This window comes from Dietzia sp. KRD202 (assembly GCF_017168155.1).
In the GTDB taxonomy this organism is placed as follows: domain Bacteria; phylum Actinomycetota; class Actinomycetes; order Mycobacteriales; family Mycobacteriaceae; genus Dietzia; species Dietzia kunjamensis.
Window position 1 is genome coordinate 136,579 of the sequence record NZ_JABFAN010000011.1, and the last position, 113,397, is coordinate 249,975.

A 113,397-nucleotide genomic window follows, 5' to 3' on the forward strand; every position below is an offset into this window, starting at 1 on the left:
GGATCCGGTGGGGTGGGGGAGGTGTGTACGCGGCCATGAGGATCGCCTTTCGGCGACGCAGGGCCGCCAGTGTGGTCCTGACCTGATGATATGCCCGAACCGTCAGTGCATCCACCCGATGCGGCGGGCCCGCGTCGGCCGGCGTCGCTCAGTCCCGGAGGTGTCGCCCCGCCTCGACGTCCGGGAAGAGGTAGTCGGCGGCGCGGGCCGCCCATACGGACCCGGCAGCCACGAGGACGAACCCCAGCGCGGCCACGTAGGGGCCGAACGTCACGGATGCGTCGGACGGCAGCCCCGCCAGGATCGGGTCCGCGCTGCCGGTGGAGGTACCGAGCGTCCACACGAATGCGAGGTGGGCGGCCAGCACGGCCAGCGCCACGATCGCGCTCGCGTAGGCGAAGGCGCCGAGTCGGGTCACCGTGGTCACCACCACCAGGAAGGACATCAGGACCAGCCCGAGGAAGAGGACCGGGGCGACGCCACGGACGTCGATGATCTCGGTGATGCCGATGGCCGTGATCTGTCCGCCCCCGTCGGCGGAGAGCCAGGGGAGGTAGAGGCTGAGCAGCGCCGCTCCGAGGCCCGCCACCGCGATGAGGGCGCCGATCCGGTTCCGCACGTGCGGGATGAGCCCGTCGTGGGAGGGGGACGTCTCGGAGCGGTCCTCGCGGTGGGGCGCGCGAGGCGTGTACGCGGTCATGTCGATCACCCTTCCGGCACGGACGTGCACTTGTGGTGTACGTCACATCCTAGTCCCGGATCGCCCGGGGATCCACCGCCGGTCACCGCCGTCGGTCACCGCCGCCGGTTCGTCCGGCGGGTCGGCTCGGCGGACATGGGATCCTCCGGCCACGGGTGCCTGGGGTACCGCCCCCGCATCTCCGCGCGCACCCCGGGATAGGCCTCGCGCCAGAAGAACGCCAGGTCCCGTGTCACCGCGAGCGGCCGGCCGGCGGGCGAGAGCAGGTGGACGGTCACGGGCACCCGGCCGTCGCAGACGCGGGGGGAGGTGGTCCAGCCGAAGCACTCCTGCAACTTCACCGCCAGCACCGGAGGGCCATCGGACCCGACCTCGGGGTAGTCGACGCGGTACGACGACGAGGAGGGCACCTGCAGGCGGTCGGGCACCAACTCGTCGAACCGACCGGCCTCGGGCCAGGGCAGCAGTCGGCGCAGCGCCGGTCCGAGGTCCCGTCCCGCCAGCCGGGAACCGTGGGCGAGGGCGTCGATCTCCGGACCGAGCCAGTCGTCCAGCCGCTCCGCCAGCCCGTCGGCGGACACGTCCGGCCACGGCGGGCCCAGCTCCCGGTGCGCGAGCCCGAGACGGCGCCACAGCCGGACCGCGTCGTCGTCGGGCCCCAGCGCGGCGAGTCCGCCGGCTCGGACCGCCGCCGCCACCGCCCGCCCGGCGGCCGCGGGGGAGGGCCGGACCGGTGTGGAGGAGAGCTCGATCGCGCCGAGCCGCCGGATGCGTCGCCCTGCCACCGAACCACTGTCGAAGACGGCCGTCTCGTCGTCGTCGAGGAGGTGTGACGCCGCACGTTCCGCGGTCGGCCGGTCCACGGCGGCGCCCGCGCGGATCACCGCGCCGGCCTCTCCCGCCGCACGCCCGGAGGCGCGACCGACCTCGGCGACCGCGAGCCATTCGTGGCCCGCCAGCGCGGAACCCGGCGGCACCACTGCACCGGTCCCGGAGGCGAACGTGTACTGGTCGCCGCGTCGGCGCGCGATGCGGTCCGGGTGGGCGAGCGCCACGACCGTCCCGACGGCGTCCGCCAGCGGGATCCCTCCTCCCGACTGGCCGCGCCCGCCATTCCCGCCCCGGCCGTCGGCCCGACCGTCGGCCCGGCCGGCACCGCGGTCGCCCCGCACGATCCGCTCGAGGCGGCGGACCTCCTGCTCCCACGACGAGGCGTCCGGCGCGCGTCCCGACCGCAGCGCCCGCAGGTCCGCCACCAGGTCACCGCCGGGCGAGCGCCGACCCGAGGCCAACATCGCGACCACCTCGGCGGCCGTCGTCGCCCCGACGAGCCCCGCGCCGTCGAGCAGCGCCCGGGCGTGACGCGGATCGGCCGGCACCCGTGCCAGGTCGCGGCCGCGGTCGGTCACGCGGCCGTCGTCGTCGACCCCGCCCAGGCCGTGCAGCACCCCCTCGGCGCGGGCGATCTCCCCGGACGGCGGCGGATCGGGCAGCGCCAGCCCCTCGCCGCGGGGCGCACCCCAACAGGCCACATCGAGCGCGAACGTCGTCAGGTCGGACGTCGCGATCGCCGGGGTGCGGTGGTCGGGCAGGTGTGAGTACTCCTGCTCCGTCAGGCAGCGCACCGCCACACCGGGGCCGAGACGGGCGGCCCGTCCCGAGCGCTGGACGCACGAGTCCCGCGACGCCGAGACCGTCACCAGCCCGGTCATGTCCCGCGCGGTGTCCCGGCGCGGTTCACGGCTGAGGCACGCGTCCACCACCAGCCGTACCCCGGGCACCGTCAGCGAGGACTCCGCCAGGTCCGTCGACACCACGATCCGCGGCAGCGCCGTGTCGCCCGCCCCGGTCCGTCTCCCGGAACCCGAGACCGCCCGGTCCTGGGCCGCGGCGTCCAGCCCGCCGTGCAGGGGCAGGACCTCGACCGCGTCACCGGACCTCGCCGACAGCGCGCGCACGACCCGCTCGATCTCGCGCACACCCGGCAGGAACACCAGCGCGTCGACGCCACTCGCGGCGACCTCGCGCGCGGTCACCGCGGCCACGTGGTCGAGGAAGGCGTCGGTGACCCCGCGGGCGTCCAGGCGGGCGGTCGGCGGCGGGGCGTACCGGATCTCCAGGGGGTGCGGTTCCGCGGGGACGTCGACGACCGGCGCCGCGGTGTCCCCGGCCGCGGTCCCGCCGCCGAGCAGCCGGGCGAAGCGCCCTGCCTCCACCGTCGCGGACATCGCCACCACCGGCAGATCGTCGCGCAGCTGCCGCACCTCACACAGCAGTGCGAAGGCCAGGTCGGACTCGACGTCGCGTTCGTGGACCTCGTCGAGCACCACGGCCCCGACACCGGGCAGGTCGGGATCGGCGAGCAGTCGGCGCACCAGCACCCCCGGCGTCACGAACTCGACGAGGGTGTCCCTGCCGACACGCGAGTCCCCACGGACCGTGTAGCCCGCCACGTCACCGGTCCCGGTCCCCGTGAGCGCGGCCAGCCGCCGGGCGGCCGAGCGGGCGGCGACCCGTCGGGGCTGGGTGACGACGACCCGCCCCGACACCGCGTCGGCGACCGCGGGCGGGACGAGCGTCGTCTTGCCGGTGCCGGGCGGTGCCTGGACCACCGCGGTGCCCGACGTGGCGAGGGCGTCCCGCAGGGCGGGCAGGGCCCGGGCGAACGGCAGCCCGCGGCCGATGCGGTCGAGATCGAACGCGCTCACGGCGCCCGGCCGCCGATCGCGTAGCTCATGGCGACGACCCTAGTGGCCGGGGATCCGGCCCGTTGCGGGGCGTTCGCTGACGGCGTACACGATCATGCAATCGATCCCCGACCTGCCGCGTTGAACACTGGTGACGGGCCTCGTGCTGCTCCTGCGGTGCAGAGCGTCAGAACCGGCCACTACAGTGGTGAAAAACCGAGGAATGTGAGGTAGCACGATGTTCGAACGGTTTACCGACCGCGCGCGTCGCGTCGTCGTCCTGGCCCAGGAAGAGGCCAGGATGCTCAACCACAATTACATCGGCACCGAGCACATCCTGCTGGGTCTTATCCATGAGGGCGAGGGAGTGGCCGCCAAGGCCCTCGAGTCCCTCGGGATCTCGCTGGAAGCGGTGCGGAGTCAGGTCGAGGAGATCATCGGCCAGGGCCAGCAGGCGCCCAGCGGGCACATCCCGTTCACGCCGCGGGCCAAGAAGGTCCTCGAGCTGAGCCTGCGCGAGGCGCTGCAGCTCGGCCACAACTACATCGGCACAGAGCACATCCTGCTCGGCCTCATCCGTGAGGGCGAGGGCGTCGCCGCCCAGGTGCTGGTCAAGCTCGGCGCGGACCTCACACGGGTGCGCCAGCAGGTCATCCAGCTGCTGTCCGGGTACCAGGGCAAGGAGGCCGAGGCCTCGGGCACGCCCGCCGGCTCCGGTGGCCGCGAGGCCGGGACCCCGTCGTCGTCGACGGTCCTGGACCAGTTCGGTCGCAACCTCACCCAGGCCGCCATGGAGGGCAAGCTCGACCCGGTCGTCGGTCGCGCCAAGGAGGTGGAGCGCATCATGCAGGTGCTCTCCCGGCGCACCAAGAACAACCCGGTGCTCATCGGTGAGCCCGGCGTGGGCAAGACCGCCGTCGTCGAGGGCCTGGCGCAGGCCATCGTCAACAACGAGGTCCCCGAGACCCTCAAGGACAAGCAGCTGTACTCGCTGGACCTCGGCTCGCTCGTGGCCGGGTCCCGGTACCGCGGTGACTTCGAGGAACGCCTGAAGAAGGTCCTCAAGGAGATCAACCAGCGCGGCGACATCATCCTGTTCATCGACGAGATCCACACCCTCGTCGGGGCCGGTGCCGCCGAGGGCGCGATCGACGCGGCGTCGATCCTCAAGCCCAAGCTGGCCCGCGGTGAGCTGCAGACCATCGGTGCCACCACGCTCGAGGAGTACCGCAAGCACATCGAGAAGGACGCGGCGCTCGAGCGTCGTTTCCAGCCGGTGCAGGTGCCCGAGCCGAGCGTCGAGCTGTCCATCGAGATCCTCAAGGGACTCCGGGACCGCTACGAGGCCCACCACCGGGTCACCATCACGGATTCGGCCCTGGCCGCGGCGGCCCAGCTGGCGGATCGCTACATCAACGACCGCTTCCTGCCGGACAAGGCCATCGACCTCATCGACGAGGCCGGTGCTCGCATGCGCATCAAGCGGATGACCGCGCCGCCGGACCTGCGCGAGTTCGACGAGAAGATCGCCGACGCGCGCCGTGAGAAGGAGTCCGCGATCGACGCGCAGGACTTCGAGAAGGCCGCCGGACTGCGGGACACGGAGAAGAAGCTCATCGCCGAGCGTGCCGAGCGCGAGAAGCAGTGGCGCGCGGGCGACATGGACGTGGCCGCCGTGGTCGACGAGGAGCAGATCGCCGAGATCCTGGGCAACTGGACCGGTATCCCCGTCTTCAAGCTCACCGAGGAGGAGACCACCCGTCTGCTCCGCATGGAGGACGAGCTGCACAAGCGGATCATCGGCCAGGAGGACGCCATCAAGGCGGTCTCGCGGGCGATCCGCCGCACGCGTGCGGGGCTCAAGGACCCCAAGCGCCCCTCGGGCTCGTTCATCTTCGCCGGCCCGTCCGGTGTCGGTAAGACGGAGCTGTCCAAGGCCCTGGCGAACTTCCTGTTCGGCGAGGACGACGCGCTCATCCAGATCGACATGGGTGAGTACCACGACCGCTTCACCGCCTCGCGGCTCTTCGGCGCGCCCCCCGGGTACGTCGGTTACGAGGAGGGTGGCCAGCTCACGGAGAAGGTGCGGCGCAAGCCGTTCTCGGTGGTCCTGTTCGACGAGATCGAGAAGGCACACTCCGAGATCTACAACACCCTTCTCCAGGTGCTGGAGGACGGCCGTCTCACCGACGGTCAGGGACGCATGGTGGACTTCAAGAACACCGTGCTGATCTTCACCTCGAACCTCGGGACCAGGGACATCTCCAAGGCCGTCGGGATGGGCTTCCAGTCCTCCGACAACACCGAGGACGCCTACGAGCGGATGAAGCAGAAGGTCAACGACGAGCTGAAGAAGCACTTCCGCCCGGAGTTCCTCAACCGTATCGACGAGATCGTCGTGTTCCACCAGCTCACGCAGGAGCAGATCGTCCAGATGGTCGACCTCATGGTCAGCCGTGTCGGCGTGGCGCTCAAGGCCAAGGACATGACCATCGAGGTCACCGATCGGGCCAAGCAGCTGCTGGCCAAGCGGGGCTTCGACCCGGTCCTGGGTGCGCGGCCGCTGCGTCGCACCATCCAGCGCGAGATCGAGGACACGCTCTCGGAGAAGATCCTCTTCGGCGAGGTCGCGGCCGGCGAGCTGGTCACGGTCGACGTCGAGGGCTGGGACGGTGAGTCCGACAAGACCGAGGACGCGAAGTTCACCTTCTCGGGCGCCCCGCGTCCCGACGCCCCCACGGACCGCGAGGGCGAGGAGATCACGGCCAGTGTCGCGCCCACCGGCGAGGCCGGCCCGGGTGACTCGCTGCCGCCGACGTCCGGTGGCTTCGGTGGCGGCTCCACCGGCGGGCCCTCGGGCTCGGGCGGCGGGGCGGCTCCCGCCACCACCTGACCGGACGCCGATCCGCCCCGAGCGGCTGACGCAGAGCCCGAGCGGGTGACGCAGAGAACGACCCCCGCCATGAGGCGGGGGTCGTTCTCGTTCTCCCCCGCTCGGGAACGGGGCGGCGGTGTCGGGCGGAGGGTGTCAGGTGGAGGGTGTCAGGCGGAGGGCTTGACGTCCATCACGACGTCGAACTCCAGCAGGTTCGCGCCCTCGGCGACGGGCTTGCCGTGCTCGCCGGCGTGGGCGGCCCGGGCGTCACCGTCACGCCACGCGGCGAAGGACTCCTCGTCCTCCCAGGTCGTCACCACGAAGTAGCGGGTCTCGCCGCCGGTGGGGCGCAGCAGCTGGAAACCGAGGAACCCGGGCGAGTTCTCGACGGTGTGCGCCCGCTCGGAGAAGCGGCGCTCGAGCTCGGCGCCGGCCTGCGGCGGGACGTTCAGGGCATTGATCTTCACGACGGCCATGGGCCGAGCCTACCGAGGCGGGCCTACGCGGGAAGTGAGTAGTGCTCGCCGACGCGGACGACGAGCCCGTCGCCGAGCAGCGAGTCCAGTGCCCGGTCGCGCTGGGGCGCGTCGGGCCACACCGCGTCCAGGGCACTGCGGGCGGCGGTACCGTCGCCGTCGCGCAGGACGTCCAGCAGAAGGCCCCGCACCTGCCGGTCGGTGCCGGCGAACGTCTGCACCTTGCGCCGCGGGCCGTCCCACTCGGGTCGGCCCGCTGCCAGCCACGCGCAGGTGGGGGCGAGGGGGCAGTCATCGCAGCGCGGGGTCCGGGCCGTGCACACGAGCGCACCGAGCTCCATGACGGCCACGGAGAACGCCACGGCTCGCTCGCGGTCGTCCGGCAGCAGCGCCTCGACGGCGGCCAGGTCGCGTCGCGTCGACGGGGGCCCGGCCTCCGCGGCGCCGTGCACGGCGCGCGCGACGACCCGCCGGACGTTGGTGTCGACCACGGGGACGCGCCGCCCGTACGCGAAGCAGGCGACCGCGCGCGCGGTGTAGTCGCCGACGCCCGGCAGCGCGAGCAGTTGGTCGACGTCGTGGGGGACCCGACCGTCGTGGAGGTCGACGACGGCGAGGGCGCACTCGCGGAGCCGTAGCGCGCGGCGGGGGTAGCCGAGCTTGCCCCACATGCGGATCACGTCGGCCGGGGCGGCGGCGGCGAGTTCCGCGGGGCCGGGCCAGCGGTCGAGCCAGGCCCGCCAGACGGGCTCGACCCGGGCGACGGGCGTCTGCTGGCTCATGACCTCGCAGAGCAGGATCTCCCATGCGCCGACCTGCCCACCGCGCCACGGCAGTGGGCGGCCGGCGCGGGCGAACCAGGAGAGGAGTGCGGAGGTGTCGAGAGAGGTCAACGCGAGTCTTCCTGGGTCGGCGGGGCACAATATGAGCCATGCCTCATACCAACCCGATCAGCGCATGGGCCTCGCTCCGTGACGGCAACCACCGCTTCGTCGATTGCGAGATGCGTCATCCCAGCCAGAATACCCAGCGTCGCGAGCAGCTCGTCGCCGCGCAGCACCCGAAGGCGGTCCTGTTCGGGTGTTCGGACTCCCGGGTGGCGGCCGAGATCATCTTCGATCAGGGGCTCGGTGACCTCTTCGTCATCCGCACGGCCGGCCACATCATCGACACCGCGGTGCTCGGGTCGATCGAGTACGCCGTCCACGTGCTGGACACGCCGCTGATCGTGGTGCTCGGCCATGACAGCTGCGGCGCCGTCAAGGCGACGGTGGACGCGCTGGCGACCGGGGAGATCCCGCCCGGTTTCCTCCGGGACGTGGTGGAGAAGGTGTCCCCGTCGATCCTCAACGGGCGTCGCGAGGGGCTCAGCAGCATCGACGATTTCGAGGCACGCCACGTGCTCGAGACCGGCGAGCTGTTGCAGCAGCGCTCCAAGATCATCAGCGAGCGGATCGACAGCGGTGAGCTCGCGATCGTCGGGGTGACCTACAAGCTCTCCGACGGCCGCGCCTACCTGCGCAGCGTCCTCGGCGATGTGGAGGACGTCGCGCGCGGTCCCGGCGAGGAGATGGTCGCGATCTGACGCCCTCCGGCGGCCCGGCGGCCGGCCGGTCTGAGGGACACGCCGCGCCGACGGGCAGGTGGGGCACCCGCGCGGCTCTAGAGTTGGACCCGTGCAGGAACCCCAGGGCCCCCTACCGCGCGAAGTCTATGTGCGTCGCCGCGTCGCCGCGGTCGTCGTCGCCGTCATCGCCGTGGTCGTGGTGGTGCTCGCGCTGTTCCTCGCCTCCCGTGACAGCGGGACCGACACCCAGGAGACCGCCGCGGGCGGGGAGAACGGCACGACCGGGGCCGTCGAGACCTCGGAGACGTCCACCTCCGCGACCACCGAGCGGGACGACGACGGCGGCGCCTCGCGGGGCCGGTGCGCGGACGAGGACCTCCGGCTGGACGTGTGGCCGGCCGAACCCAATGTGCCCGTGGGATCCGACGTGCGCTTCTTCGTCAACATCGTCAACGTCTCGGACACCACGTGTGACCGGGACCTGTCGGAGGCGCCGCTGTCGTTCGAGGTCTACCGACTCGACGACAACTCCAAGGTGTGGTCGAGCATCGACTGCACGACGCCGCGCGAGGAGGACGAGGTCGAGCTGCGCCCCGAGGAGCCGGAGCCGCGTCAGATCGACTGGACCGGCCGGCGGTCCGCCGAGGGCGCGTGTTCCGAGTCGGACCGGACGCCGGTCGAGGTCGGCGCCTACCAGGTGTACGCACTGGTCGGGAACGTCTTCAGCCCGGCCTCCACCTTCAACGTGGTCGAGGCCCCCGAGTCCTGACCGGGCCCTGACCGGGTCCTGACCGGGCCCGCGCCGCAGCGATGGGGCGCCGCGGTGGTCGTCAGCTGGTGCCCAGGCCGGTGAGGCGCTGCCGGACATGGCGGGCCCACAGCGCGCCGACGCCCTCGACGTCGGCGAAGTCCGACTGCTCGGCCGCCAGCAGTGCGGGCACCGATCCGAAACGTTCGACCAGTGCCGTGATCTGCACCGGCCGCAGGCGAGGGATATGCGCGAGCATGCGGTGTCCGCGGGCGGTGACGTGCTCGTCCAGGTCCTCGGGCTCGGCCGGTAGCCCCAGGCACCGCGCGACGGGCGCGGACAGGAGCAGGTCGGCGTCGGTCAACGCGGCCAACCGCTCGAGCCCGGCCGTGACCTGCTCCGGTGTCGGTATCGGTCGTGCGTCGCCGTCGACGGCCTCCACGCGGAGGTGATCCGCGACCAGGCCCCACAGTTCGTCGGGGGTGTCGGAGAGGAGCTCCTCGAGCTGCAGGGTGGTCTGGCGCCCGTACTCGCCCATCTCCACCGTGAGCTCGGCGAGTTCGGCGCCCAGCCGTTCGAGCCTGAGCAGGCGCTGGGCCATGGTCACGACGTCGCGGACCGAGGCGTAGTCGCCCATCTCCGCCCGGTCGAGTCGGGCGCGGGCACGGGCGGTGCGGGCGCCGTGCCGCTCCATCGTGGCGACCGTCTGGTCGGCCCGGGCCAGCAGGACCACCGGGTCGGCCAGCACCCGGGCCAGTCCGCCGGCGTAGACGGTCACCGTGGTCATCGAGGCCGACACGGCCACCGTGGGGACGCCGGTGTGCAGCGCCGTGCGCTTGGCGGCGCGATGACGGGTGCCCGTCTCGACGGCCGGCAGCGACGGGTCGGGGACCAGGTGGACGTTGGCGCGGGTGATCCGGGAGCCATCGGTGGACAGCACGACGGCGCCGTCCATCTTGCTCAGTTCCCGCAGTCGGGCGGGCGCGAACTCGACGTCGAGGTCGACACCGCCGTCGCAGATGTCCCGGACGGCGGGATCGTCACCGAGGACCACGAGACCCCCGGTGCCGCTACGGCGGATCCGGTCGAGTGCGTCACGCAGCGGCGTGCCCGGGGCGAGCCGCCGCAGGACGGCACGCATCTCGGGATCGACCGGTGAACCGTCGGCCGAGCGGGCGGAGAGGGCGGACGTGTCAGTGCTCCTCGGACTCGCCGGCGTACTCCGTCGGACGGGTGTACTCGCCGGCCTCGAGGAGCTCTCCCACGACGGCGGCCTCGGTCTCGATCCGGTCGCCGTTGGAGAAGGCGACAGTCGCGGGCACGGAGACCCCGACGTCCAGGTCGTCTGTCGAGGGGAGGGTCGCGGTGGCCTGCTCGACGCAGACGCCCTCCGGTGCGGGGGCGGGCTCTGCTCCCTCGGTCGCGTCGACGACGATCGTGCAGCCGCGCTGCAGCGGCGGGGTCTCGCCGAGCTGGACCGGCTTGCCGTCGATCTCGACCCGGTCGAGGGAGACCGCCTCGCCGAGGCCGTAGCCGGTGAACGAGGCGACGAATCCGACGCGGGCCTCGCCACCGTTCTCGGGAACGACCACCTGCAGGTCGTTGACGTGCAGGTCGCCCGCGGAACCCCGTCCACCGTCGACCGCGGCGACCTGGTTGGCGGTCTGGGAGACCTGGCCGGCGCTGCAGGCCGACGCCCCGAGGGCGGTGCCCACGGCCAGGACTACGAGCGCGGTGCGGCGCAGGCCGGTGTTCGGTGAAGTCACGTCAGGCTCCTCGGGGATGGTCGTCTCTCAGGCCGGTCTCATCGTAGTCCACGGCCCGTCCAGACCGGCGTCAGAGTGGCCCCCTCACACCCGTGGGATTCCCTCGTCAGCCTGTACACGTTGCTGACCTGCGCAAACGGAAAACGCCTGCACTGAGGGCGTGCTAAGATAGGGCGGTCGAAAGGGGAAAGCCACTCATGGAGTTCAAGGTCGGCGACACCGTCGTCTACCCGCATCACGGCGCCGCCACCATCCAGGCGATCGAGATGCGGACGGTCAAGGGCACCGAGAAGGAATACCTCGTCCTCAAGGTTTCACAGGGCGACCTCACGGTGAAGGTACCGGCCGAGAACGCCGAGTACGTGGGCGTGCGCGACGTGGTGGACCAGGCGGGCCTGGACAAGGTCTTTGAGGTCCTGCGCACCGAGCACGCGGAGGAGCCCACCAACTGGTCGCGTCGCTACAAGGCCAACGGCGAGAAGCTCGCCTCCGGTGACGTCAACAAGGTCGCCGAGGTCGTGCGCGACCTCTGGCGCCGCGATCTCGATCGTGGCCTGTCCGCGGGCGAGAAGCGCATGCTCGCCAAGGCGCGCCAGGTGCTCGTCGGCGAGCTCGCGCTCGCCGAGCGCTCCGACGAGGAACGCGCTGACGCCCTCCTCGGTGAGGTCCTCGGCTCCGCCGCACCGGCGTGACGCGACCGTCGGAGTGATCGGACACGGTCCGGACGGCCACCCCGCCCACACGGGCAGGGTGGCCGCCGTCGTTCCCGCGGCCGGTTCCGGGCTCCGGCTCGGCGCGGGACTGCCCAAGGCCTTCGTCGAACTCCGTGGCCGGACGATGCTGGAGCGGGCCGTCGCCGGCCTGCTGGCCTCGGGGGCCGTCGACGATGTGGTGGTGGTGGTCCCGTCGGACCGCGTCCGGGAAGCCGAGTCGATGCTCGCCCGGCTCCGGAACGATGACCACCTCGTCGTCGTCGCCACCGGCGGCGCGGAGCGCACCGACTCCGTGCGCAACGGGCTCGCGGCGCTGACCGCCACCCACGGGGATGCCGGCGCGGCGGTGTACGACGTCCTGCTGGTGCACGACGCGGCGCGGTGCCTCACGCCCGCCGGGCCGGTGCGACGCGTCGTCCGGGCCGTCCGGGCGGGGGAGGCGGCGGTGGTACCCGTCCTGCCGGTGGTGGACACCGTCAAGCAGGTCGACGACGACGGGTACGTGGTCGGCACCCCCGACCGTTCCGGGCTGCGCGCCGTCCAGACACCCCAGGGCTTCGCTCCCGACGTCCTGCTCGCCGCCTACGACGCGGCCGGGGACATCGCCACCGACGACGCCGGCCTGGTCGAACGGATCGGGCAGCGGGTCGCGACCGTCGAGGGAGACGCGCTCGCGTTCAAGATCACCACCGCCACCGACCATGCCCGCGCGCTGACGGAACTCGCCGGATCCCGTCCCGGCTCGGCGCCCCCCGTCCCCGCGGGCCGAATCCAGGAGGACCCGTGACCGGACCCGTCATCCCCCGCGTGGGGATCGGCACCGACGCCCACCGCGTGGATCCCGGAAAGCGCTGCATGATGGCGTGTCTGCACTTCCCCGAGGACAACGGGTGCGAGGGGCACTCCGACGGGGACGTGGTCGCCCACTCCCTGGTCGACGCCCTGCTCTCGGCGGCGGGCCTCGGCGACCTCGGCGCGCTGGTGGGCACCGGACGACCCGAGTACGACGACGTCTCGGGCGAGCGCCTGCTGCGGGAAGCGGTGGCCGAGCTGGACGAGCACGGGTGGGTGATCGGCAACGCCGCCGTGCAGATGGTGGGCAACCGGCCCAAGATGGGGCCGCGCCGTGCCGAGGCCGAGCAGCGATTGTCCGAGATCATCGGCGCCCCGGTCTCCGTCTCCGCCACCACCACCGACGGCATGGGCTTCACCGGCCGCGGTGAGGGGGTCTCCGCCGTGGCCACGGCACTGGTGTACCGGGCCTGACGGCCCGACACCGGTAGACTCGGCACCCGTGACGCTCCATCTGTACGACACCGCCGCCCGCTCCCTGAGGGAGTTCACCCCCGTCCGGGAAGGGCACGCGTCCGTCTACCTCTGTGGAGCCACCCCCCAGTCGGTCCCGCACATCGGCCACGTCCGCTCCGGCGTCGCGTTCGACATCCTGCGCCGCTGGCTGCTCGCCAACGGCTACGACGTGGCGTTCGTGCGCAACGTCACCGACATCGACGACAAGATCCTCACCAAGGCCGCCGAGAACGGGCGCCCGTGGTGGGAATGGGCGGCCACCCACGAGCGCGAGTTCACCCGCGCCTACGACGCGCTCGGCGTGCTGCCGCCGTCCACCGAGCCACGCGCGACCGGGCACGTGACCCAGATGATCGACTACATGGAGAGGCTCATCGAGCGGGGTTTCGCGTACCCGGCCGAGGGCAGCGTCTACTTCGACGTCGCCGCCTGGTCGGCCGCGCCCGAGGGCGACTACGGGCACCTGTCCGGTCATCGACTCGACGAGGTCGACCAGGGCGAGTCCGCCGACCTGCGCGGTAAGCGCGACACGCGGGACTTCGCCCTGTGGAAGGCCGCCAAGCCCGGCGAGCCCGCCTGGCCCACCCCGTGGGGCGACGGTCGGCCCGGGTGGCACCTCGAGTGCTCGGCCATGGCCGCCTGGTATCTCGGCCACACCTTCGACATCCACGGCGGCGGCCTCGACCTGCAGTTCCCGCACCACGAGAACGAGGCGGCCCAGTCCCATGCCGCCGGCGACGGGTTCGCCCGCTTCTGGCTGCACAACGGCTGGGTGACGATGGCCGGCGAGAAGATGAGCAAGTCACTGGGCAACGTGCTCAGCGTGCCCAACATCCTCACCGCCGTCCGCCCCGTGGAACTGCGCTACTACCTCGGAAGTGCGCATTACCGGTCGATGCTGGAATACTCTCCCGAGGCACTGCAGGAGGCGGCCGCGGCCTATCGCCGGATCGAGGCGCTCGTGCACCGGGTGAACGAGGCCATCGGGTCGGGAACGGCACCGGGGGGCGACGTCCCGGTCGGCGAGTGGACCGACGGGTTCGCCGCCGCGATGGACGACGATCTCGGGGTCCCCGCCGCGCTGGCGGAGATCCACGGCCGGGTCCGCGCCGGCAACACCGCGTTGTCGTCGGGGGATCTCGACGCGGCGCTCGCGGCGGCGTCGTCCGTCCGGGCGATGGCCGCGGTGCTGGGCGTCGACCCGCTGGACCCGCAGTGGACCTCCGCCGGGGGTGGGGAGGACGCGGCGTTGACAGCACTCGATCTCCTCGTGCGCGCAGAACTCGAGGCCCGCGCCGACGCGCGGGCGAACAAGGACTTCGCCACCGCCGACGCCATCCGTGACCGACTGGTCGCGGCGGGTATCGAGGTGGCCGACACCGCGGACGGCCAGAAGTGGTCGCTCGCCAACCGGAAGGACTGACATGGCGGGCAATTCGAGCCGGCGCGGAGCGATCCGCAAATCCGGCACCAAGAAGGGACAGGTCGTCGGCTCCGGCGGCCAGCGCCGTCGCGGGCTCGAGGCGCGCGGCGCCACCCCCAAGGCCGAGGACCGGACCTACCACCCGGCGCACCGCAAGGCCAAGGCCGCGTCGCGCAAGTCGGACGGTGCCCAGCAGCGCCGCCAGTACGCCCAGAAGAAGGCCGACGGGCCCGAACTCGTGGTGGGCCGCAACCCGGTCGTGGAGTGCCTGCGCGCCGGAGTCCCGGCGACGGCGTTGTTCGTGGCCGTGGGGGCCGACAACGACGAGCGGCTCACCGAGGCCGTGCGGTTCGCCGCCGACAAGGGGATCTCGATCCTCGAGGTGCCCCGCCACGATCTCGACCGGATGACCTCCAACGGCATGCACCAGGGGATCGGTCTCCAGGTGCCTCCCTACGAGTACGCCGACCCGGACGACCTCATCCAGAGCGCCATGCACTCCTCGAAGCCGGCCCTGCTGGTGGCGCTCGACAACATCACCGACACGCGCAACCTCGGCGCCGTCATCCGGTCGGTCGCGGCCTTCGGTGGGCACGGCGTGCTGATCCCCGAGCGGCGCAGCGCGTCCATCACCGCGGTGGCGTGGCGCACCTCGGCCGGCGCCGCGGCCCGCCTGCCCGTGGCCAAGGCGACCAACCTCAACCGGACGCTGCTCGACTGGGCCAAGCAGGGCGCGCAGCTCGTCGGCCTGGACGCCGGGGGCGACGTCTCGTTGGACGACTACGACGGCACCGGTCCCACGGTCATCGTCGTGGGTTCCGAGGGCAAGGGCCTGTCCCGCCTCGTCCGCGAGAACTGTGACTCGATCCTGTCCATCCCGATCGCGTCCGAGGTCGAGAGCCTCAACGCCTCGGTGGCGGCGGGCGTGGTGCTCTCGGAGTTCGCGCGGCAGCGGCGCGTCAAGCGCTGACCCGCCGATGCGGGTCAGGCCCGCCCGGCCCGCCGGCCCGCCGGCCGGCCAGCGCGCTGGTCCGCGGGCCCGGCCCGCCAGCCCGCTGGTCCGCGGCATCCGCTACCGCGCCTGGCGTCTCGCACGCACGCCTGAACGTTCGCTCGTTGGCATGGCGTCTGGCCTGCCCCGATGCGCGCGCGAGACGCCATGCCGACGAGCGGCTGTGGGCTGGCCGAGCAGGCGCGTGAGCGAGACGCCAGGCGCGGGAGCGGCTGTGGATGCGGGCGCAGGTCGGGCGCAGATCGGGCGCAGGGGCCGTCCCGCGGAGGGTGTCAGGCCCGCGGCCGGCGCGGGGAGCGGCACCGGTCGAACGCCGACCGGGCGTGCTCCCAGGACTCCACCCCGTAGTACAGGTGGCCGGCGATCATGTAGAGCGCGGCGAACCGCTGGTAGGTCCACGCCCGGTCGAGGAAGGTCTCGTCGGCCCGCCCGGTGTAGTGGGCCAGCACGTCCTCGACGAAGCGCGGGCCGTATTCGTACAGCTCGGCGAAGTCGACGGCCGGGTCGCCCAGGCACATGTCGGTGAAGTCGATGAGGCCGAGCCTCCCGGGCCCACTGACCCCGCCGGCCCCGCCGGCCGCCTGACCGCGGTCCCAGTACAGGTGTCGGACGTAGACGTCGTTGTGCAGCAGCACCCGCGGTAGGAGGGTGGACTGCAGCGCCCCGACCTCGTCGCAGATCTCCCTGGCCGTGGCCATCTCGGCATCGTTGAACACCGCCGGAAGGTTGTTCTCCACGATCCCGCGGACGAAGTCCAGGTTCTCCGGCTGGTAGGAGTGGGGCACCCGGTCGATCGGGGGCGCCGAGGTGTCCTGGATGTGCAGCGCGGCCAGCAGCGCGCCGAGTTGGGCGGCGAGTGTCGTTCTCTCGGTGGCGGGCAGGCGGACGAACAGCTCCGGGGTGAGGCGCTGCCCGCGCACCAGCGGGTACCCGGCGAAGCGGCCGTGCGCGGGTACGTGAGAGTAGTGGGGGAGGGCGGCGTCGACGCGTCCCGCCAGGTGATCGAGGACCGCGATCTCGGTCGGCAGCTGCGCGAGGGCCTGGTCGTCGGCGGGGAACCGGAACACCAGGTCGCGGTGGCCGTGCCCATCCGCCCCGGAGCACCCGCGGCAGATCATCACGACGTGGTCCCAGCCCTCGTCGATCCGCTCGGCGGAGTCCCAGTTCAGGGTCGGATAGGTGGCCCGGATGGCCTCGAGTTCGGCGGCATCGTCGTGCCCTCCGGCAGCACCGTCCGGCCCGGCACCGTCTGGCCCAGCACCGTCCGCCCCGGCACCCCCGGTCATCGCCGCACCGCCGCGAGACCGCGGCACGCCAGGTAGATGACGAACGAGATCGTGGTGACGAACACCGAGACCGGCACGCCCGGCGCGAGGGAGAGCAGCATCCCCCCGACGGCCGCGATCTCGGCGAACAGGATCGTCAGCCCGATCGCCCGCAGCGGGCTGGAGGTGACGGCGGCTGCGGCGGCGGCGGGCGTGATGAGCAGGGACAGGACCAACAGTGCGCCGACGACCTGCACGGCCTGCGCGGCGGCCAGCCCCACGAGCACGGCGAAGACCATGTTGATGGCCCGCACCGGGACGCCCCGCGCCTCGGCGACCTCGGGGTCGGCCGACGAGAACACCAGTGGCCGGTACAGCACGATCAGCGCGCCCACGATGATGGCCGCGACCACCGCCATCTGCACCAGCCCGTGCTCGGACACTCCCACGATCTGCCCGGTGAGCAGGGAGAAGCTCGTCCCCGAGCGGCCGGGGTAGAGATGGATGAACAACACGGCCAGGCCGAGTCCGAACGCCATGACCACGCCGATCGAACTGTCGCGCTGGTACGCCCGGGAGCCCATCAGGCCGAACATCAGTGCAGCGATCACCGACCCCAGGACGGCGCCCAGCCCCAGGTTGAGCCCGAACAGCAGCGCGGCGGCTGCGCCGGTGAGGGCGAGCTCGCTGGCGCCGTGCACGGAGAACGACATCTGCCGCATCACGATGAACGGCCCGATCGCACCGGAGAGCAGGCCGAGCAGTGCGATCGCGGCGAGGCCGAAGAGCACGAAGTCCTGCTCCAGCAGGTACGCGGTGGTCTCGGTGTCGGCGATGGACCCGAGGATCTCGAGCAGTCGGTCCATCAGTGCGCTCCATGTCCGTGGTCGTGGCCGCCTGCGGCGTCGTCATCGTGGTGGTGGTGCCCGCTCGACCAGGGTTCTGCGACGAGGTGCTGGGTGTCGCCCACCACGACGATCTGTCCGCGCACGCGCAGGACCTCGACGGGGGAGGAGTACAGCTCGGACATGACCTCGGTGGTGAAGACCTCGTCCGGGGTGCCGATGCGGTGCCGGCCGTCGACCAGGTAGACGATCCGGTCGACCATCGGCAGCACCGGGTTGATCTCGTGGGTGACGAACACGACCGCGGTGTCGTGCTCGCGGCGTCGGTGGTCGAGTACGGAGGCGACGGTGCGTTGACCGGTGAGGTCGAGGCTGAGCAGCGGTTCGTCACAGAGCATGACGCACGGGTCGCACGCGATGGCCTGGGCGACCCGCACGCGTTGTTGCTCGCCGCCGGACATCCGGCCGAGTGGCTTGTCGGCGAGCTTTCCGGCCGCGAGCCTGGTGAGGGCGTCGTCGACGATGCGCCGCTTTCCGGCGCGCCGTGACGGCCAACCGGGGCCCCAGCGGGTGCCGTCGATCCCGAGGGACACGAGGTCGCGTCCGCGCAGGGTGATGCCGGGGTCGAAGGCGCGCTGTTGCGGTACGTAGCCGAGGTGGGTGCCGCGGTCGCCGGGGGCGCGACCGTCGACGAGGACGGTGCCGGAGTCGGGCCGGTGTTCGCCGAGCAGCACCTTGAGCAGGGTGGTCTTGCCGGCGCCGTTGGGTCCGAGGACGGCCACGAACTCGCCGGGGGCGATCGCCAGGTCGAGGTCGCGGATGAGGGTGCGGCCGCCGCGGGAGACCGTCACGCCCTGCAGCGCGACGACCGGTCCGGGGCCGGGGGCGCCGCGGGCGTGGCCCGACCCGGGTTCAGTGGCCACCGTCGCCCACCGGGGTCGCGTCGGCCAGTGCGCCGGAGAGGTCGTCGACGATCCCCGTCATCCAGCCGATGTAGTCGGCGCCCTCGGGGAGGGTCTCGGTGAGGTCGACGACGACGAGGTCGGCGTCCTCGGCCGCGTCGCGGACGCGGGCGGTCACGGAGGTCTCGGTCTGGGTGTTGAAGGCCAGGAACGCGACCCGTCGCTCGGCCAGCAGGTCGAGCATGGCGGCGAGGTCGGCGGCGGACGGGTCGGTGTCGTCCTCGACGGAGGCGAGGAACCCGCGCGGCGTCAGGTCGGTCAGGTGCGCGGCCTCGAACAGGTGCGCGCCGACCCGCTCGGTCTGGGCGTAGGGGAAGTGCCCGCGGTCGTCGATCTCGTCGAGCCGGGCCTCGAGGGGAGTCAGGGCGTCGGCGAAGGCGCGGGCGTTGTCGCGGTACTGCTCGGCGTTGCCGGAGTCGATCGCGGCGAGTTCCTCGGCCACACGCTCGGCGACGGCGGCGGCGGTGGGCGGGCTGAACCACACGTGCTCGTTGCCGGCGGCCTCGTGGGCATGGTCCGCGTGGTCGTCCTCCGCCCCGCTGCCCTCTGCAGCGTCGCCCTCCGCGTGGTCCTCCTCCGCGTGGTCCTCCTGACCGTGGTCGTGCCCGTCCACGGAGGCACCGGTGACCCGCTCGAACTCGTCGACCCCCCGTACGACGGGGACGTCCCCGGCGTTGTCCAGCGCCATGTCGACGAAGGCGTCGTAGCCGGCGCCGTTGTAGACGACCAGGTCGGCGCCCGCGACCGCGGCGGCATCGGCAGGGCTTGCCTCGTAGGAGTGCGGGTCGGCGGCCGGGTCGGAGATCACCGACTCCACCGAGGCGTTGTCGCCGGCGACCTGCTCGGCGATGTCCGCGTAGACGGTCGTCGAGGCGACCACGGTGGGCCCGTCGTCGCCCGTGCCGGCGTCGCCGTCGGTGCCGCAGGCGGTGAGCACGCCCCCGCCTAGGAGGGCGGCCGCGGCGAGGGCCAGCGCGCGGGGCGTGCGGGCGGGTGAGGAGGACGACATCACGTGGACCACTCTCGTAGTAATGGGAACCGTTGTCGTTAAGTGTAGATCCGCGACACGGCGAGTGTGTACATCCGGGGGTGTCAGCCCCGCAGATCGGCGAGGGTGTCGAGCAGCTCCACGACGGCGGGGATGTCCGCGACGCGGTGCGCGGCCGCCGTCTCGCCCTCGCCGACCTTGACGCCGACATCCTGCGGTCGCAGGCGCGCGAAGCCGCGCTCATCGGTGACGTCGTCGCCGATGAACAGCGCCACCCCCGCTCCGGTCTGCTCGACCATCGTCTCGATGGCCGCGCCCTTGCTCGCCTCCCGCACGGCGATCTCCACGACGTTCTTGCCCTCGGTGACGAACACCCCGTCGAACGCGGCGGGCCCCGCCATCGCCTCGGACTGCGCGCGGTCGCGCTCGGCGGGGTCGGCCACCGGGCGGACGTGCAGGACGGCGGCCGTCGGCTTGGACTCGACGTGCGCCCCGGGGGTGCGGGAGACGATCTCCTCGAGGGCGGACCGCACCCGGGACAGCAGCGCCACCTCGTCGTCGTCGAGGGGGGAGTCGAAACCACCCTCCCACTCCGACCCGTGGCTGCCCACCAGGACCACCGGGGCGTCGGCGCCGCTCACCTCCGCCAGGGCCGCGCGGTTTCGGCCGGACAGCAGGGCGACGGTGGTCCGGGGCAGCCCCGCCAGTCTCGCCAGGGCGTCCGCGGCACCGGGGGCGGGCACGGCCTTCGTGGGGTCGTCGACGAACGGGGCGAGCGTGCCGTCGTAGTCGCACGCCACCACGAGGGTGGGGGCGTCGGCGGCGCGGCGCAGCGCCTCGTCCAGGGTCTCGGCGGTGGTCATGGACGTCAGGATAGGCGCGCCGCCCGGACCCGGGCAGCGCGAAAGCGCCCGGCGCGTCATGTGACGCGTGTTACGTTAAGGAGACTCAAAGGCTGAAGTCGGGCGTCGGAAGGACGTACCGGTGAGCGCAGAGGATCGGGCACCGGGTGCGCCCAGTGTCCGACCGCGACCGGAAGGTGAGAAGACCATGGCACCATCAGTGCTGAGGACATCCGTACGCCGTCGTCCGATGAGCGTGATCGCCGCCGCCGCGGTGATCGGCCTGGGGCTCACGGGCTGTACATCGACGAATTCCGACGACGACTCGAGCCTGCTGGAGACCCTGCAGGACCGCGGCAGCGTGACGGTCGGCTTCGCTGGCGAGGCGCCCTACTCGTTCCAGGAGAACGGCGAGCTCACCGGCGCCACCGTCGCCCTCCACCGCGAGATCTTCGGGAATCTGGGCATCGACACCGTCGAGGGCGTGAACGCGGACTTCGGTGCCCTCATCCCCGGTCTCCAGGCCAACCGCTTCGACGTGGTGAGCGCGGGCATGTCGATCCTCCCGGAGCGCTGCGAGCAGGCCGCGTTCAGCGAGCCCGAGTTCAACTACACCACCGCCCTCATGGTCGAGGAGGGCAACCCGATGAACCTCACCGACATGCAGTCCGTCGCCGAGAGCGGTGCGCGGCTCGCGACGATGACGGGCGCGATCGAGTCCGACTACGCCTCCGAGCTGGGTATCGACAGCATGCAGGTCGCCACCCCCCAGGACGGGATGGACGCGGTCACCTCCGGGCGCGCCGACGTCTTCGCCCTGACCGGCATCTCGCTGAACTGGATGAAGAACAACAACCCCGACGCCCCCGTCGAGGTGACCGAGTCGTTCGTCGCGGAGATCAACGGCGAGCCGCAGGTCGGCGCGGGCGGTACCGTGTTCCGCACCGACGACCAGGAGCTCCTCGACGCCTACAACGAGGAACTGGCCAAGATCACCTCCGATCCGGAGAAGTACCTCTCCATCGTGGGTGAGTTCGGGTTCACCGAGGGGGAGCTCCCCGACCCCGCGCTGACGACCGCCGACCTCTGCGCCGGCGAGTGACGGTGCACGGAGTCCGGTGACGAACGACCGTGGAAAGTAACATCGAGGCCTTCCTGGAGGCGTGGCCCCGCTTCCAGGAAGGCATCGTCACCACCATCTATCTGACACTGGGCGGTGCGGCGCTGGGCTTCGCCATGGCGCTGGTCCTCGGCGTGGCGGCCGGGTCCCGCCTCATGGTGATCCGCGGGGTGTCGAGGACGATCGTCGAGTTCTTCCGGGGCACCTCGTTGCTGGTGCAGCTGTTCTGGCTGTTCTTCGTGCTGCCGCTGCTCGGCTACGAACTCGATCCGCTCTTCTGCGGAATCCTGGCGCTGGGACTCAACTACGGCGCGTACGCCGCCGAGGTGGTCCGTGGTTCGCTGGCCGCCGTCCCGACCCCGCAGAAGGAGGCCGCGGTCGCCCTCAACTTCTCGCCCTGGCATCGCATGTCCAAGGTCGTCTTCCCGCAGGCGTGGGTGCAGATGATCCCGCCGCTGAACAACCTCCTGGTCCAGCTCCTCAAGGGGAGTGCCCTGGCCAGCTTCATCCTGCTGCAGGACCTGACCTTCCACATCGGGGAGCTGCGCCGCGTGACCGGCGACACGGTGTTCGCCTTCGGCGTCGGGCTGATCCTCTACTTCGTCATCGCGTACGTCCTCACCCTGTTCATGAATCTCCTTGAGGTCCGGGCGAAGTCCCGACTGGGGGCGGGGCCGTCGCTCCGTGAGGTGCTCAGCTTGCGACCCGAACGGGTCAACGAGGCAGTGGGGGTGGGCCGATGAGCGTCGACTGGAGCTGGGAACGCGCCATCGAGAGCATCCCGATCCTGCTGGAGGGGTTCCGGATCACGCTGCTGGCCACCGTCGTCGGCTTCCTCATCGCCGCGGTGCTGGGACTGCTCGTCGCGATGGTGCGTCGCGCCGCGCCCGCCGTGATCACCGTGCCCCTGCGCCTGGTCACCGAGTTCATCCGCCTGACCCCGCTCGTCGTCCAACTGTTGTTCGCGTACTTCCTGCTCCCGCAGTTCACCGCGCTGCAGATCGGCATCGCCGTGATCGGCGTGCACTACGCGACCTACATGGCGGAGGTGTACCGCGCGGGCATCGACGCGGTCCCGACCGGGCAGTGGGAGGCCGCCCGGGCGCTGTCACTCCCCGCGGGGCGCACGTGGCGTGCCGTCGTCCTGCCCCAGGCGATCCGCAACACGGTCCCGGCGCTCGGCAACTACGCGATCTCCCTGTTCAAGGACACCCCGTTCCTGTTCGCGATCACGGTGGTGGAGATGGTGACCGCCGCGCAGCAGTACGGCGCCCGCAACTTCCAGTACCTCGAGCCCATCACCCTCGCCGGGGTGATCTTCCTGCTCGCGAGCTACCCGACCTCGATCCTCATCCGGAGACTGGAGAAGTCCCTTGTCTACTGACCCCAGCACGCCGACGCGGCCGAGCACGCCGACAGGCGGCGAGTCGCCGATGGTGGTGTTCGAGAAGGTGGTCAAGCAGTTCGGCGACCACGTGGTCCTGGACCACCTCGACTTCACCGTGCAGCGGGGCGAGCGGGTCGCGCTGATCGGCCCCAGCGGGTCGGGCAAGACGACGATCCTGCGCCTGCTGATGACCCTCGAGGAGGCGAACGACGGCGTGATCTGGGTGGAGGGCGAACCCCTGACCCACCAGTTCAAGGGCGACAAGCTGGTCAAGGCCTCCCAGAAGCACCTGCGCGCCGTCCGCTCGAAGATCGGGATGGTGTTCCAGCAGTTCAACCTGTTCCCCAACATGACGGTGCTCGAGAACATCACCGAGGCGCAGATCCACGTCCTGGGGCGGTCCAAGGGGGAGGCGGTGGAGCGGGCACGTGAGCTCCTCGACACCGTCGGTCTCGCGGACAAGGAGAACGCCCACCCGACCACGCTGTCGGGCGGGCAGCAGCAGCGCGTCGCCATCGCCCGGGCACTGGCGATGGATCCCGACATCCTGCTCCTCGACGAGGTCACCTCGGCTCTCGATCCCGAGCTGGTCGCCGACGTGCTCGGGGTGCTGCGGATGATCGCCGAGTCCACCGACATCACGATGCTCATCGTGACCCACGAGATGGGGTTCGCCCGCGACGTGGCCGACCGCGTGCTGGTGTTCGATCAGGGCAAGATCGTGGAGGAGGGCACCCCCGAGGCCATCTTCACCGCTCCCAAGCAGGACCGGACACGCACGTTCCTCAAGGCCGTCCTCGAACGGTGACCCGCCCCGTGGGGCGGGACGCTTGACCGTCACCCCATCGCCTGTAGGATTGTCGACAATCAGACGGTTCCACGGAAGGCGCGCCGATGACCCTGTCGCACACGGCCCTCGAACTGGCCGACGGCTACCGCCGGGGCGAACTCTCCCCGGTTGATGCCGCCGAGGAGGTGCTCGCGGCGATCGATCGGGTCGACGGCGAGATCAACGCCTTCTGTCACGTCGACCGTGACACGACGCTGACGGCCGCGCGGTCGTCCGAGGAGCGGTACCGCCGGGGTGAACCGCTCAGCCCGCTCGACGGCGTCCCCACCACGATCAAGGACATCTTCTACACGCGTGGCGTCCCGACGCTCCGGGGTTCCCGGCTCCTGGCGGACAAGCCCGGTGCGTCCGATCCCGCCTCGTGGCCCGACGACGCCCCCGTCACCTCGGCGGTCGACGAGGCCGGGTGCGTGGTGATCGGCAAGACCACCACGCCGGAGTTCGCGTGGAAGGGGGTCACGGACAACACGCTCACCGGGATCACCCGTAATCCGCACGACCCGGGCCTCACCCCGGGCGGATCCAGCGGCGGGGCGGCGGCCGCGGTCGCCGCCGGGCTCGGCCAGCTCGCGCTGGGCACCGACGGTGGCGGGTCGGTGCGCATCCCCGCCGCGTTCTGCGGGATCGTGGCGCTCAAGCCCACCTACGGCGTGATTCCCATGTTCCCGTCAAGCCCGTTCGGGACGCTCGCGCACGCCGGGCCGATGACCCGCACGGTCGCCGACACGGCCGCGTTCATGGACACCCTGCTGCGTCCGGATCCCCGCGACTGGTCGGCGGCGCCGGCGCGCGCGACGACCCCCGGCCCGGGCGGGTACCTCGCCGCGGCCGTCGACGGCTCACGCGGGGACCTCCCACTCGAGGGACTGCGCGTCGCGTACAGCCCCGACCTCGGCTTCGGTACCACCGACCCGGAGGTCGAGCGGGAGGTCGGACGCGCGGTCGCCGTGCTGGAATCGTTGGGGGCGCGGGTCGAGACGGTCGACCCCGGGATCACCGATCCGGTCGACGCGTTCCACGTCCTGTGGTTCGCCGGTCTCGCCGCGGTCCTCGCACCCCACGGGCCGGGCGCCGTCGACCACGTCGACCCGTCGATGCGCGAGGCGCTGGGGCGGTACCACGACTACTCCGCCGCCGACTATCTCGACGCCGTGGCGGTGCGGATGGCCCTGGGCGCGCGGATGGCAGACTTCCACCGGGCCCACGACATCCTCATCACGCCCACCACGCCGATCGCCGCCTTCGCCGCGGGATCGGACGTGCCGCCGGGCTGGCACAGTCCCGACTGGACATCGTGGACGCCGTACACCTATCCGTTCAACATGACCCAGCAGCCGGCGCTGAGCGTCCCCTGCGGGACGACCGACGCGGGCCTCCCGGTGGGGCTGCAGGTGGTGGGGGCGCGGTTCGAGGACCGACTGGTGGTCCGGGTCGGTGCCGCACTCGAGGCCGCGCTCGGTCAGGTCGTGCCCACCCCGCGGGTCCACGCGGCGGGGCGTCCGGGGGACGGTCGGCCGTGATCGACTCGACCGCGGGACTGGAACCCGTCGTCCAGGAGTCGACGCCGTCCCTCATCGCACGCGCTCTCCGGAGGGGCATCGCGGACGGCTCCCTGGCCCCCGGGACGCAGCTCGGCGAGGCCGCTCTCGCACGCTCGCTCGGCGTGAGTCGCGGCCCGCTGCGCGAGGCGATGCAGCGGCTCACCCAGGAGGGGCTGCTCGTCTCGCACCGCAATCGCGGACTGTTCGTCGCCGACCTGACGCCCGACGCCGTCGAGGACATGTACCTGCTGCGGACGACCATCGAGACCGGCGCTCTGGAGCGGGTGCTCGATCTGGGCCTGGGGGAGGCCACGGCCGACGCCCTCGACGCGGCCGTCGACGCGATGGCGGCGCTGGCCGACGAACCCCGGTCCGCGGCCATGGTGGCGGCGGATCTGGACTTCCACCACGCGCTGGTGGAGGCCGCGCGGAGCCCGCGGTTGTCGCGGGTGCACGAGACCGTGGTGGTGGAGACGAGCATGTGCCTCCACGCGATGCGCAGCACCTATACCGACGCCGCGTCCAGGCTCGCGGAGCACCGGGCGATCGCGGACGCGGTGCGCTCCGGTGACCGGCTCCGGGCCCGGTCGTTGCTCGTCGACCACATGCGGGACGGGCTGGCCAGGGTCAGCGAGGGCACGTAGCTCAGGGGAGGGCGGTCAGGGCACGGCGGTCAGTGGCTCGACCCGAGGCCGTTGCGCAGTGCCCACGCCACGGCCTGCGGCCGGGTCGTCACCCCGATCTTGCGATACGCGTCCCGGATGTAGGACTTCACGGTGTTGATCGACAGGTAGCAGGCCGCGGTGATCTCCTCGTTCGACCGGCCCTGGGTGATCAGCGCGAGCATCTCCGCCTCCCGAGGGGTCAGTCCGACACCACCGGTGGGCCACGGCGCGGCCGGCCCGGAGTCCTCCCGGTCGATCACCGTGACCCGCTCACCGGCAGCGATGCGTTCGATACCGCTGACCAGCTCGTCCCCGATCAGGGACTTGGCGAGAAAACCCCGGGCCCCGGCCGCCAGCGCCTCGTCGACGGCCCGCGGATCGGTGATGAACGAGTAGACCGCCACCGCGCCGATCTGCGGGTCACGGGCCATTTCGGCGCACCGCTGCTGCCACCCGGGGCCGGAGCCGAAGGTGTCGAACAACGCGACGTCGACCGGCGTGGCCACGTCGGTCGCGTGATGGGTCGGCACCACCTGTACCCGGTCGGCATACGGGCCCAACAGGGCTTCCACGCCGGCGACGACCAGCGAGTAGTCGTTGACCACCGAGACCCGGACCTTCATGAAGGAACATTAGCAGTTGTGACCCATCCCACCCCTGGGGGTGTGCCGAATCCCCCCGGGACATCGGAAGCTGGACCGGACGGCGAGGGGAACCATGATGCAGACCGCGATGACCAGACTCGACGATCGGTGGGCGTGGGCCGACTCCGGGATGTGCCGCGAGATCCCGGACCTGTTCTACAACTCGGAGGACGAGGCCAAGTCGACGCGGCGCCGCAAGGAGGCCGCCGCCAAGAAGCTCTGCGGGCAGTGTCCCGTCATCGACGCGTGCCGTCAGCACGCGATGGCCCAGCGTGAGTTGTACGGCGTCTGGGGCGGGATGACCGAGGCCGAGCGTCACCGCCGGGCCGGCCGCGTCCGCACCGGCTAGGGGAGCAGGAGGGTCGGCCCGGCGCGGGTCGGCTCAGTGTGAATCGGCTCAGCGCACGGGGATCGCGACCAGCTTGGTCTCGACGAACTCCTCGATCCCGCTGAGCCCGCCCTCGCGCCCCAGCCCGGACTGCTTGATGCCGCCGAACGGGGCGGCCGGGTTGGACACCACGCCGACGTTGATGCCGACCATGCCGGCCTGGAGTCGCTCGGACATGGTCATGGCGCGGTCGAGGTTCTCGGTCATGACGTAGGAGACCAGTCCGAACTCGGTGTCATTGGCGAGCTCCACCGCCTCGTCGTCGGTGTCGAACGGTACGAGGGCGGCGACGGGGCCGAAGATCTCGGTCGACATCAGCTCGGCGTCCGGGGTGACACCGGTGAGCACGGTGGGCGGGTAGAAGTAGCCGGGTCCGTCGAGGCGCGAGCCGCCGGTCAGCACCTCGGCCCCGCGCTCGACGGCGTCGTCGACCAGGTCCACGACCTTGGTGACGGCCTTCTCCTCGACCAGCGGGCCCACGTCGGTGCCGTCGGTCGTGCCGTCGCCCACGGTCAGGGCGGACATCTTCTCGGTCAGGCGCCGACCGAACTCGTCCAGCACCGAGCGGTGCACGAGGATCCGGTTGGCGGACGTGCAGGCCTCGCCCATGTTGCGCATCTTGGCGGCCATCGCCGCGGCGACGGCGGTGTCCATGTCCGCGTCCTCGCAGACCACGAACGGCGCGTTGCCGCCGAGCTCCATGGAGGTGCGCAGCACCCCGCGCGCGCACTGCTCGAGGAGCATGCGGCCGACGGGCGTGGATCCGGTGAAGGACAGCTTGCGGGCGATGCCGGAGTCGATCCACGGCTCCACCACGCCCCCGGCGTCGGTCGTGCACACCACGTTGAGGACGCCGTCGGGCAGCCCCGCCTCGCGCAGGAGGTCCACCACGTAGAGCGAGGTCAGCGGCGTGAGGTTTGCGGGCTTGAAGACCATGGTGCAGCCGGCGGCGATGGCGGGTCCGATCTTGCGGGTGGCCATGGCCAGGGGGAAGTTCCACGGGGTGATGAGGATGCACGGTCCGACGGGCTCGTGGGTGACCATGAGCCGGGTCTTGCCGTCGGGGGAGCGGCGGGCGTCGCCGCGGATGCGGCAGGCCTCCTCGGAGAACCAGCGGAAGAACTCGGCCCCGTAGGTGACCTCGCCCCGCGCCTCGGCGAGCGGCTTGCCCATCTCGGTGGTCATGAGCAGCGCCACCTCGTCGGCGCGGTCGACGAGCAGCTCGTAGGCCCGGCGCAGGATCTCGGCCCGCTCGCGGGCGGGGACGTCCGCCCACTCCGGTTGGGTGCGGCCGGCGGCCTCGATCGCGGCGGCGGCATCACTGGCCCCGCCGTCGGCGATGGTCGCGATCGCCTCACCGGTCGCGGGGTTGATCACGTCGAACGTCGCGCCGGAGGCGGCGTCGCGCCAGGCCCCGTCGACGTGGATGCCGGTCCCGAGGGCACTGATGATGTCGGCTGCGGAGCGGGTCATGTGGGCCTCCTGGTGGGTGCGGGGCGGGGGTCGGGACGGGGGTCGGGGTCGAGCAGTTCGAACAGGTGGCGGCCGGTGCGGCCGGGTCCCGTGGTGGGGTCGCCGGCGCCGAGGTGGTCGACCTGGGTGGCGCACGAGAACCCGTCGGTGAGGACGGGGGCGTCGGTGTCGGCACGCAGGGCGGGGGCGAGTGCGAGTTCGCCGACGGCCGCGGTGACGGTCTCGTGGCCGGCGGTGAAGCCGAAGTCGCCGGCGACGCCGCAGCAGCCGGTCGCCTCGCGGACCGAGCCCACGCCGAGGGCGGTGAGCGTGGCGCGTTGGATGCGGTTGCCGAAGGTCGCGTACTCGTGACAGTGGGTCTGGACGGTGACGCGGTCCGGGGGCGCGTCGCCGGGCCACGCGGGGGCGCGGCCCTCGGCGGCGAGCCGGCCGAGGTGGTCGGCGGAGGACCGGACACGGGCGGCCACGCGGCGGGCGGCGGCAGCGTGGGGGGTGTCGGCGAGCAGGCGGGGAAGGTCCTCGCGCAGGGTGGCGGCGCAGGAGGGTTCGACGACGACGACGGGGATCTCCTCCCCGCCCGGCCCGCGGATCGCGTCGAGGTGGCGCGCGGTCGAGGTCATAGTGCGGCGTGCGGCGTCGAGTCGGCCGGTGGTGACGTGGGTCAACCCGCAGCACTGGTCGGCCGTGCAGGCGACGGACGTGTGCGTGCCGCCCAGCACGCGGGCGGCGGCGCCGGCGACCGCGGGGCGCAGTCCGCGGGTGAACGAGTCGAGGAACAGCACGACCTCTGCGGAGGTGCGCCCCGGTGCCGGTTCGCGGACGGTCCACACGCTCTCCGGTACCCGGGCGAGCTCGTCGCGCAGCTGCCGGGCGGACGCGAAGCGGGGCAGGGTGCGCTCGGTGTTCAGACCCCCGATCCGCGCCGCGGCGCGGCCGGCGCGGGTTCCCAGCAGGGCGTTGATCGGCCCGGCCGCGCGGACGGTCCCGCGGAGCCACAGCGGGAGCAGGCCCAGGGAGTAGTGGGCCGTCGGTCGCACTCGACGCGTGTAGCGACGGTGCAGGGCCTCGGACTTGAAGGTGGCCATGTCGACGCCGGTCGGGCAGTCCGAGGAGCACGCCTTGCACGCGAGGCACAGTTCGAGCGACTCCTCGACCGCCGGGTCGTCGATCGGCAGGGTGCCGCGGACCACCTCCTGCAGGACGCGGGCCCGACCGCGGGTGGAGTCCTTCTCGTCCCCGGTGGCCCGGAAGGACGGGCACATCACACCGCCGGAGGTGGTGCGACAGCGGCCCACGCCGATGCAGGCCTGGACCGGGTGGGCGCCGTCCGGCGAGGTGAGCAGGCCCAGGTCGCGTCGGCCCACCCCGGCCAGGGCCAGATCGGCGTCGAGGGGCCGGGTGGCGGTCAGGCCGCCCGGGGCGAGGATCCCCGCCGGGTCCCAGACCCCGGCGAAGCGGGCGAAGGCGTCCAGCATCTCGGGCGAGTACATCACCGGCAGCAGTTCGGAGCGGGCACGGCCGTCGCCGTGCTCCCCGGACAGCGACCCGCCGTGCCGCACGACGAGGTGGGCGGCGTCGGTGCAGAACGCGCGCATGACGGCCCGGCCCGCGTCCGAGCGCAGGTCGAAGCTGATGCGGATGTGCATACAGCCCGCCCCGAAGTGCCCGTACATGACGCCCGTGAGCTCGTGCCGGGCAAGCAGGTCGCGGAAGTCGGCGAGGTAGTCGGCGAGCCGCTCGGGGGCGACGGCGGAGTCCTCCCAGCCGGGCCAGGACTCGATGGTCGCGCCCGTCGCCGGATCGGTCAGTCTCGAGCTCAGCCCGGCGCCGTCCTCACGCACGCGCCACAGGTCCGCGCGGGCCACGGGATCGGTCACGACGAGGACCTCGAGAGCGTGGCCGTCCCGCGTCAGCTCGTCGGCCAGTTCGGCCACCCGGGCGTCGAGCCCACGACCGCCGGCGCCGGCCTCGTCGTCGTCACCCCCGTCGTCGTCGCCCCCGTCGTCGTCACTCCCGTCGTCATCGAGTTCCACGAACAGCCACGCGTGGCCGCGCGGCAGCTCGGCGACCGAGTCGGCGCCGCGGCGCTGCCGCATCGTCGCGACGATCACCTCGTCGATACCCTCTACGGCTGTGGGGCGGTGTCGCAGGATGGCTGGCACGTCCCGCGCAGCGTCCACCACGTCGGCGTACCCCACGACCGCCAGCCCGGTGCGCGCGGAACGGGGGACGGCCCGCACGGTCGCGGCGGTGACGATCGCGCACGTGCCCTCGGAGCCCACGAGGGACCGCGCCACGTCGAAGCCCTCCTCGGGCAGCAGGTGACGCAGGTGGTAGCCGGACACCTGGCGGGGGAGGCGGCCGAGTTCGGTGCGGATGGCGGCCAGGTGGTCGGCGGTCAGGTCCTGCAACCGTGTGGTGAGGTGCTCGGCGCGGGCGGCGGCGGGCGCGTCGGCCGGATCGGTGGCCTCGACGCCGCTGCGGGTGGCGGTGAGGCGCAGTCCGTCGGCGGTGACGATCCGCAGCGCCTCGACGTGGTCGGCGGTCCGGCCGTGGCGCACGGAGTGGTTGCCGCACGCGTCGTTGCCGATCGCGCCGCCCAGGCAGGCGCGGGACTGGCTCGAGGGGTCCGGGGCGAAGGTCAGGCGGTCGCCCGTGGCGGCGTGGACGGCCGCGCGCAGGGCCGTGAGCACGGTGCCGGCCTCGGCGGCGACGGTCCCCGCCGCCTCGTCCACCTCGAGGACCCGGTTCATGTGCCGGGACAGGTCCAGGACCAGGCCGGTGCCGATCGCGTTCCCGGCCATCGACGTGCCGCCGCCACGGGCGGTCGCGGGAACCCCTAGCCGGTGACACACGGCCAGGGCGGCGGCGACCTCGCTCTCCGACCGCGGGAACAGCACGGCGGCGGGCACGACCCGGTAGTTCGAGGCGTCGTAGGAGTACTCGGCGATCCGGCGGGGGTCCGACTCGGGCGCCAGACCCGCGTCCACGAGCGCGCCGACGAGCGCCCGCCCGGGGGCGTCCGGTGCGACGTGGGAGGTCACGCCGCCCCGTCGCACACCCGGTGCACGGCGCGGGTGAAGCGCTCGACACCGGCGTCCACCTCGTCGGCGGTCACCACCAGCGCGGGGATGAGGCGCACCACGGACCCGGTCGGGCCGCAGGTGAGGGTGAGCAGGTCCTCGTCGATGCACGCCTGCTGTACCGCTCCGGCCAGGCGGGCGGCCTCGCGTGCCCCGGCGCTGCCGGCGGGTGCGCGGGCGTCGCCGAACTCGACGCCCAGCATGAGCCCGGTCCCGCGGATGTCGCAGATCTCGCCCACGTCGCCGAGGGTACGCCGGAGCCCGTCGAGAAGCTGGGTCCCGCGAGCGGCGGCGTTGTCCACCAGGCCTTCGCGCTCGACCACGCTGAGGGTGGCGACCCCGGCCGCCGCGGCGACCGCGTTTCCGCCGTAGGTCCCGCCCTGGGATCCGGGCCAGGCCTTGGCCATGAGGGCGGAGGGTGCGGCGATCGCGGAGATGGGGAAGCCCGACGCGATGCCCTTGGCGGTGATGATGATGTCCGGCACGAGACCGTCGGTGTGCTGGTGCCCCCAGAACCGGCCGGTGCGCCCGATGCCGGCCTGGACCTCGTCGAGCACCAGCAGCGCGCCGATCCGGTCGGCGCGCTCGCGGAGCCCCTGCAGGTAGCGCGGGGGAGTGGCCATGTACCCGCCGTCGCCCAGCACGGGTTCGATGAGGAAGGCCGCGATCTCGCGGGCGTCGACCCGGGTGGCCATGAGGTAGTCGAGCTCGGCCAGCGCGAAGTCGATCGCGTCGTTCTCCGTCCACCCGTGGCGCAGGGCGTGCGGGAACGGGGTCATCACCACGCCGCCCATGAGCGGGGAGAACCCGGCGGAGAAGCGGGTACCGGCGGTGGTGAGGCTGGCGGCGGCGACGGTGCGGCCGTGGAAGCCGCCCTGGACGGTGACGATGTTGGGCCGGCCGGTGGCCATGCGGGACAGCCGGACCGCGGCCTCGACCGCCTCGGATCCGGAGTTGGCGTAGAAGACCGAGTCGATCCCCTCGGGCAGGTGCTCGCCCAGCTTCTCGGTGAGCTCCAACAGCGGCTGGTGCATGACGGTCGTGTACTGCGCGTGGATGATCTTCCCGCACTGCTCGCGAGCCGCGGCGACCACGTCGGGGTGGCAGTGGCCGGTGCTGGTCACGCCGATGCCGGTCGTGAAGTCCAGGTAGTCGCGGCCGTCGGTGCCGTGGATCCACGAGCCGAGGGCGTGGTCCACCACGACGGGCGTGGCCTGCTTGAGATGGGGCGACAGGTGCGCGGTCATGGGTGCCAGTGTGTGGCGCGCCACGGTCGATTGTCAACAATCCGACGATCCTGGTTCGCGTGAGGGTCGGCGCGTTACGGTGGGGCCATGACGCAGCCGCACCGCGACCCGGGCAACCATGACCCGGGCACCCGGCCGACCGTCGTCGTCCTCACCGCGGACGGCGTCGAGCCCCCCACCACCCTCGCGCTGATCCGCGAGCTCGCCGACGTGCGCGAGTGCACGGCCGACACCCTCGCGCAGGCTCTGCCCGGGGCCGAGATCCTGCTGGTGTGGGACATCTTCTCCGACGCCCTGGCCTCCGCCTGGCACACCGCCGACGCGCTGCGGTGGGTCCACGTGGCCGCCGCCGGGGTGGACAAGCTCCTCTTCGACGAGCTGCGCGACTCCGACGTGCTGGTCACCAACGCCCGCGGGGTCTTCGACGGGCCGATCGCCGAGTACGTCCTGGCCTGCGTCCTGGCCCACGACAAACGGCTCCACGAGACCGAGGCGCTGCAGCGCGCGGGTCAGTGGCGCCACCGCGAGACCACCCGAGTGGCCGGCCGGCGCGCCCTGGTGGTGGGCACCGGCGGCATCGGACGGGCCACCGCGCGGCTACTGCGGGCGGTCGGGCTCGACGTCAGCGGGGCCGGACGTCGACCGCGCGACGACGACGAGGACTTCGGCCGCGTCCTGGATTCCGCGCACCTGTCCGAGCATCTCGGCGACGTGGACCATCTCGTCATGGTGGCGCCGCTGACCGACGCCACACGGGGGCTGCTCGGCCCCGCGGAACTGGCCGCCCTGCCCGACGGCGCTCACGTGGTGAACGTCGGTCGCGGAGAGCTGGTCGATCAGGAGGCCCTCACGCGCGAGATCGGGACGGGCAGGCTCTCGGCGCACCTGGACGTCCTCGTCGTCGAACCCCTCCCCGACGGTGACGTGCTCTGGACCCTCGACGGCGCGCACATCAGTCCCCACATGTCCGGCGACGTCGTGGGGTGGCGGGACACACTGTCCGGGCAGTTCCTCGACCACCTGCGCACATGGACCGGCGGCGGGACTCCCGGCCCACCGGTGGACAAAGGTCGAGGATACGTCAGCGGCTGAGCGGTTGTCCGGGGTCATCTCCCCGGATACGGTCGGCTCCGCGAGGGGTGGCACTCCTCGCTTTTCCCGAGTCAGCCGGGGTTTTCAGGCTGAGGAGAGAAAGGAGTCGTAATGACCATTGCCATAGATGACTACCAGTCCCGCGTGAGCGGGCGACCGGAGATCGTCGAGCGCCGTGACCCCGTCCTGTGGGGACGCAGCGAGGATCCCGAGGTCCTCCAGTTCGGCGAGCGCGGCTACATCCAGCGTGAGGGCGCACTCGACCGGCAGCGGATCGACGCCTGCCTGGCCGAGATCGACCGCATCGGATCGGATCCGCGGATGGCCGGCGACCCCCGGATCATCCGCGAGGCCGGCAGCGAGGCCGTCCGTTCGATCTTCGACGTCCACGACCTGAGTGAGGTCGTGTGGGAGGCGGTCGAGCGATCCGGCGCGATCGACCTGGCCCGGCAGATCCTCGGCTCGGACGTCTACGTCCACCAGAGCCGGCTCAACTACAAGCCCGGATTCGCCGGCGGCGCCTTCTACTGGCACTCGGACTTCGAGACCTGGCACGCCGAGGACGGTATGCCCCGGCCGCGTGCGTGCAGCGCCTCCCTGGCGCTCACACCCAACGAGACCTACAACGGGCCCCTGATGATCATGCCGGGCACGCACAAGTACTACGTGCAGTGCGCGGGGGAGACTCCGGAGAACTACTACAAGGAATCGCTCGTCTCGACGTCGCCGAAGATCGGCGTCCCGTCCGAGGAGCACATCTCCGAGATGTACGAGCGCCACGGTCTCGACGTGCACACGGGCGGGGCGGGATCGATGACGATGTTCGACTGCAACGCCCTGCACGCCTCGGGCGGCAACATCACGCCGCTGCCCCGGGCGAACGTGTTCATCGTGTTCAACAGTGTGGAGAACGAGTTGACCGAGCCGTTCGCGGGCACCCCGCCGCGGCCGGACTTCCTCGCGCGCCGGCCCTGAGCCGGACACCGGTGCCGGGCCCCGCGGGTGCGGGACCCGGCATCGGTGCGCCGGAGTCAGGCGGGGTCCAGGCCGACCTCGCGCGCGCCGTCGGTGAACGCCTCGACGAACGCCTGCAGTGGTCGCCGCCGGGCGTCCCGACGGCGATAGGTGATCGACACCGTCCTGGTGAGCTCGTCGGTCAGGGGAATCACCTCCACGTCCGCGCCGAAGGTGCTCAGCCCGAGGTCGGAGGCCAGGGTGACCCCGAGGCCCGCGGCGACCAGGGACAGCGCCGTGGACTGCTCGCCCGCCTCGTGCCGCACGTCGGGTTCGAACCCCGCCTCGCGACAGGCGATCCGCACCGCGCGACCGAAGTGCGACCGCGGGTGCGCGACGACCCACGGCGCCCCGGAGAGGTCGGCCAGCGACAGTCGGGTCGAGTCCACGAAGCCGCGGGGGACGACCGCGTGCAGAGACTCCCTCGCGATGGGCACCCGCACCAGGTCGGTCACGTCCGCCATCACGTAGCTGGAGTAGTCCAGCACGAACGACAGATCGAGCGAGCCGTCCCGGACCGCGCCGGTGGTGTCCTCCGGGGCGAGCTCCCGGGTCCGCACCACGATGCCCGGGTGGTCGCGCGCCAGGATCCGCATCCCGGCGGGCAGCAGCGTGACGGCCACCGACGCCCACACCCCGGCGGTGAGGTTCGTGCCGACGCCCGCACGGGCCGATTCCATGGCGTGACCGGCGTCCTCCACGGCGGACAGGATCGTCCGCGCGTGCCCGGCCAGTATGAGCCCCGCCTCGGTCAGCGCGAGCCCGCGACCCCGCTTCTCGAACAGCGGGGTCCCCGCCTCCCGCTCGAGCAACGAGAGTTGCTGCGACACGGCCGAGACGGTGTACCCCAGCGCGGCCGCGACCGCGGTGACGGTGCTGCGGCGCTCCAACTCGGCGAGCAGCCGTAGCCGGTGCAGTGACGGCTCCATTCCCCGAGCGTAGGAGCGCGCGGCCGCATCGTGCAGGAAAAGTGAACGGTCAGGTCCACGAAGTCTCGCTGGACCCCCGGGACGAATGCTCGCATGCTGGGGACATCCCCGCCGGACCCGCCGGCGGACGAGGTCGCCGAGGAGGCGAGCACCATGACGTCCATCGAGATCCCGGACACCACCGGTCATACCGGGTCAGCCCCCCAGACCGTGCCCGCCGCTCCGGAGAGCGCGAGCCGATCGAGCCGTGAGCCCTACCTGCGACTGCACTGGGAGGACGACGAGACCGGGGCGCGGGGTTACCTCGTGGTCGACACCCTCGTCGGCGGTCTGGCCACCGGCGGGACCCGCATGCGCGCCGGGTGCACTCTCCGCGAGGTCGAGGACCTGGCCCGCGGAATGACCCGCAAGACGGCGGCGTTCGACCTGCCCATCGGCGGGGCCAAGGGCGGCATCGACTTCGACCCCAAGGACCCCCGCGCCATCGACGTGCTCGGCCGGTTCTGCGAGGCCATGCGGCCGTTCCTCGACCGACACTGGGTCACCGCCGAGGATCTGGGCGTCCCGCAGCACCTGATCGACGAGGTGTTCGCCCGACTGGGGATGCGGCAGTCCTATCACGCGGCGATCGAGCGGTCGGCCGATCCCGCCGCCACCGCCGACCGGATCTTCCGCGGGCTGAACGCCGAGGTTCCGGGCGGGCTGCTCGGCGATGTGATCGGTGGCTACGGGGTCGCGCAGGCGTGCCTCGCGGCGGCGTACGTCCGGGGCTGGGACATCGAGCGCACCTCGGTGGCCGTCCAGGGCGTGGGCACGATGGGGGGCGGCGCCGCGTGGTACCTCCACGAGGCCGGCATGCGCGTCGTCGCACTGGCCGACGCCGCCGGCACCCTCTACGACCCGGCGGGACTCGACGTCCCGGCGCTGCTGGCGACCCGCGACCGCTTCGGGGAGATCGACCGCTCGGCCGTCCCCGCCCGGGTGCAGCGGCTGGACCGCGACCGGATCCTCGGCATGGACGTGGACGTGCTCGTGCCCGCCGCCGTCTCGTACGCCATCACCGCGGACAACTGCACCGAGGTCACCGCACCGATCGTGGTCGAGGCGGCCAACGCCGCCACCACGGCCGACGCGGAACTCGACCTCACGGCCCGCGGGATCGCGGTGCTGCCGGACTTCGTCGCCAACGCCGGGGCCGTCGCCTGGGCGTGGTGGTTGATCCTCGGGGAGGTCGACGACCAGCCGGAGAGTTCGTTCCTCCGCCTGGGCCGCGAGATGACCGCCAAGGTCGCCGACCTGCTCACCGGCTGGGATCCGAGCCGGGGCCCGCTGCGGTGGATCGCCGACGTCTCCGGGCCGGTCCGGACGGTGCCGCCGGTCGTCGTGCCCTGACCGCCCCCTACGCAACCGCCCGGGCCCGTCGCCCCTCGACATGGCGTCTCGCGTGCCCCGATGGGCAGGCGAGACGCCATCTTCGGGAGCGGCGGCCGTCTTGGCGGTCAGGCGCGGGAGCGGGACGCCAGCCGCGGGAGCGGTTGCGGTGCCGCTCTGGGCGGGTTGTCAGACGGCTGAGTCTCTGCCCTCTCCGATCTCGCCGGGGTCGGAGTCCGAGTCTGTGTCGTGGCCGTTGCCGATCGCGGTGTGCATCCGGGCTCGGCGGGGAGAGTCGTCGCTGCCCAGCAGCAGATCGATGGTGAGACCGAGCCTGGTGGCGACCTCGGCGGCCGACGACCTGCGGGTCAGCCACGACACGAGGTTGGACATCCACACGTCGGAGACGACCCGGGCGATCGAGAGCTGCACCTCGTCCGGGGTGCCCTGGGCCATCGCGCGGCCGAGGATCCGGTCCATGTAGAAGCCGACCTCCTCGACCTCGTTGGCCACGGAGGCGTCGGCGAACATGAAGGCGCGCGTCATCGCCTCGGTGAGGTTCGGGTCGCGCTGCATGGACTTGGTGATCATCTCCACCACGACCTTCATCCGCTCCTGCGCGGTGTCGCCGGGCGGGGCTGACCGCTCGGTGCGCTGGTCGAGCCGACGGAACTCACGGGCGAGCGCCGAGACCAGCAGGTGCACCTTGGACGGGAAGTACCGGTAGAGGGTGCCCACCGCGACCTCGGCCTTCTCGGCGACGGCACGCATCTGCACGGCCTCGTAGCCGCCCTTGGCGGCCAGGGCGAGGGTCGCGTCCAGGATCCGCCGACGGCGCTCGCGTTGCGACGACGTGGTGGGCTCGTCGCTCCGGGCGGCGGGGTCCGGCGCGGCGGCGGTACGGGTCCCGGCTGAGCTCTTGGTCATGGAGGCGAAACCTTCTGCGCTGGTCGGATCGGGTCGGCGGGGCATCCCGGCGGGCTGGGGCGGGACCCGGGTGTGCGTCGGGGACCCTTCTGGTGCATTCTAGAACACGATACCTAGAACACGTTCTATTATGGCGTGGAGCGCGCGGGTCAGCGGGCCCGCGCCGAGTACGGAAATCCCGTCGCGCCCGAGGAGCCCAGCAGTGAGTATCGCCACCACCCCGGATCAGACCGAGATCCAGAACTCGATCAAGGCCTGGGCGAAGTCCGCCGATCCCGTGGCCACGGTACGCGTTCAGGAGAAGGATCCGGAAGCCTGGAAGGCCGTGTGGCCCCGACTCGCCGAGCTGGGGCTGTTCGGCGTCGCCATCGCGGAGGAGCACGGTGGCGCCGGCGCCGAGATCGTCGACCTGGCGTGCATGCTCGAGGAGGCCGCGGCGAAAATGGCGCCCGGCCCGGTCCTGTCCACCGCGCTGACCGGTGTCCTGGTCTCGCGCGCAGGCGGAGCCGTCGCCAACGCGCTGGGTGAGACGATCGCCGAGGGCGGCCTGCCCGTCGGGGTGTGCCTGGGCATCGGCACCGCGACCTTGGACGGGTCGGGGGAGATCACCGGTGATCCCGGCGTCGCCTACGGCGGCACCCCCGGCGGAGGGTTGCTGCTGCCCGTCGAGGTGGACGGCGCCACCCGCTGGGCGCTTCTCGAGGCGGGCACGCCGGGGCTCACCGTCACCCCGGCGACCCCGTACGACATCTCGGCGTCGATCGGCCACGTCAGCCTGCAGGGCGTGACGATCCCGGCCGACCGCGTCCTCGAGGGCGTCACCACCGCACACGTCCACCAGCTGTTCGTCACCCTGGCCGCCGCCGAGGCCGCGGGCGTCGCCGACTACACGCTCGCCACCGCGGTGGACTACGCCAAGATCCGCGAGCAGTTCGGCCGCACGATCGGCTCGTTCCAGTCCATCAAGCACCTCGCCGCCGACATGCTGTGCCGCACCGAGCAGGTCCGTGCGCTGGCGTGGGACGCCGCCGCGGCCGCGGAGGACCTGCTCGCCGGCGACTCGGAGCTGCCCGTCGCCGCCGCGGTCGCCGGGGCGCTGGCCTTCGACAACGCCGTGCGCAACTCCCAGGACTGCATCCAGATCCTCGGCGGCATCGGCTTCACCTTCGAGCACGACGCCCACTTCTACATGCGGCGGGCGGGCGCACTGCGCCAGGCGATCGGCGGCTCCGCCCGCTGGCGGCGATCCCTGGCCGAGCTCACGCTGTCGGGCAGGCGCCGCCACCTCGACATCGACCTGTCCGAGATCGACGGGCTGGACGCCAAGCGGGAGGACATCCGCGCGTTGGTGGCGACGGTCGCGGCGGTCGAGGGTGACGAGCGCAAGCGTGCCCTCGCCGACACGGGCCTGTTCATGCCGCACCTGCCCGAGCCGTGGGGCCTGGGCGCGGGCCCGGCCGAGCAGCTGCTCATCGACGAGGAACTCGAGGCCGCCGGAGTCACCCGCCACGACATCACGATCGGCGGCTGGGCGGTGCCGACCATCCTGCAGGCCGCCCCCGAGCACGCCGATCTGCTGGTGCGCGACACGATGGCCGGGAAGATCAGGTGGTGTCAGCTGTTCTCCGAGCCCGGCGCCGGCTCCGACCTGGCCGCCCTGCGCACCACCGCCGAGAAGGTCGACGGCGGCTGGAAGCTCAACGGACAGAAGGTGTGGACCTCCCTGGCCCGCGAGGCCGACTGGGCGATGTGCCTGGCCCGGACGGACTCCGACGCCCCCAAGCACAAGGGCATCACGTACTTCCTCGTGGACATGCGCTCCGAGGGCATCCGCACGCGACCCCTGCGCGAGATCACCGGTGAGGCGTTGTTCAACGAGGTCTACCTCGAGGACCTCTTCGTCCCCGACGAGTTCCAGGTGGGCACGGTCAACGACGGCTGGAAGATCGCCCGCACCACCCTGGCCAACGAGCGCGTGGCCATGGGCGGCGGCTCGTCGCTCGGCGATGCTGCGGAGGAGATCATCGGGCTGATCAACGCAGCCGGTGTGGCCGACGACGCGCTCGTGCTCGACGAGTTCGGCAAGCACGTCGCCGACGGCGTCGTCGGAAACCTCCTCGACCTGCGCACCGCGCTGCGCAGCCTCGCCGGCTCGGGCCCGGGCGCCGAGTCCTCGGTCCGCAAGATCGTGGGTGTGCGCCACCGTCAGGACATCGCCGAGTTCGGTCTGCAGCTCACCGGCACCGGCGGCGTCGAATTCACCGAGCAGGGACGCAAGTTCCTCATGGTCCGCTGCCTGTCGATCGCCGGTGGCACCGAGCAGGTCCTGCTCAACGTCGTCGGCGAGCGCATCCTCGGCCTGCCCAGGGACTAGTTCGAGCACGTGACCGACCCCCTCCCGATTAAGGACTGACCCCCGTGGACTTCACCCGTACCGAGACCCAGGCCGCCGTCGCCGAGGCGGTGGCCGGCGCACTGTCGACGGCCGCCCCGGCCGAGGAACTGCTCACCGCGCTACCCAGCCGCGGCGTGGACGACGCCGGCTTCGACGAGCGACTGTGGGCGGCGTTCGCCGAGTCCGGTCTGCTCTCCCTGGGCCTGCCCTCCGCCCTCGGCGGGGACGACCTCACGCCCGCCGACATCGCGGTGGTGCTCGAGGAGGTCGGCCGCGCCGGAGTGGTGATCCCCGTCCTGGAGACCCTGGGCTTCGGCGTGGCGCCGATCGTCGCGCTGGGCACCCCCGACCAGCAGGCCCGGCTTCTCGAGGGCATCGAGGACGGCCGCATCCTCACCGCCGCCGTCGCCGAGCCCGGACGCCCACTGCCGCTCGAGCCCACCGTGCGGCTCGAGGGTGGGAAGCTCACCGGGACCGCCACGTCGGTGCGGTACGCGGCCCAGGCCCGTTCGGTCCTCGTGCCGGTGTCCACGTCCGGGGGCGCCGCACTCGTCGTCGTCGCCCCCGACGCCCCGGGCGTCACCCTGACGCCCACCCTCGGCTCCCTGGGGGTGCCCGAGTACGCGATGCGGTTCGAGGCCACCGGGGTCGACGACGACGACGTGCTGCGCGGCTCGGGATCGGAACCCGTCCTCGAGGTGTTCCGACGTCTCGTCCTGTCCGCCTGTATCGCGCACGGGGACGGTCTCGTCGGCGGCGCGCTGGAGATGACGGCCGGCTACCTCAAGGAACGTCAGCAGTTCGGCAAGGCGCTGGGGTCGTTCCAGGCGGTCCAGCAGGAGCTCGCGGACGTGTACATCGTCTCGCAGACGCTCCACGTGATCGCGCAGTCGGTGTCCTGGCGGATCTCCGAGGGGGTGGCCGGGTCCGGGGACCGCTACGAGTCCGACCCCACGATCGGCGCCTACTGGCTGGCGGCCGAGGGCCCGCGGGCCGTCCAGATCCTGCACCACCTGCACGGCGGCGTGGGCGTGGACGTCACCTACCCCATGTTCCGATACGCCTCGGCGGTCAAGGACCTGGCACGGTTCGTCGGCGGCGCGCAGCTGCACCTCGACGCGCTCGGTGCCGCGCTCGCCGCGGACCCGGTCGACAGGATCGAGGCGGGCGGTGCCGCCCCCGCCGCGGACGCCACCCCGGCCGACGCCGACGGCGCGTTCATCGACCTCACGCCCGAACAGCGCGCACTGCAGGCCGAGCTGCGCGAGTACTTCTCGACGCTCATCTCGCCGGAGGAGGCGGCGGACATCGCCACCACCCGTCACGGCGACACCTACGCCGAGATCATCACGCGCATGGGCCGCGACGGCTGGCTGGGCGTGGGCTGGCCCGCCGAGTACGGCGGCAAGGGCTTCGGCCACATCGAGCAGCAGATCTTCACCAACGAGGCCACGCGTGCGGACGTGCCGCTGCCGTCGGTGACGCTGCAGACCGTGGGCCCGACCCTGCAGAAGTACGGCAGCGAGGCGCAGAAGGCGAAGTTCCTGCCCGGCATCCTCGACGGGTCGATCCACTTCGCGATCGGCTACTCCGAGCCCGACGCCGGCACCGACCTGGCCGCCCTGCGCACGACCGCGAGGCGTGACGAGGCCACCGGCGACTGGATCATCAACGGCCAGAAGATGTGGACCACCGGTGGCCACCACGCCGACTACATCTGGTTGGCCGCCCGCACCGGGACCCCGGACTCGCGCCATCGCGGGCTGACGATCTTCATCGTCGACACCACCGACCCCGGATTCTCGTTCACCCCGATCATCACCTGCGACGGCGCCCATCACGTCAACGCCACCTACTACTCGGACGTGCGCGTCCCGGCGGACATGGTGGTGGGCGAGGTCGACGGCGGCTGGAAGATGCTCACCACCCAGCTCAACCACGAGCGCGTCATGCTCGCGCCGTCCGGGCGTCCGGGCGGGTACTACGACGAGCTGGCCGCCTGGGCCCGCGGCACGGGCCCGGACGGGGTCCGCCACCTGGACCGGCCCGAGGTGCGGCGCGGACTCGCGGAGATCTTCGCGATCGTCCGGCTCAACGAGCTGCTCAACTGGAAGGTCTCCTCGGTGGGCGAGAACCCGTCGATGGGCGACTCCGCGGCCTCGAAGGTGTTCTCCACCGAGGAGATCCAGCACGTCGGCCGGATCGTCGAGGAGCTGCTCGGCCGTTTCGGCGACCCCACCGATCCCGACACCGCGGCGCTGCAGCGCTGGTTCGACATGATGAACAAGCGCAACGTGGTGATCACCTTCGGCGGCGGTGTCAACGAGGTCATGCGCGAACTGACCTGCATGGGTGGCCTCGGCATGCCCCGCACCGCCCGCTAGAGACCATCCCCCTGATCCACCGAGAAGGTACCCATGAGTGACGAGCAGGCCGCCCGTATCCTCGCCGCCGCCGAGGAGGTCCGCGCCGCCGGCGGGAGCGCCCGCCGTGCGGGCCGCGACCCGATCAACACGCCGATGATCCGGAACTGGACCGAGGCGATCGGTGACACCAACCCCATCTACTCCTCCGAGGAGGCCGCACGCGCGGCCGGACACGGCGGACCGGTCGCACCGCCGGCCATGGCGCAGGTGTGGACCATGCGCGGGCTCGGGAAGACCCGTGAGGCCGACGACCCGCTGGGTCGGATGACCGACCTCCTCGACGCCGAGGGCTTCACCTCGGTCGTCGCGACCAACTGCGACTCCACCTACCACCGATACACCCGCCCGGGCGAGGAGGTGACCATCGAGTCCGTCCTGGTGGACGTGGTCGGCCCCAAGACCACGGGCCTGGGGGAGGGCTGGTTCTTCACCACCCGCAACTACTGGCGCGTCGGTGACGAGGTCGTCGCGGAGATGGACTTCCGCATCCTCAAGTTCCGCCCCGCGGCGAAGCCCGCCGAGCCCGCGCCGGCGCCCGCCGAGCCCGCGCCGGCGCCCGCCGAGCCCGAGCCGGCGCCCGCCGACCAGATCGTGGCCAGCTCCGGCTCGGCCACCGACGACCTGGTGGTGGGCAAGGTCCTGCGCCCGTCGGTCTCGCACGACACGCAGTTCTTCTGGGCCGGCGTCGCCGCCCACGAGCTGCGCATCCAGACCCGCGAGGACGGCTCGTTGCAGCACCCGCCCGTCCCGGCGCTGTGGAAGGACAAGTCCGAGCAGACCGACTACGTGGTCTCCTCCGGCCGCGGCACCGTGTACAGCTTCGTGGTCCATCACGCCCCGCGCGTGCCGGGCCGCACCAGGTTCCCGTTCGTCATCGCGCTGGTGGAGCTGGAGGAGGGAGTGCGCATGCTCGGCGAGCTGCGCGACATCGAGCCGGCGGAGGTCCGGATCGGCATGGAGGTCGAGGTGGAGTTCCTCGACATGCCCGGCGACTCCTCCGCCGACGCCGCGTTCGGCACCGAGCCGTGGACGCTGTACGCCTGGCGCCCGGCCGGCGCACGCCCTGTCGACCGTCAGGAATCCGCGGGGTCACCCGCAAGGACCGAAGGGGCCGTCAAGTGAGCGAGCACCGTACCGTCTGTCCGGCCACCCCGCCCGCCGTGGCGGTGGGGGACCGGCTCCCCGAGCTGACCATCGAGGGCACACCGACGTTCATCGTGGCGTCCGCCCTGGCGACTCGGGACTTCCAGGACGTCCACCACGACCGCGACCTGGCCCACGCCAAGGGGTCCAAGGACATCTTCGTCAACATCCTCACCGACACCGGTCTGGTGCAGCGGTTCGTCACCGACTGGGCGGGCCAGCGCGCCCGCATCACGTCCATCAAGCTGCGCCTGGGCGTGCCCTGGTACGCCTACGACTCCCTCACCCTCACCGGCGAGGTGACCGGGGTCGACGACGACGGGCTGGTCACGCTGAAGATCGTCGGCACCGACTCGCTGGGCGCGCACGTCACCTCCACGGCGACCCTCTACATGAACGGAGACCCGGCCTGATGAGCTCTCTCTCAGACAAGGCGGCGATCGTCGGCATCGGCGCGACCGACTTCTCCAAGGACTCCGGCCGCTCCGAGCTGCGGCTGGCCGCCGAGGCCGTGCAGGCGGCCGTCGCCGACGCCGGGCTGCAGCCCTCGGACGTCGACGGCCTGGTGTCGTTCACCATGGACACCAACACCGAGATCGCGGTGGCGCGGGCCGCCGGGATCGGCAGCCTGAACTTCTTCTCCCGCATCCACTACGGCGGCGGCGCGGCGTGCGCGACCGTGCAGCAGGCCGCGATGGCCGTGGCGACCGGCGTGGCCGAGGTCGTGGTCTGCTACCGCGCATTCAACGAGCGCTCCGGGATGCGCTTCGGCCAGGTCAACTCGGCGCTGGTGCAGCAGGTCAACTCCTCCGGCACGGACAACGCCTTCTCCTACCCGCACGGCCTGTCCACCCCGGCCGGGTTCGTGGCCATGGTCGCGCAGCGCTACATGCACGAGTACGGCGCCACGAGCGAGGACTTCGGCCGGGTCGCGGTGGTCGACCGCAAGCACGCCGCGGCCAATCCCGCCGCGTTCTTCCACGGCAAGCCGATCACGTTGGCCGACCACCAGAACTCGCGGTACATCGCCGAGCCGCTGCACCTGCTGGACTGCTGCCAGGAGTCCGACGGCGGTCAGGCGATCGTGGTGACCACGCCCGAGCGGGCCCGCGACCTGCCGCACACGCCGGTGTCGATCGCGGCGGCGGCGTCCGGGTCCGGGCCGGACCAGTACATCATGACCTCGTACTACCGCCCCGAGCTCGCGGGACTGCCGGAGATGGGCATCGTCGGTGACCAGCTGTGGGCGCAGTCCGGCCTGCGCCCCGACGACATGGACATGGCCGTGCTCTACGACCACTTCACCCCGTACGTCCTCATGCAGCTCGAGGAGCTGGGCTTCTGCGGTCGCGGTGAGGCCAAGGACTTCGTCCGCGAGCCCGGCGCGCTCGAGGTGGGCGGACGGCTGCCGCTCAACACGCACGGCGGCCAGCTCGGGGAGGCCTACATCCACGGGATGAACGGCATCGCCGAGGGCGTCCGTCAGCTCCGCGGTGACTCGGTCAACCAGGTCCCCGGCGCCGAGAAGCTCGTCGTCACCGCGGGCACCGGCGTGCCCACCTCGGGCCTGGTGCTCACCGTCTGACGGCGGCCTCGGGGCGGGCTGCCGCCCTCGGGCGTGGCCTGCCCGAGTGGCTCAGCCCCGCAGGCAGCCGCGCACGAACGATCCGATGTCCCGCACCGCGATCTTCGCCTCGGGGACGAGCGGGTGGAAGACCTGGAACACGTGGAACTGGTGGGGCCACAGCTGGAACTCGTGGCGCACCCCGTGCTCGGCGAAGTTCTCGGCCATCTTCTCGATCCCCCCGCTGAAGATCTCCTCGCCGCCGCACTGGATGAGGAACGGCGGCCAGTCGGGCGAGGGCTCGTAGTTGATCGGGGAGATCGCCGGATCGTCCGTGTCCACACCCGGTGCGTACTGGCGACGACACAGTTCGGCCAGGCCCAGCGCGAGGAAGGGGTCCTTGCGCGCCCGGTCCCGCGCGGTCATGTCGGTGAAGTCCAGGTCGACCCACGGGGAGAGAAGGACGACGCCGGCGGGCATCGCCGCCCCGGTCCGCTCGAGGTGGGCGACCAGCTGCATCGCCAGATTGCCCCCCGCGGAATCTCCGGCGACCACGATGTTCTCGGCCGGGAAGCCCATCTCCAGCAGCCACTCCCACCCGGCGATCGTGTCTTCGGTGGCCGCCGGGTGCGGGTGCTCCGGGGCGAGTCGGTAGTCCGGCAGGAACACGGGGACGCCGGTCTCGCTGGCGATCCTCGACGCCAGGGCCTTGTGCGACCACGGCGATCCGAACGTGAAGCCACCCCCGTGGATGTGGAAAATGACCTTGTCCGAGTCGAAGAAGCGTTTGCGGCCCACCCAGAGGCCGGGCACGGGCCCGTCCCCGGACCAGTCGTTGGTGCTCTCCAGGGCGGCCGCCCGCCCGGCGCCGGAGGTCAGCGCACGCAGGCGGCCGAGCGAGACGTCCGTCGCGGGCATCCTGTCCAGCGCCGGGCGGACGAACATCCGCAGCCCTCCCGCGAGCCCGCGGGACCGCAGAGTGCCCTGCTCGGACGGGCCGTGCAGGGTCGGGCCGCGCCGCCGCGAGGGCCGGTCGGCCTCCCGCGCCGACGAGCGACGGCCATCCTGCGGCACGTCACCCGACCCCGTCGAACGCGGCAGCCGGAGACCGCCGTCGTACGGCGGGCCGGGATTTCTGGACCGTGATCCGCTCATGTTCGCAATGTAGGCCCTCCCCGGCCCCACCGCTGCAGCGACCTGCCGGTGCGGCCGCCTATAGTGAATAGAACCTGTTCCAGCAATCTGAGATCGGCGCAGGTCAGACCGGCGTCTGGACATGAGAACAAGTTCAGGTCACAATGTGAGAGACGACACAGTTAGCCCCCGCGTGCAAAGGACCCGCCCGATGACTGATGCAGCAGCCGACCAGTCCACCGATCCCCTCGCCGGGACCAATCCGGAGATGAACGAGGCCGCCGTCTTCGAGGCCGTGGCCGACAAGATCCCGGACAACCTCCTGCTCACGATGGACGGGGTCGACTACACCTACCGTCAGATCGACGAGCTCGCCAATCGGATGGGTCATCTCCTCAAGGCCCACGGTGCGGAGCCGCAGAGCCATATCGCGCTGTACATGAAGAACAGCGCCGAGCACATGGCGGCCATCGTCGCGGCCATGAAGATCCGGGTGGCCGGGATCAACGTCAACTACCGCTACACCCCGGCCGAGCTGGTCTACCTGTTCAACGACTCGCAGTCGGTCGCCGTCCTGGTCGACGCGGAGTTCGCGGAGACCATGGCCGCCGCCGTGCCCAAGCTCGAGACCGCCCGCACGGTCCTCGTCGTGGGTGGCGTCCCGCAGGTCCTCGCCGACGCCTGCGCCGAGAACGGCCTGACGGTCGTCGACGTGGACGCCGAGCTGCCGGGACAGTCCGCGGAGCGCGACTTCGATCCCGTGCGCGGCGACGACCACTGGATCGTCTACACGGGCGGCACCACCGGGTTCCCCAAGGGCGTCCAGTGGCACATGTCGGACTACTACTACGCGTGCCTGTCCGGCGGTAACCCGTACGGCGACAAGCGGCACAGCCCGCAGGAGGTCGCGGACAACGTCTCGCCCGAGGGCGGTTTCAAGATCGTCATCTCGGCCCCGCTCATGCACGGCGCCGGCCTGTTCACCCTGCTGACCTTCGTCAACCTGGGCGGCCACCTGGTCATGTTCCGCGACTTCGACGCCGAGGTGATCGTGGACGCGACCGCCGAGTACAAGGCCCAGCTGCTGATGTTCGTCGGCGACGGCATGGCGGTCCCGATCACCGATGCCCTGCTCGCGGCCAAGGAGACCAAGGACTTCAGCGCCATGTTCATGGTCGCGTCCGGCGGCGGCATCTGGTCCAAGACCTCCCGCGACCGGCTGATCGAGGCGTTCCCGAACGTCATCATCCGCGACAACTTCGGCGCGTCCGAGACCGGCAACGACGGCGAGATGAACCTCAACGAGCAGGGTGAGATGCTCCTGGCCCCCACCCCGCGCCTCGGGGTGATCGACGAGTCGAACCGTCCGATCACGCCCGGGTCGGACGAGGTCGGGTACATCGTCCGACGCGGCCACGTCCCCCTCGGCTATTGGAACGATCCGGAGAAGACCGCCAAGACCTTCCCGGAGGTCGGTGGCCAGCGGGTGGCGGTGCTCGGTGACATGGGCCAGATCCGCGAGGACGGGACCATCGTCTTCCTGGGCCGCGGCTCGGGTTGCATCAACACCGGTGGCGAGAAGGTGTTCCCGGAGGAGGTCGAGCAGGCGCTCAAGGCGCACCCGGCCGTCCATGACGCGCTGGTCGCCGGTGCTCCCGACGAGCGGTACGGCCAGAAGGTCGCCGCGGTCGTGTCGTTCCGCGAGGGCATGTCGGCCGAGCAGGAGGAGCTCTCGGCGTTCCTGCGCGAGTCCCTGGCGAACTACAAGGTCCCCAAGGTGATCGTCGACGTCACCGAGATCCGACGCTCGCCCGCGGGCAAGGCCGACTACAAGTGGGCCAAGGAGCGGATCTCGAGCAACTGACGCCTCACGGTGTCGCCCCTGTCGCCCACCCGCCCGACCGGCCGGGTGGGCGACAGGCGTGTCAGTCCGCGGTGAGGATGCGCCGCACCGCGCCCATCGGCACCGCGACCCAGCCGGGTCGGTTCCGCGTCTCGTAAACGACCTCGTACAGCGCCTTGTCGAGCGTGTAGGCCCGTAGCAGCGCACCGGTCTCGCGCGGGTCGGAGTCACTGACCTCGGCGTACCCCGCGCAGAAGGCGTCGACGTTGCGGTCGCGCCACTCGCGGGCCCGGAACCGCAGCTGCCGGTCCTCCACACCGACCAGGGTGTGCTGTGCCGCGTAGTCGAGACTGCGCAGGATGCCGGCCACGTCGCGGGCGGGGGCGTCGGCCACCCGTCGCTCGGCGAGGGGCGCGGCCGGCTCGCCCTCGAAGTCGATGACGATCCACCGGTCCGGGGCCCGCAGCGTCTGGCCGAGGTGCAGGTCGCCGTGGATGCGGTGCACCCGCACCGGGCCGGATCCCGCCACCTCGTCGAAGACCGCCCGGGCCGCATCGGCGAACTCCGCCAGCTCCGGCACCTCCGCCACCGCCGCATCCAGGCGGGCCCGCATCGACGCCACCAGATCGGTGCCGTCCCGGGTGCTCACCCCGGTCGCCGCCGCCAGGTCCTCGTGCACCTGCGCGACGGCCGCGCCCAGCCGGAAGCTCTCGTCGGCGAAGTCGGTGCCGACCTCCTCGGCGAGCAGGTCGGCCTCGGCGAACAGGTCGCGCACGCTCGCCGTGGCCATCGCCCACCCGTCCGCCGCCCCGGCCATGAACTCCTGGGCCATGGCGAGCGTGGTGGGCCCGGCCCCGGTGTCGCCGGCGGCGGTGTCGTCGTCGTCCAACTCCACCCATCCCCGCAGCGCCGCCACCGCCGGGCACTCCCGGTCGGCCAGCGCGGCGTGCAGCTCCACGTCGGGGTTCACGCCCGGCTGGACCAGCCGGAACACCTTGACCATGAGGTCGTCGCCGTACACCAGCGACGAGTTGGACTGCTCACCCTCCAGCAGCCGCCCCCACGTGGGCTCGGGCAGCGTGGCGCCGGGGACCAGTCGGAACCGCAGCCCGCCGACCTCGTCCTGCCCGGCCAGGTGGCGGAGCAGGGACTCGGTGCCGCGGGGGTCGCGCAGTCCGTCGTAGATCACGGGGGAGGCGCCCTCCGGGGTCAACGGGAACGCCCGTCGGTCACCCGGCAACTCGGCCGCGGTCGCGATCGGCACCTGGTAGCGCTGGGGCCGACCGTCCACCTCGAGATCCACCAGCAGGTGCTCGACCAGGACCTCGGGATCGTCCAGGAACACCTCGCGCCGGGTGATCCGCACTCCGGTGAGTTCCAGCCCCTTGCCGGCGAACCACCGCTGTTCGGGCAGCCAGTCGGTGAGCAGTCGGGCGATCGTGTCGTCGTCGATCGGGGTGATGCTCACAGTCCCTCCTCCGGGCTGCGCAGCTCGAGCCAGTAGAAGCCGTACCCGGGCAGCGTGAGCTGGTACGGGTCGGCGTCGACCTCGGGAAACGGCACCCCGCCGGTGAGCTCGACGGGCTGGTGGCCGGCGTACTCCGCCAGGTCCAGGCGCACCGCCTGCGGGAAGCGCGACAGGTTGTTGACGCACAGGATCACGTCGGCCCCGGCGCTCTCGGACCCGTGCGTGCGCAGGTAGGACAGGATCGACGGGTTGGACCCGCCGAGGTCGGTGAACTCGCCCAGCCCGAACGCCGGGTGGCTCTTGCGGACGTGGATCATGCGCCGCGTCCAGTGCAGCAGGCTGGCGGTGGAGTTCATCTGCGCCTCCACGTTGACGCCCTGGTAGCCATACAGGGGGTCCATGATCGCGGGCAGGTACAACCGGCCCGGATCACAGCGGGAGAACCCGGCATTGCGGTCGGGGCTCCACTGCATCGGAGTGCGGACGGCATCGCGGTCGCCGAGCCAGATGTTGTCGCCCATACCGATCTCGTCGCCGTAGTACAGCATCGGCGACCCGGGCAGGCTCAACAGCAGCGCGGTGAACAGCTCGAGCTGGTTGGTGTCGCCGTCGAGGAGCGGGGCCAGGCGCCGGCGGATGCCGATGTTGGCCTTCATCCGCGGGTCCTTGGCGTACTCGGCGTACATGTAGTCGCGTTCCTCGTCGGTGACCATCTCGAGCGTCAGCTCGTCGTGGTTGCGCAGGAAGATCGCCCACTGCGCCGACGACGGGATGTCCGGGGTGTGGGCGAGGATCTCGGTGACGGGGAACCGGGACTGCCGCCGCACCGCCATGAAGATCCGCGGCATCAGCGGGAAGTGGAACGCCATGTGGCACTCGTCGCCCACCTCGGACTCGCCGAAGTAGTCCACCACGTCCTCGGGCCACTGGTTGGCCTCGGCCAGCAGCACACGCCCGGGGAACTCCTCCTCGACCACGGCCCGGCACTTGCGGAGGAACTCGTGGGTCTCGGGCAGGTTCTCGCAGTTGGTGCCGTCGCGCTCGAACAGGTAGGGCACCGCGTCCAGGCGGAACCCGTCGATGCCCAGGTCCAGCCAGAAGCGCAGGACGTCGATCATCGCCTCCTGGACCTCGGGGTTGTCGTAGTTGAGGTCGGGCTGGTGGGAGAAGAAGCGGTGCCAGTAGAACTGTCCGCGCACCGGGTCGTAGGTCCAGTTGGACGACTCGGTGTCGACGAAGATGATGCGGGCCTCCGGGTACCGGGCGTCATCGTCCGACCAAACGTAGAAGTCGCCGTACGGGCCCGTCGGGTCCGCTCGGGACTCCTGGAACCACGCGTGGGTGTCCGAGGTGTGGTTCATGACCAGGTCGGTGATCACCCGGATACCCCGGCTGTGCGCCTGCTCGAGGAGCTCCACGAAGTCCTCGACCGTGCCGAACTCCGGCAGCACGGTGCGGAAGTCGCGGATGTCGTACCCGCCGTCGCGCAGCGGCGAGTCGTAGAACGGCGGCAGCCACAGGCAGTCCACGCCGAGCCATTCGAGGTAGTCGAGCTTCTCGATGAGCCCGCGCAGATCGCCGGTGCCGTTGCCGTCGGAATCGTAGAAGGCCCGCACCAGGACCTCGTAGAACACTGCGGACTTGTACCAGTCGTGGTTGATCTCGAGTTCGGTGGCGTGACGGTAGTCGTCCGCGCTGGGCTCGACGACGTGCCCGTCGTCGGTGAGCTCCGCCTCGGCAGCACGGGGATCGGCGGGGTGTGACTCGGACTGAAGGCCGGGCTTCGGTGCCATGGGGGCGAGCCTACGGCCCCGTACGATCCGTTGCATGCGGAAAATCGACCCGGCGCGGTGGTATCGGGGCCGGCACGGTCGGCGCGCCCGTGCGCTCGCGGTGCGGCTCGACGGTGACGACGACGAGGTGGTCATCCGCCCCTGGGAGCTACGGCTACCCCGGTCGGTCGTCTACGCGGCGGCCCGGTCCAGGGGCCTGGAACCGGTGGGGGGCACGCAGGCACTCGTGCAGCGGGGCCTCTGGCTGGACCCGATGCGGTTCACCCGCGTGGCGGTGCGGCGGTGAGCCCCGGCTGGGTGCTCACGCTCGTGGCGCTGCTCCCACTCGTCGCGTGGGGGATCGCGGCCTGTGTGGTCGCGGTGCGCCGGTGGCTGCGTCGCCGGGGGGACGAACCGACGCGCCGACTGCGACTGGCCCGGATGCTGGGGACCGCCGACCTCGTCGTCGTCCCCACCTCCGACGTCGACCTGCCCGAGCACACCGTCCTGGAGGTCGCCTCCGACGCGCGGATGCGGCTGGTGGGCTACGAACGCACCGATACGCCGCTGCGTCGGCGGGTCGGGGTGTTCGTGCGGATCGGGAGCGAGCTCGACGTGGCGATCCGCGGCGACCGGACCCCCCGGTAGCGTTGCGCGCATGCGCATCGGAATGGCTCTCAACTACAGCGGCGGATTCGCCGAGACGGCCGCGGAGGCCGCCGACCTCGAGCGGGCGGGACTGGACATCGCGTTCGTCCCCGAGGCCTACTCGTTCGACGCGGTCAGCCAGCTCGGCTACCTCGCGGCCAAGACGTCCACCATGGAGCTGGCCTCGGGCATCCTGCAGATCTACACCCGCACGCCCACGCTCACCGCGATGACCGCGGCGGGCCTGGACTACGTCTCAGACGGTCGCTTCACCCTCGGTCTGGGCGCCTCCGGACCGCAGGTCGTCGAGGGTTTCCACGGCGTGAAGTACGACGCGCCACTGGCCCGCACGCGCGAGATCATCGAGATCTGCCGGAAGGTGTGGCGCCGAGAGAAGGTCGTCCACGACGGCAAGAAGTACCAGATCCCCCTGCCCGCCGATCAGGGCACCGGCCTGGGCAAGCCGCTCAAGCTCATCAACCACCCGGTGCGCGAGGACATCCCGATCATCCTCGCCGCCCTGGGCCCCAAGAACGTCGAGCTCGCGGCCGAGATCGCGAACGGCTGGCAGCCGATCTTCTTCCATCCCGAGAAGGCGGATGTGGCGTGGGGTGACGCGTTGGCCAGGGGCCGGGAGAAGCGCGATCCGTCACTGGGCGAGCTCGAGGTCTACGCGGGGCCCGCGCTGGCGATCTGCGAGGAGAACGAGGTCCCCGGGTACCTGGACTTCGTGCGCCCGCACCTGGCCCTCTACATCGGCGGCATGGGTGCGCGCGGCAAGAACTTCTACAACGAGCTCGCCTGCCGCTACGGCTACGAGGCCGAGGCCGCCCGTATCCAGGACCTCTACCTGGACGGCAAGAAAGACGAGGCCGCCGCGGCCGTGCCCGACGAACTGGTCCGTTCGGTCTCTCTCATCGGCCCGGCGGGGTACGTGGCCGAGCGCGTCGAGGCGTTCCGCGAGGCCGGCGCCACCACACTCACCGTCACCCCGATGGCGCTCGACGCCCCGGGTCGCCTCCGGCTGGTGGAGCAGTTCCGCGAGCTCTGCTGAGCCGCTCCACCAGCGCCGGTCAGGCGAGGTCGACCACCACGTTCTTCAGCACGGGGGCGTCGTCGCGCTCGGCGACGGTCGCCGCCACGAGCAGTCGCGAGCCCTCCTCCCACACCCGGATGCGCATGGTCTCGCCGGGGAAGAAGATTCCGCCGAAGGTGACTCCGTAGCCGCCGACGCGCGCCACGTCGCCGCCGAGCACCTGATCCACGACCGCCCGCAGGACCAGGCCGTACGAGCACAGGCCGTGGAGGATCGGGCGGGGGAACCCGGCCGCCTCGGCGAACGCGGGATCGGAGTGCAGCGGGTTGCGGTCGCCGCAGAGGCGGTAGAACAGCGCCTGCTGGGGGAGCGTGGCCACCTCGATCGTGTGGTCGGCCTCCCGCTCGGGGTACTCGACCTTCTCGGAGGTCCCGCGATCGCCGCCGAAGCCACCCTCGCCCCGGGCGAAGATGCCCGAGCGCGAGGTCCACAGCTTCTCACCGTCGGCGGAGACCGTCTCGGACTCCTGGATGATCACCGCGGCCGAGCCCTTGTCCTGGATCTCGGCGATCGTCGTCGTCGTCGTCGCCGTTCCGGCCGCCGGGATGGGCCGGTGCAGTCTCACCGACTGGCTGCCGTGGACAACTTTGGCCAGGTCGATCTCCACGCCCGGGAAGGACACGCGGGGGGCCTCGGTGACGTTCATCGTCGCGGCGACGGTGGCGAACGACGGCAGCACCTTGGGCGCCGTGTCGTGAACGTACTCCAGACCGGTGGTGTCCATCGGGTCGGCGGCCGCGCCCACGGACAGGGCGTAGAGCGCCACGTCGGAGGCGGTCCAGGAGAACTCCTGCGAGGGCAGCTCGGCCCCGAGGGCCTTGTCGAGGTCGATCGGCACGTCAGACTCCTGTCTTGGCGGTGGTGGGGGCGGAGGCCAGCATGTTCTCCACGGCGAGGTAGCCGAAGACCATCGCGGGGCCGATGGTGGCGCCCGGGCCGGCGTAGGTGTGGCCCATGACCGGCGAGGAGGCGTTGCCCGCGGCGTAGAGTCCCTCGATCACGGAGCCGTCCTCGCGCAGGACCCGGCCGTGGACGTCGGTGTTCGCACCGCCCTTGGTGCCGAGGTCGCCCGGGACCATCTTGGCGGCGTAGAACGGCGCCTTGCGGACCGGGCCGAGGCTCGGGTTGGGCTTGTTGGTCGGGTCGCCGTAGTAGTGGTCGTACCCCGACTCGCCGCGGCTGAAGTCCTCGTCGACGCCCTTGGCGGCGAAGCCGTTGAACTTCTCGGCGGTCCGCTCGAGCGCCTCCGCCGGCACGCCGATGAGGCCGGCGAGCTCGGCGAGGGTGTCCGCCTTGTGGAAGTTCTCCGTCTCGAGCCACTTCCGGGGCAGCGGCTGCTTGGCCTGGAGGCCGGCGAAGAGGTACCGGTTCTTGTACTCCTGGTCGAAGATGATCCAGGCCGGGACGTTCTCGCCGGGGGTTCCCTCCTGCCCGGCGGGCGCCTGCCCGAACTCGCCTCCGTACATCTTGTGGCCGGCCTCGACGTAGGGCAGCGACTCGTTCATGAACCGCTCACCACGGGAGTTGACCATGAACGAGCACGGCAGCGAGCGCTCGGCCAGCGCGAACCAGGGGCCGCGCGGCAGCAGGATCGTCGGACCCCACCAAGCGTCCTCCATGAAGGACAGTGAGGCGCCGGTCTTCTCCATGTACTCGATGCCCTCACCGGTGTTGGCCGCGGCCCCGACCGTCCACGAGGTGGGGATGGGCTGACGCTGGTACTTGTCGCGCATCTCCTGGTTGTGCTCGAAGCCACCGGACCCGATCACCACGCCGAGTCGCGCACGGAGGGTCACCTCCTCGCCGCCGCGGGTGACGGTGATGCCCACGACGCGCTCCTGGGTGCCCGAACCCTCGGTGACCAGGCCGGTCATGGGGGTCTCGAGCCACACCGGAACGCCGGCGTCGAGCAGGCCCTTGCGCATCGCGGCGATGAGCGCGCGACCCATCCCCACCGAGTTCTGCCCGCGCGCCTTGGCGAGGAACATCCGGAGGGCGACCCGGATCGAACGCCTGATGCCCTTGGTGTGCGGACGCTGGAGGAGGTTGAGCCAGCGGTAGTCGGACTGCATCACCACCATGTTGACCGGCGCCTTGGCGTAGCCCGGCTCCAGCTTGTCGGCCTCGGACCCGAGCTGGCGGAGGTCGAACGGCTTGGGCTCGACGGACCGGCCGCCGAGACGCCCACCGGGAGCCTCGGGGTAGTAGTCGGAGTAGTCCTTGACCCACTCCAACCGCAGGGGGCTGTTGGCGAGGACGAAGTCCAGGACCTCGGGACCGCGGTCGACGTAGGTGTCGATCTTCTCGGGCTCCACCGCGTCGCCGATGATCGAGCGGAGGTACGTGCGGGCCGCCTCCGGGGTGTCCAGGACGCCGTCGCGTCGGAGCACGGAGTTGTTAGGGATCCACACGCCGCCGCCGGAGCGCGCGGTGGAGCCTCCGTAGTGCGGGGCCTTCTCTACGAGGACCACGCTGAGGCCCTTCTTTGCTGCAGCGAGGGCGGCCGTCATGCCTGCTCCACCGCTGCCGACGACGACGACGTCGAATTCCTGGTCTGCCATGTAGAACACGTTATAGAACTGAGCGCCGTGGCGCCAGACGGCCCAGGTAGCATCCCCCTCATGCTCAACGAGGAGACCCGCGCCACACTTGCCCAGCGACTCTGGGACGCCGAGTCGGACGTCGCGCCGATCGCGCCGCTGACCGACGACCATCCTGGCATGACCCCGGACGACGCCTTCGAGATCCAGCTGGTCAACATCCGCCGCAGGCTCGATGCCGGCGCGGTGGTGACCGGCCACAAGGTGGGCCTGGCGTCCAAGGTGATGCAGGAGATGATGGGCGTCGACGAGCCCGACTACGGGCATCTGCTCGACACGATGGAATACCCCGAGGGCACCGCGATCGAGGCGGCCCGGTTCTGCTTCCCGCGGGTCGAGGTGGAGGTCGGCTTCATCCTGGGCGCCGACATCCCGCCGGAGGGATGTTCCCAGGAGGAGGCCGCCGCGGCGATCGAGTGGGTCGTCCCCTCGATCGAGTTGATCGACTCCCGCATCCGGGACTGGAAGATCACACTGCCCGACACGATCGCGGACAACGCCTCGTCGTGTGGCTACGTGGTGGGCGAGCAGCGGGTCCGGCTCGCGGACATCGACGTCGCGGCGATCGACGCGACCCTCTACAAGAACGGCGAGTTCCTCGCGTCCGGGCGTTCCGACGCGGTGCTCGGTAACCCGCTCAACTCGGTCGGGTGGCTCGCGTCGACGGTCGCCAAGTTCGGTGTCCGTCTGCGCAAGGGTGACGTGATCCTGCCGGGCACCGCGATCCGCGCGATGGACGCCGCCCCGGGCGACAGCTTCCGCGCCGAGTTCGCCGGGCTTGGCGACGTCACCATGGACTTCCGCTAACCGTCCGCGGCCAGCGCGCGACCGGCCGCCGCGGCGACGCGGGTGACCAGCGGCTCGAGCCGGGCCAGCGCGCTCTCGTCCGCCGCGCTGGCGGACAACGCGGCGACGGCCCGCGTCCCGCCTGCGCGCTCCTCGTCGTCGTCGTCGAACACCGGCGCCGCCACGCAGTACAGGCCGGGCGTGAGCTCGGCGCGGTCGATCGCGCGTCTCCTCCGTCGTATCTCGGCGAGCTCCACCGCCAGGGCGTCGGGGGAGGTCACAGTGGTGTCCGTCCACTCGACCAACGGCTCCTGCGCCACGCGCTCGGCCGCTGCCTCGTCGAACGCCAGCATCGCCTTTCCCACCCCTGTGCAGTACGCCGGCAGGCCGCCGCCGATCCGCGACGGCGACGGGATCGGCCGCGGCCCGTGCAACTTGTTGAGGTAGACCACCTCGTCGCCGTGCAGGGTGGCCAGGTGAACGGTCGCGCGCGTGGCCTCGAAGAGGTGCGCGAGAAACGGTGTGAGCACCCGGCGGATCCGCTCGTACGCCGGCGAGACCGGGATCGGGTCCAGCTCGTGCACCAACGGCCCCAGCCGGTAGCGCTGCCCGATCCTCGTCACCGCGTCGTTGCGCTCGAGCGCGGCCAGGAGGCGCAGCGTCGTGGACTTGGCCAGCCCGGTCTCGCGCGCGATCTCACTGAGCGTCATCCCTGTCCCGCCCGCCGTCACGCGTAGCACCTCGAAGGCGCGGTCGACGGGAGAAGAGGGGGGCTCGGTCATGCGGTGAGTGTAGCGCGCGGGTCGGACACCGGAGGCCGGGCGGATCGAACGCTTGCGCTAACGCCTGCAGTGCCGTACTGTCGAACACAAGTTCTAAATCGAGCGCGAGGGGGGTGGGGGAATTGTCGACGACGAAGTCACTGTTCGCGGTTCCGGAATCCCTGGGCGGGCTCGACTCGACGGAGGTGAGCGAGGCGGCACGGGCCGCGACCCTGGCGCAGAACCGGGCAGGTGCGACCCGGCTGGAGGCGGCAGCGGCCCTGGTCGAGCAGATGTCCCGGGCGGATGAGGTCGGCACGGGCGTCGACCGCACCGAAGGGGTCGCCGGGAGCGGTGCTCGTGCACGTTCGGCATACGCACGGTTGGACCCGCAATCCAGGGCTCGTGACCATCTCGTGGCGGCCTGTCAGCTCACGTGCTGGCACGCCGCGCGTCTGGTCACCGCCGGGGTCCAGATCCATTCGCGGCTCGCGCGACTGCGGGCCTCGGTGGAGCGCGGGGTCGTTCCCGAGCAGCTCGCCATCGACATCGCCTGCAAGCTGGCCGAGGTGCCCGACTCGATCGTCTCGGACGTGGAGGACGAGGTCGTGGCGGGCATCGTCGACGACCTGGACGGCGGTGACCGGCCGACTCGCAATTCGGTGGACGGCCGGATCGATGAGGCCGTCGGCCGGCTCGACCCGGAGGGCGCCGAGGATGCCCGGGCCCGGGCGGCGCTCACGCGTACGGTCCGGTTCCGGTCGGGCCGGGACGGGATGGCCTCGATGTGGGCGAAGCTGCCTCTGGCCGATGCGGAGTTGCTGCGGGGACGTATCGAGACCGACGCCCGCGCTGCCTCCGGAGACGGGGTGCCCGGCACGCTGGATCAGCTGCGTGCCGACGCTCTCGCCTCCCTCGCCGTGTACGCCCCGGCGCCCGCCCCGGCCCCGGCGCCCGCCGACGCCGGCGGGACGGACTCCGGCCCGGGGGACGACGGATCGATCGAGCTGGGTGAGGTCACCGTGGGTGCGGACATGCCCAGGCCGTCGCTCGGTAACGCCGCCGCAGCCGGCCGGCCGATCCGGGTGAGCGTGATCGCCGCGGCCGCGCAGGGGCTGCCCAACCGCGTGGAATTCGTGCACGGCGCATACAGCAGTTACTCCTGGTTGTGCCAGCAGTTGCTGGAGGGCGCCGACGCACGCGTGCGGTTCGAACTCGTCGACCCCGCCCCCGGCGTGCTCGACTCCCCGGAACACGCCCTGCGCTACCTGATCACCCCCGCGATGGCGGAGCGCATCCGCATGCGCGACGGCACCTGCCGACATCCGGGGTGTTCGGTTCCCGCGGAGGACTGTGACGTGGACCATGTGATCGCGTTCAACACGAAGGATCCCGAACTCGGCGGGCCGACCACCGAGTGGAACCTCGTCTGCCTGTGTCGGAAACACCACCGGGAGAAGACGTTCGGGACCAACGCCTACAGGCCCGGCCCACTCGGCGAACTGATCATCCTCACCGACACCGACACCGGACACCAACACCGCACCAGACCCAAGGGCCCCTTGGCCCGTGCGCGCGACGCCATACGGGAACGCGAGTGGAACGCCTTCGCCGACCGGCTCATCAGCGCAGACGGTCACCTCACGAACCCTCCGGGCGCGGCCCGGGCGCGCGCACGGCCGGCCTGAGTGCCGGCGTGCACCGCCCTGGAGTGCCGCGATTTCACTGAGTGGCACAACCTGTTGTCCCGCGAGCCCGCCCGCGCGACACTTCCGTCATGACAGACAAGACCAAGCTCACCGCCGCGATCGTGGGGTCCGGCAACATCGGAGCCGACCTCATGTACAAGCTCGAGCGCAGCGAGTACATCGAGCCCAAATGGATGATCGGCATCGACGCCGAGTCCGAGGGCATGAAGCGCGCCGCCGACCACGGCCTCACCTGCATGGCGGGCGGCGCCGACGAACTGCTCACCTCCATCGAGGCCGGTGGCGAGAAGCCCGACCTGCTGTTCGAGGCCACCAGCGCGTACGTGCACAAGGCCTACGCGCCCAAGTACGAAGAGGCCGGCATCATCGCCATCGACCTCACCCCGGCCGCGGTCGGCCCGATGGTCATCCCGCCGGCGAACCTCCACGAGCACGTCGACGCCCCCAACCACAACATGGTCACCTGCGGCGGCCAGGCCACCATCCCGATGGTCCACGCCGTGTCCTCGGTTGTGCCCGTGGTATACGCCGAGATCGTCGCCTCCGTGTCCTCCGAGTCGGCCGGCCCGGGCACCCGCGCCAACATCGACGAGTTCACCGAGACCACCAAGTTGGCGATCGAGCAGGTCGGCGGCGCCAAGCGCGGCAAGGCCATCATCATCCTCAACCCGGCCGAGCCGCCGATGATCATGCGCGACACGATCTTCTGCGCCATCCCCGAGGATGCGGACCACGACCTCATCACCACCGCCATCCGCACGCGGGAGAAGGAGATCCAGGAGTACGTGCCGGGTTACCGCCTACTCCAGGAGCCGCAGTTCGACCCTCCCACCGAGATCACCGGCGGTATGGCCCGCGTCGCGATCTTCGTCGAGGTCGAGGGCGCCGGAGACTTCCTGCCGCCGTACGCCGGCAACCTCGACATCATGACCGCCGCCGCCACCAAGGTCGGCGAGGATATCGCCAAGACCAAGCTCGGAGTGTGACAGACATGGATACGACCAACCCGCACAACGCCCACGCCCGCGCCTATAGCGCCGAGCTCGACATCCGCATCACCGACTCCTCGCTCCGCGACGGTTCGCACCACAAGCGGCACCAGTTCTCCGTCGAGGACGTTCGCAACGTCGTCGCCGCGCTCGACGGCGCCGGCGTCCCGGTCATCGAGGTCACCCACGGCGACGGCCTCGGCGGCGCCTCCTTCAACTACGGCTTCGCCAAGTCGTACGACCAGGACCTCATCAAGGTCGCGGCCGAGACCGCAAAGCAGGCCAAGATCGCGTTCCTCACGCTGCCCGGCCTGGGTATCAAGGACGACATCCTCCAGGCCCGGGACAACGGCGGGTCGATCTGCCGCGTGGCCACCCACTGCACGGAGGCCGACGTCTCCATCCAGCACTTCGGGTACGCGCGCGACCTCGGCCTGGAGACCGTCGGCTTCCTCATGATGGCGCACACCCAGCCGCCCGAGGTGCTGGCGGGGCAGGCGCGGATCATGGCCGACGCCGGCTGCCAGTGCGTCTACATCGTCGACTCCGCCGGCGCCCTGGTGATGGACCAGGTCTCCGACCGCGTCTCGGCTCTCGTCGCCGAGCTCGGTGACGACGCCCAGGTCGGCTTCCACGGCCACGAGAACCTCGACATCGGCGTGGGCAACTCCATCATGGCCATCCGCGCGGGCGCCCAGCAAATCGACGGCTCCACCCGTCGGTTCGGCGCCGGCGCGGGCAACACGCCCGTCGAGGCACTGGTCGGCGTGTGCGACAAGCTCGGCATCACCACCGGCGTCGACTTCTTCAAGATCGCCGACGCCGCGGAGGACGTGGTGCGTCCGCTCATGCCGAGCGAGTGCGTCGTCGACCGCCAGGCCATGATGCTCGGCTACGCCGGCTGCTACTCGTCTTTCATGAAGCACGCCGAGGGCCACGCGCAGCGGTACGACGTGCCGGCCTCGGAGATCCTCCTCCGCGCCGGTGAGCGTCGACTCGTGGGCGGCCAGGAGGACCAGCTCATCGACATCGCGCTGGAGATCCAGAAGGAGCGTGCGAACGCCTGATCCTCCCGGCCTGCAGCCGCGCGCCCCGGATGACCCCCGGAATGCGCGGCTGCTGGCGGTTCAGGGGGCGGTGTCGCCGCCGTCCGCCCAGGCCACGACCGGGTCGAGGGCCGTCTCGTCGACGAAGTGCAGGGGCTCGCCGGACAACAGCATCCGCGCGGCGGGCGTGTCGGGGGTCCTGCGCAACTGGCGGCGGAGCGCGGCCATGAGGGTGCGGTCGACCCAGTTGAGCCGGGCGGGGTCGAGATCCCCTCGGACGTGGAAGGTGGTGACGGCCCGGCCGGTGGCGGTGATCAGGCGGGCTGAGAGGGAGCCGCGCCCGGGGTCGTCCGCGGGGGAGATCGCGACGACGACGAGGGCGACCCTCCCGGGAGCCGAGCGGATCGCCCGGATGATCCGACGTCGCCCGAGGATCCGGGTCGCGTAGACGGGCGCGAGCAGGATCAGCGGGTCGGCGTCGGATGCGGGGGCGAGGTCGGCGAGCTCGACCGCGGGCGTGCCGAGTCGCCTCCCGAGCGCGGTGGCGTAGCGCCGGGTGGAGCCGTACCTGGAGGTGAAGGCGACGACGGGGCTGGTCACGCCACCGAGTCTGCCAGCCCCGGCTCGATTCCGAGCGGGCTCACTCGGAGTACGACACCTCGACGCGGTCGGTCTTGGGGAGGAGTTGGCAGCTCAGGACGTATCCCTCTTCCACTTCCTCGGGGTCGAGGATCCCGTTGTGCATCATCTCGACCTCGCCGGACTTGAGGATGCAGGCGCACGCCGAGCACTCGCCCTTCCGGCAGGAGAACGGTGCCTTGATCCCCTTGGAGAGCAGGACGTCGAGGAGCGGGGTCTTGCGGGGCCAGGAGACCTCGTGGACCTCGTCGTCGAGTTCGACGATCGCGGTCGCCGGGCCTGCGCCGTCCTCGTCGGCCGACTCGTCGATGACGATCTCGGCGAACGGGTCGCCCTCGATCGAGGAGAACACCTCGGTGTGGATGAGGTGCATGTCGGCGCCCGAGCGGCGGAGCCCGTCCTTGACGGTCTCCATGAACGGCGCCGGACCGCAGATGTAGGAGTGTCGCTTGGTCGCGACGGGCTGGAGCAGGTTGCCGATCATCTCCGCGGTGGGGATGCCGGAGACCGACTCGAGCCAGTGGAGAACGGTGAGGCGGTCCGGGTTCTCCCGCTGGAGCTTCTGCAGCTCGTCCTTGAAGATGACCGACTTCTCGTCGCGGTTCGCATAGACCATGACGATGTGGCCGGTGCCCTGGGCGAGGGCCGACTTGAGGATCGACATCACGGGGGTCACGCCCGAACCCGCGGCCAGGAGGATGAAGTCCTGGTCGAGATTCTTGGGCGTGAAGATGCCGGACGGGGCGAGCACGTGCATGCTCATACCGGCCTCGACGTTGTCGCACAGCCAGTTGGACCCGTATCCGTCGATCGTGCGCTTGACGGTCACCTTGAGCCGGGCGTCCTCGGTGGGGGAGCTCGACAGGGAGTAGCAGCGCGCGACGGATCCGGTCCGCTCACTGGGGACTCGCAGGGTGAGGAACTGTCCGGGGGTGTACCGGAAGTCGTCCTCGCAGCCGGCGGGGATATCGAAGACGATCGACTTGGCGTCGGCGGTCTCCTCGATCACCTCGGCGATCGTGAGCTCGCGCACGAAGGAGCCGAGCGGGGGAGTTTCGGTCATGGATCGGGAGCCTATCGCTTGGATACGCGCGGACGGGTTTCAGTGCACTGTCCCAGACGACGGCGACCTCCTCCGGGCTGTTCTCGCCTCGGGGAAGTCGCCGGCCGTCGGGGTGTTACTCGGGGACGTAGAGCGGGTTCACCATGTGCTCGTCGTCGGCCGGGTCGACGCCCTCGGCGATGGTCAGCAGACCCTCGGCGTAGGCGTAGCGGATGCTCGCGAGCATCCGGGGGCACGTGTCCTCGCCATCGGGCCGTGCACCACCCTCGCGCCACTCGTTGAGGACGGGGCAGTTGCGGTCGCCGCCCTCCGTCCACTGGATCGAGGTGTGCTTCTCGCTGTTCTTGCGCACGGCCACGCTGGTGCCACACCTGCGGCACTCGACGGGCTGGAAGCCGGCCCGCGTGTAGGTCTCGCGATCCAGGTCGGTGTACTCGTGGAGCCGCGCGGCGCGCGCCGGGTCGGTCTCGTCCCAGGTGGGCGCGCGCCGCGAATCGTTCTTCTTGAACATCAGTTCTTCGACGGGGCCGCGCCCGCCTCGCCGGCGACCTCGGCCATGCCGGTGTACTGGGTCTGCTCGTCGGAGATCTCCGCCTCGCCCGCCGCCTGCTTGCGCATGTTCTCGGCGACCTCGCTCTCCCAGTACTGGTTGGCCGCGGTGGTGTCGACCTCGAACTCGAAACGCTCCTGCATCTCGGGCTCGACCTTGTCGCGGTCCACGTAGAACTGCTCGTACCAGCGGCGGAGCTGGTAGACGGGGCCGTCCTCCTCGCAGAGGAGGGGGTTGGCGATCGAGGACTTGCGCTGCCAGATCCGGACGTCCTGGAGGAAGCCCTCGCCGAAGAAGGTCGCGATCTTCGCCGCCATCTTCGCCGACGTCTCGTCGTCGAAGCCCTGCGGCTTCTTCACCGAGAGTCCGTACATGAGCACGAACGAGTTCTGGTCGATCGGGTAGTGGCAGTTGATGAGGATCGCGTCGGTGACGAAGTCGCCGTACATCTGCTTGAGGGGGTTGATCATGTATGCGGGGCCGAAGTACGAGGCCTCGGACTCCAGGAGGGTGTCGCCGTACTTGCCGCCGGACGGGTCGTGGTCCGGACGGCCCTTGGTGTTGAGGTACTGGGTCGCCGTCTGGCCCTCGAAGACGTTCTTGAAGTACGTCGGGAACGCGAAGTGGATGTAGTAGAAGTGGGCCATGTCGACGACGTTGTCGACGATCTCCATGCAGTTGGAGCCCTCGATGACGAGGCGGTTCCACTCCCAGTCGGTCCACTCACCGGTGTCGTACTCGGCGATCACCGGGATGGCGTCCTGCTCGAGGGGCGGGTTGCCCTCGTGGTCGTGCCAGACGAAGACCTGGCCGGACTGGACGTTGGTGATCCACGCGCGGGTCTTGGCGCGCAGGGGAACGCGCTTGGCGTAGGGGATGCCCTTGCACTTGCCGTCGCCACCCCAGCGCCAGTCGTGGAACGGGCACGCGATGTTGCCGTCCTTGATCGAGCCGTCGGACAGGTCGCCGCCCAGGTGGCGGCAGTACGCGTCGAGGACCTTGATCTCGCCTTCGTCGTCGGCCCACACCACGAGCTTGGTTCCGAAGGCGTGGATGGAGTGGGGCTTGCCGTCGGAGAACTCCTTGACGGTGCCGATGCAGTGCCAGCCGCGTGCATATCGATCCCGGGCCTTGCCGGTATCGATCTCGCGGACGGCTCCGGGGGCTGAGCCGGGTGCGGTCATGATTCCTCCTGAGGGGCGTGAGCCGGATGAGAACAGGTTATAGAATGGGCGGGCAGGCCACAACCAGGGTGCGTAAGTGCTGGCACAGGGTGCCAGAAGCTCTTGCCCGGCGGCGGTTGCCTGGTGCAGAATTGTAACGTGTTCTAGTCTAGTCCGCATCACCCCCACGAACGCCAGAGAGGTTCACATGAGCGAGTACGCCTCCCACGAGGTCATCGACCGCATCACGGCTCTGCTGCCCGGTTTCGCCGAGCGGGCCCAGGAGACGGAGGACCTGCGCAAGGTCCATCCCCAGAACATCGCGGAACTCGACGAGGCCGGCTTCTTCAAGCTGTGCCAGCCGGCCCAGTGGGGCGGGTACGAGGCGGACATGGAGACCTTCTACACCGCTGTCAAGACCATCGCGACGGCGTGCCCGTCCACCGGGTGGTGCGCGAGCATCCTCGGTATCCACAACTGGCACCTCGCGCTCTTCCCGCAGCAGGCGCAGGAGGACGTGTGGGGCGAGGACCCGACGGTGCGGATCTCGTCCTCGTACGCGCCGATGGGTGCGGCGAAGAAGACCGCCGACGGGTTGGTGCTCAACGGCAAGTGGTCCTGGTCCTCGGGTTCCGACCACGCCGACTGGGTCTTCGTGGGCGGCCCGGTGCTCGACGACAACGGCAAGATGGTCGACTTCTGCACGTTCCTGGTCGAGAAGTCCCAGTACGAGATCCTCGATGTCTGGCACGTCGCCGGGCTCAAGGGCACCGGCTCCAACGACATCCTGGTCAAGGACGCACTCATCCCGGAGCACCGCGTACTGTCCTTCGGTCTCATGGCGGCCACCAAGAGCCCCGGGCTCGAGGTCAACACCAACCCCATCTACAAAATGCCGTGGGGCACCATCCACCCCACCACCATCTCGACGCCGATCGTCGGCATGGCGTTCGGCTGCTACGAGGTGCACCGCGGGCACCAGCGTGAGCGCGTGCGCGCCGCGTTCGGCACCGCGGTCAAGGACGATCCGTTCGCCAAGGTGCGCCTGGCCGAGGCGGCCGGTGACATCGACGCGGCGTGGCTGCAGCTCATGCGCAACGTGCGCGAGGAGCAGGACATCATCACCGCCGGCGGGTACCCGGACATGGAGCTCCGCACGCGCGCCCGCCGCGACCAGGTCCGGGCCACGCAGCGGTCGATCGACGCCATCGGTCTGCTGTTCCAGAACTCCGGGGCCCGCGCCCTGGAGGAGACCTCGCCGATCCAGCGATTTTGGCGGGATGCCAACGCCGGGCGGGTCCACGCCGCCAACGAGGCCACCAAGGCGTACATCATGTATGGGCAGAACGAGTTCGGCGAAAAGGTCACCGACTCGATGGTCTGATCCGCCTCACGGATCGAAAGGACTGGCAATTATGGCGATCAGCAATTTCGGGTATGTCCGGGTCTTCGCCACGGACATGGCCGCCTGGCACGAGTACGGCACGAAGGTGCTGGGTTTCGTGGTGGGATCGGGCGACGATCCCGAGTCGCTCTACTTCCGCATGGACGATCATCCGCACCGGTGGATCATCGTCCCCGGCGAGGAGGACACACTCTCCGCGGTGGGCTGGGAGTGTGCGAACGAGGGCGAGTTCGAGGACGTCAAGCGGCGCCTCGACGCGGCCGGTGTGCCCTGGGAGGACGCCCCGGCCGAGGTGGCGCGCGACCGCAAGGTGCGGGGGCTGATCACCTGTCAGGACCCGGCCGGGTTCACGCTGGAGATCTACCACACCATCGCGCTGCAGCACCGTCGCATCCCGACGCCGTACGGGCACGAGTTCGTCACCGGCGACCAGGGTGCGGGCCACATCGTCCTGTCCACCCCGGACGAGACCGCGGCGCTCGAGTTCTACCGTGACGTCCTGGGGTTCACGCTGCGTGACTCGATGAGCCTGCCGCCGGAGATCGTGGGCCGACCGGCCGACGGCGAGCCCGCGTGGCTGCGGTTCCTCGGCTGCAACCCGCGGCACCACTCGCTGGCGTTCACCCCGTTCCCCAACCCGACCGGGATCATCCACCTGATGGTCGAGGTCGGCACCGCGGACGACGTGGGGCTGGCGCTGGACCGGGCGACGCGTAAGAAGGTGAGGATGTCGGCCTCGCTCGGCCGGCACGTCAACGACAAGATGCTGAGCTTCTACATGAAGACGCCCGGAGGCTTCGACTGCGAGTACGGCTGTGAGGGCGTGCAGGTCGAGGACGACGAGAAATGGGTGGCGCGTGAGTCGACGGCCGTGAGCCTGTGGGGCCACGACTTCTCCGTCGGGTTCAAGTAGCCGCCTAGGCTGGGCCTTGCAGACAGTTCACGAGCCGAAAGTCCAGGGAGGACGACCCACATGAGCAGCACCGACGAGAGCCCGGAGGGCCAGTCCTTCAGCAGCCGTGAACTGCGTGACGCACTGGGACAGTTCTGTACGGGGATCACCGTCATCACCGCTGTCGAGGACGACAAGCCGGTGGGTTTCGCCTGCCAGTCGTTCTCGGCACTGTCGCTCGAGCCGCCGTTGGTGCTGTTCTGCCCGATGAAGACCTCGGGTTCGTGGAAGGGGATCGAGAAGGCGGGACGGTTCGTGGTGAACATCCTGTCCGAGGACCAGGAGGACGTCTCCTCGACGTTCGGCCGCCGCGGTGACGACAAGTTCGCGCAGATCGACTGGTCGCCCAGCCCGCTGGGCTCGCCGGTGATCGACGGCGTCATGGCGTGGTTGGACTGCGAGATCGACCAGGTCCTCGACGGCGGCGATCACTGGATCGTGCTGGGGCGGGTCGACAACCTCGGCCCGACCAAGCGCGACATCCGCCCGTTGCTGTTCTACCGCGGTGCCTACCTCAGCATCGAGGAGGACGTGGTCGACCCGACGCCCGAGCAGGAGGAGTTGGAGAACTTCATCACCTCGGCCGACTCCTACACGTGGCTGTGAGCGGCGTGACGGGACCGCTGGCGGGTGCGCTGGCGGAGGCGGAGGAGATCATCCGCTCGGCGCCGCACGTCCACACCGAGGAGGACGTCGCGGAGGGCCTGGACTACCTGCTGGGGACCATCCGGGGGGCCATCGAGACCGGCCAGCACCGCGGGCGAAGTCACCCGCAGCTGTTCCAGGCCACGGGACCGTACACCAAGATGGGCCTGGACAACCCGGACACGCTGTACTTCTACGCCAACCTCACCGACGGCGCCGAGTACGAGATCGAGGGTCGGCGCGGTACCACCGCGGACCTGTCGTTCCAGGTCATGGCCGGGACGTATTCGGCCGACGAGCGCGCCGCGTCGCACGCGGCGTTCGACGACCGTGCCTTGGAGATCGACGCCGACGGCCGGTATCGCTTCCGATTGGGACCGGCGAGGTACGACGACGACGAGGGCGACGCCGGCTACGTGGTGCTCCACCCGGGATCGTCCATGATCGCGGTCCGCGAGGTGTACTCCGACTGGAGCCGTGAGGAGGCCGGGTCGGCGATCATCCGCAGACTCGACACGGTCGGCACCGCACCGGAGCCGGTGACGCTCGCCGGGCAGGAGAAGTTCTACGCCAAACTCGCCGAGGCGCTCGTCGGGCGGCTGCGGACGTGGCTGGCGTTCCCGGAGTGGTTCTTCGGCGACCAGGCCCGCAACACGCTGAACGAACCGCGGCAGACGCCGGGTGGGCTCACCACGCAGTTCTCGTCCGCGGGCGTCTTCGAGCTCGGTCCGGACGAGGCCATGGTGATCTCTGTGCCCGTCGCCGGGGTGCCCTACCAGGGCTTCCAGCTGGGCAGCATGTGGTACGCCTCGCTGGAGTACGTGCACCACCAGACCAGTCTCACCGCCGACCAGGCGCACGTCACCTCCGACGGACTGATCCATCTGGTGGTCTCCGAGCGCGACCCGGGGCTGGCCAACTGGGTCGAGACGCTGGGCCGCCGCGAGGGCATCATGCAGTTCCGTTGGCAGCGGGTGGGAGATCCCATCACATCGGAGCTGGGCCCCACCGTGAAGGTGGTGCCGTTCGAGCGGCTCGCCGACGAGGTGCCCGGGTACGAGGAGTTACGGGTGACGCCGGAGCAGTGGCGCGAGCGGATCGCCGCCCGTCAGGACGCGTTCGCCCGGAGGGGACTCTCATGACCGTCTCGGCCGGAGGCGACACGGACCGTGTGCATGTCGGCACCGTCGAGGACCTGCACGCCAGCGCCTCGCGCACGGTCGGACTCGAGGACTTCGGCGACGGCGAGGACGGGCACCGCGAGGCGCTGGGGATCCTGCTGGACTCCCTGCACTCCGACGCGGGCCTGACCCCGGCCGGCAGCAAGTACTGGCGGTCGGTCCTGAAGAGCGCGCTCACCGCCCGGTTGCTGGCGAACGCGGGATTCTCGGCGGACCCGGCCGGGGCGGAGGTGGCGATCGAGCGTCCCGTCGTCGTCACCGGGTTGCCCCGCACCGGCACCACGGCGCTGCACCGGCTCCTGGGCGCGGACCCCGCCAACCAGGGGCTCGAACTGTGGTTGACCGAGGTGCCGCAGCCGCGGCCGCCGCGCGAGAAGTGGGAGGACGACCCCGCCTACGTCGGCCTACGGGACCTGTACTCCGGCTTCATGGCGGAGAACCCCGACTATGGCGGCGTGCACTACATCTCCGCGGACGACCTCGAGGAGTGCTGGCAGTTGCTGCGGCAGTCGCTCACGTCGGCGTCGTACGAGTGCCTGGCCCGGCTCGACGGCTACTCGCAGTGGCTGGCCGGCGCCGACTGGGTGCCCGCGTACCGGCGGCACAAGCGGAACCTCCAGCTCATCGGGGCGAATGATCCCGAGCGACGCTGGGTGCTCAAGAACCCGAGTCACCTGTTCGCCCTCGACGCGTTGCTCGAGGTCTACCCCGACGCGGTCGTGGTGCAGACGCATCGCGATCCGCGCAAGTCAATGGCGTCGATGTGCTCGCTCGCCCACAAGACCGCCGCGGAATGGTCCACGCGGTTCACCCCGGAGTACATAGGTGAGTCACAGTTGGACTTCTGGGCGCGGGGCGTCGAGACCTTCGACGCCGCCCGCGCGCGGCACGAGGCGGACCCGACGTCACGGGCGACGTTCGTCGACGTCGATCACCATGAGCTGCTGGCAGATCCGGCCGGCGTGGTGGAGCGCGTCTACGCCGCCGTCGGCACGGAGCTGCCGGAGGACGTGCGCGCGGGCGTGGTGGCCGAGAACGACAAGAGCCTGTCCGGCGACCGCGCCCCCGCGCACCGCTACACGCTCGCCGACTACGGACTCAGCGAGGAGCGGATCGCGGAGCGGTTCGCCGGCTACCGCGGCCTGGAGCGCTAGAGGTATCTGCGGACCGCGTCGATGATCGTCTCGGCCACGTCCTGCGTGCACACCAGCAGATCCGGGAACTCGATCTGCTCGGTGTTGTAGACCAGCTCGGAGCCGTCCAGGGCGCTGGCGTGCAGGCCGCGTTGCTGCACCACGCCCACAGTGGCGGCGGAGTCCCACTGGTGGTGACCGCTGGTGTGGATGTACGCGTCGCACTCACCCTCGAGCACGGTGGCGGTCTTGCCGCCGCCGGATCCGAGGTGGACCAGGGAGGCATCGAGCTCCTCGGCGAGTTCCTCGGCGAACGCGGGAGGCTCGGCCTCGGAGACGGCGATGCGCAGGCGGTCGTCACCGCGGGGCGGCACCAGCGGTCCGGGCCGGGGGCCGCGGATGATCGACGTGGGTTGATAGGTGGTGGCGCCGCGCCCGGTGAGGACCCGGCCATAGGCGGGCATGGCGATCGCGCACGCGGTGATGCCGCCGACACCCTCGGGGTCCTTCTCCCACAGGGCCACGTGGACGGCCCAGTCGGGGCGGCCCTCGGTCACGTAGGAGCGCACCCCGTCGAGGGGATCGACGAACCACACGCGGTCGGCCTCCAGCCGGGCGCGGGAGTCGGGGTCCCACTCGCCGAACACGAGGTCGCCGGGCCTCGCCACGGCCAGTCGGTCGATGATGACGGACTGCGCCTCGGCCTCCGCGAACGCACCGAGATCCTCCGGCGCCACCCGTGAGACCCGCAGGTCGGTGAGCAGGCGACCGGCCTGGGCCGCGAGGTCCTCGGCCGACCGCTGGTCGTTGGTCCGTCCGTGCGCGGGGAAGGGGCTCATGCGGATGATTCTAGTGGCCCCGGCTACAGCCCCGCCGCGACCTCCAGGGCGGCGAGGAGTTCGTGCGGTTGTCCGAGCAGTTGCGCTGTCCCGTGGGCCCGCTTGAAGTACAGGTGGGCGTCGTACTCCCAGGTGATGCCGACGCCCCCGTGGAGCTGGATCGACTCCCCGGCGATCCACTGCAGGGCCTCGGAACAGTAGACCTTGGCCGCGGCGGCCTCGATCTCCGCCGCGTAGGCCGCCTCGTCGGCGGCGGGCCCGTCGCCGAGTGCCTGCGCCTCGGCAACGGAGGCGGCGGCGGAGTAGGACAGCGACCGGGCGGTCTCGACCTTGACGTACATGTCGGCCATCCGGTGCTTGAGCGCCTGGAACGACCCGATGACCCGGCCGAACTGCTTGCGCTCCTGCGTGTACTGCACGGTGGCGTCCAGCACGGCGCGGGCGGCACCGACCTGCTCGGCCGACAGTGCGGCCCACCCGGCGGCGCGCAGGCGGGACAGGAAGCTCGGACGGGTGGGGATCGCGGTGGCCGCGGCGCCGTCGAACTCCACGCGCGCCAGGGTGCGGGTGGGGTCCATCACCGGCACGCGGGTCACGGTGACGCCGGCCGCGTCGGCGGGCAACTCGAACAGGCCGACGTCGTCTCCGGCGACCGCCACGACGAGCAGCGTGGCGGCGGTGTCGGCGCCGAGGACGTGATGGGCGGTGCCGGTGAGCGTCGCATTGCCCTGCGCCGTGCCGTCGGCGCGGACACCCGGGGTGGCCCAGCCGTCGAGCCCCGCCCAGCACAGCGCGGACAGGTCGCCGGCGGCGATTCCGGGCAGGAGGCGGGCATACGCGTCGGCGTCGCCGGTGGCCAGCACGGCCTGGGCGGCGAGGATGGCGGACCCGAGCATGGGGGAGGGCGTGAGGCGTCGGCCCAGCTCCTCGCACACCAGGTGGGTCTCCAGCCAGGTGGCCCCGGCGCCGTCGTGCTCCTCGGGGATCGACAGGGCGGCGGCCCCGATCTGGTCGACCAGCGTCGCCCACAGTGCGGGGTCGTACCCGTCGTCGGAGGAGAACGCGGCGCGCACGGCCGCGGAGTCGGACTTCTTCTCCAGCAGCGCGGCCACGGACTGCCGCAACGCGGCCTGCTCCTCGGTATCGACACCGGGGGTGGCGGTCGCCGGGGTGGCGGGCGCGGTCACCGGGTGGCCCCCACGGCCCCCGCGGCCCCGGCAACGCCGCCGCGCAGTGAGTCCAGCACCCGACCGCGGTGGTAGCCCTGCGTGCCCCACGCCGTCTGCAGGGCGCGGGTCTTGGTCAGCCACAGGCCCAGGTCGTGCTCCAGCGTGTAGCCGATCGCGCCGTGCACCTGCAGCGCCGTGCGGGCGGCCAGGTAGGCGGCGTCCGCCACGGCCACGCGGGCGGCGGAGACGTCGCGGACCGCGGCGTCGGGGTCGCCGGGGTTCTCGGCGATCGCCAGCGCGCCGGCCCACAGCAGCGGGCGGGCCATCTCCAGCGCGATCGCGACCTCGGCGAGCTGGTGCTTGAGAGCCTGGTACTCGCCGATGAGCTTGCCGTACTGCTTGCGCTGCGTGGCGTAGTCGACGCTCATCGTGAGCATGGCCTGCCCGAGGCCCTGGAGCTGGGCCGCGGTGCCGAGGGCGCCGTGGTTGACGAGGTCGGTCGTGCTCACCGCGGCCGCGCGGGCACCCATGGTGGGGGTGGCCACCGTGCGGGCCCGGTCGACCGACCGACGGGTCTCGCCGGCGGAGGCGGTGAACACCTCGTCGTCGTCGACGACCCACAGGTACCCGGCGACGTGGGCGTCGGGGGCGAACGGGGAGACCCCGGGCGCGGCGACGGAAGCCAGCGCCCCGCCGGCGATCTCCCCGGCCACGTCCCCGGCGTCGGAGTCCCCGCCGAGGGCGGCGGCGATACGGGGCGCCACCATGACGGTCTCCACGACGGGACCCGGCACCGCGTGGCGGCCCAGGACCTCGAGCGCGGCCACGGCCTCGACCGCGGTGGCCCCGGCGCCGCCGGCGGCCTCGTCGATGAGCAGGGCTGCCGCGCCCGTCTCGGCGACGCGGCCCCACACGGCGGTGCCGGGGGCCGTGTCACCGGCGGCCCACGAGCGGATCACCGCGGGCATGTCGGACTTGCCCAGCAGGGAGTCGATGCTGCCGGCGAAGTCGATGATCTCGGGATCGAGTGCGAACTGCATGTTCAGAAAACCGCCTTCTCAGCCGCGCGGGAGGCCGAGGAGTCGCTCGGCGATGATGTTCTTCTGGACCTCGTTGGTGCCCGCGTAGATGGGGCCGGCGAGGGCGAACAGGTAGCCGTCCATCCACTGCTCACCGGCGAGCTCGCCGGCGGTGCCGAGGACGTCCAGGGCGGTCTCGTGGGTCGCGATATCCCAGTCCGACCAGAAGACCTTGTTGATGGAGGACTCGAAACCGAGGTTGGCGCCTCCGGTGAGTTTCGTGACCGTGGTCCAGGTGCTCAGTTCGTAGGCGCGCGACCCGATCCACGCGTCCACGACGCGGTCCGCCAGGGACCCACGGGTGCGGTCGTCGAGGTCGGCCTCGGCGGTGCCCCACAGGTCGAGCAGCCGGTCGGTCGTGGCGAGGAACCGTCCGGGGGAGCGCAGCGACAGGCCTCGCTCGTTGTTGGCGGTGGACATGGCCACCTTCCAGCCCTGGTTGACCTCGCCGATCACGCCGGACTCGGCGGGGTTCGCCGGGTCGTCGGGCACGAAGACGTTCTCGAGGAACAGTTCGGCGAAGCCGGGCAGCCCGTCGAGCTGATCGATCGGGCGCACGGTGACGCCCTCGGCCCGCAGGTCGAACATGAAGTAGGTCAGGCCCTTGTGGCGGGGTTCGTCCGGGTCCGTGCGGAACAGGCCGAAGCCCTTGTCGGCGAACGACGCGCGGGTGGACCACACCTTCTGCCCGTTGAGGACCCAGCCGCCGTCGACGCGCTTGGCGGTCGAGCGCAGTGACGCCAGGTCGGAGCCGGCCTCGGGCTCGGACCAGGCCTGCGCCCAGATGTCGTCTGCCCGGGCCATGCGCGGCATGATGTGGGCCAGCTGCTCGGGGGAGGCGTGGTCGAACAGGGTCGGGGCCAGCAGGAAGATGCCGTTCTGGCTCACCCGCAGCGGGGCTCCGGCGCGGAAGTACTCCTCCTCGAAGACCACCCAGTTGACCAGCCCGCAGTCGCGGCCGCCGAACTCCTCGGGCCACGACACGACCGACATGCGGGCGTCTGCCATCGTCGCCTCCCACCGGCGGTGGGCCTCGAAGCCCTCGCGGGTGTCCATGTGGGGCAGCGGCTCGGTGGGCACGTTGGCCTCGAGCCACTGCCGCACCTCGAGCCGGAACTCGCGGGTCGATGCGTCCAGATCCAGATCCACGGCGTCAGTCCTTCTTCTCGCCGGTCGGGGCGGCGCCGCCCGTCGAGCCGGTGTTCGCGCTGCCGCGCATCGAGCGCGCGTCCATACCGCCCAGGGAGGCGGAGAACGAGTCGGTGTCGTCCGGCTCGGCGTTGGCGGAGTGCGCGAACATGTGCCAGCCGAACGCGGTGTCCAGGGAGGTCTGCAACCCCATCTGGTCCTCGTTCGAGTTGATGACCTTCTTGGCCAGCGTCAGACCGAACGCCGGCATGGCCTTGATCTCCTCGGCGATCGAGTCGACCTTGGCCTGCAGCTCCTCGCGGGGCACGACGTGGTTGAGCATTCCCCACTCCAGCGCCTCGGCGGCGCCGAACCTACGACCGGTGTAGAGGATCTCCTTGGCGCGGCGCGGGCCCAGCACGAAGGCGTGGGCGAAGTACTCGACGCCGGGGATGCCCATCTTCACCACGGGGTCGGAGAAGAAGGCGTCGTCGGAGGCCACGATGAAGTCGCAGATCCACGCCAGCATGAGCCCGCCGGCGATGCACGCGCCGTGCACCTGGGCGATCATCGGCTTGGGGATCTCCCGCCACCGGCGGCACATCTGGACGTAGACCTCGCTCTCGCGGGCCAGGCGCCGGTCGCCGCCGCCGCGGGTGGTGTGGTCCCACCAGAGCGCTGCGCGGTTGGGGTACTGGACGTGGTGGTCGCGCTCGGGCGTGCCGATGTCGTGGCCCGCCGAGAAGTGCCTGCCGTTGGCCCGCAGGACGATCACCTTGACCGCATCGTCCTCGACGGCCTTGATGAACGCGTTGTCCAGCGAGTACGTCATCACCGAGTTCTGCGCGTTGCGGAAGTCCGGTCGGTTGAGGGTGACGTACGCGGTGCCGTCGGTGACCTCGTAGGCCACGGGCTGCGTGTCCGGCCCGAGGTCGTCGACCCCGAGGACCGGGGGGATGGGTGCATCGGTCATGACCTGGGACTCTCCTTACCTAGCAAGTGCTTGGTTGGTAACTGTACCGGACGGGCGCGGCGAGCCGGATTCAGACGGCTCTCGTCACACCCCGTAACCCCCGTCCACGTCGAGCTTCTGGCCCGAGATGAACCCGGCGCGGTCCGACGCCAGGAACGCGACCGCCTCGGCGATGTCGGCGGCCGTACCGAACCGGCGCAGGGGGATGTTGCCGCGTGTGACCTCCAGCGCGCGCTCGTCGAGGTCGCCGGAGGAGATGAGCCGCTCGGCCATCCCGTCGGTGAGCATCCCCGGGCCCACGCAGTTCACGCGCACGCCGAAGCGCCCCTCCTCGGCGGCCAGGCCCCGGACGAGCTGCTCGACCGCGCCCTTGGGGGCGGCGGACAGTCCGTCGCGTACCGGGTAGCGGGTGGTGGCGGCGGTGGTGACGACGACGACGTTGCCCGCCACCACGCGCAGGTGCTCCAGCGCGGGACGCACGATCGCGAAGAACCCGACCGCGTCGTCCTCGAGCTGCCGGCGGAACTCGGACGGCGCGATCCGGGACAGGTGCACCATGGGCACGTGCGGACCGGCGCAGTGGGCCAGTACGCGGATCCCGCCGTGTCGGGAGGCGATCCCGTCGATCACCGAGGCCACCTCGTCGTCGTCGTTCCCGTCGCCGTCACCGTCGGCGTGGCCTGGCGCCAGGCGCACGGCTTCCGCCCCCAGTTCCCGCGCCAGGTCCTCGGGCTCGGTCGAGCGGTAGCCGAGGACCAGGGGCGCGTCGGGGAACTCGTCCGCGAGCCGTCGGGCGACCGCTCCGCCGATCCCACCGGAGGCGCCGGTGACCAGGACGGCGCCGGGACTCATCGCAGCTCGGTCTTGACGATCTTGCCCGAGGCGTTGCGCGGAAGGGAGTCGACAAACGCGACCGTGCGCGGCCGCTTGAAGTTGGCCAGGTGCTCGGAGCAGAAGTCCAGAACGTCCTGCTCGGTGAGGGTCGAGCCCTCGCGGCGGACGATGAACGCCTTGCCGACCTCGCCCATCCGATCGTCCGGGACACCGATCACGGCGGTCTCCACCACTCCGTCCAGGCGGGCCAGGGTCTGCTCGATCTCGGCGGGATAGACGTTGAACCCGCCGTTGATGTACATGTCCTTGAGCCGGTCGGTGATGCGCAGGTTGCCGTCGGCGTCGATCTCGCCGACGTCGCCGGTGTGCAGCCAGCCGTCCGGGTCGATGGTCTTGGCCGTGTTCTCGGGGTCGTCGAGGTAGCCCTGCATGACCATCTCGCCGCGGGTGAGGATCTCGCCGTGCTCGCCGATGCGTATCTCCATGCCCGGGTAGGCGCGGCCGCACGTGGTGGACACCGTGACGTCGTCGTCACCGGTGCGGGTGGTGGTGATGAAGCCCATCGTCTCCGTCTGGCCGTACGCGGTGATCACCGTCTCCAGCCCCAGGTCGGACTGCATACGCTCGATGAGCACCACCGGCACCACCGAGGCGCCGGTCACCGCCACCCGCAGCGACGACAGGTCGTAGTCGCCACGGGTGGGGTCGTCGAGCAGTGTCTGGAAGATCGTCGGTGCCCCGGTGAGGATCGTGACCTTCTCGTCCCGGATCAACCGCATGGTCTCGGTGGTCGAGTAGACGGCCAGGGGGACGATCGTCACGCCGAACAGCACGCACGCCAGGAAGCCGGCCTTGTAGCCGAAGCTGTGGAAGAACGGGTTGACGATGAGGTACCCGTCGCGCTCCGTGAGCCCGTTGTTGCCGCCCCACGCGCGCGAACCCGCGACGGTCTGCCGGTGCAGGGCCACCACACCCTTGCTCTTGCCGGTGGTACCGGAGGTGAAGAGGATGTCGGCCACGTCGTCCCCGGTCACCGCGTCGGCGCGCGCGTCCCCGGCGGCGAGCAGCTCCTCGGTGGCCAGCGCGCGCAGGTCGTCGAAGTCCACGACGTCGACGCCCCCGGCGGCGCCGGCCCCCGCGGGGACCGTGTCGCCGGCGTCGAGGGGGATGCGCACGATCGTGCGCAGGGAGGTGGCCGCTGCGAGCGGGCCGGCGGCGGCCCCGGTGGCCCCGGTGGCCCCGGCGGCCCCGGCGGCGTCGACGAGGTCGACGATCCGCTCGGTGCCGAGGAACGTCCCCGCGACCACGGCCGCCACCGCGTGGGTGCGCTGGATGATCTCCAGCGTCTCGCTCCCGGTGTAGCGCGTGTTCGCGGGGACGACGGTGCCTCCCGCGAACTGCACGCCCAGCGCCGCGACCACCCAGCGGCGGGTGTTGGGTGCCCAGATCACCACGCGGTCACCGGGGGCGATCCCGCGCGAGACGAGGCCGGCGGCGAACCGGCGGACCTCGTCGAGCAGGTGCGCCCACGTCCAGCGGGTGTCCTGGCCGGGCTGCACGTCGACGATCGCCTCGCGCTCCGGCCACGACCGGGCCGCGCGACGCAGGGCGGCGGGGGTGGTCTCCACGGTGGTGCTCATGGCCTGCACCCTACCAAGCAAGTGCTTGGTTTGGCGGCGTCAGTACTTGAGCGCTCCCCGGTCGACCGTGAGCTGGACACCGGAGATCGACCGCGAACCGTCGCCGGCGAGGTAGGAGACCACCTCGGAGACCTCCTCGGGCGGCATGAAGTCGGCGAGCGTGCTCGCGCCGTCCACGCGGGCGTTCTTCAGGGGCATCGGCGAGAAGCTGTGGAGGAACGACGGGAAGCGGCCGAAGAGGTCGGCCATGCCCTCGGGATCGATCATCGGCGTGTCCACCGAGTAGGGGTGGATCGAGTTGACGCGGATGCCGAACTCGCCCACCTCGAGTGCGAGGGCGTTGGTCAACGCCACCAGGCCGGCCTTCGAGGCCGAGTAGTGCCCGTTCCCGGGCGTCGCCTTGAGGCCCGCGGACGAGCTGACGATGATGATCGACCCGCCGTTTCCCGCCTCGATCATCGCCGGCACCGCCGCACGGATCGTCCGCCACGTGCCGCTGAGGTTGACGCCGATGACCGTGTCCCAGTCGTCCTCCGGCATCTCCCACAGTCGCCCCCAGCTGAGCACGGCGGCATTGGCGACCAGGATGTCCAACCGTCCGAAGGTGGAGATCGTGCGGGCGACGAGATCCTGCAGCGCGCCCAGGTCGCGGATGTCGAGGACCGCCGAGATCGCGCGCCGGCCGGTCTCCTCCACGAGGCGGACGGTCTCGGCCAGGTCGTCCGGCGTGGGTGCGGGATAGGTGACGGACCCGGACACCGGCGCGCAGACGTCGACGACGACGAGGTCGGCGCCCTCCGAGGCGAGGCGGACCGCATGGGCCCGGCCCTGGGCGCGCGCGGCGCCGGTGATGAAGGCGACCTTGCCGGACAGGGGCTGAGAGGGGGAGTTCATGGGCGTCATCCAAACCGATCCCGGCGTGGGCGGAGGGCCGTTCCGGCAAACCAAGCAAGTGCTTGGTAGTGTGGGCGTATGACCGAGAGTTCGGCACCCGAGAAGTGCACGCCCGCGTCGGAGATGACCGACGACGAGTTCGCGGCGGAGTTCCGCACCTGGTTGGATGCCAACCTCGTCGGCGAGTTCGCCGAGATCAAGGGCGTCGGCGGCCCCGGTAGCGAACACGAGTTCTTCCCGCAACGCCTCGCCTGGGAGCGGCACATGGCGGCGGCGGGGTGGACCTGCGTCGGCTGGCCGGTCGAGCACGGCGGGCGCGGCGCGTCGCTGAGCCAGCAGGTGCGGTTCCACGAGGAGTACGCCAAGGCGGACGCCCCGGCGCGGGTGTCCCACCTCGGTGAGACGCTCCTCGGCCCGACCCTGATCGCCCACGGGACCCGGGAGCAGAAGGACCGCTTCCTGCCGCGGATCATCGACGTCACCGAACTGTGGGCTCAGGGGTACTCCGAGCCCGGCGCCGGGTCCGACCTGGCCAACGTCTCGACGACCGCCGAACTCGGGGATGACGGCAGGTGGCACCTCAACGGGCAGAAGGTGTGGACCTCGCTCGCGCACCTCAGTCAGTGGGTGTTCGTGGTGGCCCGCACGGAAGCGGGTACGAGCCGGCACAAGGGACTGAGTTTCCTCCTGGTCCCGCTCGACCAGCCGGGTGTGGAGATCCGCCCGATCCAGCAACTGACAGGGACCTCCGAGTTCAACGAGGTCTTCTTCGACGACGCGGTCACCGACGCCGGCATGATCGTGGGGGAGCGGGGCGACGGCTGGAAGGTGGCCATGACCCTGCTCGAGTTCGAGCGGGGGGTCTCCACCCTGGGCCAGCAGGTCGGCTTCGCCCGCGAACTCGACGAGATCGTCGCGATGGCCCGCGCGAACGGCAGCGCCGAGGTGCCCGCCGTGCGCGAGCGCATCACCCGCGCGTGGATCGGGCTCAAGGTGATCCGTGCCCACGCGCTGCGGACCCTCGCCGAGCGCGACTCCTCCGGTGGCAACGCCTCCGCCGCGAAGCTGCTGTGGGCCAACTGGCACCGCGACCTCGGCGAGCTCGCGATGGAGGTGCAGGGGGCACAGTCCCTCACCGGTCCCACCCACACCTCCGAGGGAGCGCCCAACGACCTCCGCGACCCCGAGAACCTCGAGCTCGCGCAGTGGCAGCGGCTCTTCCTGTTCACCCGCTCCGACACCATCTACGGCGGATCGAATGAGATCCAGCGCAACATCATCTCCGAGCGCGTGCTCGGACTACCCCGAGAGGCAAGGCCGTCATGACCGAGCAGAAATCCCCCCTCGCCGTCGTCCCCGAGGAGACCCCCGGACACGGACTGCTCAAGGGAAAGAAGGTCGTGGTGACCGCGGCGGCCGGGACCGGGATCGGCTTCTCGGCGGCCCGACGCGCGGCGCTCGAGGGCGCCGACGTCCTGGTCTCCGACTTCCACGAACGCCGCATGAACGAGGCCCGCGACGCGCTCGCCGCCGAGTTCCCGGACCAGCAGATCGAGTCGCTGACCTGCAACGTCCAGTCGACCGCCGACGTCGACGCACTGATCGCCGGTGCCGCGGAGAAGCTGGGCCGGATCGACGTGCTCATCAACAACGCCGGACTCGGCGGCGAGACCGAACTCGTCGACATGACCGACGAGGACTGGGACCGGGTCCTGGACATCACCCTGAACGGCACCTTCCGCGCGACGCGCGCGGCGTTGCGGTACTTCCGCGACGCGGAGCACAACGGCGTGATCGTCAACAACGCCTCCGTGCTGGGTTGGCGCGCGCAGCGGGCGCAGGCCCACTACGCCGCGGCCAAGGCCGGCGTCATGGCGCTGACCCGCTGCTCCGCCATCGAGGGTGCCGACTACGGGGTGCGGATCAACGCCATCGCCCCGTCCATCGCCCGCCACAAGTTCCTCGAGAAGTCCGCCTCCGCGGAGCTGCTCGACGACCTCGCCGCCAAGGAGGCCTTCGGGCGGGCCGCCGACGTGTGGGAGGTCGCCGCGACCATCGCCATGCTCGCCAGCGACTACACGACCTACCTCACCGGGGAGGTCGTCTCCATCTCCTCGCAGCGCGCCTGACGGGCAGCGGCATCAGGCGGTCCGGACCTTCTCCGCCTGCGCTGCGAAGAGCTCGAGGGCGGTGTCCCGGGCCTCGTCGGAGATCGGCCCGTCGGTGCCGGACGCCGTGACGGAGATGCCGAGCCCGCGGACGACGCCCGTGATCATCACGTTCGACGTCCGGATGGACTGCCCCATCATGGTCATCGAGTTGTCCTGGACCACGGCCGCGAAGTCCTCGACCCCCTCCGGGGCGTCGACCTCCAGCAGCGAGTTCTGCGCCTCGGTGATCATCTCCTCGCCCTGGAGCGGGAACGCGACCGTCATGACCGGGCAGTCCTCGATCTGCTGCGCACGCGCGGCCAGGCCGTCGGTCACCCGGGTCACGGCCACCGCGAACGAGGTGCCCCCGACCTGGCCGGCCTGGATCGCCATGGCGTCCGGCTCCGACTGCGCGCCCAGGCCGTCCTGACTGATGTCCGCGCACTGCTCCGGCTCCACGCGGACATCGGACGTGAACGCGCCGAGCGCGTCCATCCCGCCGGCGATCTCATCCGCGGGGACGGGTTGCAGCCCGACCTCCGGGGCGTCCTCGGCGGTGAGGACGAGTTGCTCGACCTTGCCGGGCGGCGGGGTCGACCCCGGATCGGCGGGCTCCGACGACACTGCGGACTCCGACGACGCTGCCGACCCCGCCGGTTCGGTCGACTCGGCCGCTGCGGTGGTGGTGGCGGTGCCGCCCTCGTCGTCGTTCCCCTCCCCGGTCGCGCACGCGCCCAGCCCCAGCGTCAGGCCGAGCACCGCCGACGCCGCGAGGGCACGGGTGCGACCGGGGCGGGAGGTCAGTGATGAGGTGGTCCGCATGCGCCGGAGTCTAGCGGCGAGGTGGGCGGGGCGGCGGCGCCCGTGCGCCGCGCCAGGTGCCCGCGTGGCAATCCGGGGGACTGCCACGCGGGCAGTCGGGGGCCTCACTAAGCTGAGTGTCGTCAACCCCCTCGACCATCGGAGATGAAGAATGATTGACCTCAGCGGCGTGCTCGGAGGGCTCGCTGACGACCTGTGGGGATCCGTGGACGGCATCGTGCCGGCCGGATCGGCCGGCAACGTCATCGGTGGCGTGCTCAAGCTGCCCGCGGCCCTCCTCTACGGTTCGTCCAACCTGTTCTGGGGCTTCGGCTCCCACGGCCCCGCCTGATCCGACCGAACGGAGAACACCATGCTCAGTGGCTCACTGCACGACCTCCACGAGACGATCGACGGATCGGTCGACGGCCTCGCCCCCTCCCTGCCGGCCGGCTCCCTCGGCGACATCGTCCACGGGGTCCTCAACATCCCCGGGGCGCTCATCGCGACCCTGGAGTACGTCTTCCTGGGCTTCGGTTCCTGACCCGACCGCGCGACAGTGGCCGGGCCCCCGGGGACCTTTCCGGGGGCCCGGTGACGCGGGGGAGGACCGAACGTCTACCTAGCAATTGCTTGGTTGGTACCCTCGGGGTATGACCAGCACGACCAGACGTGAGGAGCTCCTGTCGATCGCGGCAGGGCTCTTCGCCGAACGCGGCCTGCGTGCGACCACCGTCCGCGACATCGCCGACGCCGCGGGCATCCTCTCGGGGAGCCTCTACCACCACTTCTCGTCCAAAGAGGCGATCGTCGACGAGATCCTCCGCGGGTTCCTCGACGCACTCTTCGGCGAGTACCGTCGGATCGTGGAGGCCGGCCTCGGCCCGCGGGAGACCCTGGAACAGCTGGTCCGCGCCTCGTTCGAGGCCATCCACCGCGACCGCGACGAGGTCGCCATCTACCAGGACGAACTCAAGCACCTGCGCGGCAACCCGCGATTCGACTACCTCCGTGAGCGCAACACCGAGTTCCGCGAGATGTGGACCGACGTGCTCACCCGCGGGATGGAGTCCGGCGACTTCCGCGGGGACCTCGACGTGCGGCTCACCTATCGCTTCCTGCGCGACACGGTGTGGGTCGCCGTGCGGTGGTACCGGCCCGACGACGAGAACGACCACGCGGCCATCGCGGACCAATACCTCAACATCGTGCTCGACGGCCTGGCCGTCGGCTGACCTTCCCATCCCTTCCCGAGGAGACACATGACCAGCGTGACCGGCCGCGAGGCCTACGTTATCGACGCCGTCCGCACGCCTGTCGGCAAGCGCGGCGGCAGCCTGTCCGGGCAGCATCCGGCCGACCTGGGCGCGCACGTCATCAAGGCGGTCGTCGAACGCACCGGCATCGACCCGGAGGTCGTCGACGACGTCATCTTCGGCTGCGTCGACACCATCGGCCCCCAGGCCGGCAACATCGCCCGCTCCGCCTGGCTCGCCGCCGGGATGCCCCTGGGCGTCCCGGGCACCACCGTCGACCGCCAGTGCGGCTCCAGCCAGCAGGCCATCCACTTCGGCGCGCAGGCCATCTGGTCCGGGTCCCAGGACGTGATCCTGTTCGGAGGCGTGCAGAACATGAGCGCCCTGCCCATCTCGTCGGCCATGCTCGCCGGGCGCGAGTACGGATTCGACGACCCGTTCACCGGTTCCACCGGCTGGGTCGAGCGTTTCGGCTCCCAGGAGATCTCGCAGTTCAACGGCGCCCAGATGATGGCCGACAAGTGGAACATCTCCCGCCGGGAGATGGAGGAGTGGGCCCTGCAGTCCCACGCCCGCGCCCGCGCCGCGATCGCCGAGGGGCGGTTCGCCGGCGAGTACGTGCCGATGGCCGGCCTCGAGGCCGATGAGACCACGCGCGAGACCACCCTCGAGAAGATGGCCTCGCTGCCCGTGCTGGCCGAGGGCGGCTCGCTCACCGCCGCCGTCGCCTCGCAGATCTGTGACGGCGCCTCCGCAGGGCTGCTCGCCTCCGCCGAGGCCGTCGAGAAGTACGGACTGACGCCGCGCGCCCGCATCCACCACCTCACCGTCCGCGGTGACGACCCGGTGATGATGCTCTCCGCGCCCATCCCGGCCACGAAGTGGGCGTTGGAGAAGACCGGCCTGACGATCGAGGACATCGACGTGGTGGAGATCAACGAGGCCTTCGCCCCCGTCGTCCTGGCGTGGATCAAGGAGACCGGCGCGAATCCGGCGCGCGTCAACCCCAACGGTGGCGGCATCGCGCTGGGCCACCCGCTCGGCGCCACGGGGGCCAAGCTGTTCGCGACCCTGCTGAACGAGCTCGAGCGCACCGGCGGCCGCTACGGCCTGCAGACCATGTGTGAGGGCGGCGGCACCGCCAACGTCACGATCATCGAGTGCCTGGACGCCTGACGGCGCCGACCCCCCGACGACCAGACGGGCCCCGCACCAGCCGGTGCGGGGCCCGTCTCTTGGCGCCGGTAGGCCCGGGCGCGGTGAGGGGTCAGTTCTCGGTATCGGTCTCGCCGAGCGCGGAGGACAGGACGGCCAGGTCGAGCTCGCCCTCGGCCTCACCGCCGAGCGCGGACGAGAGGGTGTCGAGGCCGAGGCCGCCGCCGGCCTCGCCGCCGGCCTCCCCGAGCATCGCGGATGCGGTGCCGAGCAGATCACCCTCGCTGCCGGTGGCGACACTGCCCATCACTGCCTCGAGCGGGTCGCCGACGAGGAGGAACGGGTTGACCCCGGGCGCGTCATCGGACGAGCAGTAGGTGACCAGCGCGTAGACGTTGGAGTCGACGGTGGCGGACACGGTGGCCGAGTCCACGCCGAGATCACCGAGGGCCCCCAGGAGTACGGCCGGGGAGCCGTTGGCCTTGAGAAGTTCCACTCCGGGGGCTTCGCTGATGTTCTGCAGAGTGGTGAGGAGATTCGTGTCGGTGGCGGTCGCGAGCTGACCAGCGAGGGTGGCGGCCGTCGAGGTCGGCGCGAGAAGCGCACCGCAGGCGTCTCCGTCGAGGACGCCCCCGTCCAGCGCGAAGGTCACGGACACGGTGTTGCCGTCGACGGACGAGTCGGCCGTGGTCGCGGCCGCGACGCCGGCGCCGGCGACGGTCAGTGCGGTGGCTGCGCCGAGGGCGGCGGCGGTGCGGAGAGCAGTACGGGACATGAGGGGTTCCTCCGGAGGGGATGGGACGGGCCGAGCCCGCCTGTTATGTGAACCGTCTAAGGATAAGCCAAGAGTTCGCCACAGGTGGTGATTATCGAATACGGATGCCCCCACCCGTTGTGAACATGGGTGGGGGCGTCCGGAGGGCGGTACTTCAGCGGAGTTCGCGGAGCGCGTCCAGCCGTTCGTGAGCCTGGGTCATGATCCGCTGGATCAGCTCGTCACAGCTCGGCAGGTCGTCGATCATGCCCACGACCTGTCCGGAGGCCAGGACTCCGGCCTCGGTGTTGCCCTCGACCAGCCCGGCCTTGAGCAGCATCGGGGTGTTGGCGGCCATGACGATCTGCTGCCACGTCCGGTCGGACGCCTTCCTCATGTTGAGGCCGTCCTTGGCGAGCTGCTGCCACTTCATCCCGGTCATGGACTTGAACTTATTGGCGTTCTGGACGGCGGCGGCCATGCCCTTGAGTGGGCTGCCCGATTCGAGGGCGTTGACCAGGCCCGTACGCAGGACGCGGTGCGGCATGCCGTCGACGCGGGTGGAGACGACGGTGTCCTGCAGGCCCTTCTCCAGGTACTGCGTCTTCACCGCATCGGGCACCCGGGAGTCGCTGGTGAGCAGGAAGCGGGTGCCCATGGCGACGCCCGCGGCGCCGTAGGACAGTGCCGCGACCAGTCCGCGGCCGTCGAAGAAGCCGCCGCCGGCGACCACGGGGATCGAGGTGTTGCCGGCGCCGCCGAGGGCGTCGATGACGCTGGGGAGGAGCAGGGTGGTGGCGACCTGGCCGGTGTGGCCACCGCCCTCACCGCCCTGGACGATCACCGCGTCGGCGCCCCAGGAGGCGACCTTGACGGCGTGCTTGGCGGCGCCGATGGAGGGGACGACGACGAGGCCGTTCTCCTTCAGCCGGGCGATCAGCTCCGGCTTGGGCGCGAGGGCGAACGACGCGACCTTCACCCCGTGGCGGATCATCAGCTCGCACCGCTCGGCGGCGTCCTCGGCGTCGGCCCGGAGGTTGACACCGAAGGGCTTGCTGGTGAGCTTCTTGGTCCGCACGATGGCGGCCTCGAGCTCGGCGTAGGTCATGGTGGCCGAGGCGATGATCCCCAGTCCGCCGGCGTTTGCCGTGGCCGCGGTCAGCTCGGGTCCGGAGACCCAGCCCATGCCCGTCTGGACGATCGGGTACTCGACACCGACGAGCTCGGTGAAGGCCGTGGACAGTGTCGGCGCGTTCATGCGGCCGGCACCTCGCGGTCGCGGAACCCGCGCGGGTCCAACACCTCGCGGATGATGCGCAGCTCCTCGGCCGAGGGGTCGCGGGTGACCGCGGCGTCGGCCAGGCCCTCGATCTCGAAGCCCGTGTTCTCCGCGACCTCATCAGCGGTGACGCCGGGGTGCAGGCTGATCGCACGCATGCTGCGGTCGGCGCCGCCGAAGTCGAACACGCCCAGGTTGGAGACCACCCGGTGGATGTGGTGGTAGCGGAAGGCGGGGTCACCCTCGGTGTAGCGGTCGTAACCGACGCCGCAGACGACGTCGACCTTGTCCGTGAACACGCGCGAGGAGTGCTTGCCCACCCAGTAGCTGGTGGCGTGGTTGATCGAGTTGCCGGGCGCCCCGCGCAGGCCGAACATCTGGCGGGTGGGCTTCTGCACGTCGTCGCCGAAAGCTGAGAGGTTCTGGTTGCCGAAGCGGTCGATCTGGTTGGCGCCCATCACCACGTGGCGGGTGCCGGCCTGCAGGACGTCGAACACGCGGGGGAACGGGATGTACCCCTCGAAGTCGATGGTCTTGCCCAGCGGCGGGGTCTGGCCGAGGAATCGGTACTCGCCGTCGGTGATGAGCAGGTCCGGCTCGGTGGTGAGCCGGGCCAGACGCGCGCCGATGGTGGCCATCGGGGTCATCGGCGAAGCGAAGATCTCACCGGCGCCGGCAAAGATCTCCGCGCAGGCGACAGCGCAGTACTCGGCCCTGCTGATGGACTGAGTGGTGGCGGACTCGGTGGTGACGTCGGACATCACTTGGCTCCCTTCTGGGCGGCCTTCTCGGCAGCGGCCTTCTCCGCGAACGCGGTGACGGCCTTCTGGTAGTCCTCCTCGGACCCGGACAGGAACTCGTCGACGAACGCCTTCCACGAGGTCTCTTCCTTCGCGGACGCGGCGTAGTGCTTCTGGAACGCCTCGTCACGGCCGTCGCCACCCGCGAACGTGAAGTGGGCGCCGTTCGGGGCCTCGGAGACGGTGTCGACGAACATGCGGCTGAGCAGCATGCGCTGCGGGCCGACCTCGTTCATCAGGGCGTCCGCGGAGTCGACGATCTCGTCGGTCTCGAGCAGGACGGTGTCCGCGGCCATGGCGTAGAGATCGTCGAAGTACCCGTCCGCGCCGGTGAACGCGGCGTTGCCGTGCTTGTCCGCCTTGTCCAGGTGGATCAGCGCGGCATCCATGCGCAGGGCGGGCATCGCGACCAGGGTCTCGGTCTTGCCGTCGACTTGGTACGGCGAGTCGACGGTCTTGAGCTCGTCGCCCCAGAACCGGAAGACGTCCGAGCCGAGGCCGGCGCGGGTCGGCAGGAACGGCAGGCGCTGCGCGGCGGCGGTGAGGCCCGCGCGCACCATGCCCTCGTCCATCTCGCGCGAGATGATCGAGCCCTCGGTGCGGCGACGCGCGAACCACGGATCGTAGAACGGCGCCGAGTCCAGCGTGACGAAGCCGTAGTAGGCCTTGGAGACCTTGCCGGCCGAGCACAGCAGACCCAGGTCCGGGCCGCCGTAGGTGATGACGGTCAGGTCGGTGAGGTCCTCGCGGCGCAGGATCGCGCGGACCAGGGCCATCGGCTTACGCCGCGAGCCCCAACCGCCGATGCCGATCGTCATGCCGCTCTCGAGGCGCGAGACCGCCTCGTCCAGGCTCGTGCGCTTGTCGCGCGGGGTGGGGGTGCTCACTTGTTCTCGCCCGTCCTCTCGGTGCTGGTGTCGCCGGAGGCGCGCTCGGCGCGCCTGTCCAGGTTCTGACCCGTCCTGACGAACTCGTCGCGGTGCTCGTCGGCCACGCCGGCGAGATTGAGTTCGAAGGTGAAGCCCTGCTCCATGCGGTAGGAGGACTTCACGTCGATCGGGTCGATGTGGTTGATGGCTTCCTTGGCCGCGCGGATCACGCGGGTGTCCTTGGCGGCGATCGCCTCGGCCAGGTCGCGGGCGGCCGCGTCGAGCTGATCGCGGGGGACCACGTCGTAGACGGTTCCCCAGTTGTGTAGCTGTTTCGCCGTGACGGTGCGCGAGGTGAAGTACAGCGTCCGCATCATGTGCGGCGGCACCATGCGCGCCAGGTGGGTGGCGGCGCCGAGCGCACCGCGGTCCACCTCGGGCAGGCCGAACACCGCGTCGTCCGAGGCGACGATGCAGTCCGCGTTGCCGACGAGGCCGATGCCGCCGCCCACGCAGAAGCCGTTCACCGCGGCGATCACGGGGACTGCGCACTCGTAGACGGCGTTGAACGCGACGTAGCAGCCGCGGTTGGCGGCCAGCAGGTGGTCGAACCCCTCGAAGTCCTGCATCTCCTTGATGTCGACGCCCGCGTTGAATCCCCGGCCCTCGGCTCGGAGGATCACGACGTGGACGTCGGGGTCGCGGCCCGCGGCGAGGATCTGCTCGCCGAGTTCGAACCATCCCGCGGACGGGATGGCGTTGACAGGTGGGTAGTCGACCGTGACGGTGGCTATCCCGTCTGCGCCCTTGTCGACGTTGATGCCCATGGAGCTCCTTCCCACGCCACGGCCGTCTGGGACGGCACAGTGACTAACCAAACGCTTGCTTGGTAGGCTAGCACGCATGACGAACATCGATCTGGGTCTGGCGGGGAAGGTCGTCCTCGTCACGGGCGGCGTACGCGGCGTGGGCGCCGGCATCAGCACGGTCTTCCGGGAGGCCGGCGCGGTGGTCGTGACCTGCGCGCGCCGCCCCGCTGACGAGGGCTCCGACGTTGCCGACCTGGAGTTCCACTCCGTCGACCTGCGTGACGCGGATGCGGTTCGCGCGATGATCGACAGAATCGTCGCCGATCACGGACGCCTGGACGTGGTGGTGAACAACGCGGGGGGCGCGCCGTTCGCCCTCGCCGCGGACGCCAGCGCGAACTTCCACTCCAAGATCGTCGCCCTCAACCTGCTGTCGGCCTTGACCGTGTTGCAGGAGGCCCACCGGGTCATGACCGCGGACGGGCCCGACGGCCAACTCGGCGGCGCGATCATCAACATCTCCTCCGTCTCCGGCCACCGACCCTCGCCCGGCACCGCCTCCTACGGCGCCGCCAAGGCCGGCATCGACTCGCTCACGCAGTCGCTCGCCGTGGAGTGGGCCCCGGCCGTGCGCGTGAACTCCGTGGTGGTGGGCCCCGTCAAGACCGAGCTCGCCGAGATGCACTACGGAGACGCAGACGGGGTGGCCGCCGTCGACGCCACCATCCCCATGGGGCGCATGGCCGAGCCCGCCGACGTGGGCCGCGCCGCCGCGTTCCTCGCCTCGCCGCTCGCCGCCTACATCACCGGCGCGCAGCTGCTCGTCCACGGCGGTGGCGAGAAGCCCGCGTTCCTGGCGGCCTCCACCGCCGAGAACAAGCACTGACCCAGAACACACGCACTGCAACTTTCAGCAAGGAGACACACATGGGAATCTGCGACGAACGCGTCGTCATCGTCACCGGCGCCGGCCGCGGCATCGGCCGTGAGCACGCACTGGCCTTCGCCGCCGAGGGCGCGAAGGTCGTCGTGAACGACCTCGGCGCCGGCATCGACGGCTCCGACGTGGGGGAGCACCCCGCCGAGCAGGTCGTCGCCGAGATCAAGGCCGCCGGCGGCGAAGCCGTGGTCAACGGCAACGACATCTCGTCGTGGGACGGCGCGCGCGAGCTCGTCCAGCAGGCCGTCGACACCTTCGGTGGGCTCGACGTGCTGGTCAACAACGCCGGTTTCCTCCGCGACAAGATGCTCGTGGGCATGTCCGAGGAGGAGTGGGACAAGGTCACAGGAGTCCACCTCAAGGGCCACTTCGCGCCGATGCGTCACGCCGCCGAGTACTGGCGAGCCGAATCCAAGGCCGGCCGCCCCCGCGCCGCCCGCGTCATCAACACCTCGTCGGGCGCCGGACTGTTCGGCTCTGTCGGCCAGGGCAACTACGCCACCGCCAAGGCCGGCATCGCCCTGCTGACCATTCAGACCGCCGCCGAGATGAAGGGCTACGGTGTCACGGCCAACGCGATCGCGCCCGCTGCGCGTACGCGCATGACGACGTCGGCGGGCGAGGGCATGGCCTCGCAGATGGCCGCCCCTGAGGACGGCTCGTTCGACGCCATGGACCCGGCCAACATCTCGCCGCTCGTTGTGTGGCTGGGCTCGGAGGCCTCAGGCGACGTCACCGGCCGCGTCTTCGAGGTCGAGGGCGGCAGGGTCACCGTCTGCGACGGGTGGCAGCGCGCCGCCTCCGAGGATAAGGGCGCCAAGTGGGACTCGGCCGAACTCGGCTCCGTGGTTCCGCGACTGCTCGCCGAGTCGCCGGCTCCGGTTCCGGTCTACGGCGCGCGCTGACGCGCTGACTAAGCCAGTGGCCCCGCACCTGTCGGTGCGGGGCCACGTCGTCTGAGGGCGTCAGTTGCTGACGTCCGTCAGGAGGGGATCATCAGTTCCCCTCGCGCTCCGGGTGGAGGCACTCCTGGTCGGCGATGCCCGAACCGGAGTTGGCCAGTTGGTCGACCATGTCGTGCGGCAGGTCGCAGATGCCCGGGATATGGACGCCCGGCAGCGGCGGCAGGGCCGGGAGGCGGAGGTCGCCGCCGAAGGCGGCGCCGGCAGCGGCACCACCGAGGGCGAGCGCTCCACCCACAGACAGGATCGGGAGCAGGCCGCCGCCGACGCTGGACTCGATGCTGGTGACGCTCTCGAGTGAGGCGTTGGTGCCGACGCCGGACGCGGTGTCGGTGGACGCCGTGGCGCGCAGCGAGCCGTTGTCCGCGGACGCCGTGCCCTGCAGCGAGCCGTTCTCGAGCGAGCCGGTGAAGGCGGTGAGCGAACCGTTGACTCCGGTCAGCTCTTCGGCAGAGCCGATGCCCACGTAGGCACTGTCAGTGGAGATGGTGGTGATCGCGTCGGAGCTCTGGCCAGTCGAGCCACCGTTGCCGGTGATCGAGCCGAGCAGACCGGAGTCCGGCCCGGCGAGCGAGTTGGTGACCACGTCGAGCGAGCCGACGATGCCCTGGGTGAGGTAGCCGCCGGTGACGGAACCCAACAGGCCGGTCTCGGGGTCCGTCAGCGAGCCCGACAGGTTGGCGATCGAGCCCTCCGAAGCCCCGAGGATGCCGGCGATCGAGCCGCCGTCGCCGAGCGAACCCGCGACCGCGTCGGTGATGCTCTCGAGAGAGCCGCCGTTCTCGATCGAGCCCTGGAGGCCGGTCGTGATGTCGCCGGCCGAACCACCGTCGCCGAGCGAACCCGTGATGCCCGTGCCGATGTCGGTGAGCGAGCCGCCGACACCCGTGGTGACGTCGCCTGCCGAACCGCCGTCGCCGAGGGAGCCCTCGACACCGGCGAGGACGCCGGTGAGCGAGCCGCCGTCGCCGAGGGAGCCCTCGACACCGTCGAGCACGCCGCTGAGTGAGCCGCCGTCGCCGAGGGAGCCGGCTACGCCGTTGATGACGCTGGTCAGCGAACCACCGGTGATGGATCCCTCAACGCCGTCGAGGACGCCGGTGAGCGAGCCGCCGTCGCCGAGGGAGCCCTCGACACCGTCGAGCACGCCGCTGAGTGAGCCGCCGTCAGAGATCGAGCCGGTCAGTGCCGTGGTGAAGGCGCCGAGCGAGCCGCTGAGACCGGTGGACGACCCCGAAAGGTTGTCGACCGAGCCGCTGACCGAGTCGATGACCGTGGTCACCGAGCCGCCTTCAAGCGAGCCGGCGAGACCGTCGGAGATGATTCCGCCGGAGCCGGTGAAGTCAGCGGAACCGCCGAGCTCGGTGGAGCCCTCACCGATGCCGCCGGTCGAGCCCTCGGGGATGACGCCCGCAGAGCCGGGGATCAGCTCCATGGAGCCCAGGTCGGTCGACCCCATGTTGGGGAATTCGATATCGGCAGAGGTCGTCAGACCACCGAGGATCGGGATCTCGAAATCTCCGGACTGAGCATTGGCGACGCCGGTGGCGCCCGAAGATGCAAGAGCTGCGGCGGCGACGAGAGCTGCGGCCCTGGTGGTGTTCTTCACGAGACAAGTCCTCTCAGCGGTGTAGGGCACGTGTGTGCCCCTCGTTGCATAAGACTTCTCTGAGAATGAACTTTTGTCAATAGTTACCGACCGAATCGGTGCGTCAGTGGTGTTGACGGCGGTCACCGCTTCTGAACTGCGTGAAGGTGATCGGTCAGCTTTCGGTGCGCGTGCGGGGCTCGCAGATCACGACGGGGATGACCCGGCTCGTGTTTGCCTGATACTCAGCGAAGTCCGCGTACCGCTCGACGAGCCGCGGCCAGAGTTCCGCACGCTCGACCGGAATGGCCTCCCTCGCCGTCATCGACCTGACACGGCGGCCCACCTGGACGGTGACGGACGGATCGGCCAGGACATTGCGGTACCACTGGGGATGCGTGGGCAGGCCGCCCTGGGAGGCGACCAGCAGGACGCGATCGCCGTCGGGAATATGTAGCAGTGGCACGGTTCTCGGCTGACCGCTCTTGCGGCCCGTCGTCGTCACCAGGCACACCGGAACCGGCGCCCGCAGCGCCGAACCCACACGCCAGTTACCACCCACGCGGCCGCCCGTGCGCTGGTAGAGCCACGTGTTGACCCGCGACATCACCTTGATCACGCCGACGACCCACGGCGCGCCACGCCGGGGGTCGTCGACGCCCGTCTCGGGGCGGGGGTCCGTCACTTGCCGCTCGGCAGCGGTGCGCGGACGATCACGTGCTTGCCCGGGAAGAACGCGGCCAGCTCGCGACGGCTCTCCTTGAGCGAGAGCAGGCCATAGCCACGCTTGCGTTCCTCCGGGCGGATCCAGATCGCCACGTCCACGTCGCCGTCATTGATCTGCTCGCCGAACACCAGGCCCACGGCGGAACCGCGCGCGGTGTCCACGGCGACGAACCACATCGCCGACTCCTCGTCGATCCGGCTGAGGCCGTCGCGGCGCTCCTGTTCGGTGCGGTTCTCGTCCCACTCGCCGCCGGTCGCCGACGAGGAATCGGAGGAGCGGGAGTGGTACAGCGAACGGTGATCGTCCGAGTCCTTGAACGGATGGAGCTCGAAACCGGACGGCCCGGCCGAGACCGGGTGCTCGGTGGTGACGCCGACGAACGACTCCAGCGGGGCCCCCAGGACCTCGCGCGCCTCGTCTGCCGACACGGCGAGGAGGTGCGAGATGGCCTGGACCGCGTCGTCCGTGCCGTTGGCCGAGGAGATGGCGGCGAAGATCTCCCGCCGACGTCCCGCTGCGGCCTCGATGACGTTACTCATGTCAGATCCTCTCGATGATGCTGGCCGAGGCCTGGGCGCCTCCCGCGCACATCGTGATGAGGGCGCGCTCGCCGTCCGTGCGCTCGAGCTCATGCAGGGCGGTGGTGATGAGCCGGGACCCGGTGCTGCCGACGGGGTGGCCGATCGCGATGGCCCCTCCGTTGACGTTGACCTTGTCCATGTCGGGCCCGTGCACCTGCGCCCAGCTTAGGAGCACGGAGGCGAACGCCTCGTTGCATTCGAAGAGATCGAAGTCCGAGATCGACATGCCGGAGCGGTCGAGTACCCGCTGGGTGGCCTGGACCGGGCCGTCGAGGTGGTACTCGGGCTCGCCGCCCACGAGTGCCTGGTGCAGGATCCGTGCCCGTGGCTTCAGTCCGTGCGCCCTGGCCACGTCCTCGTCCATGAGCAGGACGGCGGCCGAACCGTCGGACATCTGACTGGAGGTGCCGGCGGTGTGCAGTCCGCCCTCCATGACGGGCTTGAGGGACGCCAGTGCCTCGGCGGTGGTGTCGCGCAACCCCTGGTCGCGGGTGACCGTCACCGTCTCACCGGTGTAGGTGCCGTCCTTGAGGCGCTCGGGGGCGTCGACGGCGAAGGTCTCGCGATCGAAGCGGCCCTCCTCCCACGCGCGCTTCGCGTTGGCCTGGGACCGGACACCCAGTTCCTCGAGGTCGGCGCGGCTCAACCCGCGGCGCTTCGCGATCCGGTCGGCCGCGGTGAACTGGTCGGGCAGGTCGACGTCCCAGTCGTCCGGGCGCGGCATCCCGTTGGAGCCGTCGCCGACGGCGGCGCGCAGCGCGATCCAGCTCATCGACTCGACGCCGCACGCGATCCCGACGTCCATCGCCCCCGCGTGGATGAGGTTGGCGATGAAGTGATTGGCCTGCTGCGCGGACGAGCACTGGCAATCGATGGTCGTGCACGCCGTCTGCCACGGCAGTCCCGACGCGAGCCAGGCGCCGCGGGTGACGTTGTTCCCCTGGGCGCCGGCCTGGGTGACGCACCCTCCGACGACCTGCTCGACGAGCGCGGCGTCGATCCCGGCGCGCCGGATGACCTCCTTCTGCGAGGCCCCCAGCAGGTGCGCGGGGTGCAGGCCCGACAGTGCGCCGCGAGCCTTTCCGATCGGGGTCCGGACGGCCTCGACGATGACGGGATTTCCCATGGATGCGCTCCTTTGGAAGCAAGGTTAGAACGAGTTCTAGTTTACGTCACCCGGCGGGGGATTCCGAGTTCGCGGTGCGGGGGGCGACCGGGCGCTCCGGGCGATCAGGAACGACGACCCAGAAGTGAACGTGTTCCAGTATGGTGCCTATAACGTGTTCTAGATTACATTGCGGGGTGAGGGCAGAGATGTCCCGGCGCCGTTCGAGCACGAGACGCAATCAGACGTGGTCAAGGAGTGCCAGTGCAGCCAGTCACCATTCCCGAGGGGTTCGATTTCACGGATCCGGAGCTCTACGAGAAGCGCCTACCGCATCCCGAGTGGGCCCACCTCCGCCGGACCGAGCCGATCTGGTGGTGCGCCAAGGACCCCGGGGTCGACGGTTTCGACGACGACGGCTACTGGGTCGTCACCAAGCACGAGGACGTCAAGGAGATCTCGCGCCGGACCAACGAGGTCTTCTCCACCTTCGAGAACACCGCCATCCCGCGCTTCGCCCCCGGCACCGAGCGGGAGATCGTCGAGCTCACCCGCCTGCTGTTCATCAACCAGGACGGCGAGGAGCACAAGAAGTACCGGCGGATCATCTCGAAGGGGTTCACCCCGCGCAACATCGAGAAGATGCGCGAGCACCTCGCCGAGAAGGCCAAGAACATCGTCGAGACCGCCGCGGCCAAGGGCACCGGCGACTTCATCGTCGACGTGGCCTCCGAACTGCCGCTCCAGGCGATCGCCGAGCTCATCGGCATCCCCATGGAGGACCGCCACCAGATCTTCGAGTGGTCCAACCAGATGACCAGCTACGACGTCCCCGGCAAGGTCGAGGAGTCGCAGATGGCCAACGCCATGGTGCTCTCCTACGCCCAGGAGTTGGCCACCAAGCGCGAGACCGACCCCCGTGACGACCTGGTCACCAAGCTCATCCAGGCCGACGTCGACGGCGAGAAGCTCACCTCCGACGAGTTCGGCTGGTTCGTGGTCCTGCTCGCGGTGGCGGGCAACGAGACCACCCGCAACGCCACGACCCACGGGATGATCGCGTTCCTCGAGAACCCGGACCAGTGGGAGCTGTTCAAGCGCGAGCGCCCGGCGACCGCCTACGACGAGATCCTGCGGTGGGCCTCCCCGATCACCTCGTTCCAGCGCACCGCCACCGAAGACGTGGAGATCAGCGGGGTGACCATGAAGAAGGGTGACCGTGCCGCGATCATGTACGGCTCGGCGAACTTCGACGAGGACGTCTTCTCCGATCCGTTCACGTTCGACATCACCCGCGACCCGAACCCGCATCTGACGTTCGGCGGCAACGGCCCGCACTACTGCATCGGCGCCAACCTGGCCAAGCTGCAGATCGAGCTGATCTTCAACGCGATCGCCGATCACATGCCGGACATCACCTCGCTGGGGGACTCGACGCGTCTGCGTTCGGGCTGGCTCAACGCGATCCAGGACTGGAAGGTCGACTTCAAGTGCCCGGTCATGCACTGACCTGACACAGCGAGCAGCCAGACCCGGCCCCCGGCCGGTCAGCCCCGGTCCCGCCTGTTCCGCAGGCCGGGCCGGGGCTCTCGTCTCGGGGGAGGGGTGACCTTGTCGTCGTCGGCGTCGTCGTCCGACCTCGCACACACCCCGAACCGATCCCGTCGGCCCCATCGAACAGGCAAGGTTATCACCATGATCGACCACCGCACCGTCGACCGTGACGGCGTCCGACTGCACTACGTGGTCGCCGACCCCGACCCCCGGTCCGCCACGGCGCCGACCGGCGACGGCACCGGGACCGTGGTCCTCCTGCACGGTTTCTCGCACTTCTGGTTCACGTGGCACCGCCTGATCCCCGACCTGACCGCGGCCGGATGGCGGGTCATCGCCCCCGACCTGCGCGGGATGGGCGGGTCGGACGCGCCCACGGACGTCGCGGCGTACGCCCCGCGTGAGGTCGTCGACGACGTGGTGGCCGTCTGCGATGCCGAGGACGCGGGCCGGGTGGTACTGGTGGGCTTCGACTTCGGCGCCGGAGTCGCCTACGACACGTGCCACCTCGAACCCGGGCGGGTCCGCGCGGTGATCGGGATGGAGAACCCGTTCATGAGCACCGCCGGGTCGGTCCCGCCCCTGGAGGCGTCCGCGATGATGGCGCAGAAGCACTTCCTCCACCTGCACTACTTCGCGCAGCCCGGTGTGGCCGAGGCCGACCTGGCGGGGCGCGAGCGTGAATTCCTCACCCGCGTCTTCTGGGCATTGTCGGCGGATTATCACTACCTCGACGTGTGGCAACATCCGCCCGGCTCCACCTATCTCGACGCGCTGCCCGAGGCGCCACCGCTGCCGTGGCCGTGGCTGTCGGTCGAGGAGATGGACACCTACGAGGAGGAGTACGCGCGCACCGGGTTCGCGGGGCCACTGCAGTGGTACCGGGCGATGGACGTCAGCTGGAACGCGCGACAGGAGTTCGAGCGGCAGACCAATCCCGTGCCCTTCTATTTCCTCTATTCCGAGCACGACCCGGACCTCGAGGGCTTCCACGGCCGCGACCCGTTGACCAAGCTCGACCGCTACCACGACGACGTGCGGATGGTCCGCGCGATCACGGCGCCGGCGGGACACCTCATGCACCTCGAGGCCACGCAGGACACGCACCGGGAGATCCTCGCCTGCCTGGACGACGTCGCTGCGCACCTGCCCGCCTGAGGGGCATCACGCGCCGAAGCGCCCCGTGCAACTAGCCGGTGAGGCCGTACTTCTCGCCGAAGCGGGCGATCGACTCGATCTTCTGCTCGGCCGTGCAGTCGTACCCGTGGCCCTCGATCAGCCACGGCATGACGATGATGTCGGTGACACCGGCCGCAGCCAGCTCGGCGAAGCCCTTCGAGCCGTAGCGGTCCAGGCACACCACCTGGATGGCGAAGCGCTTGCCGTCGCCGCGGTCGGCCAGCGAGCGCCCCTGCTCCTCGAGCAGTTCGCCCAGGCGGGTCACGGTGGCGCCGATGTCGTCGAACCCCATCATCGCGCTGGTCCAGCCCTGGCCGACGCGGGCGGCGCGCTTGAGCGCGATCTCGGTGTGGCCACCCACGTAGAAGGGGACCTGCTCGGACGGGGCCGGGGTGAAGATGAGTTCGTCGAAGTCGAAGTGCTCGCCGTGGAACTCCATCCACTCGCCACGCAGGCCCTCGCGCATGATCGCCAACGACTCGTCGGTGCGTTTTCCGCGCCCCTTGAACGGCGCGCCGCACCATTCGAACTCGTTGGGGTCCCAGCCGATGCCCACGCCCAGGTCCAGCCGGTTGCCGGTGAGCAGCGCGACCGACCCCACCTGCCGGGTGAGCAGCAGGGGGTTGCGGGGGCCCACCTTGAGCACCTGCGGGCAGAAGCGGATCCGGGAGGTCGCCCCACCCATGGCGGCGCAGGCGATGAGCGGCTCCACCCACTCGGTGTTCTCGTCCCACATCCGGGAGCCGTCCGGCGTGTACGGGTAGTCCTTGTCCTGACGCCGCGGGTGGAACAGGGAGTCGGGCAGGACGATCCGGTCGATGCCCGCGGCCTCGGCGCCGCGCGCGATGTCGAGGTACTGGTCGACGGGGGAGAAGGAGACGGGGACGGAGAACTCGACGTCCGCTACGCGGTTCATGGTCACTCGCTCTTTCCTGCGGCGCCGGCGATGGCCGCCCGGTCGTCGTCCGTGAGTGCACGCAGGCCCGAGGCCATGGCCGTGTCCTGCTCCCAGAAGGCGCGGAGGTTGATCAGACGACCGTCGGCGTCGACACGGTAGTCCACGGCGATGTCGATCTCCATGATGCTGGAGCCCATATGGGTGCGCATGGTGCCGATGCAGAGCAGCTCGTCGCCCACGGCGATCCCGCGGTCGAAGCGGAACTCGATGTGATCCGGGGTGGCCACGGCCTTCTCCCAGAACTCCAGGAGCCTCTCCGTGCCGGTGTGGCCGATGCCCTCGGCGTCGAACATCGACGGACCCACGGGATCCTCGATGGTGCCCTCGGGATTCCAGCCGGCGATCCAGGCGTCGCGGTCGCCCGCGTTGGTGGCAGCCCACGAGCGGCGTGCGGCGGCGTAGGCGGGACTGGCCAGTGCCGCGTTACTCATCTCGAGCGGGCGGTACTGCCCGCCGGCGTCCAGATAGGGGTTGCTCATGAGTGACGCTCCGGACGGTCGGTCCCCACGACCCACATGGAGAAGTACTGGGACCCGCCGCCGTAGGCGTGGCCGAGGGCCTTGCGCGCGCCGGGGATCTGGTGGTCGTCGGCGCGGTTCATCACCTGACGGGCGGCCTCGGCGAAGCGGAGCATTCCGGACGCGCCGATGGGGTTCGAGCACAGCACGCCGCCGGACGGGTTGACCGGCAGGGAGCCGTCGCGCGCGGTGGCGCCGGACTCGGTCATGCGCCACCCCTCGCCCTCCGCGCAGAATCCGAGGTTCTCCAGCCACATGGGCTCGAACCAGGAGAACGGCACGTAGATCTCGGCCGCGTCGATCTCCTCGGCCGGGTTGGTGATCCCGGCCTCGGCCCACAGGGCGGCGGCGGCGTCGCGGCCGGCCTGCGGGCTGCGGTAGTTGCGGTAGGCGAAGGTCCCGGGCTCGGTGCGAAGCGCGGTGGCGTGGACCCACGCGACCTGTCGGCCGGCGGACTCCACGGCCTCGGCCGCCTCGGCATCGCCGATGACGATCGCGCACGCGCCGTCGGAGGAGGGGCAGGTCTCGTCGAACCGGATGGGGTCCCACAGCATCTGTCCCTGTAGCACCTTGTCGACCGTGATGTCGGGCTGCTTGAGGTGGGCGTGCGGGTTGACCGAGCCGTTGAGGCGGTCCTTGACCGCGACCATCGCGCCCACGTGCTCGGGCGCCCCGGTGGTGCGGATGTAGGAGCGCACGTGCGGAGCGAAGTAACCGCCCGCGCCGGCCCCGACGGGCGCGGTGAACGGTACGGGCAGGCTGAGTGCCCACATGGCGTTGGACTCGGACTGCTTCTCCCACGCCACGGCGAGGACCCGGCGGTAGCGGCCGGACTGGACGTGGGACGCGGCGACGACAGCGGTCGAGCCGCCGACGGACCCGGCCGTGTGGACGCGCAGCAGCGGTTTGCCGACGGCGCCGAGAGCGTCGGCCATCATCAACTCGGGCATCATGACGCCCTCGAACAGGTCGGGGGCCTTGCCGACGATCACGGCGTCGATGTCGTCCCAGCCGACCCCGGCGTCGATCATGGCGGCATCGATGGCCTCGCGGCAGAGCCCGGCCATGGAGATGTCGGTGCGGCGGGCGACGTGGTGGGTCTGGCCGGTCCCGAGGACGGCAGCGGGCAGACCGGAGCCGTGGGTTCCGGATGCGGGGGCGCTCATGCGGTGCGTCCTTCCAGGAGGCAGATGAGGTTCTGCTGCAGCAGGTGGCCGCTGGTGGCGTGGGCGAGTGCGCGCTCGGAGCGGCCCTCCCAGATGCTGTGCGCGGCGTAGCCGATGCGCTCGAGGCCCGCGCTGAACAGCGGGTCGGCCAGCAGCGAGCCGCCGGACGGGGTCACGGCGACGTCGTCGGAGATGCCCAGCGCGCCGCGCAGGAGGAGCTCCTGGTGGGTGTACTGGGTGTGCAGTTCGGCCACAGAGACGCCGCCCAGGTCGGGGCGGTCACCGGACGAGCCGGACGCACGGACGGCGGCGGCCCGTGCGGACGGGGAGTCGGTGAGGTCGCGGGCGCCGAACTCGGCGGAGTCGGCGATGTGTTCCATCCCGGTGATGTACGCCGGGGTGTCGACCAGCTCACGGGCCCGGTCGGCGGAGGCGAGGATGATGGCGCCGGCGCCATCGGTGACGGGAGGGCAGTCGTGCTGACGCAGCGGGTCGGCCACGTACGGCTCGGCGAGAAGGTCCGTCTCGTCGCGGCCGGTGGCGCGGGCGGCGACGGCGGCCATCTCGGCCTCGGACCACCGGCCGGCGTCGATGCCGGCGCGGGCCTGCAGTGCGGCGACGTGGTGCCGGCCGGGCCACAGCGGGGCGACGGTGTAGGGGTCGAGTTGCAGCGCCAGGGCGGTGTCGAGGTCGGTGCTGGCCGAGGCCTTGCCGAACCCGTAGACGAGGGCCGTGTCGGCCTGGCCGGAGGCGATCTTGAGGTAGGCCTCGAAGAACGCCCACGCGGCGTCCATCTCGACGTGCGACTCGGAGATCGGGGGGACCGCGCCGATGGAGTCGACGGCGGAGATGAACGAGAAGGCGCGGCCGGCCAGGTAGTCGGACGAGCCGGAGCACCAGAAGTCGATGTCGGTGCGGTCCAGTCCGGTCTGCCGGTAGCACTCGGCGAAGACGGGGGCGAGCATCTCGACACCGTTGGTGGTGCCGAAGGTGGACTCGGTGTGGCGGGCGTGGGCGAATCCGACGACGGCCACGTCCCGGGGAGCGTTGGGGGTCACGGGTGGTGTCCTCTACAGGTGATCGGCATAGGTGTCGGGATCGGCGTCGGGATCGCCGGTGGGCTCGAAGTGGGCGATGGCCTTCATCGAGGCGGGCCGTTCGGACTCGGGCGTCCACACGGCGCGCACGCGCATCCCCATCCGCACCTCGGACGCCTCGCAGCCCAGCACCAGGTGCTGGATGGGGACGTCGGAGCCGTCGAGCAGGATGTAGGCGGTGACGTACGGGGGCTTGATCTCCTGGCCGGCGAACGGCACGTTGACGATGCCGAACGTGGTCACCGTGCCGATGTCGGAGACCTCCACGTACTCGCCCATGGCCACGCCGTCGGACGGGCAGTAGTCACGCGGGGGCACGTATACCTCGGGGCCGTTGGAGCGGCGGCGCCCCAGCACCTTGCCCTGCACGATCGCGCGCAGGTACTCGCTCTCGGCGGGTCCGGCCGTGTGGGTGACCGACAGTCCGATCGGCGTCACCACGATGGTGACGGGCTCGGACTCGGACCGCGGGGCCTCGTCGTCGTCGACACCCGCGTCGACCGGGGCGTCGGCGGGGACCACGCACGCGATGTCGTGGACGGTCCCGGTGCGCTCGGCGGCCCACCGCAGGCGGACACGCATCCCGGTACTCACCGCGTCGGGGCCGTCGGCGGCCAGCGGCAGGAGCATGGCGGTGTCCGCGCCGTCGAACCGCACGAGCGCCCACGCGAACGGGGTGTCGAGCGGGTTGACCTCGGTGGGAGCGGGAACCCAGGTCCATGCGACGACGAGGCCCTCGATCGCGGAACCGGATCCCACTTCCACGGATTCCGTGAGGGCCCGGCGTGTGTGGGGGTCGAACTCGACCGGCGGCAGGTGCACGGTGCCGCGGGAATCGCGGTTACCGACCAGGCGTCGCTCGCGTAGGCCGGTGAAGAACGCTCCCAGCACGGGGCCGGTCGACCGTGTGTAGTCGAACGACGGTGACAGGGACGCCGAGAGCACGGGCTCGTCCGGTGGGGTGATATCGACAACGATCTCTCTGGATGTCACGCCCTCGAGTAGAACACGTTCCACCGCGGTTGTGTGAGTTTCCCCGACACGCTGATCCGGGTCCCCGCCCCCGCCGCGGAGAGGTGTGGGTCACACTGGTGTCCATGAAATTCGCGTTGCAGCTCGGATACTGGGGCGCCCAGCCGCCCACCAACCATGCCGACCTCGTGGTGGCGGCGGACAGGGCGGGCTTCGACACCGTCTTCACCGCCGAGGCCTGGGGTTCGGACGCCTTCACGCCGCTGGCCTGGTACGGCTCGCTCACCGAGCGCATCCGGCTGTCGACGGCCGTCGTGCAGCTCTCGGCCCGTACGCCCACGGCCACCGCCATGAGCACCATGACGCTCGATCACCTGTCGGGCGGACGCTTCGCGCTGGGGCTGGGTGTGTCCGGGCCGCAGGTGGTGGAGGGGTGGTACGGCCAGCCGTTCGCCAAGCCGCTGGCGCGGACCCGCGAGTACATCGACATCATCCGCCAGGTCCTGCGCCGCGAAGCGCCCGTCACCTCAGACGGCCCCGCGTACGCCCTGCCCTATCAGGGCGACGACGCCTCCGGATTCGGCAAGCCGCTCAAGCCGATCCTGCATCCACTGCGCGAGGACGTGCCGATCTGGCTGGGCGCGGAGGGGCCCAAGAACGTGGCCCTGGCCGCAGAGATCGCCGACGGCTGGCTGGGCTTCCTGGCCTCGCCGCGCACCGCCCACGAGTTCAACGGGTGGCTCGACGAGGGGTTCGCCCGACCCGGGGCGCGCCGCACCCGCGAGGACTTCGAGGTGGCCTTCCTGTGCCAGCTCCACGTGACGGACGACCGCCGCGGCGTCCTCGACGCGTACAAGCCGTTCACCGCCCTGTACGCGGGCGGCATGGGCGCCGAGGAGAAGAACTTCCACGCCGAGGCGTTCCGTCGCATGGGCTTCGGCGACGACGTGGACCGCATCACCGAACTGTTCCGCTCCGGCCGCAAGGACGAGGCCGCCGCCGCGGTGCCGGACGAGATGGTCGAGGCCACCGCGATCATCGGGGATGCCGACTCGGTGCGGTCGCAGATCGCCGAGTGGGAGGCCGCGGGCATCACCATGCTCGTGGTGACCGCCCGGTCGGTCGAGGAGATCGAGACGCTCGCGCAGTTCATCGACTGACGTGGGCCGGGCCCGGGGGTCAACCGCCGTCGCCGACCTCCAGGATCTCGCGACCGGGGCCGACCGTGACCCAGCCGGGTCGGTCCGTGAGCGAGACCCTGACCGCGTAGACGGGCGGGGGCCCGGAGCCGGAGGGGGGTGAACCCGGAGAGATCACCACCCTGTCCGGAACGGCCCCGGGCGCTCCCAACAGGGCGGGCGTCGCCTCGATCGCGAACATCACGGTCTCCGCGTCCACCGCGGCCACAGGAAAACCGGTCGACGCGGGCAGCCGACTGGTGATCCCGTCCCGCCATCGACCGTGGAAGGTGTGTCGCAGCGTCGTCTCCGCGCCGTCAGGATCGGCGCGGCTCAGGTGCGCGGTCTCGCCTTCGATAACGAGCCGCTCCGCGGTGGGGTCGTCGAGCTGGTCGCGTGCGGCATCGATGACGCGGGTCACCCCTTCGGCGGTGAGCAATGGTCCCGGTGCCGTGCGGATCACCTCGACGGAGGCCGGGCGGTCCACCGTGCCGCCGGTCGGGGAGGGTGCGTTCCCGGCGAGGTGGTCCAGACCGGCGATGAGGCCGACGGTCAATGCGCTGGCCAGGACCGCGCGCAGCAGCCCGCTCGCCAGGCGCCTGCGCCCCGCCGGCCCCCGCGTCGAAGGCCCGGGCGGTCGCTTCGCGACGATCCGCTCGCGCGCGTTGGTCCGCCGTACCGAGAGCGGGGTGTCGGCTGACAGGCCCCGGCTGCGTACCTCCAGTTCGAACAAGCGCCTGTTGAGGTCGGCCACCAGTGAGTCGAGGTCGTCGCGGGTGGTCGACAGGGCGGCGTCGCGGCTGCGCTCGCCATGTTCGAGGGGGCCGATCCGGCCGTCCGTGTAGGCGTTGTCCAGGATCTGCCACACGGCTCGCCTGCGGTCCTCGGTGGCCGGCTCCGGGGCGGGCCCACCGGGGGGGGGCGGTGCGCTCATCGGGGGACGCCGACTTCTCTCACGATCCTGTCGTGCCCCACCACTATGTGCCCGCGGTCACCCTCACGACTCACGGTGATCTCGTATGTGGGCTGGGCGAGCGCGTCCGGGCCCACGTCGATCCCCACGAGATCTGCGTCCGAGAGCCCGTTCTCCGCCGCGGAGGCCCGAGCCGCCTCCAGGGCGGCCGGTACATCGATGGACTCCATTGCAACGGAGAGATCGTCAACGGGGCGGAAAGCCTCCCCGTCGGCGGCCCACTCGCCCAGGTCGTCGCGTCGCCACGAGTCGACCGCCCCGGGGTCTGTCGGATCCTCGATGAGGAGGAGGGCGTAGTCGCCCCTGATGTCGAGCGAGGCCACACGAGCGTCGCCGAACCTCGCACGCGCAGACGAGATGACCTCATCGACGCTGCTCGAGGTGATCGTGTCCTCGGTGCCGCCGACGAGGCCGGTGAACGCACCGTCTCGCAGCGCGAGGGCCCCGCCGGCGACAAGGGCGAGCCCCGCCACGGTCGAGGCGCCGACCAACTTGGCGGTGTCGAGCGGGTCGCGTGGCGCGCGGCGGGACCGGGCGACCGGAGTGGAGCGGGTGCCCGCCACCTCGGAAGGCGACCGGGCCGGGGCCGGCAGGTCCGCGAGGATCGCCCGGAGTTCATCGACGTATCCGCTCGACCGCACCTGCCACCCGAGGTGAAGGTGATCCAGGGGGTCGAGGCGCCCATCTGCAGCGGCGGCGTCGAGCTGCTCCCACGCCGCGACGCGCTGGGGGTCGCTCGCGCGGATCCGATGCTGCGCCATGGGCAGGAGGGTAACCACCGGCGGCTCGCCGTGGTCTGGTCACGGTCGCCGGGAAAGCCCGCCATCGCGATAGAACACGTTCTACTATGGGGTCATGAGTGCACCCACGCCTTCCGTCCCCGCCGACGCCGGAATCCTGGATCCGCGGACCGGCGAGCACGTGACCAGCGTCTACCGGATCGCCGAGGCGGATCCGGACCGCATCGCCGTAATCGAGGCGGGCGGTCGGCAGGTCACCTTCGGCCAGCTCGCCGACGCCGCCCACGGCTACGCCCGGGGTCTGCGCGAGCTCGGACTGGAGACCGGTGACTGCATCGTCCTGCTGGCGCCGAACAGCATTGAATTCCTCGAGGTCTACTACGCGGCCATGGAGATCGGGCTCTACGTGGCCCCGGCGAACTGGCACCTGACCGGCCCCGAGGTGGCGTACATCCTCGAGAATTCGGGATCGACGGTGTTCATCGCGGACACCCGGTTCGCCGACGTCGCGACCGCAGCCGCCGGGGAGGCCGGGCTCGACCCCGCCCGCTGCTACGCCATCGGTGAGGTTCCCGGATTCCGTCCGCTGCCCGAGCTCACGGTCCCAGCCGCGGGGGAGGACCCCTTGCCGTCGTCGCGGACCCTCGGCGGCCCCATGCTGTACACCTCCGGCACCACCGGCCGCCCCAAGGGCGTGCGGCGCCCCCTCACCGGCGCCTCGCCGGATCAAGTGACGGTCCCCAACTACTACTTCTTCGCCGGCTTCGACATCCAGGCGCCGGACAACGTCCACATCTGTGGCTCGCCGCTCTACCACACGGCCGTGCTCAACTTCGTCACCATCTCGCTCAATCTGGGCCAGGCCGTGGTGCTCATGGACAAGTGGACGCCCGAGGAGATGCTGCGACTCATCGACGCCCACGGCGTCACCCAGTCGCACATGGTGCCGACGCAGTTCTCGCGGCTGCTGGAGCTGCCGGAGGATGTGCGCGCGAAGTACGACGTGTCCAGCCTGCGCACGATCGTCCACGGCGCCGCGCCGTGCCCCAAGCACGTCAAGCAGGCCATGCTCGACTGGTGGGGCCCGGTCCTGACCGAGTACTACGCCGGGACCGAGGGCGGTGGGTGCACCATCACCGGCGAGGAATGGCTGCGCAAGCCCGGCAGCGTGGGGCGGCCGTGGAAGACCACCACCCTGAAGATCCTCGACGACGACGGCAACGAGCTGCCCACCGGCGAGATCGGCAATGTGTACCTGCAGATGCACGGGTCGAAGTTCGAGTACCACCAGGACAAGGAGAAGACCGCGAAGACCTACGTCGGCGAGCTCTTCACCATGGGCGACATCGGCTACGTGGACGAAGACGGCTACCTGTTCCTGTGCGACCGCAAGAACGACATGATCATCTCCGGCGGCGTGAACATCTACCCGGCAGAGATCGAGTCGGAGATGACCCGCCACGAGGCGGTCCGCGACGCGGCGGTCTTTGGGATCCCGCACAAGGGCTGGGGTGAGGAGGTCAAGGCCGTCATCGAACTGGCCGAGGGCTACCCCGAGTCCGACGAGCTCAAGGCACACATCCTCGAGGACCTGTCCGGTCGGCTGGCGAAGTTCAAGATGCCGCGGTCGATCGATGTGGTGGACGAGCTGCCCCGCCAGGCCAACGGGAAACTGATGAAGCGCACGCTGAAGGATCCGTACTGGGCGGACGCGAAGTAGGTCTGGGCAGGGGCGGGCCCTCGTCGTCGTCGGATCCCCGACGCGGGGCGAGAACGCGTTCTACCCTGGACGCATGACCAGAACCCCCACCGCGCGCGATCTCACGCTCGCGCAGATCCTCGAGCGGCAACAACAGGCGTTCCTCGCCGATCCCCAGCCGGGCGTGAAGATCCGCCGGGACCGGATCCTGCGCCTCAAACGCCTCGTCCTGGACAACGCCGCCGACCTCACCGAGGCGATGCGCGAGGACTACGGCTCCCGGCCAGAGACCTTCTCCACCCTCACCGACATCGCCTCCTCCATCCCCGACCTGGACCACCAGCGCGGCAACATCAAGAAGTGGATGCGCCCCACGCGCGTGTCCCGAGCCCTGGAGGCGGTGGGCTTCACCCAACAGGTCCGACACGACCCCAAGGGGGTCGTCGGCATCATCGGACCGTGGAACTTCCCGCTGTACCTCACGATCGTGCCCGCCGGTTCCGCCCTCGGCGCCGGCAACCGGGTGATGATCCGGCCGTCCTCGGTCACCGCGCACACCACCGAGGCCCTGTGCCGGCTGGCACCGGAGTATTTCGCCGTCGACGAACTCGCGATCGCCGGACCCGAACACGGCCGTGGTTCGGACTTCTCGGTCCTGCCCTTCGACCACCTGTTCTTCACCGGCTCGCCCGGGGTCGGCAAGTCCGTCGCCAAGGACGCCGCGGAGAACCTCACCCCCGTCACCCTCGAACTGGGCGGCAAGAACCCGGTCCTAGTCGACACCAGCGCCGACATCGATCGGGCTGCGCGCAGCATCGCGTCCTCCCGCCTCGTCAACGGCGGTCAGGTGTGCATGTGCCCGGATTACGTGTTCGTCCCCGAGGACCGACTGGACGCGTTCTGCGACACCGTGCTCGACCAGTGGCGCACCAGCCTGCCCGCGATCGTCGGCAACCCCGAGTACACGGCGACCGTCAACACCTCGAACTACGAGCGGATCGTCGGCCTGATCGACGACGCCGTGGGGAAGGGCGCCGACAAACGCGACGCCGCGCCGGCCGGCGAACGGCTGCCCGACCCGGTCGGCCGCAAGATCGCGCCCACCCTGCTCACCGGCGTGACCCCGGACATGGAGATCGACTCCGAGGAGGTGTTCGGCCCCGTCCTCACGGTATTCGGCTACAGGGGCCTCGACGAGGCGATCCGCTACGTCAACGACCGGCCCAGCCCGCTCGTCCTGTACTGGTACGGGGACCGAAACGACCGCTTCGAGACCGTCGCCGACCGCACCCGCTCCGGCAACATCTACGGCAACGACTTCGGGATCGGCATGGCCTCGTCCACCATCCCGTTCGGCGGCGTCGGCAACTCGGGGATGGGCGGGTACCACGGCCACTACGGCTTCCGGACGTTCACCCACGAGCGGGCGGTGGCGCACCACTCGTTCGCCTACAACGTCTCGGAGATGATGGTGCCGCCGTTCACCAAGGACAAGCAGCGGATGGCCTCGGGATACCTGAGGGCGATGCAGGTACGGACACGGCTCAAGCTGTAGCGGGGGGCCCGCCCCCGAGGCCGCTGCGTCCCAGGCCGCGGTCCCCGGGGGCGCTGACGTGGTGCAGCGGCACGGTCAGCCGGAAGGTGGTGCCCTCGCCCTCAGCCGAGTCGAAATCCAGGCCGCCGTCGTGCCCCTCGGCGATCGCCTGGACGATGCTCAATCCCAGCCCGGTCCCGGGGATCGACCCACGCTGGGCGGTGCTCGACCGGAAGAACCGTGTCCCCAGGTGCTCGTGCTCGGCCTCGGGGATGCCGATGCCGGTGTCGGCAACGGAGACGGTCGCCACGTCGTCCTCCGCGGTGAGGGTCACGGTGACCGATCCGCCCTCCGGGGTGAACTTGATGGCGTTGCTCACCAGGTTGGTCACCGCCCGCTCGAGCTGCAGCGAGTCGCCCGTGACCTCGGCCTGCTCGACCCGCTCCGCGAGAGTGAGCCCGGCGCGGGCGGCCACGGGTCCGAGCGACTCGAGGACGTGGCCCACCACGGCGTCGAGGCGGAGCCGGTCGTGGTCGATGTCGAGACCCCTGGCCTCGATCCGGCTGAGCGTGAGCAGGTCCTCGATCAGTCCCTTGAGCCGGTCCGCGTTGCGCTGGACCACCGAGACCAGGCGGTGCTGGGCGGGAGTGAGGTCGCCGCCGTCGCCGTCGCAGAGCATCTCGGTGTAGCCGATGATCGAGGCCAACGGCGTCCGGAGTTCATGGCTCACCGTCGAGACGAAGTCGTCCTTCTGCCGGTCCAGTTCCTCGAGCCTGCGGACGTGCTCCTCCCGGCCCGCCTCGTAGTCATCTCTGGCGTCCAACAGCACGTTGAACGCCGCGGCGAGCGCGCGGACCTCCGTCGGGCCCTCGTCGGTGCGGGCGCGGGCCCCTCGTCCGCCCTCGGTGTCGTTCCGGGCCACGTCGGCGAGTTTCTCGATGGGGTCGACGATCGTCCGGGCGGTCCGGCGGGTGTCACGGATGATCGCGGTGGAGGCCAGGAAGATGATCACGAAGGTCAGCGCGGACTCGCTCCACAGCGTGACCGTCCGCCAGGTGCGCATCTCCGCCCGCTTGTCCATGGCCGCGGAGAGCAGCGTGTCGGCGGCGGTGACCATCGCCGTGAAGTCCATGACCGCGTCGATGGTCTCCTGTTGGCTGATCGGGGTCGACCCGGGTGGCAGGTCGGGTGTCGTCCCGACGACCGCCTCGGCGTAGCGCCACCACGACTCGGAAGCGGAAGTGAGCTTACCGAGGGCGGGGGAGAAGACGTCGTCGTCGCCGACCAGACGCTGCAGCTCGGTCAGTGCCTCCCGCGAGTCCGTCTCGAGTACCCGCAACCTGTCCTCCGCGCCGGGAAGGCCGTACGCGCGATCCATCCGCAGATCCGACTGGGCCCAGCGCATCGCGATCACCAACCGGCTGGTGGTGTCGACGACGGGGGTATAGATGGAGCTGGTGCGCTGGGAGAAGTAGAACTGGACCAGCAGGAGGGTGGGCCCCAGCAGCGCGATCACCACCACGAGGACGAGCATGCTGCGGCTCTTGCGGCGCAGGACCTCGGAGACCTTCTCGGCGGGTCGTCCGGAATCCGGGGTCGTCGCTGCTTCCGTCACGACGCCCCCTCCGTGGAGAAGCCGCGGCGCGTCATGACGCCCCACTGCTGCTCGCTCCCGCGCAGCGCCTGCCACCAGCCCCGGAGGCGCCAGATGACGTGGAGCTGGCGGTAGCCGATGTTCTCGAGGACCGACGAGGCGATGAGGGAGAGCATGCTCCCGAACCGGTGGTAACGAGAGAAGTACACCTCGTCTACGGCGGCTGCGGTGAGTGCGACGACGATCGCATACCCGTAGGCCACGGCGAGGAACAACCAGAAGGTGGTGGGATTGACCAGGCCCAGGACGAACCCCAGGACCATGAGCACCAGGCCGACCGCCTCGATGAGGGGCGCGAACAGTTCGAAAGCCCAGTAGTAGGGGACGGCGAGCGTGCCGGCCCGTCCGTATCGCGGATTGCCGAACATCACGCGGTGTTTGACCAACGTCTCCCAGAGCCCGCGGTGCCATCGCGCGCGTTGCTTGCCGAGAACCTTCAGGGTCTCCGGCACCTCTGTCCAGCACACAGGCTCGGGGACAAACGTCACCTGGTAGTCCTCGTCGCGCTCGCGGAGTAGACGGTGGAGGCGCATGACGAGTTCGAAGTCCTCGCCGATGGAATCAGGGTCGAGTCCACCGACCTCCACGAGCAGGTCGCGTCGGAAGCAGCCGAAGGCGCCGGAGATGAGGATCAGCGCCCGCAGCTTGGACCACCCGGAGCGGCCCAGGAAGAACGACCGTAGATATTCGAGCGCCTGGATCTGGGCGAGGAGGTTGCGTGGCATCCGGACGTCGACGATCTGCCCGGACCGGATGGTGCACCCGTTGGCGACCCGCACGACACCGCCGGTGGCAGCGGTGCGAAGCGGGTCGTCCGCGAACGGCTCGGTGACGATGAGCAGCGCGTCGGGGTCCAACAGTGAATCGCCGTCGACGCAGATGATGAGGTCCTCCACCGCGGTGTTGATGCCGACGTTGACGGAGTCCGAGCGCCCCGAGTTGGCTTTGTCGATGACGGTGAGCCGGGTGTATCCGTCGCGCGGGACGTAGAGACCGCGGGGCACCTGCCGGGTCGGGATGTCGTGGGGCACCTCGCGGTCTGCCCGGACCAGGTCGAACGCCTCGACGAGGACGCGGAGGGTCTCGTCGGAGGACCCGTCGTTGACGACGATCACCTCGTGGCGGTGGTAGCGCAGTCCGAGGAGTGACCGGGCGGCCTCGACGACGCCGGCTGCCTCGTTGTAGGCGGGGACGACCACCGAGACCCCCGGCGCCGTGTGGCTGCCGAGACGTTCGACGCGACCGGAATGACGACGACGACGACGCGTGCTCCGGAAGTCCACGGCCGCGGCGATCACGAGCACCAGGTACGAGGAGTTGATGAGCACGAAGTAGAGCAGGATGGGCCAGGCGATCAGGTCCAGCAGCGTCGCGATCACCACGCGGAGTGTCTCGATCACGGGGCCGGCTCCTCGTCCCGGTGGGCATCCTGATGGGTGGGCTCGCCGGCCCGCCGGGCGCTCGTGGCGAGATCGTACAGGTCGGGCTTGCGTTCGCGGATGCCGATGGCCGTCACGGCGCCCAGCGAGGCGAGGGCCGCCAGGTCGTCGTCCGAGACGGTCGAGGTGTCCCGGACGGAGATCTCCGGCGGGATGGTGCCGCGTTCCAGGGCGTCGACGAGGACGGCCTCACCGCTCCGGCCGAGGGAGGCGAGCGCAGCGGCGGCCACCTCGGCCAGTCGCCGGTCGGCGTCGGCCAGGACCGAGCGCAGGGGCGCGAGCGCGGCCGAGGCGCCCAGTTCCCCGAGGGCGGTGGCGGCGGCCAGCCGTACGTTCGCCGGTTCGTGGGCCCCGAGGGCCCGCCCGAGGTCGTCGATGACCCGACCGTCGCCGATCATCCCGAGCGTGCGCGCGGCGGCCGCGCGGACCCGCTCGTCGCGGTCGGTGCGGAAGAGTTGCAGGAGCCGGGGCAGCAGGGAGGCCATGCCACCGCGCGCCGCGACCGTGGCGGCGACGTACCGTACGCCGGGATCCGGGTCGTCGAGGCCCCGTCGCACCGCCTCGCGGACGTCGTCGCCCATGGCCAACAGGGCGTCCGCGGCGACGTAGGCGGGCACCCCGGAGATGCCGTCGACCTGGCGGACAGCGCGCAGCACCGAGTCGGAGAACGTGGCGTCGCCGATGACCCCCAGGGCGCGCACGGCGGTCGCGCGGACCGCGCGGTCCCGGTCGGAGAGCAGGCCCGCCAGGGTCGACGCGTGCTCACGACGCCGTGTCGCCCCGAGTACCTGGGCTGACCGGGCCCGGGTGGTGGACGACCACGAGCGGGTGCCTCGGACCGCGCCGTCGACGGTGCCGTGACGATCGAGGATGTCGACCAGCGCGGTGACGGCTCCACCGCGGACCTTGCCGAGCAGGTCGAGAACGGCCCGGTCGACGACCCGCGCCCGGTACCCGCCCAGCCTGCCGGGGGGCTCGTCGGTCGGCTCCTCGTCCGCGGCGAGCGCGAGCAGCCGGGGCCGGATCGGCCGCAGGATGCGCTCGACACGACGACCACGGCTGAGCCGCGCCGCGTGGGCCCACAGCATGACGATGATCAGCACGGCGATGGAGGCGACCAGGATCCACAGCGATGTGGTGAGCACGCTGGACGTGACCTCGGGCGCGACGTCGTCGAGCAGGGAGGGGGAGGGGTCGTCGTACGAGGGGAGCACCGGGCGGTCCGCGGTTCTACCGGCCGAGCAGCGCGTCGACCCGGCGGAGGAGCTCCCGGGGGCTGAAGGGTTTGATGACGTAGTCGTCGGCGCCCGCCGCGAACCCCGCGTCGACCTCGGCATCCCGGGCTCGGGCGGTGAGCAGCAGGACGCGGCAGTCCTCCGGGCCCTCACCGTCCCGCAGGCGACGGAGGACGTCGAGCCCGGACAGGCCGGGCATCATGATGTCGAGGATGGCCAGTGACGGGGCGAAGCTCGTGATCGCCTCGAGGGCCTCCACCCCGTCGCGGGCGGTGCGGATCTCGTATCCCGCGTTGTCGAGCTTGAAGGCGACGAGCTCACGGATGTCGTCGTCGTCGTCGGCGATCACGACCCGCGGCCCTGGTCCTGTCACTGGTTCGCCCCGCCCCTCTGTTCTCTGGTTGTCGTGCCGACTTTATCGACAGACCCGACGGGGCGAGGTCATTCCCCCCGGAACTCGGGCGTGCGCTTCTCGGCGAAGGCCCGCGGGCCCTCCTTCGCATCGGCGGAGGCGAAGACCCGCCCGCCCACCTCGGCGTCGACGCGGAAGGCCTCCTCCTCGTGCATGCCCTCGGTGCGACGGATGGTCTCGATCATCCCCCGGACCGCCAGCGGACCGTTCGCGGAGATGAGGTCGGCGATCTCCAGGGCCTTGTCGAGGGCCGATCCGTCGTCGACGACGTGGCCGATGAGCCCGAACCGCTCGGCCTCCTCGGCGGTGAGGTGGCGGCCCGTCATGAGGACCTCCATCGCGACGGTGTACGGGATCTGGCGCACGAGCCGGACCGCCGAACCGCCGAGCGGGTACAGGCCCCACCGCGCCTCGGAGACACCGAACTTCGCGGACCGTCCGGCGACGCGGATGTCGGTGCCCTGCAGGATCTCGGTCCCGCCCGCGATGGCCGGCCCCTCGACCGCGGCGATGAGCGGCTTGCTCAGTCGACGGCCCTTGAGCAGGGCCGGGAGCGTCGTGAGATCCCAGCCGCCGCCGGCGAACTTGTCCCCCGGGGCGTCGGAGTTCATGGCCTTGAGGTCGGCGCCCGCGCAGAAGAACCCGCCCGCGCCCGTGAGGATGCACGCCCGGATGTCGGGGTCGGAGTCCACCAGGTCCCAGGCGGCCTCCATGCCCCGCATCATCGGCCCGGACAGG

General features: G+C 70.9%; 106 protein-coding genes and 1 pseudogene (1 of these 107 only partly in view). 50 read left to right on the top strand and 57 right to left on the bottom strand.

From position 1 onward, the window contains the following. Positions 1 to 148: 148 nt before the first annotated feature. Together J1M64_RS07360 and hrpB are read right to left on the bottom strand one after the other, a co-directional pair. Entirely contained in the window at positions 149 to 700 is a 552-nt protein-coding gene (locus tag J1M64_RS07360; protein WP_067711610.1) for a hypothetical protein, read from the bottom strand. Positions 701 to 795: 95 nt separating this feature from the next. After that, complete coding sequence (hrpB, locus tag J1M64_RS07365) at positions 796 to 3,408, bottom strand: ATP-dependent helicase HrpB (RefSeq protein ID WP_206473787.1); 2,613 nt, start codon at positions 3,406 to 3,408, stop codon at positions 796 to 798. 217 nt (positions 3,409 to 3,625) lie between these two features. Between hrpB and J1M64_RS07370 the strand changes: the two genes are divergently transcribed. Beyond that, the gene (locus J1M64_RS07370; RefSeq protein WP_067711615.1) at positions 3,626 to 6,280 is read left to right on the top strand and encodes an ATP-dependent Clp protease ATP-binding subunit; all 2,655 of its coding nucleotides are present in this window, start codon (positions 3,626 to 3,628) and stop codon (positions 6,278 to 6,280) included. Positions 6,281 to 6,429: 149 nt separating this feature from the next. Here J1M64_RS07370 and J1M64_RS07375 read toward each other — a convergent pair whose 3' ends face one another. Both J1M64_RS07375 and J1M64_RS07380 read right to left on the bottom strand, forming a co-directional pair. Beyond that, on the bottom strand, positions 6,430 to 6,738 hold the full coding sequence (locus J1M64_RS07375; protein WP_067711618.1) for an antibiotic biosynthesis monooxygenase: 309 nt from the start codon (positions 6,736 to 6,738) through the stop codon (positions 6,430 to 6,432). Between the two features lie 23 nt (positions 6,739 to 6,761). Next, positions 6,762 to 7,631, bottom strand: coding sequence for an A/G-specific adenine glycosylase (locus J1M64_RS07380; RefSeq protein ID WP_067711621.1), 870 nt, complete (start codon positions 7,629 to 7,631; stop codon positions 6,762 to 6,764). Between the two features lie 38 nt (positions 7,632 to 7,669). Here J1M64_RS07380 and J1M64_RS07385 point away from each other — a divergent pair, with 38 nt between their 5' ends. Both J1M64_RS07385 and J1M64_RS07390 read left to right on the top strand, forming a co-directional pair. After that, complete coding sequence (locus J1M64_RS07385; protein ID WP_120284656.1) at positions 7,670 to 8,323, top strand: carbonic anhydrase; 654 nt, start codon at positions 7,670 to 7,672, stop codon at positions 8,321 to 8,323. Between the two features lie 91 nt (positions 8,324 to 8,414). Continuing rightward, complete coding sequence (locus J1M64_RS07390) at positions 8,415 to 9,074, top strand: hypothetical protein (RefSeq protein ID WP_206473788.1); 660 nt, start codon at positions 8,415 to 8,417, stop codon at positions 9,072 to 9,074. Positions 9,075 to 9,135: 61 nt separating this feature from the next. Here the strand turns inward: J1M64_RS07390 and disA are convergent, their stop codons facing one another. Then, positions 9,136 to 10,194: a DNA integrity scanning diadenylate cyclase DisA gene (gene disA / locus J1M64_RS07395; protein WP_206473789.1), complete on the bottom strand. Its 1,059-nt coding sequence runs from the start codon at positions 10,192 to 10,194 to the stop codon at positions 9,136 to 9,138. 52 nt (positions 10,195 to 10,246) lie between these two features. Further along, complete coding sequence (locus J1M64_RS07400) at positions 10,247 to 10,819, bottom strand: hypothetical protein (RefSeq protein WP_206473790.1); 573 nt, start codon at positions 10,817 to 10,819, stop codon at positions 10,247 to 10,249. Positions 10,820 to 11,016: 197 nt separating this feature from the next. Between J1M64_RS07400 and J1M64_RS07405 the strand changes: the two genes are divergently transcribed. The 5 genes from J1M64_RS07405 to rlmB are packed head-to-tail and all read left to right on the top strand — an operon-like array spanning position 11,017 to position 15,233. Continuing rightward, complete coding sequence (locus J1M64_RS07405) at positions 11,017 to 11,511, top strand: CarD family transcriptional regulator (RefSeq protein ID WP_067711635.1); 495 nt, start codon at positions 11,017 to 11,019, stop codon at positions 11,509 to 11,511. A gap of 13 nt (positions 11,512 to 11,524) precedes the next feature. Further along, positions 11,525 to 12,319 carry a 2-C-methyl-D-erythritol 4-phosphate cytidylyltransferase gene (ispD, locus tag J1M64_RS07410; protein ID WP_307872392.1) on the top strand — a complete coding sequence of 265 codons (795 nt, stop codon included), beginning with the start codon at positions 11,525 to 11,527 and terminating at the stop codon, positions 12,317 to 12,319. Then, entirely contained in the window at positions 12,316 to 12,798 is a 483-nt protein-coding gene (ispF, locus tag J1M64_RS07415) for a 2-C-methyl-D-erythritol 2,4-cyclodiphosphate synthase (RefSeq protein WP_067711638.1), read from the top strand. Before ispD ends, ispF begins: the two co-directional genes overlap by 4 nt. Positions 12,799 to 12,826: 28 nt before the next feature. Then, positions 12,827 to 14,263, top strand: coding sequence for a cysteine--tRNA ligase (cysS, locus tag J1M64_RS07420; protein ID WP_206473791.1), 1,437 nt, complete (start codon positions 12,827 to 12,829; stop codon positions 14,261 to 14,263). A 1-nt stretch (position 14,264) separates the two neighbouring features. Beyond that, complete coding sequence (gene rlmB, locus J1M64_RS07425) at positions 14,265 to 15,233, top strand: 23S rRNA (guanosine(2251)-2'-O)-methyltransferase RlmB (RefSeq protein ID WP_069390413.1); 969 nt, start codon at positions 14,265 to 14,267, stop codon at positions 15,231 to 15,233. A 314-nt stretch (positions 15,234 to 15,547) separates the two neighbouring features. Here the strand turns inward: rlmB and J1M64_RS07430 are convergent, their stop codons facing one another. The 5 genes from J1M64_RS07430 to otsB form a co-directional block, all read right to left on the bottom strand. After that, positions 15,548 to 16,561: an aminoglycoside phosphotransferase family protein gene (locus J1M64_RS07430; protein ID WP_206473792.1), complete on the bottom strand. Its 1,014-nt coding sequence runs from the start codon at positions 16,559 to 16,561 to the stop codon at positions 15,548 to 15,550. Beyond that, a complete protein-coding gene (locus tag J1M64_RS07435) occupies positions 16,558 to 17,406 on the bottom strand; it encodes a metal ABC transporter permease (RefSeq protein ID WP_206473793.1) in 849 nt (282 codons plus the stop codon). Before J1M64_RS07435 ends, J1M64_RS07430 begins: the two co-directional genes overlap by 4 nt. Then, positions 17,406 to 18,308 carry a metal ABC transporter ATP-binding protein gene (locus tag J1M64_RS07440; RefSeq protein ID WP_067711651.1) on the bottom strand — a complete coding sequence of 301 codons (903 nt, stop codon included), beginning with the start codon at positions 18,306 to 18,308 and terminating at the stop codon, positions 17,406 to 17,408. Before J1M64_RS07440 ends, J1M64_RS07435 begins: the two co-directional genes overlap by 1 nt. After that, positions 18,298 to 19,356: a metal ABC transporter solute-binding protein, Zn/Mn family gene (locus tag J1M64_RS07445; protein ID WP_206473794.1), complete on the bottom strand. Its 1,059-nt coding sequence runs from the start codon at positions 19,354 to 19,356 to the stop codon at positions 18,298 to 18,300. The genes J1M64_RS07440 and J1M64_RS07445 overlap by 11 nt, the downstream gene beginning before the upstream one ends. Positions 19,357 to 19,439: 83 nt before the next feature. Further along, a complete protein-coding gene (gene otsB / locus J1M64_RS07450) occupies positions 19,440 to 20,198 on the bottom strand; it encodes a trehalose-phosphatase (RefSeq protein ID WP_206473795.1) in 759 nt (252 codons plus the stop codon). 229 nt (positions 20,199 to 20,427) lie between these two features. Between otsB and ehuB the strand changes: the two genes are divergently transcribed. The 6 genes from ehuB (at position 20,428) to J1M64_RS07480 (ending at position 25,719) form a co-directional block, all read left to right on the top strand. Continuing rightward, positions 20,428 to 21,279 (top strand): ectoine/hydroxyectoine ABC transporter substrate-binding protein EhuB, encoded by an 852-nt coding sequence (ehuB, locus tag J1M64_RS07455; protein ID WP_205475706.1) that lies wholly within the window; start codon positions 20,428 to 20,430, stop codon positions 21,277 to 21,279. 29 nt (positions 21,280 to 21,308) lie between these two features. Then, positions 21,309 to 22,040, top strand: coding sequence for an ectoine/hydroxyectoine ABC transporter permease subunit EhuC (gene ehuC / locus J1M64_RS07460; RefSeq protein ID WP_067711660.1), 732 nt, complete (start codon positions 21,309 to 21,311; stop codon positions 22,038 to 22,040). Next, positions 22,037 to 22,681 carry an ectoine/hydroxyectoine ABC transporter permease subunit EhuD gene (gene ehuD / locus J1M64_RS07465; RefSeq protein WP_182633759.1) on the top strand — a complete coding sequence of 215 codons (645 nt, stop codon included), beginning with the start codon at positions 22,037 to 22,039 and terminating at the stop codon, positions 22,679 to 22,681. Before ehuC ends, ehuD begins: the two co-directional genes overlap by 4 nt. A gap of 49 nt (positions 22,682 to 22,730) precedes the next feature. Beyond that, complete coding sequence (gene ehuA, locus J1M64_RS07470; protein WP_067711666.1) at positions 22,731 to 23,492, top strand: ectoine/hydroxyectoine ABC transporter ATP-binding protein EhuA; 762 nt, start codon at positions 22,731 to 22,733, stop codon at positions 23,490 to 23,492. Positions 23,493 to 23,578: 86 nt separating this feature from the next. After that, entirely contained in the window at positions 23,579 to 25,054 is a 1,476-nt protein-coding gene (locus J1M64_RS07475; protein WP_206473796.1) for an amidase, read from the top strand. Continuing rightward, positions 25,051 to 25,719, top strand: a complete 669-nt coding sequence (locus tag J1M64_RS07480) for a GntR family transcriptional regulator (RefSeq protein ID WP_206473797.1) — start codon at positions 25,051 to 25,053, stop codon at positions 25,717 to 25,719. Before J1M64_RS07475 ends, J1M64_RS07480 begins: the two co-directional genes overlap by 4 nt. Before the next feature lie 29 nt (positions 25,720 to 25,748). Here the strand turns inward: J1M64_RS07480 and J1M64_RS07485 are convergent, their stop codons facing one another. After that, positions 25,749 to 26,363: a response regulator transcription factor gene (locus J1M64_RS07485; protein ID WP_206473798.1), complete on the bottom strand. Its 615-nt coding sequence runs from the start codon at positions 26,361 to 26,363 to the stop codon at positions 25,749 to 25,751. Between the two features lie 97 nt (positions 26,364 to 26,460). On the opposite strand from J1M64_RS07485, the gene J1M64_RS07490 reads away from it, so the two are divergent. Next, positions 26,461 to 26,733 carry a WhiB family transcriptional regulator gene (locus J1M64_RS07490; protein WP_167507195.1) on the top strand — a complete coding sequence of 91 codons (273 nt, stop codon included), beginning with the start codon at positions 26,461 to 26,463 and terminating at the stop codon, positions 26,731 to 26,733. Between the two features lie 48 nt (positions 26,734 to 26,781). Here J1M64_RS07490 and J1M64_RS07495 read toward each other — a convergent pair whose 3' ends face one another. The 3 genes from J1M64_RS07495 to J1M64_RS07505 are packed head-to-tail and all read right to left on the bottom strand — an operon-like array spanning position 26,782 to position 32,575. Further along, positions 26,782 to 28,245: an NAD-dependent succinate-semialdehyde dehydrogenase gene (locus J1M64_RS07495; RefSeq protein WP_206473799.1), complete on the bottom strand. Its 1,464-nt coding sequence runs from the start codon at positions 28,243 to 28,245 to the stop codon at positions 26,782 to 26,784. After that, a complete protein-coding gene (locus J1M64_RS07500) occupies positions 28,242 to 31,289 on the bottom strand; it encodes an FAD-binding and (Fe-S)-binding domain-containing protein (RefSeq protein WP_307872393.1) in 3,048 nt (1,015 codons plus the stop codon). Before J1M64_RS07500 ends, J1M64_RS07495 begins: the two co-directional genes overlap by 4 nt. Continuing rightward, a complete protein-coding gene (locus J1M64_RS07505) occupies positions 31,286 to 32,575 on the bottom strand; it encodes an aspartate aminotransferase family protein (protein ID WP_206473801.1) in 1,290 nt (429 codons plus the stop codon). The genes J1M64_RS07500 and J1M64_RS07505 overlap by 4 nt, the downstream gene beginning before the upstream one ends. Before the next feature lie 87 nt (positions 32,576 to 32,662). Between J1M64_RS07505 and J1M64_RS07510 the strand changes: the two genes are divergently transcribed. Next, entirely contained in the window at positions 32,663 to 33,667 is a 1,005-nt protein-coding gene (locus J1M64_RS07510; protein WP_206473802.1) for a D-2-hydroxyacid dehydrogenase, read from the top strand. A gap of 111 nt (positions 33,668 to 33,778) precedes the next feature. After that, positions 33,779 to 34,642, top strand: coding sequence for an ectoine hydroxylase (gene thpD, locus J1M64_RS07515; protein ID WP_206473803.1), 864 nt, complete (start codon positions 33,779 to 33,781; stop codon positions 34,640 to 34,642). A 56-nt stretch (positions 34,643 to 34,698) separates the two neighbouring features. Here the strand turns inward: thpD and J1M64_RS07520 are convergent, their stop codons facing one another. Then, positions 34,699 to 35,610, bottom strand: coding sequence for a LysR family transcriptional regulator (locus J1M64_RS07520; protein WP_067711690.1), 912 nt, complete (start codon positions 35,608 to 35,610; stop codon positions 34,699 to 34,701). Positions 35,611 to 35,763: 153 nt separating this feature from the next. On the opposite strand from J1M64_RS07520, the gene J1M64_RS07525 reads away from it, so the two are divergent. Continuing rightward, complete coding sequence (locus J1M64_RS07525) at positions 35,764 to 37,002, top strand: Glu/Leu/Phe/Val dehydrogenase (protein ID WP_206473855.1); 1,239 nt, start codon at positions 35,764 to 35,766, stop codon at positions 37,000 to 37,002. Positions 37,003 to 37,170: 168 nt separating this feature from the next. Here J1M64_RS07525 and kstR read toward each other — a convergent pair whose 3' ends face one another. Continuing rightward, positions 37,171 to 37,908 carry a cholesterol catabolism transcriptional regulator KstR gene (gene kstR / locus J1M64_RS07530; protein ID WP_159147960.1) on the bottom strand — a complete coding sequence of 246 codons (738 nt, stop codon included), beginning with the start codon at positions 37,906 to 37,908 and terminating at the stop codon, positions 37,171 to 37,173. Positions 37,909 to 38,110: 202 nt separating this feature from the next. Between kstR and J1M64_RS07535 the strand changes: the two genes are divergently transcribed. From J1M64_RS07535 to J1M64_RS07555, 6 genes and pseudogenes are all read left to right on the top strand, one after another. Next, the gene (locus tag J1M64_RS07535; protein ID WP_159147962.1) at positions 38,111 to 40,282 is read left to right on the top strand and encodes an acyl-CoA dehydrogenase; all 2,172 of its coding nucleotides are present in this window, start codon (positions 38,111 to 38,113) and stop codon (positions 40,280 to 40,282) included. Between the two features lie 155 nt (positions 40,283 to 40,437). Continuing rightward, positions 40,438 to 41,421 (top strand): annotated as a pseudogene (locus tag J1M64_RS20355) (acyl-CoA dehydrogenase family protein); the annotation flags it as partial. A 102-nt stretch (positions 41,422 to 41,523) separates the two neighbouring features. Further along, positions 41,524 to 42,687, top strand: coding sequence for an acyl-CoA dehydrogenase family protein (locus J1M64_RS20360; protein WP_307872397.1), 1,164 nt, complete (start codon positions 41,524 to 41,526; stop codon positions 42,685 to 42,687). Positions 42,688 to 42,720: 33 nt separating this feature from the next. Next, positions 42,721 to 43,851 carry a bifunctional MaoC family dehydratase N-terminal/OB-fold nucleic acid binding domain-containing protein gene (locus tag J1M64_RS07545; RefSeq protein WP_206473804.1) on the top strand — a complete coding sequence of 377 codons (1,131 nt, stop codon included), beginning with the start codon at positions 42,721 to 42,723 and terminating at the stop codon, positions 43,849 to 43,851. Then, a complete protein-coding gene (locus J1M64_RS07550) occupies positions 43,848 to 44,285 on the top strand; it encodes a MaoC family dehydratase (protein ID WP_132062703.1) in 438 nt (145 codons plus the stop codon). Before J1M64_RS07545 ends, J1M64_RS07550 begins: the two co-directional genes overlap by 4 nt. Further along, positions 44,285 to 45,457 (top strand): lipid-transfer protein, encoded by a 1,173-nt coding sequence (locus J1M64_RS07555; protein ID WP_119192641.1) that lies wholly within the window; start codon positions 44,285 to 44,287, stop codon positions 45,455 to 45,457. Before J1M64_RS07550 ends, J1M64_RS07555 begins: the two co-directional genes overlap by 1 nt. Positions 45,458 to 45,508: 51 nt before the next feature. Here the strand turns inward: J1M64_RS07555 and J1M64_RS07560 are convergent, their stop codons facing one another. After that, on the bottom strand, positions 45,509 to 46,591 hold the full coding sequence (locus tag J1M64_RS07560; protein WP_096906075.1) for an alpha/beta hydrolase: 1,083 nt from the start codon (positions 46,589 to 46,591) through the stop codon (positions 45,509 to 45,511). Between the two features lie 190 nt (positions 46,592 to 46,781). Here J1M64_RS07560 and J1M64_RS07565 point away from each other — a divergent pair, with 190 nt between their 5' ends. Next, complete coding sequence (locus tag J1M64_RS07565; protein ID WP_119192642.1) at positions 46,782 to 48,434, top strand: AMP-binding protein; 1,653 nt, start codon at positions 46,782 to 46,784, stop codon at positions 48,432 to 48,434. A gap of 61 nt (positions 48,435 to 48,495) precedes the next feature. On the opposite strand, the gene J1M64_RS07570 is transcribed toward J1M64_RS07565, so the two are convergent. Then, the gene (locus J1M64_RS07570; RefSeq protein ID WP_119192643.1) at positions 48,496 to 49,881 is read right to left on the bottom strand and encodes a hypothetical protein; all 1,386 of its coding nucleotides are present in this window, start codon (positions 49,879 to 49,881) and stop codon (positions 48,496 to 48,498) included. After that, a complete protein-coding gene (gene treS / locus J1M64_RS07575; RefSeq protein ID WP_119192644.1) occupies positions 49,878 to 51,674 on the bottom strand; it encodes a maltose alpha-D-glucosyltransferase in 1,797 nt (598 codons plus the stop codon). Before treS ends, J1M64_RS07570 begins: the two co-directional genes overlap by 4 nt. 34 nt (positions 51,675 to 51,708) lie before the next feature. Between treS and J1M64_RS07580 the strand changes: the two genes are divergently transcribed. Genes J1M64_RS07580 through J1M64_RS07590 form a run of 3 tightly spaced genes read left to right on the top strand, consistent with a single transcriptional unit; the run spans position 51,709 to position 53,355 of the window. Beyond that, positions 51,709 to 51,960 carry a hypothetical protein gene (locus J1M64_RS07580; protein ID WP_119192645.1) on the top strand — a complete coding sequence of 84 codons (252 nt, stop codon included), beginning with the start codon at positions 51,709 to 51,711 and terminating at the stop codon, positions 51,958 to 51,960. Continuing rightward, positions 51,957 to 52,301 (top strand): hypothetical protein, encoded by a 345-nt coding sequence (locus J1M64_RS07585; RefSeq protein WP_119192646.1) that lies wholly within the window; start codon positions 51,957 to 51,959, stop codon positions 52,299 to 52,301. Before J1M64_RS07580 ends, J1M64_RS07585 begins: the two co-directional genes overlap by 4 nt. Positions 52,302 to 52,311: 10 nt before the next feature. After that, the gene (locus J1M64_RS07590; protein ID WP_119192647.1) at positions 52,312 to 53,355 is read left to right on the top strand and encodes an LLM class F420-dependent oxidoreductase; all 1,044 of its coding nucleotides are present in this window, start codon (positions 52,312 to 52,314) and stop codon (positions 53,353 to 53,355) included. Positions 53,356 to 53,374: 19 nt separating this feature from the next. On the opposite strand, the gene J1M64_RS07595 is transcribed toward J1M64_RS07590, so the two are convergent. Further along, positions 53,375 to 54,235, bottom strand: coding sequence for a MaoC/PaaZ C-terminal domain-containing protein (locus J1M64_RS07595; protein ID WP_096906069.1), 861 nt, complete (start codon positions 54,233 to 54,235; stop codon positions 53,375 to 53,377). Position 54,236: 1 nt separating this feature from the next. Beyond that, positions 54,237 to 55,967 (bottom strand): 3-oxosteroid 1-dehydrogenase, encoded by a 1,731-nt coding sequence (gene kstD / locus J1M64_RS07600; protein WP_096906068.1) that lies wholly within the window; start codon positions 55,965 to 55,967, stop codon positions 54,237 to 54,239. Between the two features lie 51 nt (positions 55,968 to 56,018). On the opposite strand from kstD, the gene J1M64_RS07605 reads away from it, so the two are divergent. After that, positions 56,019 to 56,804, top strand: coding sequence for a 2-keto-4-pentenoate hydratase (locus tag J1M64_RS07605; protein ID WP_159147564.1), 786 nt, complete (start codon positions 56,019 to 56,021; stop codon positions 56,802 to 56,804). On the opposite strand, the gene J1M64_RS07610 is transcribed toward J1M64_RS07605, so the two are convergent. After that, positions 56,801 to 57,565: an IclR family transcriptional regulator gene (locus tag J1M64_RS07610; RefSeq protein ID WP_096906066.1), complete on the bottom strand. Its 765-nt coding sequence runs from the start codon at positions 57,563 to 57,565 to the stop codon at positions 56,801 to 56,803. The two genes, J1M64_RS07605 and J1M64_RS07610, sit on opposite strands and share 4 nt — an antisense overlap. A gap of 113 nt (positions 57,566 to 57,678) precedes the next feature. Here J1M64_RS07610 and J1M64_RS07615 point away from each other — a divergent pair, with 113 nt between their 5' ends. The 3 genes from J1M64_RS07615 (at position 57,679) to dmpG (ending at position 61,309) form a co-directional block, all read left to right on the top strand. Next, complete coding sequence (locus J1M64_RS07615) at positions 57,679 to 59,232, top strand: HNH endonuclease signature motif containing protein (protein WP_206473805.1); 1,554 nt, start codon at positions 57,679 to 57,681, stop codon at positions 59,230 to 59,232. An 89-nt stretch (positions 59,233 to 59,321) separates the two neighbouring features. Next, positions 59,322 to 60,239 carry an acetaldehyde dehydrogenase (acetylating) gene (locus tag J1M64_RS07620; RefSeq protein ID WP_163375471.1) on the top strand — a complete coding sequence of 306 codons (918 nt, stop codon included), beginning with the start codon at positions 59,322 to 59,324 and terminating at the stop codon, positions 60,237 to 60,239. Between the two features lie 5 nt (positions 60,240 to 60,244). Next, positions 60,245 to 61,309 carry a 4-hydroxy-2-oxovalerate aldolase gene (gene dmpG, locus J1M64_RS07625; protein WP_159147725.1) on the top strand — a complete coding sequence of 355 codons (1,065 nt, stop codon included), beginning with the start codon at positions 60,245 to 60,247 and terminating at the stop codon, positions 61,307 to 61,309. Between the two features lie 60 nt (positions 61,310 to 61,369). On the opposite strand, the gene J1M64_RS07630 is transcribed toward dmpG, so the two are convergent. The 4 genes from J1M64_RS07630 to J1M64_RS07645 form a co-directional block, all read right to left on the bottom strand. Next, positions 61,370 to 61,888, bottom strand: a complete 519-nt coding sequence (locus tag J1M64_RS07630) for a flavodoxin domain-containing protein (protein ID WP_119192652.1) — start codon at positions 61,886 to 61,888, stop codon at positions 61,370 to 61,372. A 40-nt stretch (positions 61,889 to 61,928) separates the two neighbouring features. Beyond that, complete coding sequence (locus J1M64_RS07635; protein ID WP_119192653.1) at positions 61,929 to 62,990, bottom strand: ferredoxin--NADP reductase; 1,062 nt, start codon at positions 62,988 to 62,990, stop codon at positions 61,929 to 61,931. Positions 62,991 to 63,105: 115 nt separating this feature from the next. After that, a complete protein-coding gene (locus J1M64_RS07640) occupies positions 63,106 to 63,501 on the bottom strand; it encodes a hypothetical protein (RefSeq protein WP_119192654.1) in 396 nt (131 codons plus the stop codon). Then, positions 63,501 to 64,724, bottom strand: a complete 1,224-nt coding sequence (locus tag J1M64_RS07645; protein WP_159147717.1) for a Rieske 2Fe-2S domain-containing protein — start codon at positions 64,722 to 64,724, stop codon at positions 63,501 to 63,503. The genes J1M64_RS07640 and J1M64_RS07645 overlap by 1 nt, the downstream gene beginning before the upstream one ends. Positions 64,725 to 64,911: 187 nt before the next feature. Here J1M64_RS07645 and hsaA point away from each other — a divergent pair, with 187 nt between their 5' ends. From hsaA to J1M64_RS07670, 5 genes are read left to right on the top strand one after another with little or no spacing between them, the layout of a single operon-like run. After that, positions 64,912 to 66,087: a 3-hydroxy-9,10-secoandrosta-1,3,5(10)-triene-9,17-dione monooxygenase oxygenase subunit gene (gene hsaA / locus J1M64_RS07650; RefSeq protein WP_119192656.1), complete on the top strand. Its 1,176-nt coding sequence runs from the start codon at positions 64,912 to 64,914 to the stop codon at positions 66,085 to 66,087. Positions 66,088 to 66,118: 31 nt separating this feature from the next. Next, complete coding sequence (gene hsaC, locus J1M64_RS07655; protein WP_154828961.1) at positions 66,119 to 67,021, top strand: iron-dependent extradiol dioxygenase HsaC; 903 nt, start codon at positions 66,119 to 66,121, stop codon at positions 67,019 to 67,021. Between the two features lie 60 nt (positions 67,022 to 67,081). Beyond that, positions 67,082 to 67,666, top strand: coding sequence for a 3-hydroxy-9,10-secoandrosta-1,3,5(10)-triene-9,17-dione monooxygenase reductase subunit (gene hsaB / locus J1M64_RS07660; protein WP_159147715.1), 585 nt, complete (start codon positions 67,082 to 67,084; stop codon positions 67,664 to 67,666). After that, on the top strand, positions 67,663 to 68,847 hold the full coding sequence (locus J1M64_RS07665) for a hypothetical protein (protein ID WP_159147724.1): 1,185 nt from the start codon (positions 67,663 to 67,665) through the stop codon (positions 68,845 to 68,847). The genes hsaB and J1M64_RS07665 overlap by 4 nt, the downstream gene beginning before the upstream one ends. Further along, a complete protein-coding gene (locus tag J1M64_RS07670) occupies positions 68,844 to 70,040 on the top strand; it encodes a sulfotransferase (protein ID WP_206473806.1) in 1,197 nt (398 codons plus the stop codon). The genes J1M64_RS07665 and J1M64_RS07670 overlap by 4 nt, the downstream gene beginning before the upstream one ends. Here the strand turns inward: J1M64_RS07670 and J1M64_RS07675 are convergent. The 8 genes from J1M64_RS07675 to J1M64_RS07710 form a co-directional block, all read right to left on the bottom strand. Then, on the bottom strand, positions 70,037 to 70,858 hold the full coding sequence (locus J1M64_RS07675; RefSeq protein WP_159147711.1) for an inositol monophosphatase family protein: 822 nt from the start codon (positions 70,856 to 70,858) through the stop codon (positions 70,037 to 70,039). The genes J1M64_RS07670 and J1M64_RS07675 overlap by 4 nt on opposite strands. Before the next feature lie 23 nt (positions 70,859 to 70,881). Next, positions 70,882 to 72,045, bottom strand: coding sequence for an acyl-CoA dehydrogenase family protein (locus tag J1M64_RS07680; RefSeq protein ID WP_206473807.1), 1,164 nt, complete (start codon positions 72,043 to 72,045; stop codon positions 70,882 to 70,884). After that, positions 72,042 to 73,067: an acyl-CoA dehydrogenase family protein gene (locus J1M64_RS07685; RefSeq protein ID WP_206473808.1), complete on the bottom strand. Its 1,026-nt coding sequence runs from the start codon at positions 73,065 to 73,067 to the stop codon at positions 72,042 to 72,044. Before J1M64_RS07685 ends, J1M64_RS07680 begins: the two co-directional genes overlap by 4 nt. Before the next feature lie 18 nt (positions 73,068 to 73,085). Continuing rightward, entirely contained in the window at positions 73,086 to 74,255 is a 1,170-nt protein-coding gene (locus J1M64_RS07690) for an acyl-CoA dehydrogenase family protein (RefSeq protein WP_206473809.1), read from the bottom strand. A 4-nt stretch (positions 74,256 to 74,259) separates the two neighbouring features. Beyond that, positions 74,260 to 75,207, bottom strand: a complete 948-nt coding sequence (locus tag J1M64_RS07695) for an enoyl-CoA hydratase (protein WP_206473810.1) — start codon at positions 75,205 to 75,207, stop codon at positions 74,260 to 74,262. A gap of 84 nt (positions 75,208 to 75,291) precedes the next feature. Further along, positions 75,292 to 76,059, bottom strand: coding sequence for an SDR family NAD(P)-dependent oxidoreductase (locus J1M64_RS07700; RefSeq protein ID WP_070721749.1), 768 nt, complete (start codon positions 76,057 to 76,059; stop codon positions 75,292 to 75,294). Further along, positions 76,056 to 77,681 carry an AMP-binding protein gene (locus J1M64_RS07705; protein WP_206473811.1) on the bottom strand — a complete coding sequence of 542 codons (1,626 nt, stop codon included), beginning with the start codon at positions 77,679 to 77,681 and terminating at the stop codon, positions 76,056 to 76,058. The genes J1M64_RS07700 and J1M64_RS07705 overlap by 4 nt, the downstream gene beginning before the upstream one ends. Before the next feature lie 39 nt (positions 77,682 to 77,720). Next, positions 77,721 to 78,575: a mycofactocin-coupled SDR family oxidoreductase gene (locus J1M64_RS07710; RefSeq protein ID WP_206473812.1), complete on the bottom strand. Its 855-nt coding sequence runs from the start codon at positions 78,573 to 78,575 to the stop codon at positions 77,721 to 77,723. 78 nt (positions 78,576 to 78,653) lie between these two features. Here J1M64_RS07710 and J1M64_RS07715 point away from each other — a divergent pair, with 78 nt between their 5' ends. Next, the gene (locus J1M64_RS07715; RefSeq protein WP_154828939.1) at positions 78,654 to 79,901 is read left to right on the top strand and encodes an acyl-CoA dehydrogenase family protein; all 1,248 of its coding nucleotides are present in this window, start codon (positions 78,654 to 78,656) and stop codon (positions 79,899 to 79,901) included. Next, complete coding sequence (locus J1M64_RS07720; RefSeq protein ID WP_159147575.1) at positions 79,898 to 80,704, top strand: SDR family oxidoreductase; 807 nt, start codon at positions 79,898 to 79,900, stop codon at positions 80,702 to 80,704. The genes J1M64_RS07715 and J1M64_RS07720 overlap by 4 nt, the downstream gene beginning before the upstream one ends. Positions 80,705 to 80,716: 12 nt before the next feature. Here the strand turns inward: J1M64_RS07720 and J1M64_RS07725 are convergent, their stop codons facing one another. Then, positions 80,717 to 81,547 carry a hypothetical protein gene (locus J1M64_RS07725; protein WP_206473813.1) on the bottom strand — a complete coding sequence of 277 codons (831 nt, stop codon included), beginning with the start codon at positions 81,545 to 81,547 and terminating at the stop codon, positions 80,717 to 80,719. 151 nt (positions 81,548 to 81,698) lie between these two features. Between J1M64_RS07725 and J1M64_RS07730 the strand changes: the two genes are divergently transcribed. The 4 genes from J1M64_RS07730 (at position 81,699) to J1M64_RS07745 (ending at position 83,958) form a co-directional block, all read left to right on the top strand. Beyond that, complete coding sequence (locus J1M64_RS07730) at positions 81,699 to 81,878, top strand: hypothetical protein (protein ID WP_067711812.1); 180 nt, start codon at positions 81,699 to 81,701, stop codon at positions 81,876 to 81,878. Positions 81,879 to 81,899: 21 nt separating this feature from the next. Continuing rightward, positions 81,900 to 82,070, top strand: a complete 171-nt coding sequence (locus tag J1M64_RS07735) for a hypothetical protein (RefSeq protein WP_159981104.1) — start codon at positions 81,900 to 81,902, stop codon at positions 82,068 to 82,070. 109 nt (positions 82,071 to 82,179) lie between these two features. Beyond that, a complete protein-coding gene (locus tag J1M64_RS07740) occupies positions 82,180 to 82,761 on the top strand; it encodes a TetR/AcrR family transcriptional regulator (protein ID WP_096906038.1) in 582 nt (193 codons plus the stop codon). Between the two features lie 27 nt (positions 82,762 to 82,788). After that, on the top strand, positions 82,789 to 83,958 hold the full coding sequence (locus J1M64_RS07745; protein ID WP_206473814.1) for an acetyl-CoA C-acetyltransferase: 1,170 nt from the start codon (positions 82,789 to 82,791) through the stop codon (positions 83,956 to 83,958). Positions 83,959 to 84,049: 91 nt separating this feature from the next. Here the strand turns inward: J1M64_RS07745 and J1M64_RS07750 are convergent, their stop codons facing one another. From J1M64_RS07750 to J1M64_RS07770, 5 genes are all read right to left on the bottom strand, one after another. Next, positions 84,050 to 84,712, bottom strand: coding sequence for a hypothetical protein (locus J1M64_RS07750; RefSeq protein ID WP_206473815.1), 663 nt, complete (start codon positions 84,710 to 84,712; stop codon positions 84,050 to 84,052). A 154-nt stretch (positions 84,713 to 84,866) separates the two neighbouring features. Beyond that, positions 84,867 to 85,949: a nitronate monooxygenase family protein gene (locus J1M64_RS07755; RefSeq protein ID WP_206473816.1), complete on the bottom strand. Its 1,083-nt coding sequence runs from the start codon at positions 85,947 to 85,949 to the stop codon at positions 84,867 to 84,869. Next, entirely contained in the window at positions 85,946 to 86,731 is a 786-nt protein-coding gene (locus J1M64_RS07760; RefSeq protein WP_067711826.1) for a CoA-transferase subunit beta, read from the bottom strand. Before J1M64_RS07760 ends, J1M64_RS07755 begins: the two co-directional genes overlap by 4 nt. After that, positions 86,731 to 87,588, bottom strand: a complete 858-nt coding sequence (locus J1M64_RS07765; RefSeq protein ID WP_241261302.1) for a CoA-transferase — start codon at positions 87,586 to 87,588, stop codon at positions 86,731 to 86,733. Before J1M64_RS07765 ends, J1M64_RS07760 begins: the two co-directional genes overlap by 1 nt. Before the next feature lie 65 nt (positions 87,589 to 87,653). After that, entirely contained in the window at positions 87,654 to 88,466 is an 813-nt protein-coding gene (locus J1M64_RS07770; RefSeq protein ID WP_206473818.1) for an enoyl-CoA hydratase family protein, read from the bottom strand. 76 nt (positions 88,467 to 88,542) lie between these two features. On the opposite strand from J1M64_RS07770, the gene J1M64_RS07775 reads away from it, so the two are divergent. Beyond that, complete coding sequence (locus J1M64_RS07775; RefSeq protein WP_067711837.1) at positions 88,543 to 89,334, top strand: SDR family oxidoreductase; 792 nt, start codon at positions 88,543 to 88,545, stop codon at positions 89,332 to 89,334. 41 nt (positions 89,335 to 89,375) lie between these two features. Next, positions 89,376 to 90,293, top strand: coding sequence for an SDR family oxidoreductase (locus tag J1M64_RS07780; RefSeq protein WP_206473819.1), 918 nt, complete (start codon positions 89,376 to 89,378; stop codon positions 90,291 to 90,293). Between the two features lie 91 nt (positions 90,294 to 90,384). Here the strand turns inward: J1M64_RS07780 and J1M64_RS07785 are convergent, their stop codons facing one another. From J1M64_RS07785 to J1M64_RS07800, 4 genes are all read right to left on the bottom strand, one after another. Beyond that, on the bottom strand, positions 90,385 to 91,959 hold the full coding sequence (locus tag J1M64_RS07785) for a hypothetical protein (RefSeq protein ID WP_067711844.1): 1,575 nt from the start codon (positions 91,957 to 91,959) through the stop codon (positions 90,385 to 90,387). Positions 91,960 to 92,113: 154 nt separating this feature from the next. Continuing rightward, on the bottom strand, positions 92,114 to 92,545 hold the full coding sequence (locus J1M64_RS07790; protein WP_082923676.1) for a nitroreductase family deazaflavin-dependent oxidoreductase: 432 nt from the start codon (positions 92,543 to 92,545) through the stop codon (positions 92,114 to 92,116). Between the two features lie 74 nt (positions 92,546 to 92,619). Next, the gene (locus J1M64_RS07795) at positions 92,620 to 93,204 is read right to left on the bottom strand and encodes a hypothetical protein (protein ID WP_067711851.1); all 585 of its coding nucleotides are present in this window, start codon (positions 93,202 to 93,204) and stop codon (positions 92,620 to 92,622) included. A gap of 1 nt (position 93,205) precedes the next feature. Then, positions 93,206 to 94,372, bottom strand: coding sequence for a steroid 3-ketoacyl-CoA thiolase (locus J1M64_RS07800; RefSeq protein WP_067711854.1), 1,167 nt, complete (start codon positions 94,370 to 94,372; stop codon positions 93,206 to 93,208). A gap of 243 nt (positions 94,373 to 94,615) precedes the next feature. Between J1M64_RS07800 and J1M64_RS07805 the strand changes: the two genes are divergently transcribed. Together J1M64_RS07805 and J1M64_RS07810 are read left to right on the top strand one after the other, a co-directional pair. Next, positions 94,616 to 95,860: a cytochrome P450 gene (locus J1M64_RS07805; RefSeq protein ID WP_206473820.1), complete on the top strand. Its 1,245-nt coding sequence runs from the start codon at positions 94,616 to 94,618 to the stop codon at positions 95,858 to 95,860. A 186-nt stretch (positions 95,861 to 96,046) separates the two neighbouring features. Then, positions 96,047 to 97,063 (top strand): alpha/beta hydrolase, encoded by a 1,017-nt coding sequence (locus J1M64_RS07810; protein ID WP_206473821.1) that lies wholly within the window; start codon positions 96,047 to 96,049, stop codon positions 97,061 to 97,063. A 31-nt stretch (positions 97,064 to 97,094) separates the two neighbouring features. Here the strand turns inward: J1M64_RS07810 and J1M64_RS07815 are convergent, their stop codons facing one another. The 5 genes from J1M64_RS07815 to J1M64_RS07835 are packed head-to-tail and all read right to left on the bottom strand — an operon-like array spanning position 97,095 to position 101,816. Next, on the bottom strand, positions 97,095 to 98,000 hold the full coding sequence (locus tag J1M64_RS07815) for a TIGR03619 family F420-dependent LLM class oxidoreductase (protein WP_206473856.1): 906 nt from the start codon (positions 97,998 to 98,000) through the stop codon (positions 97,095 to 97,097). A gap of 2 nt (positions 98,001 to 98,002) precedes the next feature. Beyond that, entirely contained in the window at positions 98,003 to 98,521 is a 519-nt protein-coding gene (locus J1M64_RS07820) for a nuclear transport factor 2 family protein (RefSeq protein WP_206473822.1), read from the bottom strand. Further along, a complete protein-coding gene (locus tag J1M64_RS07825; RefSeq protein WP_206473823.1) occupies positions 98,518 to 99,726 on the bottom strand; it encodes a thiolase domain-containing protein in 1,209 nt (402 codons plus the stop codon). Before J1M64_RS07825 ends, J1M64_RS07820 begins: the two co-directional genes overlap by 4 nt. Next, entirely contained in the window at positions 99,723 to 100,784 is a 1,062-nt protein-coding gene (locus J1M64_RS07830) for a thiolase domain-containing protein (protein ID WP_206473824.1), read from the bottom strand. The genes J1M64_RS07825 and J1M64_RS07830 overlap by 4 nt, the downstream gene beginning before the upstream one ends. 12 nt (positions 100,785 to 100,796) lie before the next feature. Next, on the bottom strand, positions 100,797 to 101,816 hold the full coding sequence (locus J1M64_RS07835) for an OB-fold domain-containing protein (protein WP_307872394.1): 1,020 nt from the start codon (positions 101,814 to 101,816) through the stop codon (positions 100,797 to 100,799). A 104-nt stretch (positions 101,817 to 101,920) separates the two neighbouring features. On the opposite strand from J1M64_RS07835, the gene J1M64_RS07840 reads away from it, so the two are divergent. Next, on the top strand, positions 101,921 to 102,955 hold the full coding sequence (locus J1M64_RS07840) for an LLM class F420-dependent oxidoreductase (protein ID WP_206473825.1): 1,035 nt from the start codon (positions 101,921 to 101,923) through the stop codon (positions 102,953 to 102,955). Positions 102,956 to 102,974: 19 nt separating this feature from the next. Here J1M64_RS07840 and J1M64_RS07845 read toward each other — a convergent pair whose 3' ends face one another. Together J1M64_RS07845 and J1M64_RS07850 are read right to left on the bottom strand one after the other, a co-directional pair. Further along, a complete protein-coding gene (locus J1M64_RS07845; RefSeq protein ID WP_206473826.1) occupies positions 102,975 to 103,907 on the bottom strand; it encodes a DUF1707 domain-containing protein in 933 nt (310 codons plus the stop codon). Continuing rightward, on the bottom strand, positions 103,904 to 104,707 hold the full coding sequence (locus J1M64_RS07850; protein WP_159148066.1) for a DUF1707 domain-containing protein: 804 nt from the start codon (positions 104,705 to 104,707) through the stop codon (positions 103,904 to 103,906). Before J1M64_RS07850 ends, J1M64_RS07845 begins: the two co-directional genes overlap by 4 nt. Before the next feature lie 94 nt (positions 104,708 to 104,801). Between J1M64_RS07850 and J1M64_RS07855 the strand changes: the two genes are divergently transcribed. Both J1M64_RS07855 and J1M64_RS07860 read left to right on the top strand, forming a co-directional pair. Further along, positions 104,802 to 106,406, top strand: a complete 1,605-nt coding sequence (locus J1M64_RS07855; protein WP_172812079.1) for an acyl-CoA synthetase — start codon at positions 104,802 to 104,804, stop codon at positions 106,404 to 106,406. Positions 106,407 to 106,479: 73 nt separating this feature from the next. Then, positions 106,480 to 107,940, top strand: a complete 1,461-nt coding sequence (locus tag J1M64_RS07860; RefSeq protein ID WP_096906023.1) for an aldehyde dehydrogenase family protein — start codon at positions 106,480 to 106,482, stop codon at positions 107,938 to 107,940. On the opposite strand, the gene J1M64_RS07865 is transcribed toward J1M64_RS07860, so the two are convergent. The 5 genes from J1M64_RS07865 to J1M64_RS07885 form a co-directional block, all read right to left on the bottom strand. Then, positions 107,930 to 109,534, bottom strand: coding sequence for a cell wall metabolism sensor histidine kinase WalK (locus J1M64_RS07865; RefSeq protein ID WP_159148064.1), 1,605 nt, complete (start codon positions 109,532 to 109,534; stop codon positions 107,930 to 107,932). The genes J1M64_RS07860 and J1M64_RS07865 overlap by 11 nt on opposite strands. Continuing rightward, positions 109,531 to 110,973, bottom strand: a complete 1,443-nt coding sequence (locus J1M64_RS07870; RefSeq protein ID WP_206473827.1) for a glycosyltransferase family 2 protein — start codon at positions 110,971 to 110,973, stop codon at positions 109,531 to 109,533. The genes J1M64_RS07865 and J1M64_RS07870 overlap by 4 nt, the downstream gene beginning before the upstream one ends. Continuing rightward, a complete protein-coding gene (locus tag J1M64_RS07875) occupies positions 110,970 to 112,226 on the bottom strand; it encodes a HEAT repeat domain-containing protein (RefSeq protein WP_206473828.1) in 1,257 nt (418 codons plus the stop codon). Before J1M64_RS07875 ends, J1M64_RS07870 begins: the two co-directional genes overlap by 4 nt. Positions 112,227 to 112,242: 16 nt before the next feature. Beyond that, positions 112,243 to 112,596 carry a response regulator transcription factor gene (locus J1M64_RS07880; protein WP_200841557.1) on the bottom strand — a complete coding sequence of 118 codons (354 nt, stop codon included), beginning with the start codon at positions 112,594 to 112,596 and terminating at the stop codon, positions 112,243 to 112,245. A 92-nt stretch (positions 112,597 to 112,688) separates the two neighbouring features. Next, positions 112,689 to 113,397: the 3' portion of a crotonase/enoyl-CoA hydratase family protein gene (locus J1M64_RS07885; protein WP_067711883.1), read on the bottom strand. It continues 98 nt past the right edge of the window; only the last 709 of its 807 coding nucleotides appear in the window; its start codon lies off the right edge, out of view; its stop codon occupies positions 112,689 to 112,691.

Coding starts and splice junctions, on each gene's coding strand:
- J1M64_RS07360 (WP_067711610.1), bottom strand. CDS start 700: ATGACCGCGTACACGCCTCGCGCGCCCCACCGCGAGGACCGCTCCGAG.
- J1M64_RS07370 (WP_067711615.1), top strand. CDS start 3,626: ATGTTCGAACGGTTTACCGACCGCGCGCGTCGCGTCGTCGTCCTGGCC.
- J1M64_RS07375 (WP_067711618.1), bottom strand. CDS start 6,738: ATGGCCGTCGTGAAGATCAATGCCCTGAACGTCCCGCCGCAGGCCGGC.
- J1M64_RS07385 (WP_120284656.1), top strand. CDS start 7,670: ATGCCTCATACCAACCCGATCAGCGCATGGGCCTCGCTCCGTGACGGC.
- disA (WP_206473789.1), bottom strand. CDS start 10,194: ATGCGTGCCGTCCTGCGGCGGCTCGCCCCGGGCACGCCGCTGCGTGAC.
- J1M64_RS07405 (WP_067711635.1), top strand. CDS start 11,017: ATGGAGTTCAAGGTCGGCGACACCGTCGTCTACCCGCATCACGGCGCC.
- rlmB (WP_069390413.1), top strand. CDS start 14,265: ATGGCGGGCAATTCGAGCCGGCGCGGAGCGATCCGCAAATCCGGCACC.
- J1M64_RS07430 (WP_206473792.1), bottom strand. CDS start 16,561: ATGACCGGGGGTGCCGGGGCGGACGGTGCTGGGCCAGACGGTGCCGGG.
- J1M64_RS07435 (WP_206473793.1), bottom strand. CDS start 17,406: ATGGACCGACTGCTCGAGATCCTCGGGTCCATCGCCGACACCGAGACC.
- J1M64_RS07445 (WP_206473794.1), bottom strand. CDS start 19,356: ATGTCGTCCTCCTCACCCGCCCGCACGCCCCGCGCGCTGGCCCTCGCC.
- otsB (WP_206473795.1), bottom strand. CDS start 20,198: ATGACCACCGCCGAGACCCTGGACGAGGCGCTGCGCCGCGCCGCCGAC.
- ehuB (WP_205475706.1), top strand. CDS start 20,428: ATGAGCGTGATCGCCGCCGCCGCGGTGATCGGCCTGGGGCTCACGGGC.
- ehuD (WP_182633759.1), top strand. CDS start 22,037: ATGAGCGTCGACTGGAGCTGGGAACGCGCCATCGAGAGCATCCCGATC.
- ehuA (WP_067711666.1), top strand. CDS start 22,731: ATGGTGGTGTTCGAGAAGGTGGTCAAGCAGTTCGGCGACCACGTGGTC.
- J1M64_RS07475 (WP_206473796.1), top strand. CDS start 23,579: ATGACCCTGTCGCACACGGCCCTCGAACTGGCCGACGGCTACCGCCGG.
- J1M64_RS07485 (WP_206473798.1), bottom strand. CDS start 26,363: ATGAAGGTCCGGGTCTCGGTGGTCAACGACTACTCGCTGGTCGTCGCC.
- J1M64_RS07490 (WP_167507195.1), top strand. CDS start 26,461: ATGCAGACCGCGATGACCAGACTCGACGATCGGTGGGCGTGGGCCGAC.
- J1M64_RS07495 (WP_206473799.1), bottom strand. CDS start 28,245: ATGACCCGCTCCGCAGCCGACATCATCAGTGCCCTCGGGACCGGCATC.
- J1M64_RS07505 (WP_206473801.1), bottom strand. CDS start 32,575: ATGACCGCGCACCTGTCGCCCCATCTCAAGCAGGCCACGCCCGTCGTG.
- J1M64_RS07510 (WP_206473802.1), top strand. CDS start 32,663: ATGACGCAGCCGCACCGCGACCCGGGCAACCATGACCCGGGCACCCGG.
- thpD (WP_206473803.1), top strand. CDS start 33,779: ATGACCATTGCCATAGATGACTACCAGTCCCGCGTGAGCGGGCGACCG.
- J1M64_RS07520 (WP_067711690.1), bottom strand. CDS start 35,610: ATGGAGCCGTCACTGCACCGGCTACGGCTGCTCGCCGAGTTGGAGCGC.
- J1M64_RS07525 (WP_206473855.1), top strand. CDS start 35,764: ATGACGTCCATCGAGATCCCGGACACCACCGGTCATACCGGGTCAGCC.
- kstR (WP_159147960.1), bottom strand. CDS start 37,908: ATGACCAAGAGCTCAGCCGGGACCCGTACCGCCGCCGCGCCGGACCCC.
- J1M64_RS07545 (WP_206473804.1), top strand. CDS start 42,721: ATGAGTGACGAGCAGGCCGCCCGTATCCTCGCCGCCGCCGAGGAGGTC.
- J1M64_RS07555 (WP_119192641.1), top strand. CDS start 44,285: ATGAGCTCTCTCTCAGACAAGGCGGCGATCGTCGGCATCGGCGCGACC.
- J1M64_RS07560 (WP_096906075.1), bottom strand. CDS start 46,591: ATGAGCGGATCACGGTCCAGAAATCCCGGCCCGCCGTACGACGGCGGT.
- J1M64_RS07565 (WP_119192642.1), top strand. CDS start 46,782: ATGACTGATGCAGCAGCCGACCAGTCCACCGATCCCCTCGCCGGGACC.
- treS (WP_119192644.1), bottom strand. CDS start 51,674: ATGGCACCGAAGCCCGGCCTTCAGTCCGAGTCACACCCCGCCGATCCC.
- J1M64_RS07580 (WP_119192645.1), top strand. CDS start 51,709: ATGCGGAAAATCGACCCGGCGCGGTGGTATCGGGGCCGGCACGGTCGG.
- J1M64_RS07590 (WP_119192647.1), top strand. CDS start 52,312: ATGCGCATCGGAATGGCTCTCAACTACAGCGGCGGATTCGCCGAGACG.
- J1M64_RS07605 (WP_159147564.1), top strand. CDS start 56,019: ATGCTCAACGAGGAGACCCGCGCCACACTTGCCCAGCGACTCTGGGAC.
- J1M64_RS07610 (WP_096906066.1), bottom strand. CDS start 57,565: ATGACCGAGCCCCCCTCTTCTCCCGTCGACCGCGCCTTCGAGGTGCTA.
- J1M64_RS07620 (WP_163375471.1), top strand. CDS start 59,322: ATGACAGACAAGACCAAGCTCACCGCCGCGATCGTGGGGTCCGGCAAC.
- dmpG (WP_159147725.1), top strand. CDS start 60,245: ATGGATACGACCAACCCGCACAACGCCCACGCCCGCGCCTATAGCGCC.
- J1M64_RS07635 (WP_119192653.1), bottom strand. CDS start 62,990: ATGACCGAAACTCCCCCGCTCGGCTCCTTCGTGCGCGAGCTCACGATC.
- J1M64_RS07640 (WP_119192654.1), bottom strand. CDS start 63,501: ATGTTCAAGAAGAACGATTCGCGGCGCGCGCCCACCTGGGACGAGACC.
- J1M64_RS07645 (WP_159147717.1), bottom strand. CDS start 64,724: ATGACCGCACCCGGCTCAGCCCCCGGAGCCGTCCGCGAGATCGATACC.
- hsaA (WP_119192656.1), top strand. CDS start 64,912: ATGAGCGAGTACGCCTCCCACGAGGTCATCGACCGCATCACGGCTCTG.
- hsaC (WP_154828961.1), top strand. CDS start 66,119: ATGGCGATCAGCAATTTCGGGTATGTCCGGGTCTTCGCCACGGACATG.
- hsaB (WP_159147715.1), top strand. CDS start 67,082: ATGAGCAGCACCGACGAGAGCCCGGAGGGCCAGTCCTTCAGCAGCCGT.
- J1M64_RS07670 (WP_206473806.1), top strand. CDS start 68,844: ATGACCGTCTCGGCCGGAGGCGACACGGACCGTGTGCATGTCGGCACC.
- J1M64_RS07675 (WP_159147711.1), bottom strand. CDS start 70,858: ATGAGCCCCTTCCCCGCGCACGGACGGACCAACGACCAGCGGTCGGCC.
- J1M64_RS07685 (WP_206473808.1), bottom strand. CDS start 73,067: ATGCAGTTCGCACTCGATCCCGAGATCATCGACTTCGCCGGCAGCATC.
- J1M64_RS07695 (WP_206473810.1), bottom strand. CDS start 75,207: ATGACCGATGCACCCATCCCCCCGGTCCTCGGGGTCGACGACCTCGGG.
- J1M64_RS07700 (WP_070721749.1), bottom strand. CDS start 76,059: ATGAGTCCCGGCGCCGTCCTGGTCACCGGCGCCTCCGGTGGGATCGGC.
- J1M64_RS07705 (WP_206473811.1), bottom strand. CDS start 77,681: ATGAGCACCACCGTGGAGACCACCCCCGCCGCCCTGCGTCGCGCGGCC.
- J1M64_RS07710 (WP_206473812.1), bottom strand. CDS start 78,575: ATGAACTCCCCCTCTCAGCCCCTGTCCGGCAAGGTCGCCTTCATCACC.
- J1M64_RS07715 (WP_154828939.1), top strand. CDS start 78,654: ATGACCGAGAGTTCGGCACCCGAGAAGTGCACGCCCGCGTCGGAGATG.
- J1M64_RS07720 (WP_159147575.1), top strand. CDS start 79,898: ATGACCGAGCAGAAATCCCCCCTCGCCGTCGTCCCCGAGGAGACCCCC.
- J1M64_RS07725 (WP_206473813.1), bottom strand. CDS start 81,547: ATGCGGACCACCTCATCACTGACCTCCCGCCCCGGTCGCACCCGTGCC.
- J1M64_RS07730 (WP_067711812.1), top strand. CDS start 81,699: ATGATTGACCTCAGCGGCGTGCTCGGAGGGCTCGCTGACGACCTGTGG.
- J1M64_RS07735 (WP_159981104.1), top strand. CDS start 81,900: ATGCTCAGTGGCTCACTGCACGACCTCCACGAGACGATCGACGGATCG.
- J1M64_RS07740 (WP_096906038.1), top strand. CDS start 82,180: ATGACCAGCACGACCAGACGTGAGGAGCTCCTGTCGATCGCGGCAGGG.
- J1M64_RS07745 (WP_206473814.1), top strand. CDS start 82,789: ATGACCAGCGTGACCGGCCGCGAGGCCTACGTTATCGACGCCGTCCGC.
- J1M64_RS07750 (WP_206473815.1), bottom strand. CDS start 84,712: ATGTCCCGTACTGCTCTCCGCACCGCCGCCGCCCTCGGCGCAGCCACC.
- J1M64_RS07755 (WP_206473816.1), bottom strand. CDS start 85,949: ATGAACGCGCCGACACTGTCCACGGCCTTCACCGAGCTCGTCGGTGTC.
- J1M64_RS07760 (WP_067711826.1), bottom strand. CDS start 86,731: ATGTCCGACGTCACCACCGAGTCCGCCACCACTCAGTCCATCAGCAGG.
- J1M64_RS07765 (WP_241261302.1), bottom strand. CDS start 87,588: ATGACGATCGGCATCGGCGGTTGGGGCTCGCGGCGTAAGCCGATGGCC.
- J1M64_RS07770 (WP_206473818.1), bottom strand. CDS start 88,466: ATGGGCATCAACGTCGACAAGGGCGCAGACGGGATAGCCACCGTCACG.
- J1M64_RS07775 (WP_067711837.1), top strand. CDS start 88,543: ATGACGAACATCGATCTGGGTCTGGCGGGGAAGGTCGTCCTCGTCACG.
- J1M64_RS07780 (WP_206473819.1), top strand. CDS start 89,376: ATGGGAATCTGCGACGAACGCGTCGTCATCGTCACCGGCGCCGGCCGC.
- J1M64_RS07790 (WP_082923676.1), bottom strand. CDS start 92,545: ATGTCGCGGGTCAACACGTGGCTCTACCAGCGCACGGGCGGCCGCGTG.
- J1M64_RS07795 (WP_067711851.1), bottom strand. CDS start 93,204: ATGAGTAACGTCATCGAGGCCGCAGCGGGACGTCGGCGGGAGATCTTC.
- J1M64_RS07800 (WP_067711854.1), bottom strand. CDS start 94,372: ATGGGAAATCCCGTCATCGTCGAGGCCGTCCGGACCCCGATCGGAAAG.
- J1M64_RS07810 (WP_206473821.1), top strand. CDS start 96,047: ATGATCGACCACCGCACCGTCGACCGTGACGGCGTCCGACTGCACTAC.
- J1M64_RS07815 (WP_206473856.1), bottom strand. CDS start 98,000: ATGAACCGCGTAGCGGACGTCGAGTTCTCCGTCCCCGTCTCCTTCTCC.
- J1M64_RS07820 (WP_206473822.1), bottom strand. CDS start 98,521: ATGAGCAACCCCTATCTGGACGCCGGCGGGCAGTACCGCCCGCTCGAG.
- J1M64_RS07825 (WP_206473823.1), bottom strand. CDS start 99,726: ATGAGCGCCCCCGCATCCGGAACCCACGGCTCCGGTCTGCCCGCTGCC.
- J1M64_RS07840 (WP_206473825.1), top strand. CDS start 101,921: ATGAAATTCGCGTTGCAGCTCGGATACTGGGGCGCCCAGCCGCCCACC.
- J1M64_RS07845 (WP_206473826.1), bottom strand. CDS start 103,907: ATGAGCGCACCGCCCCCCCCCGGTGGGCCCGCCCCGGAGCCGGCCACC.
- J1M64_RS07850 (WP_159148066.1), bottom strand. CDS start 104,707: ATGGCGCAGCATCGGATCCGCGCGAGCGACCCCCAGCGCGTCGCGGCG.
- J1M64_RS07855 (WP_172812079.1), top strand. CDS start 104,802: ATGAGTGCACCCACGCCTTCCGTCCCCGCCGACGCCGGAATCCTGGAT.
- J1M64_RS07860 (WP_096906023.1), top strand. CDS start 106,480: ATGACCAGAACCCCCACCGCGCGCGATCTCACGCTCGCGCAGATCCTC.